This is a genomic window from Streptomyces sp. NBC_00287, assembly GCF_036173105.1.
Lineage (GTDB): Bacteria > Actinomycetota > Actinomycetes > Streptomycetales > Streptomycetaceae > Streptomyces.
In genome coordinates, this window is sequence record NZ_CP108053.1 from 6319877 (window position 1) to 6433224 (window position 113348).

The 113348-nt window shown below is 70.0% G+C and carries 108 protein-coding genes, 1 tRNA gene and 1 pseudogene (1 of these 110 cut by a window edge); 63 read left to right on the forward strand and 47 right to left on the reverse strand.

Translation table 11 applies throughout. The features are described 5' to 3' along the window. The first annotated feature begins 5 nt into the window (after positions 1 to 5). Together OHT76_RS28985 and OHT76_RS28990 are read left to right on the forward strand one after the other, a co-directional pair. Complete coding sequence (locus tag OHT76_RS28985) at positions 6 to 215, forward strand: helix-turn-helix domain-containing protein (RefSeq protein WP_014674937.1); 210 nt, start codon at positions 6 to 8, stop codon at positions 213 to 215. Continuing rightward, positions 215 to 778: a Clp protease N-terminal domain-containing protein gene (locus OHT76_RS28990; RefSeq protein ID WP_328873792.1), complete on the forward strand. Its 564-nt coding sequence runs from the start codon at positions 215 to 217 to the stop codon at positions 776 to 778. The genes OHT76_RS28985 and OHT76_RS28990 overlap by 1 nt, the downstream gene beginning before the upstream one ends. Before the next feature lie 48 nt (positions 779 to 826). Here the strand turns inward: OHT76_RS28990 and OHT76_RS28995 are convergent, their stop codons facing one another. Then, positions 827 to 1870, reverse strand: coding sequence for a PadR family transcriptional regulator (locus OHT76_RS28995; protein ID WP_328873793.1), 1044 nt, complete (start codon positions 1868 to 1870; stop codon positions 827 to 829). 1 nt (position 1871) lies between these two features. After that, positions 1872 to 2837 (reverse strand): DUF4097 family beta strand repeat-containing protein, encoded by a 966-nt coding sequence (locus OHT76_RS29000; RefSeq protein WP_328873794.1) that lies wholly within the window; start codon positions 2835 to 2837, stop codon positions 1872 to 1874. 146 nt (positions 2838 to 2983) lie between these two features. Between OHT76_RS29000 and OHT76_RS29005 the strand changes: the two genes are divergently transcribed. Next, positions 2984 to 3811 (forward strand): hypothetical protein, encoded by an 828-nt coding sequence (locus OHT76_RS29005; protein ID WP_328873795.1) that lies wholly within the window; start codon positions 2984 to 2986, stop codon positions 3809 to 3811. Between the two features lie 23 nt (positions 3812 to 3834). Here OHT76_RS29005 and OHT76_RS29010 read toward each other — a convergent pair whose 3' ends face one another. From OHT76_RS29010 to OHT76_RS29030, 5 genes are all read right to left on the reverse strand, one after another. Continuing rightward, positions 3835 to 4014 carry a DUF6104 family protein gene (locus OHT76_RS29010; protein ID WP_023586593.1) on the reverse strand — a complete coding sequence of 60 codons (180 nt, stop codon included), beginning with the start codon at positions 4012 to 4014 and terminating at the stop codon, positions 3835 to 3837. A 68-nt stretch (positions 4015 to 4082) separates the two neighbouring features. Beyond that, complete coding sequence (locus OHT76_RS29015; protein WP_328873796.1) at positions 4083 to 7874, reverse strand: multifunctional oxoglutarate decarboxylase/oxoglutarate dehydrogenase thiamine pyrophosphate-binding subunit/dihydrolipoyllysine-residue succinyltransferase subunit; 3792 nt, start codon at positions 7872 to 7874, stop codon at positions 4083 to 4085. Between the two features lie 323 nt (positions 7875 to 8197). Further along, entirely contained in the window at positions 8198 to 9304 is a 1107-nt protein-coding gene (locus tag OHT76_RS29020; protein ID WP_328873797.1) for a HAMP domain-containing sensor histidine kinase, read from the reverse strand. Then, positions 9301 to 10038, reverse strand: coding sequence for a response regulator transcription factor (locus OHT76_RS29025; protein ID WP_328873798.1), 738 nt, complete (start codon positions 10036 to 10038; stop codon positions 9301 to 9303). The genes OHT76_RS29020 and OHT76_RS29025 overlap by 4 nt, the downstream gene beginning before the upstream one ends. Positions 10039 to 10172: 134 nt before the next feature. After that, positions 10173 to 10850, reverse strand: coding sequence for a spermidine synthase (locus OHT76_RS29030; protein ID WP_328873799.1), 678 nt, complete (start codon positions 10848 to 10850; stop codon positions 10173 to 10175). Positions 10851 to 10948: 98 nt separating this feature from the next. Between OHT76_RS29030 and OHT76_RS29035 the strand changes: the two genes are divergently transcribed. Beyond that, positions 10949 to 11977, forward strand: a complete 1029-nt coding sequence (locus OHT76_RS29035; protein WP_328873800.1) for a hypothetical protein — start codon at positions 10949 to 10951, stop codon at positions 11975 to 11977. A gap of 56 nt (positions 11978 to 12033) precedes the next feature. Here OHT76_RS29035 and OHT76_RS29040 read toward each other — a convergent pair whose 3' ends face one another. Beyond that, the gene (locus OHT76_RS29040; RefSeq protein WP_328873801.1) at positions 12034 to 12663 is read right to left on the reverse strand and encodes a TetR/AcrR family transcriptional regulator; all 630 of its coding nucleotides are present in this window, start codon (positions 12661 to 12663) and stop codon (positions 12034 to 12036) included. A gap of 180 nt (positions 12664 to 12843) precedes the next feature. Here OHT76_RS29040 and OHT76_RS29045 point away from each other — a divergent pair, with 180 nt between their 5' ends. Both OHT76_RS29045 and OHT76_RS29050 read left to right on the forward strand, forming a co-directional pair. Beyond that, the gene (locus OHT76_RS29045; RefSeq protein WP_328873802.1) at positions 12844 to 14127 is read left to right on the forward strand and encodes an MFS transporter; all 1284 of its coding nucleotides are present in this window, start codon (positions 12844 to 12846) and stop codon (positions 14125 to 14127) included. A gap of 14 nt (positions 14128 to 14141) precedes the next feature. Continuing rightward, positions 14142 to 15890 carry a glycoside hydrolase family 3 protein gene (locus tag OHT76_RS29050; protein WP_328873803.1) on the forward strand — a complete coding sequence of 583 codons (1749 nt, stop codon included), beginning with the start codon at positions 14142 to 14144 and terminating at the stop codon, positions 15888 to 15890. Here OHT76_RS29050 and OHT76_RS29055 read toward each other — a convergent pair. The 3 genes from OHT76_RS29055 to OHT76_RS29065 form a co-directional block, all read right to left on the reverse strand. Further along, positions 15877 to 17331: a sulfatase family protein gene (locus OHT76_RS29055; protein WP_328873804.1), complete on the reverse strand. Its 1455-nt coding sequence runs from the start codon at positions 17329 to 17331 to the stop codon at positions 15877 to 15879. The two genes, OHT76_RS29050 and OHT76_RS29055, sit on opposite strands and share 14 nt — an antisense overlap. A 61-nt stretch (positions 17332 to 17392) precedes the next feature. Then, positions 17393 to 18178: a GNAT family N-acetyltransferase gene (locus OHT76_RS29060; protein ID WP_328873805.1), complete on the reverse strand. Its 786-nt coding sequence runs from the start codon at positions 18176 to 18178 to the stop codon at positions 17393 to 17395. A 62-nt stretch (positions 18179 to 18240) separates the two neighbouring features. After that, on the reverse strand, positions 18241 to 18597 hold the full coding sequence (locus OHT76_RS29065) for a zinc ribbon domain-containing protein YjdM (RefSeq protein ID WP_328873806.1): 357 nt from the start codon (positions 18595 to 18597) through the stop codon (positions 18241 to 18243). A 160-nt stretch (positions 18598 to 18757) separates the two neighbouring features. On the opposite strand from OHT76_RS29065, the gene lon reads away from it, so the two are divergent. Then, positions 18758 to 21172: an endopeptidase La gene (gene lon, locus OHT76_RS29070; protein WP_328873807.1), complete on the forward strand. Its 2415-nt coding sequence runs from the start codon at positions 18758 to 18760 to the stop codon at positions 21170 to 21172. 158 nt (positions 21173 to 21330) lie between these two features. Here lon and OHT76_RS29075 read toward each other — a convergent pair whose 3' ends face one another. Next, positions 21331 to 22149, reverse strand: coding sequence for a lysozyme (locus OHT76_RS29075; protein WP_328873808.1), 819 nt, complete (start codon positions 22147 to 22149; stop codon positions 21331 to 21333). Between the two features lie 296 nt (positions 22150 to 22445). Between OHT76_RS29075 and OHT76_RS29080 the strand changes: the two genes are divergently transcribed. Then, positions 22446 to 22946 (forward strand): MarR family winged helix-turn-helix transcriptional regulator, encoded by a 501-nt coding sequence (locus OHT76_RS29080; RefSeq protein ID WP_328873809.1) that lies wholly within the window; start codon positions 22446 to 22448, stop codon positions 22944 to 22946. On the opposite strand, the gene OHT76_RS29085 is transcribed toward OHT76_RS29080, so the two are convergent. Continuing rightward, positions 22909 to 23736 (reverse strand): hypothetical protein, encoded by an 828-nt coding sequence (locus OHT76_RS29085; RefSeq protein ID WP_328873810.1) that lies wholly within the window; start codon positions 23734 to 23736, stop codon positions 22909 to 22911. The genes OHT76_RS29080 and OHT76_RS29085 overlap by 38 nt on opposite strands. A 370-nt stretch (positions 23737 to 24106) precedes the next feature. On the opposite strand from OHT76_RS29085, the gene OHT76_RS29090 reads away from it, so the two are divergent. Genes OHT76_RS29090 through OHT76_RS29110 form a run of 5 tightly spaced genes read left to right on the forward strand, consistent with a single transcriptional unit; the run spans position 24107 to position 29541 of the window. After that, a complete protein-coding gene (locus OHT76_RS29090; protein ID WP_328873811.1) occupies positions 24107 to 26749 on the forward strand; it encodes a sensor histidine kinase in 2643 nt (880 codons plus the stop codon). Further along, complete coding sequence (locus OHT76_RS29095) at positions 26746 to 27246, forward strand: roadblock/LC7 domain-containing protein (protein WP_328873812.1); 501 nt, start codon at positions 26746 to 26748, stop codon at positions 27244 to 27246. Before OHT76_RS29090 ends, OHT76_RS29095 begins: the two co-directional genes overlap by 4 nt. Continuing rightward, positions 27243 to 27686, forward strand: a complete 444-nt coding sequence (locus OHT76_RS29100; RefSeq protein ID WP_328873813.1) for a DUF742 domain-containing protein — start codon at positions 27243 to 27245, stop codon at positions 27684 to 27686. Before OHT76_RS29095 ends, OHT76_RS29100 begins: the two co-directional genes overlap by 4 nt. Continuing rightward, a complete protein-coding gene (locus OHT76_RS29105) occupies positions 27667 to 28278 on the forward strand; it encodes a GTP-binding protein (RefSeq protein WP_328873814.1) in 612 nt (203 codons plus the stop codon). Before OHT76_RS29100 ends, OHT76_RS29105 begins: the two co-directional genes overlap by 20 nt. Before the next feature lie 15 nt (positions 28279 to 28293). Then, on the forward strand, positions 28294 to 29541 hold the full coding sequence (locus OHT76_RS29110) for a styrene monooxygenase/indole monooxygenase family protein (RefSeq protein ID WP_328873815.1): 1248 nt from the start codon (positions 28294 to 28296) through the stop codon (positions 29539 to 29541). Here the strand turns inward: OHT76_RS29110 and OHT76_RS29115 are convergent. The 4 genes from OHT76_RS29115 to OHT76_RS29130 form a co-directional block, all read right to left on the reverse strand. Next, positions 29465 to 30577, reverse strand: coding sequence for a C40 family peptidase (locus tag OHT76_RS29115; protein WP_328873816.1), 1113 nt, complete (start codon positions 30575 to 30577; stop codon positions 29465 to 29467). The two genes, OHT76_RS29110 and OHT76_RS29115, sit on opposite strands and share 77 nt — an antisense overlap. 103 nt (positions 30578 to 30680) lie before the next feature. Beyond that, the gene (locus OHT76_RS29120) at positions 30681 to 30983 is read right to left on the reverse strand and encodes a hypothetical protein (protein ID WP_328873817.1); all 303 of its coding nucleotides are present in this window, start codon (positions 30981 to 30983) and stop codon (positions 30681 to 30683) included. 10 nt (positions 30984 to 30993) lie between these two features. Beyond that, complete coding sequence (locus OHT76_RS29125; RefSeq protein WP_328873818.1) at positions 30994 to 31647, reverse strand: TetR/AcrR family transcriptional regulator; 654 nt, start codon at positions 31645 to 31647, stop codon at positions 30994 to 30996. A 36-nt stretch (positions 31648 to 31683) separates the two neighbouring features. Beyond that, on the reverse strand, positions 31684 to 32622 hold the full coding sequence (locus tag OHT76_RS29130; protein WP_186285277.1) for an AurF N-oxygenase family protein: 939 nt from the start codon (positions 32620 to 32622) through the stop codon (positions 31684 to 31686). Positions 32623 to 32749: 127 nt separating this feature from the next. Between OHT76_RS29130 and OHT76_RS29135 the strand changes: the two are divergent. Together OHT76_RS29135 and OHT76_RS29140 are read left to right on the forward strand one after the other, a co-directional pair. Next, positions 32750 to 33857: pseudogene (locus OHT76_RS29135) on the forward strand (ferritin-like domain-containing protein). Then, positions 33854 to 34726, forward strand: a complete 873-nt coding sequence (locus tag OHT76_RS29140) for an ADP-ribosylglycohydrolase family protein (RefSeq protein ID WP_328873819.1) — start codon at positions 33854 to 33856, stop codon at positions 34724 to 34726. The pseudogene OHT76_RS29135 and the gene OHT76_RS29140 overlap by 4 nt, the downstream one beginning before the upstream one ends. Here OHT76_RS29140 and OHT76_RS29145 read toward each other — a convergent pair. From OHT76_RS29145 to OHT76_RS29175, 7 genes are all read right to left on the reverse strand, one after another. Then, positions 34723 to 35226 carry a DUF3291 domain-containing protein gene (locus OHT76_RS29145; RefSeq protein ID WP_328873820.1) on the reverse strand — a complete coding sequence of 168 codons (504 nt, stop codon included), beginning with the start codon at positions 35224 to 35226 and terminating at the stop codon, positions 34723 to 34725. The two genes, OHT76_RS29140 and OHT76_RS29145, sit on opposite strands and share 4 nt — an antisense overlap. A 66-nt stretch (positions 35227 to 35292) precedes the next feature. Next, positions 35293 to 36750, reverse strand: coding sequence for a penicillin-binding transpeptidase domain-containing protein (locus tag OHT76_RS29150; RefSeq protein ID WP_328873821.1), 1458 nt, complete (start codon positions 36748 to 36750; stop codon positions 35293 to 35295). Then, positions 36747 to 38108, reverse strand: coding sequence for an FtsW/RodA/SpoVE family cell cycle protein (locus OHT76_RS29155; protein WP_328873822.1), 1362 nt, complete (start codon positions 38106 to 38108; stop codon positions 36747 to 36749). The genes OHT76_RS29150 and OHT76_RS29155 overlap by 4 nt, the downstream gene beginning before the upstream one ends. A gap of 43 nt (positions 38109 to 38151) precedes the next feature. Then, positions 38152 to 38526: an SH3 domain-containing protein gene (locus OHT76_RS29160; protein WP_328873823.1), complete on the reverse strand. Its 375-nt coding sequence runs from the start codon at positions 38524 to 38526 to the stop codon at positions 38152 to 38154. A 147-nt stretch (positions 38527 to 38673) separates the two neighbouring features. Continuing rightward, positions 38674 to 39921, reverse strand: coding sequence for an ATP-binding protein (locus OHT76_RS29165; RefSeq protein ID WP_328873824.1), 1248 nt, complete (start codon positions 39919 to 39921; stop codon positions 38674 to 38676). Then, positions 39918 to 40613, reverse strand: coding sequence for a hypothetical protein (locus OHT76_RS29170; protein ID WP_328873825.1), 696 nt, complete (start codon positions 40611 to 40613; stop codon positions 39918 to 39920). Before OHT76_RS29170 ends, OHT76_RS29165 begins: the two co-directional genes overlap by 4 nt. Positions 40614 to 40702: 89 nt before the next feature. Next, positions 40703 to 41209, reverse strand: a complete 507-nt coding sequence (locus OHT76_RS29175; RefSeq protein WP_328873826.1) for a protein-tyrosine phosphatase family protein — start codon at positions 41207 to 41209, stop codon at positions 40703 to 40705. Between the two features lie 103 nt (positions 41210 to 41312). Between OHT76_RS29175 and OHT76_RS29180 the strand changes: the two genes are divergently transcribed. Then, on the forward strand, positions 41313 to 42116 hold the full coding sequence (locus tag OHT76_RS29180) for a nuclease-related domain-containing protein (RefSeq protein WP_328873827.1): 804 nt from the start codon (positions 41313 to 41315) through the stop codon (positions 42114 to 42116). Here OHT76_RS29180 and OHT76_RS29185 read toward each other — a convergent pair. After that, on the reverse strand, positions 42113 to 43267 hold the full coding sequence (locus OHT76_RS29185) for a vanadium-dependent haloperoxidase (RefSeq protein WP_328873828.1): 1155 nt from the start codon (positions 43265 to 43267) through the stop codon (positions 42113 to 42115). The genes OHT76_RS29180 and OHT76_RS29185 overlap by 4 nt on opposite strands. Positions 43268 to 43454: 187 nt before the next feature. Then, the gene (ligD, locus tag OHT76_RS29190; RefSeq protein WP_328873829.1) at positions 43455 to 44342 is read right to left on the reverse strand and encodes a non-homologous end-joining DNA ligase; all 888 of its coding nucleotides are present in this window, start codon (positions 44340 to 44342) and stop codon (positions 43455 to 43457) included. Positions 44343 to 44414: 72 nt separating this feature from the next. Here ligD and ku point away from each other — a divergent pair, with 72 nt between their 5' ends. Continuing rightward, positions 44415 to 45452, forward strand: coding sequence for a non-homologous end joining protein Ku (gene ku, locus OHT76_RS29195; RefSeq protein ID WP_443049847.1), 1038 nt, complete (start codon positions 44415 to 44417; stop codon positions 45450 to 45452). Positions 45453 to 45477: 25 nt separating this feature from the next. Here ku and OHT76_RS29200 read toward each other — a convergent pair whose 3' ends face one another. Then, complete coding sequence (locus tag OHT76_RS29200; RefSeq protein WP_328873831.1) at positions 45478 to 47229, reverse strand: beta-ketoacyl-[acyl-carrier-protein] synthase family protein; 1752 nt, start codon at positions 47227 to 47229, stop codon at positions 45478 to 45480. A gap of 254 nt (positions 47230 to 47483) precedes the next feature. On the opposite strand from OHT76_RS29200, the gene OHT76_RS29205 reads away from it, so the two are divergent. Further along, a complete protein-coding gene (locus OHT76_RS29205; protein ID WP_328873832.1) occupies positions 47484 to 48365 on the forward strand; it encodes an arginase family protein in 882 nt (293 codons plus the stop codon). A gap of 123 nt (positions 48366 to 48488) precedes the next feature. On the opposite strand, the gene OHT76_RS29210 is transcribed toward OHT76_RS29205, so the two are convergent. After that, positions 48489 to 48560: transfer RNA gene (locus tag OHT76_RS29210), tRNA-Arg, on the reverse strand. 60 nt (positions 48561 to 48620) lie between these two features. Here OHT76_RS29210 and OHT76_RS29215 point away from each other — a divergent pair. The 26 genes from OHT76_RS29215 (at position 48621) to OHT76_RS29340 (ending at position 76599) form a co-directional block, all read left to right on the forward strand. Next, positions 48621 to 49196, forward strand: a complete 576-nt coding sequence (locus OHT76_RS29215) for a response regulator (protein ID WP_328873833.1) — start codon at positions 48621 to 48623, stop codon at positions 49194 to 49196. A 101-nt stretch (positions 49197 to 49297) separates the two neighbouring features. Then, the gene (nrtL, locus tag OHT76_RS29220) at positions 49298 to 50644 is read left to right on the forward strand and encodes an ArgS-related anticodon-binding protein NrtL (RefSeq protein WP_328873834.1); all 1347 of its coding nucleotides are present in this window, start codon (positions 49298 to 49300) and stop codon (positions 50642 to 50644) included. A gap of 16 nt (positions 50645 to 50660) precedes the next feature. Continuing rightward, positions 50661 to 52052: a diaminopimelate decarboxylase gene (lysA, locus tag OHT76_RS29225; protein WP_328873835.1), complete on the forward strand. Its 1392-nt coding sequence runs from the start codon at positions 50661 to 50663 to the stop codon at positions 52050 to 52052. A 161-nt stretch (positions 52053 to 52213) separates the two neighbouring features. After that, positions 52214 to 53506: a homoserine dehydrogenase gene (locus tag OHT76_RS29230; RefSeq protein WP_328873836.1), complete on the forward strand. Its 1293-nt coding sequence runs from the start codon at positions 52214 to 52216 to the stop codon at positions 53504 to 53506. 6 nt (positions 53507 to 53512) lie between these two features. Then, positions 53513 to 54571 carry a threonine synthase gene (thrC, locus tag OHT76_RS29235; protein ID WP_328873837.1) on the forward strand — a complete coding sequence of 353 codons (1059 nt, stop codon included), beginning with the start codon at positions 53513 to 53515 and terminating at the stop codon, positions 54569 to 54571. A gap of 223 nt (positions 54572 to 54794) precedes the next feature. Next, complete coding sequence (thrB, locus tag OHT76_RS29240; protein ID WP_328873838.1) at positions 54795 to 55712, forward strand: homoserine kinase; 918 nt, start codon at positions 54795 to 54797, stop codon at positions 55710 to 55712. 404 nt (positions 55713 to 56116) lie between these two features. After that, positions 56117 to 58135 carry a transcription termination factor Rho gene (gene rho, locus OHT76_RS29245; RefSeq protein WP_328873839.1) on the forward strand — a complete coding sequence of 673 codons (2019 nt, stop codon included), beginning with the start codon at positions 56117 to 56119 and terminating at the stop codon, positions 58133 to 58135. A 126-nt stretch (positions 58136 to 58261) separates the two neighbouring features. Next, on the forward strand, positions 58262 to 60037 hold the full coding sequence (locus OHT76_RS29250; protein ID WP_328873840.1) for a trypsin-like serine protease: 1776 nt from the start codon (positions 58262 to 58264) through the stop codon (positions 60035 to 60037). A 206-nt stretch (positions 60038 to 60243) separates the two neighbouring features. Then, positions 60244 to 61383, forward strand: a complete 1140-nt coding sequence (locus OHT76_RS29255) for an LCP family protein (protein ID WP_328873841.1) — start codon at positions 60244 to 60246, stop codon at positions 61381 to 61383. A 137-nt stretch (positions 61384 to 61520) separates the two neighbouring features. Beyond that, complete coding sequence (gene rpmE, locus OHT76_RS29260) at positions 61521 to 61742, forward strand: 50S ribosomal protein L31 (RefSeq protein ID WP_328873842.1); 222 nt, start codon at positions 61521 to 61523, stop codon at positions 61740 to 61742. Between the two features lie 102 nt (positions 61743 to 61844). Beyond that, positions 61845 to 62921, forward strand: coding sequence for a peptide chain release factor 1 (gene prfA, locus OHT76_RS29265; protein WP_328873843.1), 1077 nt, complete (start codon positions 61845 to 61847; stop codon positions 62919 to 62921). Between the two features lie 31 nt (positions 62922 to 62952). Next, entirely contained in the window at positions 62953 to 63798 is an 846-nt protein-coding gene (gene prmC, locus OHT76_RS29270; protein ID WP_328873844.1) for a peptide chain release factor N(5)-glutamine methyltransferase, read from the forward strand. Positions 63799 to 63847: 49 nt separating this feature from the next. Further along, positions 63848 to 64495, forward strand: a complete 648-nt coding sequence (locus tag OHT76_RS29275; protein ID WP_328873845.1) for an L-threonylcarbamoyladenylate synthase — start codon at positions 63848 to 63850, stop codon at positions 64493 to 64495. After that, positions 64492 to 65160, forward strand: a complete 669-nt coding sequence (locus OHT76_RS29280; RefSeq protein ID WP_328873846.1) for an arsenate reductase/protein-tyrosine-phosphatase family protein — start codon at positions 64492 to 64494, stop codon at positions 65158 to 65160. Before OHT76_RS29275 ends, OHT76_RS29280 begins: the two co-directional genes overlap by 4 nt. Positions 65161 to 65226: 66 nt before the next feature. Then, positions 65227 to 66465 carry a serine hydroxymethyltransferase gene (gene glyA, locus OHT76_RS29285; RefSeq protein ID WP_328873847.1) on the forward strand — a complete coding sequence of 413 codons (1239 nt, stop codon included), beginning with the start codon at positions 65227 to 65229 and terminating at the stop codon, positions 66463 to 66465. Positions 66466 to 66594: 129 nt separating this feature from the next. Further along, the gene (locus OHT76_RS29290; RefSeq protein ID WP_328873848.1) at positions 66595 to 67935 is read left to right on the forward strand and encodes an MraY family glycosyltransferase; all 1341 of its coding nucleotides are present in this window, start codon (positions 66595 to 66597) and stop codon (positions 67933 to 67935) included. Positions 67936 to 68232: 297 nt separating this feature from the next. Then, complete coding sequence (locus OHT76_RS29295) at positions 68233 to 68670, forward strand: hypothetical protein (protein ID WP_328873849.1); 438 nt, start codon at positions 68233 to 68235, stop codon at positions 68668 to 68670. Between the two features lie 273 nt (positions 68671 to 68943). Further along, entirely contained in the window at positions 68944 to 69714 is a 771-nt protein-coding gene (atpB, locus tag OHT76_RS29300; RefSeq protein WP_328876648.1) for a F0F1 ATP synthase subunit A, read from the forward strand. A 72-nt stretch (positions 69715 to 69786) separates the two neighbouring features. Further along, positions 69787 to 70023, forward strand: a complete 237-nt coding sequence (locus tag OHT76_RS29305; RefSeq protein WP_015657805.1) for a hypothetical protein — start codon at positions 69787 to 69789, stop codon at positions 70021 to 70023. 38 nt (positions 70024 to 70061) lie between these two features. Continuing rightward, entirely contained in the window at positions 70062 to 70610 is a 549-nt protein-coding gene (locus tag OHT76_RS29310; RefSeq protein ID WP_328873850.1) for a F0F1 ATP synthase subunit B, read from the forward strand. Then, positions 70607 to 71422 carry a F0F1 ATP synthase subunit delta gene (locus OHT76_RS29315; RefSeq protein WP_328873851.1) on the forward strand — a complete coding sequence of 272 codons (816 nt, stop codon included), beginning with the start codon at positions 70607 to 70609 and terminating at the stop codon, positions 71420 to 71422. The genes OHT76_RS29310 and OHT76_RS29315 overlap by 4 nt, the downstream gene beginning before the upstream one ends. A gap of 122 nt (positions 71423 to 71544) precedes the next feature. Next, the gene (atpA, locus tag OHT76_RS29320; protein WP_328873852.1) at positions 71545 to 73134 is read left to right on the forward strand and encodes a F0F1 ATP synthase subunit alpha; all 1590 of its coding nucleotides are present in this window, start codon (positions 71545 to 71547) and stop codon (positions 73132 to 73134) included. Positions 73135 to 73155: 21 nt separating this feature from the next. After that, a complete protein-coding gene (locus OHT76_RS29325) occupies positions 73156 to 74073 on the forward strand; it encodes a F0F1 ATP synthase subunit gamma (protein ID WP_328873853.1) in 918 nt (305 codons plus the stop codon). Beyond that, on the forward strand, positions 74073 to 75509 hold the full coding sequence (gene atpD, locus OHT76_RS29330) for a F0F1 ATP synthase subunit beta (protein WP_328873854.1): 1437 nt from the start codon (positions 74073 to 74075) through the stop codon (positions 75507 to 75509). Before OHT76_RS29325 ends, atpD begins: the two co-directional genes overlap by 1 nt. A 112-nt stretch (positions 75510 to 75621) precedes the next feature. Further along, a complete protein-coding gene (locus OHT76_RS29335) occupies positions 75622 to 75996 on the forward strand; it encodes a F0F1 ATP synthase subunit epsilon (RefSeq protein ID WP_328873855.1) in 375 nt (124 codons plus the stop codon). A 156-nt stretch (positions 75997 to 76152) separates the two neighbouring features. Then, positions 76153 to 76599 carry a DUF2550 domain-containing protein gene (locus OHT76_RS29340; RefSeq protein WP_186284962.1) on the forward strand — a complete coding sequence of 149 codons (447 nt, stop codon included), beginning with the start codon at positions 76153 to 76155 and terminating at the stop codon, positions 76597 to 76599. A gap of 8 nt (positions 76600 to 76607) precedes the next feature. Here OHT76_RS29340 and OHT76_RS29345 read toward each other — a convergent pair whose 3' ends face one another. The 3 genes from OHT76_RS29345 to OHT76_RS29355 form a co-directional block, all read right to left on the reverse strand. Next, on the reverse strand, positions 76608 to 78434 hold the full coding sequence (locus OHT76_RS29345; protein WP_328873856.1) for a glycoside hydrolase family 18 chitinase: 1827 nt from the start codon (positions 78432 to 78434) through the stop codon (positions 76608 to 76610). Positions 78435 to 78552: 118 nt separating this feature from the next. Then, entirely contained in the window at positions 78553 to 79194 is a 642-nt protein-coding gene (locus OHT76_RS29350; RefSeq protein ID WP_328873857.1) for a response regulator transcription factor, read from the reverse strand. Then, positions 79191 to 80375 (reverse strand): sensor histidine kinase, encoded by a 1185-nt coding sequence (locus tag OHT76_RS29355; protein WP_328873858.1) that lies wholly within the window; start codon positions 80373 to 80375, stop codon positions 79191 to 79193. Before OHT76_RS29355 ends, OHT76_RS29350 begins: the two co-directional genes overlap by 4 nt. Before the next feature lie 152 nt (positions 80376 to 80527). Here OHT76_RS29355 and OHT76_RS29360 point away from each other — a divergent pair, with 152 nt between their 5' ends. Beyond that, the gene (locus OHT76_RS29360) at positions 80528 to 81145 is read left to right on the forward strand and encodes a hypothetical protein (protein WP_328873859.1); all 618 of its coding nucleotides are present in this window, start codon (positions 80528 to 80530) and stop codon (positions 81143 to 81145) included. Here the strand turns inward: OHT76_RS29360 and OHT76_RS29365 are convergent. Next, positions 81062 to 81634: a cob(I)yrinic acid a,c-diamide adenosyltransferase gene (locus OHT76_RS29365; protein ID WP_328873860.1), complete on the reverse strand. Its 573-nt coding sequence runs from the start codon at positions 81632 to 81634 to the stop codon at positions 81062 to 81064. The two genes, OHT76_RS29360 and OHT76_RS29365, sit on opposite strands and share 84 nt — an antisense overlap. A 178-nt stretch (positions 81635 to 81812) precedes the next feature. Here OHT76_RS29365 and OHT76_RS29370 point away from each other — a divergent pair, with 178 nt between their 5' ends. The 3 genes from OHT76_RS29370 (at position 81813) to OHT76_RS29380 (ending at position 85918) form a co-directional block, all read left to right on the forward strand. Continuing rightward, entirely contained in the window at positions 81813 to 82661 is an 849-nt protein-coding gene (locus tag OHT76_RS29370; protein WP_328873861.1) for a 3-hydroxyacyl-CoA dehydrogenase family protein, read from the forward strand. Between the two features lie 149 nt (positions 82662 to 82810). Then, positions 82811 to 83134: an STAS domain-containing protein gene (locus OHT76_RS29375; RefSeq protein ID WP_007499006.1), complete on the forward strand. Its 324-nt coding sequence runs from the start codon at positions 82811 to 82813 to the stop codon at positions 83132 to 83134. 231 nt (positions 83135 to 83365) lie between these two features. Continuing rightward, the gene (locus tag OHT76_RS29380; RefSeq protein ID WP_328873862.1) at positions 83366 to 85918 is read left to right on the forward strand and encodes an ATP-binding protein; all 2553 of its coding nucleotides are present in this window, start codon (positions 83366 to 83368) and stop codon (positions 85916 to 85918) included. Between the two features lie 69 nt (positions 85919 to 85987). On the opposite strand, the gene nucS is transcribed toward OHT76_RS29380, so the two are convergent. After that, positions 85988 to 86659, reverse strand: a complete 672-nt coding sequence (gene nucS / locus OHT76_RS29385) for an endonuclease NucS (RefSeq protein ID WP_328873863.1) — start codon at positions 86657 to 86659, stop codon at positions 85988 to 85990. 243 nt (positions 86660 to 86902) lie between these two features. Between nucS and OHT76_RS29390 the strand changes: the two genes are divergently transcribed. Beyond that, positions 86903 to 87295, forward strand: a complete 393-nt coding sequence (locus OHT76_RS29390; protein ID WP_015657788.1) for an SCO5389 family protein — start codon at positions 86903 to 86905, stop codon at positions 87293 to 87295. Positions 87296 to 87376: 81 nt separating this feature from the next. Here OHT76_RS29390 and OHT76_RS29395 read toward each other — a convergent pair whose 3' ends face one another. After that, the gene (locus tag OHT76_RS29395; RefSeq protein WP_328873864.1) at positions 87377 to 88405 is read right to left on the reverse strand and encodes an LLM class flavin-dependent oxidoreductase; all 1029 of its coding nucleotides are present in this window, start codon (positions 88403 to 88405) and stop codon (positions 87377 to 87379) included. 223 nt (positions 88406 to 88628) lie between these two features. Here OHT76_RS29395 and OHT76_RS29400 point away from each other — a divergent pair, with 223 nt between their 5' ends. Continuing rightward, on the forward strand, positions 88629 to 88970 hold the full coding sequence (locus tag OHT76_RS29400) for an ATP/GTP-binding protein (RefSeq protein WP_328873865.1): 342 nt from the start codon (positions 88629 to 88631) through the stop codon (positions 88968 to 88970). Here OHT76_RS29400 and OHT76_RS29405 read toward each other — a convergent pair. From OHT76_RS29405 to mce, 7 genes are all read right to left on the reverse strand, one after another. After that, positions 88967 to 89839, reverse strand: a complete 873-nt coding sequence (locus OHT76_RS29405; RefSeq protein WP_328873866.1) for an ABC transporter permease — start codon at positions 89837 to 89839, stop codon at positions 88967 to 88969. The genes OHT76_RS29400 and OHT76_RS29405 overlap by 4 nt on opposite strands. Continuing rightward, complete coding sequence (locus OHT76_RS29410) at positions 89836 to 91071, reverse strand: ABC transporter ATP-binding protein (protein WP_328873867.1); 1236 nt, start codon at positions 91069 to 91071, stop codon at positions 89836 to 89838. Before OHT76_RS29410 ends, OHT76_RS29405 begins: the two co-directional genes overlap by 4 nt. 110 nt (positions 91072 to 91181) lie before the next feature. Further along, positions 91182 to 91952 (reverse strand): ABC transporter permease, encoded by a 771-nt coding sequence (locus OHT76_RS29415; protein ID WP_328873868.1) that lies wholly within the window; start codon positions 91950 to 91952, stop codon positions 91182 to 91184. A gap of 3 nt (positions 91953 to 91955) precedes the next feature. Next, the gene (locus OHT76_RS29420; RefSeq protein WP_328873869.1) at positions 91956 to 92915 is read right to left on the reverse strand and encodes an ABC transporter ATP-binding protein; all 960 of its coding nucleotides are present in this window, start codon (positions 92913 to 92915) and stop codon (positions 91956 to 91958) included. An 85-nt stretch (positions 92916 to 93000) separates the two neighbouring features. Then, complete coding sequence (locus OHT76_RS29425; protein ID WP_328873870.1) at positions 93001 to 93936, reverse strand: cellulose-binding protein; 936 nt, start codon at positions 93934 to 93936, stop codon at positions 93001 to 93003. Positions 93937 to 94119: 183 nt separating this feature from the next. After that, on the reverse strand, positions 94120 to 98034 hold the full coding sequence (gene scy / locus OHT76_RS29430; protein ID WP_328873871.1) for a polarized growth protein Scy: 3915 nt from the start codon (positions 98032 to 98034) through the stop codon (positions 94120 to 94122). Positions 98035 to 98244: 210 nt separating this feature from the next. After that, on the reverse strand, positions 98245 to 98685 hold the full coding sequence (mce, locus tag OHT76_RS29435) for a methylmalonyl-CoA epimerase (RefSeq protein ID WP_328873872.1): 441 nt from the start codon (positions 98683 to 98685) through the stop codon (positions 98245 to 98247). 147 nt (positions 98686 to 98832) lie between these two features. On the opposite strand from mce, the gene OHT76_RS29440 reads away from it, so the two are divergent. Beyond that, complete coding sequence (locus OHT76_RS29440; RefSeq protein WP_328873873.1) at positions 98833 to 100026, forward strand: acetyl-CoA C-acetyltransferase; 1194 nt, start codon at positions 98833 to 98835, stop codon at positions 100024 to 100026. Between the two features lie 32 nt (positions 100027 to 100058). After that, the gene (gene meaB / locus OHT76_RS29445) at positions 100059 to 101015 is read left to right on the forward strand and encodes a methylmalonyl Co-A mutase-associated GTPase MeaB (protein WP_328873874.1); all 957 of its coding nucleotides are present in this window, start codon (positions 100059 to 100061) and stop codon (positions 101013 to 101015) included. Between the two features lie 62 nt (positions 101016 to 101077). On the opposite strand, the gene OHT76_RS29450 is transcribed toward meaB, so the two are convergent. Beyond that, positions 101078 to 101734 carry a PepSY domain-containing protein gene (locus tag OHT76_RS29450; protein ID WP_328873875.1) on the reverse strand — a complete coding sequence of 219 codons (657 nt, stop codon included), beginning with the start codon at positions 101732 to 101734 and terminating at the stop codon, positions 101078 to 101080. A 120-nt stretch (positions 101735 to 101854) separates the two neighbouring features. Here OHT76_RS29450 and OHT76_RS29455 point away from each other — a divergent pair, with 120 nt between their 5' ends. Both OHT76_RS29455 and OHT76_RS29460 read left to right on the forward strand, forming a co-directional pair. Continuing rightward, the gene (locus OHT76_RS29455; RefSeq protein WP_328873876.1) at positions 101855 to 102523 is read left to right on the forward strand and encodes a response regulator transcription factor; all 669 of its coding nucleotides are present in this window, start codon (positions 101855 to 101857) and stop codon (positions 102521 to 102523) included. Then, positions 102520 to 103926: a sensor histidine kinase gene (locus OHT76_RS29460; protein ID WP_328873877.1), complete on the forward strand. Its 1407-nt coding sequence runs from the start codon at positions 102520 to 102522 to the stop codon at positions 103924 to 103926. The genes OHT76_RS29455 and OHT76_RS29460 overlap by 4 nt, the downstream gene beginning before the upstream one ends. Before the next feature lie 15 nt (positions 103927 to 103941). Here the strand turns inward: OHT76_RS29460 and OHT76_RS29465 are convergent, their stop codons facing one another. The 4 genes from OHT76_RS29465 to OHT76_RS29480 form a co-directional block, all read right to left on the reverse strand. Continuing rightward, positions 103942 to 104418: a MarR family winged helix-turn-helix transcriptional regulator gene (locus tag OHT76_RS29465; protein ID WP_328873878.1), complete on the reverse strand. Its 477-nt coding sequence runs from the start codon at positions 104416 to 104418 to the stop codon at positions 103942 to 103944. Between the two features lie 95 nt (positions 104419 to 104513). Then, positions 104514 to 105308 (reverse strand): AIM24 family protein, encoded by a 795-nt coding sequence (locus tag OHT76_RS29470; protein WP_328873879.1) that lies wholly within the window; start codon positions 105306 to 105308, stop codon positions 104514 to 104516. Next, complete coding sequence (locus OHT76_RS29475) at positions 105305 to 105955, reverse strand: AIM24 family protein (protein WP_328873880.1); 651 nt, start codon at positions 105953 to 105955, stop codon at positions 105305 to 105307. Before OHT76_RS29475 ends, OHT76_RS29470 begins: the two co-directional genes overlap by 4 nt. A 1-nt stretch (position 105956) precedes the next feature. Continuing rightward, complete coding sequence (locus OHT76_RS29480) at positions 105957 to 106589, reverse strand: AIM24 family protein (RefSeq protein ID WP_328876649.1); 633 nt, start codon at positions 106587 to 106589, stop codon at positions 105957 to 105959. A gap of 203 nt (positions 106590 to 106792) precedes the next feature. Here OHT76_RS29480 and OHT76_RS29485 point away from each other — a divergent pair, with 203 nt between their 5' ends. The 9 genes from OHT76_RS29485 to OHT76_RS29525 all read left to right on the forward strand — a co-directional run bounded on the left by OHT76_RS29485 (position 106793) and on the right by OHT76_RS29525 (position 112865). Next, positions 106793 to 107140 (forward strand): DUF3817 domain-containing protein, encoded by a 348-nt coding sequence (locus OHT76_RS29485; RefSeq protein WP_328873881.1) that lies wholly within the window; start codon positions 106793 to 106795, stop codon positions 107138 to 107140. Next, a complete protein-coding gene (locus OHT76_RS29490) occupies positions 107137 to 107430 on the forward strand; it encodes an MTH1187 family thiamine-binding protein (RefSeq protein WP_328873882.1) in 294 nt (97 codons plus the stop codon). The genes OHT76_RS29485 and OHT76_RS29490 overlap by 4 nt, the downstream gene beginning before the upstream one ends. Before the next feature lie 251 nt (positions 107431 to 107681). Beyond that, complete coding sequence (locus OHT76_RS29495; protein WP_328873883.1) at positions 107682 to 108791, forward strand: SchA/CurD-like domain-containing protein; 1110 nt, start codon at positions 107682 to 107684, stop codon at positions 108789 to 108791. Positions 108792 to 108834: 43 nt separating this feature from the next. After that, positions 108835 to 109299, forward strand: a complete 465-nt coding sequence (locus OHT76_RS29500) for a cupin domain-containing protein (protein ID WP_328873884.1) — start codon at positions 108835 to 108837, stop codon at positions 109297 to 109299. Continuing rightward, positions 109296 to 110567: a beta-ketoacyl-[acyl-carrier-protein] synthase family protein gene (locus tag OHT76_RS29505; RefSeq protein WP_328873885.1), complete on the forward strand. Its 1272-nt coding sequence runs from the start codon at positions 109296 to 109298 to the stop codon at positions 110565 to 110567. Before OHT76_RS29500 ends, OHT76_RS29505 begins: the two co-directional genes overlap by 4 nt. After that, positions 110564 to 111814: a ketosynthase chain-length factor gene (locus OHT76_RS29510; RefSeq protein WP_328873886.1), complete on the forward strand. Its 1251-nt coding sequence runs from the start codon at positions 110564 to 110566 to the stop codon at positions 111812 to 111814. Before OHT76_RS29505 ends, OHT76_RS29510 begins: the two co-directional genes overlap by 4 nt. A gap of 19 nt (positions 111815 to 111833) precedes the next feature. Next, on the forward strand, positions 111834 to 112100 hold the full coding sequence (locus OHT76_RS29515) for an acyl carrier protein (protein WP_328873887.1): 267 nt from the start codon (positions 111834 to 111836) through the stop codon (positions 112098 to 112100). A 1-nt stretch (position 112101) separates the two neighbouring features. Continuing rightward, positions 112102 to 112557: an SRPBCC family protein gene (locus OHT76_RS29520; protein WP_328873888.1), complete on the forward strand. Its 456-nt coding sequence runs from the start codon at positions 112102 to 112104 to the stop codon at positions 112555 to 112557. Next, on the forward strand, positions 112542 to 112865 hold the full coding sequence (locus OHT76_RS29525; RefSeq protein WP_328873889.1) for a TcmI family type II polyketide cyclase: 324 nt from the start codon (positions 112542 to 112544) through the stop codon (positions 112863 to 112865). The genes OHT76_RS29520 and OHT76_RS29525 overlap by 16 nt, the downstream gene beginning before the upstream one ends. Before the next feature lie 63 nt (positions 112866 to 112928). Here the strand turns inward: OHT76_RS29525 and OHT76_RS29530 are convergent, their stop codons facing one another. Continuing rightward, positions 112929 to 113348 carry the final stretch of an amidohydrolase family protein gene (locus OHT76_RS29530; RefSeq protein ID WP_328873890.1) on the reverse strand. The gene runs 546 nt beyond the window's last position, so 420 of the gene's 966 nt are visible here — the last part of the coding sequence; its start codon lies beyond the right edge, outside the window — the gene reads right to left on this strand; it ends in the stop codon at positions 112929 to 112931.

Genomic DNA, 113348 nt, shown 5'->3' on the forward strand with positions numbered 1-113348 from the left:
ACACCATGAGTGAGGCAACGGATCTCGCCGAGCGCGCGGGCGATCGCGACCCGAGGGTCGGCCTGCGTGCCGTCGCCGCGCTGCGCCGGCTGCTGGAGCAGTTGGAGGCGGTGCAGGTGCGCAGTGCGCGCAATCAGGGGTGGTCGTGGCAGGAGATCGCCGCGGAGCTTGGTGTCAGCAGGCAGGCCGTGCACAAGAAGTACGGGAGGCATTGATGTTCGAGCGGTTCACGAAGGATGCCCGGGCGGTCGTGACGGGCGCGGTCGAGCATGCGGAAGGGGCAGGGGGCGGCACTGTGGACGCCGAGCATCTGCTGCTCGCCCTGCTGGACCGGGAAGCCAGCCGCGCCTCCTTCGCGCTGGCCGTGCTGGGGCTCGCGGAGCGCAAGGAGTCGGTACGGGAGGCGCTGGGCGAGGCGCGACGGCGGGCCGGTCTGTCCCAGGCGGAGGCAGAGGCCCTCGCGGGGCTCGGCATCGACGTCGCGGAGATCGTCGCCCGGGTCGAGGAGGTGCACGGCGTCGGCGCGATGTCCGGCGAACGCAAGCACAAGGGCTGGTGGTCCGGGCGCCCTTCCTTCAGCCGGGAGGCCAAGGACACGCTCGTAGGCTCCCTGCGCATCGCCATGGCCCACAGCGATCGCCACATCGGCGACGAACACATCCTCCTCGCCCTGACGACCCGCCCCGGGGTACCGGCAGAGGTCCTGGCCGATCACGGAGTGACGAACGCGTCAGTGACCCGGGTCCTGTACGGAGAGGGCGAGGCCAAGGCGGGGTGATTCGGGGTGGTGGGTACGGCTGAGCCGTACCCACCACCGAGGAGCCCCTCAGCCCTTCGGCGTCCGCAGTAGTGCCCCTATGTGAGCCGCCGCCGTCGACAGGTGCCTGCGGGCGTCTCGGAGTTGGTCCCCGGTGACGCCGTGGTCGCGGGCCGCGTCGCGGATGTCGTCGCGGAAGCGGTCCAGGAGGCGGTCCAGGTCGCGGGCCGGGTCGCCGGTCGGGTCCTCGTGGGCCCAGGACGGTTCGTAGTCGGCGGGGAAGTCCTCCGGGGTGTCGGAGTATTCGGGGGCGGGCTTGGAAGCCGTACCGGTACGGCCGAAGCCGAAGTCCCTTCCGAACTCCTTGCCGAAGTCCTTTCCGAACTCGCCGAACTCTTTGGCCAGTTCGGTCAGGCCCTCGCGTACACCGGTCGGCCAGTCGCCCCGCGTGAAGTGGTCCTGCACATGGTCCTGGACCCGCTTGGCGATGCGCTGCATCTCCTCCTGGGCCTGGGCGCGGGCCCGGTCCTGGGCCTCCTTGGCCTGGCGCCGGGCGCGCTGGGCCTCCTCGCGGGCCCGTCGGCTCTCGTCCTTGGCGCGCCGGGCCTGTTCCTTCCACTCCTGCTTGGCGCGGCGCATCTCCTCCTTCGCCGCGCGCCAGGCTTCCTTGTCGGTGTAGTCCGCGAAGTCACCGAGCGGGGCGTCCCCCTTGGCGCCATTGCCCTGGCGGGCCTCGGAGGCCGCAGCCCGCATCTCGCGCCGCAGATCACCGGCCGCGCCGCGCACATCGGCCCGGATCTCGGCGGCGAGCTCCGCGACCGACTCCCGGATCTCCAGCTCCAGATCGGCCAGTTCACCACTGCGGTCGGCCAACTCGGCCCGCCCGGCGTCCGTGATGGCGTACACCTTGCGGCCGCCCTCTGTGGTGTGGGTGACCAGGCCCTCGCTCTCCAGCTTCGCCAGGCGGGGGTAGACGGTGCCCGCCGACGGCGCGTACAGCCCCTGGAAGCGCTCCTCCAGGAGGCGGATCACCTCGTAGCCGTGGCGCGGGGCCTCGTCCAGCAGCTTCAGCAGATACAGGCGCAGGCGGCCGTGGGCGAAGACGGGAGGCATGTCAGAGCACCTTCTTGTCGGTCGTGCCGTCGGCCGGGTCGCCCGGGCTGGCGTCGGTGGGGGCGGTGGTGTCCCGGCCGGAACCGGAATTCTCCCCCGAGCCGGCCGATGTGCCGTCGACCGGGGCCTCTTCCCAGGCCTCCGCCTCCCAGGGTTCCTCCTCGCGGGGTGGCCTGCGCAGCAGCGCGATGGAGCCGGAGACCGTCGTCGCCCGCAGCTTGCCGTTGCCCGCGCCCAGCCGGCCGGTGACCTTGTGGGCGCCCCATTGGCCGTGCACCCGGAGTCCGTCGAAGGCGTTGGAGATGGTGCCGCTCGCGGTGTTGGCCTCGACGTCGGCGTCGGCCGGCTGTGGCAGCCGGATGGCGATCTCGCCGGAGACGCTGGTCAGCCGCACGTCCGTGGGGCCCTCCGGATCGAGGTCGATGATCATCGAGCCGCTGACCGAGTCCGCCCGCACGGAGGGCCCCGAGCCCTCGACGACGGTGAGATCTCCGGAGACGGAGTTGAACCGCAGGTCACCGGTGACGTCCTGGGCCTCCAGATTCCCGGAGACGGTGTCGGCGCGCACCGGTCCGGAGAGCCCGACCAGTGTGGTGTCGCCGGTGACCCCCTTCACCACCGTGGGACCGCGCATCCCGGAGACGACCGCGCCCGCGCCGACCACGCCCACCTCGACGCGGGTGTCGGCCGGCACCGCCAGCGAGACCACGGCACTGCGCCGCCAGCCCTTGCGGTCGAGCCACTTCAGGAAGCCCTTCCAGGGCAGATCCTCATAGGCCACGGTCAGCGTGCCGCCCTCCTGCGTGACCAGCAGGGGAGGGCCCTCGATCTCGGAGATCTCCAGACGGGCGGAACCTTCGTCCGTGCCCACGACGTTCACCGTTCCATTGACGATCCGTACATGGAGATCCCGCACGGGCTCGTCGAAGGTGAGCTTCCTGGCCTCCGCGACGGACCACTCGGACATGGTGACGACCTCCCCGTGACAACGCGCCATATCGCGTCTCGTGTATTCACGATATATCGCGCCTCGCGAAAGTCAAGACACCCTTTTGGGGACGATTACGGCCCTCGAATATGACCAACCACCACAAATCGTCCTAGCGTGTGACCATGCCGACGGAATCAGCTCGCCCCGCTTCCGGAGCCCTGCTGCTCTGCCGGGCGGAGCCGGATTCCGTCGCCCCCGCCGCCCACCTGCTGCGCGAACGCATGTTGCTCGCCCCGGCGGGCGAACAGTGGAGCGTGCTCGTGCCCGAGGGCACGCCCTGGGCGCACGACGACGAACCGGTCGACCGCGTGCTCACCGGCTGGGCCACCGCCCTCGCCGTCGGCGCCCCCTGGCCCGTCCTCGCGCTGTGGTGGGACGAGGACCGCGCCGGTTACACCTTCGCCTCCGGCTTCCGCCGCCCCGTCGGCTATGTCTGGCTCACCAATGGCACTCCGGTCGGCGAGGACGAGGCCATGCGCACCTTCGCCGCCCGTCTGGGCCTGGACCCCGTCCTCGACATGGAGTCCCTGGAGCAGCTCACCCGGCCGGACTCCGCCTCCGACGCCCGCGCCCGCCTGCACGGACTGCTCGCGGTCCTCACCCGCGCGGGAGTCTCCCTCCCCGCAGGCCTCACCCCCGGCGACCCCGCCGACCGCCTCCGCGACACGGCCCGCGCCCAGCCACACACGCGTGCCGTCGAGTGGCCGGGCTGGCGCCAGACGGTCCGCGCGGAACTCGACGCGGTCGGCGTGGCCCGCCTGGACCCCTGGCTCCCCTGGTCCGGCACCCCGCTGGCCCGCGCACTGGCGGCCGCACAACTCGCCGTCGGTCTCCCGCTCACGGCCTTCGGTCTACGGCGGCACAGCGGCGGCTGGACGGTGGCGGGGGCGCTGCTGCTGGCGCACGGCGCGCTGGGGCTGGCGTACGACGTGACACGGCCGCGCGACTGAGGCCGGGGACCCCCAAGAAAGACCTACTCTTCGTCCTCGTCGTCCAGCCGTGCCAGCCACGTAGCCAGGCGCTCCACCGGCACCTCGAAGTCCGGGTTCAGATCGACGAACGTACGCAGCTGCTCGGCGAGCCACTCGAAGGTGACCTCCTCCTCGCCGCGCCGCTTCTCCAGTTCTTCGATGCCTCGGTCGGTGAAGTACATGCCCACCAGGATAAACGGCAGGGCCGCACCCCTTTCGGGGGTGCGGCCCTGCCGTATGCGACGGAGGCTTACGCCTCGAACACCTCGCGCACCAGCTGCTCCTGCTCGGCCTGGTGGCGCTTGGCCGAACCCACTGCCGGCGACGAGCCGTGCGGGCGGGAGATGCGGCGCAGGCGCTCGCCGTGCGGGACGTCCGCGCCGACCGCCAGGTCCAGGTGGTCGATGAGGTTCAGGGCGATGAACGGCCACGCACCCTGGTTCGCCGGCTCCTCCTGGGCCCACAGGTACTTCTCGGCGTTCGGGTACTTGGCGATCTCGGCCTGGAGCTCGGCACCCGGCAGCGGGTACAGGCGCTCGATGCGGATGATCGCGACGTCCGTCACGCCGCGCTTCTGACGCTCGGACTCGAGGTCGTAGTAGACCTTGCCCGCGCAGAAGACGACCTTCTTGACCGCCGCCGGGTCCACCGACGCGTCGCCGATGACCGGGCGGAACTGGCCCGTGGTGAACTCGTCCGCCTTCGACGCCGCGGCCTTCAGACGCAGCATCGACTTCGGGGTGAAGACGACCAGCGGCTTGTGGTGCGGGTTGTGCACCTGCCAGCGCAGGAGGTGGAAGTAGTTCGACGGGGACGTCGGCATCGCGACCGTCATGTTGTTCTGGGCGCAGAGCTGGAGGAAGCGCTCCGGGCGCGCGGACGAGTGGTCCGGGCCCTGGCCCTCGTAGCCGTGGGGGAGGAGCAGCGTCACACCGCTCGTCTGGCCCCACTTCTGCTCCGCCGACGTGATGAACTCGTCCACGACCGTCTGCGCGCCGTTGACGAAGTCGCCGAACTGCGCCTCCCACATCACGAGGGACTCGGGGCGGGCCAGCGAGTAGCCGTACTCGAAGCCCATCGCCGCGTACTCGGAGAGCAGGGAGTTGTAGACGTTCAGCCGCGCCTGGTCCTCGGAGAGGTACATCAGCGGCGTGAACTCGTCGCCCGTCTCACGGTCGATGATGACCGCGTGCCGCTGGCCGAAGGTGCCGCGCTGGGAGTCCTGGCCCGCCAGACGGACCGGCACGCCCTCCAGCAGCAGCGAGCCGACGGCGAGGGTCTCGCCCATGCCCCAGTCGATCGTGCCGTCCTCGACCATCGACGCCCGGCGCTGCAGCTGCGGCAGCAGACGCGGGTGGACGGTGATGGTGTCGGGGATGTTGACCTGGGACTCGGCGATCCGCTTGACGACCTCGGCGGTGACCGCGGTGTTCACCGCGACCGGGAACTCGGCCTGCGGGTCCGACGGCTCGACCGTGGCCGGCTGCGCGGTGGCCTCACGGACCTCCGTGAAGACCTTCTCCAGCTGGCCCTGGTAGTCCTGCAGCGCCTGCTCGGCCTCTTCCAGGGTGATGTCGCCGCGACCGATCAGGGACTCGGTGTAGAGCTTGCGCACCGAGCGCTTCTTGTCGATCAGGTCGTACATCAGCGGCTGGGTGAAGGCCGGGTTGTCCGACTCGTTGTGACCGCGGCGGCGGTAGCAGATGAGGTCGATCACCACGTCCTTGTTGAACGCCTGGCGGAACTCGAAGGCGAGGCGCGCGACACGCACCACGGCCTCCGGGTCGTCGCCGTTCACGTGGAAGATCGGGGCCTCGATCATGCGGGCCACGTCGGTCGAGTACATGGAGGAGCGCGAGGACTCGGGCGCCGCCGTGAAGCCGACCTGGTTGTTGATGACGATGTGGACCGTGCCGCCGGTGCGGTAGCCGCGCAGCTGCGACATGTTCAGGGTCTCGGCCACCACGCCCTGGCCCGCGAAGGCCGCGTCGCCGTGCAGCGCGATCGGCAGGACCGTGAAGTCCGTGCCGCCCTTGTTGATGACGTCCTGCTTGGCGCGGACGACACCCTCCAGGACCGGGTCGACCGCCTCCAGGTGCGAGGGGTTGGCGGTCAGCGAGACCTTGATCTGCTCGCCGTCGAGGCCCGTGAAGGTGCCCTCGGCGCCCAGGTGGTACTTCACGTCGCCGGAGCCGTGCATCGACTTCGGGTCGAGGTTGCCCTCGAACTCGCGGAAGATCTGGGCGTACGACTTGCCGACGATGTTCGCCAGGACGTTCAGCCGGCCGCGGTGGGCCATGCCGATGACGACCTCGTCCAGGCGGGACTCGGCCGCGCTGTCGATCACCGCGTCGAGCAGCGGGATGACGGACTCGCCGCCCTCCAGGGAGAAGCGCTTCTGGCCGACGTACTTCGTCTGCAGGAAGGTCTCGAAGGCCTCCGCGGCGTTCAGCCGGCGCAGGATGCGCAGCTGCTCCTCGCGCTCCGGCTTGGAGTGCGAGCGCTCGATGCGGTCCTGGATCCACTTGCGCTGCTTCGGGTCCTGGATGTGCATGAACTCGACGCCGGTGGTGCGGCAGTAGGAGTCGCGCAGGACGCCGAGGATGTCGCGCAGCTTCATCATCGACTTGCCGGCGAAGCCGCCGACGGCGAACTCGCGCTCCAGGTCCCAGAGGGTGAGCCCGTGCTCGGTGATGTCCAGGTCGGGGTGCTTGCGCTGCTTGTACTCCAGCGGGTCGGTGTCGGCCATGACGTGGCCGCGGACCCGGTAGGAGTGGATCAGCTCGAAGACGCGGGCGGCCTTGGTGACGTCGTCGTCGTGCGAGGCGTCGATGTCCTTGAGCCAGCGGACCGGCTCGTAGGGGATGCGCAGGGACTCGAAGACGTCGTCGTAGAAGCCGCCCTCGCCGAGGAGGAAGTTCGCGACGACACGGAGGAACTCGCCGGACGCGGCGCCCTGGATGACCCGGTGGTCGTAGGTCGACGTGAGCGTCATGACCTTCGAGATGCCGAGCTTGTTCAGGGTGTCCTGGGACGTGCCCTGGAACTCCGCCGGGTAGTCCATGGAGCCGACGCCCATGATCACCGACTGGCCGGGCATCAGGCGCGGGACCGAGTGGACGGTGCCGAGGCCGCCCGGGTTGGTCAGGGAGACCGTGACCCCGGTGAAGTCGTCCATCGTCAGCTTGCCGTCACGGGCGCGGCGGACGATGTCCTCGTAGGCCTGCCAGAACTCGAAGAAGTTCAGCGTCTCGGCCTTCTTGATGCCCGCGACGACCAGCTGGCGGTCGCCGTTGGGCTTCACCAGGTCGATGGCGAGGCCGAAGTTGACGTGCTCCGGCTTGACCAGGGTGGGCTTGCCGTCCTTCTCCGTGAAGGAGTAGTTCATCGACGGCATGGCCTTGATGGCCTGCACCATCGCGTAGCCGATGAGGTGGGTGAAGGAGATCTTCCCGCCCCGGGCGCGCTTCAGGTGGTTGTTGATGACGATGCGGTTGTCGAAGAGCAGCTTCACCGGGACCGCGCGCACGGACGTGGCCGTGGGCACCTCGATCGAGGCGTTCATGTTCTTCGCGACCGCGGCGGCCGGGCCGCGCAGGGTCACCAGCTCGGGACCCTCGGCGGCGGCCGCGGGGGCCGCAGCGGCGGGCGCGGGCTTCGCGGCCGGCTTGGCGGCGGCGGGCTTGGCGGCCGCCGGGGCCGGAGCGGGCGCGGCGGGTGCCGGAGCGGCAGGCGCGGCGGCGGCCGGCTTCGGGGCTGCGGGAGCCGGGGCCGGGGCGGCGGGTGCCGCCGGAGCCGTACTGGTGGTCTGCGCGGCCCCCGTGGCCGCGGTACCCGACGGAGCCGAGGCGACAGCCGCGCCCGGCTTGTAGTCGGCGAAGAAGTCCCACCAGGCTCGGTCTACCGAATTCGGGTCCTGGAGGTACTGCTGATAGATCTCGTCGACGAGCCACTCGTTCGGACCGAACGCGGCCGCGGGGTTCTTCCCCGCTTGGTCGGTGTCGGTCGAGATGCTCGAGTTACTGGGGGACTGTGGCGACACGGCGGCAACCGCCCTCTTCCGCTTCACAAGGTGATGGACAGCGGGAATAAAGGCTACGCCTCCATGACCGGGAAGGTCAGTCCGGGCCGGTTCATCGTCGCGTAAGTCACATCGGAAAGCGTGTTTCGGGCTTGGAAATGGCGGGAAACAAGCGAGGTTCCGGTTGTTCTGGGATGCCCCGACGCATGCGTCGGCTCCACTGGAGCGGCTGGCGCCGCGCGCCATTTGGGCCTGACACGCTGAAAGCGCGGCCCTCTGCCTGATCACACGTGTCCGGCTGCCCGGACGCCCGTGGATCTTGTGGCTCCGCTTCGAACCCTACGTCAACTTGGCACGGATGGCAGGCCCGGAAGAGTGACAAGAATCCGGCAACCCCGCTTGGATTCGGCCACTCCGATCCGGCCGCCGTGCAGATCCACCGCCCAGCGGGCGATGGCCAGGCCCAGCCCGGTACCCCCGTCGCTGCCCGGGCCGTGCGGCGAGGACACCGCACCGCGGTTGAACCGCTCGAAGACCCGGTGCCACTCCGACTTCGGGATGCCGGGCCCCTCGTCCAGCACCTCGAGCTCCAGCGACTCGGGCCGGTCCCCGCGCCGGGCCTTCACCGTCACGCGCCCGTGCGCCGGGCTGTGCTTGACCGCGTTGTCGATGAGGTTCGCCACGACCTGGTGGATGCGCTCCGGGTCCGCGTGCGCGGTCAGCTCCGGCGGTGAGACGTCGAGGTGCAGATGGACGTCCGTACGCGTGTGTCCGCCCGAGCCCGAGGCGATGCCCGCGCGCGTGGAGGCGACCATGTTGGCCTCCTTCAGCACCCCGGACAGATAGGGCCACACCTCGAAACGGCGCTTCTTCAGCGGTACGACGCCGTTGTCCAGGCGGGACAGATCCATCAGCGTCTCGACCAGACGGCCGAGGCGCTCCGTCTGTTTCAGCGCGGTGCGCATCGTCTCCGGATCGGCCTCGGTGACGCCGTCGACGATGTTCTCCAGCACCGCGCGCAGTCCCGCGATGGGGGTGCGCAGCTCGTGCGAGACGTTGGCGACCAGCTCCTTGCGCTGCCGGTCCTGGGCCTCCAGCTCGTCGGCCATGACGTTGATCGTCTCGGCCAGGTCGCCCAGCTCGTCCCTGCGGTTCTCCCGCACCCGGCGCGAGTAGTCGCCGTGCGAGATCGAGCGGGCCACCGTGTTCATCTCGTCCAGCGGCGCGGTGAGCGAGTGCGCCACGAACTGGGTGATCAGCAGGGTGGCGATCATCGAGAAGACCGTGATGAAGCGCAGCTCCGTCTTGGTCTGCACCGCGATCATCGACAGACCGGTGGTGATCAGCACCGAGATGACGACCAGCGCACCCAGCTTGGTCTTGATCGAGAACGGACGTACGCCGCCCCAGGGCTCCCCGGGGCCTCTCCGTGGAGCCGGTCCGCCGCTCATGGCGTCGGGGTCTCCAAGGCATAGCCCACGCCGTGCACGGTACGGATGCGCTCGGCGCCGATCTTCCGGCGCAGCGCCTTGATGTGGCTGTCGACGGTCCGGGTGCCGGAGGCGTCCGCCCAGTCCCACACCTCCGCCAGCAGCTGCTCGCGGGAGAGCACCGCGCGCGGGGTGTTCGCCAGGCACACCAGGAGGTCGAACTCGGTGGGTGTCAGATGCACGTCCTCCGAGCGCACCCGCACCCTGCGCTGCGCGTGGTCGATCTCCAGCTCACCGAGGCGCAGGATGCCGCTGCGGGGCGTGGAGGCCGCGATCGCGGCCCGCTCCACCCGGCGCAGCAGCACATGCACGCGTGCGGCCAGCTCCCGCATCGAGAACGGCTTGGTCATGTAGTCGTCGGCGCCGACGCCGAGCCCGACCAGCATGTCGGTCTCGTCGTCCCGCGCGGTGAGCATCAGCACCGGTACCGGGCGCTGCGCCTGCACCCGACGACAGACCTCCAGGCCGTCGAAGCCCGGCAGCATGATGTCGAGGATCAGCAGATCGGGCTGCCAGGCCTCCGCCGTGTCGACGGCCGCGGGCCCGTCGCCCGCGGTCTGCACGAGGAATCCCTCGGCGCGCAGGCGGGCCGCGATGGCGTCCACGATGGTCGGATCGTCCTCGACCACCAGCACCCGGCGCTGTGCGCCAGGCGTCGCCGTCGTGCCGTTGTGGGAGGTGTGTGTCTGCTCCATCGCCCGCCCCTGAAGTTGCTTTCCGGAATCCGTGGGGTGATCCGTTTGTCTGGCACATGCCTGCGCATGCTTGCGATTGACGCTTGAATGATCCGCGCCAGGGAAGCAGCGTACGGGGAGTCACCGCAGCTCGGCTATCCAGGTCCGACGGCGAGGTGCACGACGTCGGGAACGCCCCGGGCAACGGGGATCTCTTCGGTACGCACCCGATTGAACCCGGCATTCCGCAAGGTTTCTTCGAATTCCGGAGAGGGCTGCGCCGACCATACGGCCAGTACCCCACCAGGCCTCAAAACCCTTGCGCAGCTTGCCAGTCCGGCCGTCGAGTACAGACTGTCGTTGCCCTCGGTGACGGTCCAGTCAGGGCCGTTGTCGATGTCGAGACACAGTGCGTCGAACGTGTCGGATGTCTCATTGACGTACTCGATCAGATCCGTTTCGAGGATCTCGGTGCGGGGGTCGGAGAAGGCCTGTTCGGTGAGGTCCGCGAGCGGTCCGGTGCGGTGCCAGTCGATGATGGCCCGCTCGCGTTCGACGACCGAGATCCGCCCCCACCGTGGATCGGCGGCGGCGTGTGCGAGCGAGAACCCCACGCCCAGCCCTCCGATCAGCACACTCGGCTCCGGCCTGCCGTCCAGCGCGTCCCGTGCCGCGTCGATGAGCAGCCGCTCGGAGCGGCCGTCGGAAGTGTCCATGAGGAAACACCCGTTGGCGATGATCTGCAGCAGTTCCCCGTGCCGCCGCAACACGACCTCGCCGTACGGGCCTTCGCGACGGTCCAGGACTTCGGGGATGTCGTACGAAGTGGGCATCCGTTCATCTTGGCAGGTCCGACGGGCGAAGGCGGGCGAAAATCGGTGGGTCCGCGGGGCCGGGGCGGAGACAATCCCCTGGGTACGGGGGAGGGTTGGTGGACGTTTTCGTGTGCGCCGGATGTGATGCGGCGCTGACGGTGCCGGTTGCCCGGGTCGCGCTTCCCGTCCATGCCCATCACTCGTCCTGGCACGAGCTGCTTCCCCCGCTGATGGAGCCGGGGACGTACGCCGTCGACCCCGGGCCGTCCGGGGTGCCGTGGCGGCGGTACGACGAGGTCGGGGAGGCCGGGGCGGCGGCCCGTGGCGTGTACGCGCCGGTGTACCTGCTGTCCTTCGGGGCGCCGGGCCGGATCGTCCTCGCTCCGGGCGACTCGCGTGGCCTGGTTCTGATCCCCGAGTGCTGCGAGGGCTACTGCCTGGGGCTGGACGGTGGGGGCGGACCCAATCTGGCGTGTGAGCGCTGCGGGCGGGCGGTGGCGACGCGGCTGGACGACTGCTCGCTCTGGCAGGCGGTGTGGCTGGAACCCGACGCCGTACGGCGCCTTTCGACGGGCGGGCCCGCTCCCGAACCGAGCGCGCCGGCCACGCCGCCCATCGATCCGGCCGGGGGCTGGGACCGCCGTTGGACGGCAGCCGTCGGTGCGGCGCCGGCGCATCTGGTGGTGGCCAGTGAGGGCGAGCCGGTCGCCTTCCCCGATGGACTCCTCGCCGAGCTGTTCGGCCGGGCGGCCGCCGTGATCTTCCCACCGGGCCCCGCGCCGAAGTCCGTGGGTCTGGCAGGTCCGGGCCGCACCTGCGACGCCGACATCGCCCTCGTCCCCCGCCATCCCCGCACCGGCGAACCATGGCAGCCACCCGCCCCCGTCCCCACGGTCCCGCTGGCCACGGACGTCTGGGCGTATCTCGCCGACCCCGAGGAGATCTCACCGTTCCCGGCCTCCGGCACGCTCCCGGACGGCGTCCTGCGCGACGACTATCCGCTCCCGCCGCATCCCGGGTACGCCTTCCACCCCGACCGCCAGGTCTTCATGCACACCTTGGCGAGACTCCCCGCCGTGCGCCGGCCGCGGGTGCGCGAGATCTACGACCGGCTGTGGGCCGGCCCGAACCCTGTCCTCTGGTAGCGCCGAAGCAGTACGACGGTCAGGGCGGCCGGCATCGACCACCGCAGCCAGGCCTCTCAGGAGGGCAGTCCGGTCCCGTCGGTCTTGACCGACCGCAGCAGCCGGTCCGCGTACTGGCGGAACCGCGTCACCATGTCGAAGCCCTTGGGGTCGAGCAGCCACTGGAGCTGGAGTCCGTCCATGACGGCGGCCGTTTCCTCCGCGATGTCCACGACGTCCGTGTCCGGTTTCAGCTCCCCGCTCTCCACCGCTAGTTGGAGCGAGGCGGACATGACCGCCACGAGTTCGGTGTAGCGGCGGACGAAGTACGTGTGTGCGGGATGGCCGACATCGCCCGCCTCGGCGAGCAGGACGTTGAACATCCGGGTGCGGCCGAGGCGGGCCGCGTTGTACTCGGTGAGCCGGAGCAGTCCGGCGTAGCACTCGGTGGCCGAGGCGAACTCCTCGGCGAAGAACTTCTCCCTGTCCTGCTGCTCGGTCCGCTCCAGGACCTGCACCAGCAGATCCTCCTTGCTGCGGAAGTGGTGCAGCAGTCCGCCCTGGGTGATCCCGACGTCCTTGGCGATGCGGGCCAGCGAGGAGGCGTGGAAGCCCCACTGGGCGAAGTGCTCGACGGCCGCGTCGAGGATGCGCGAGCGGCGTTCGTCGCCGACGGCATACGTCCTGCGGGTCTCCTTGGGCTCCATGCCGATCACCTTAATCGAGCTGCGAAATCGACGATTACACGTGTAACCAGACCCATATTTCAAGCCGTGTGCAGCATGATTCTGACCACGCGCACAAAACCTAGTACCCACTCGGTTTTGCTGCTTCCCTGGGCGTGCCGGTGCGGCAAGGAAGCCGCCCCCGTCCCCCTGGAGTGCCGCATGGCCGTGAGCCACGACGCCCCGCTCGACGCGAGAACCGCTCCCTCGCCCGAGCTCCCCCAGCAGGCCGCCCCCGCCAAGCTGGTCGCCACCCTCGCCTTCGCCCAGTTCGGCGCATACCTCGCCGTCCTCACCCCGGTGATGGTCACCCTCGCCCTGCGGGTCAGCCAGATCGTGCCGGAGGGCGAGCGCGGTGCCGCCCTCGGCCAGGTGCTCTCCGTCGGCGCGCTGCTCGCGATGCTCGGCAACCCGGTCTTCGGCGCCCTGTCCGACCGCACCACCAGCCGCTTCGGCCGCCGCCGCCCCTGGCTGCTCGGCGGCATGCTCGCCGGGCTCGGCGGACTGACCGTGGTCGCCCTCGGCTCCAACGTCCCCACGCTCCTGCTCGGCTGGGCCCTCGCCCAGCTCGGTATCAACGCGGCCCTCTCCGCGCTGACCTCCTGCATTCCCGACCTGATCCCCCAGGCACAGATGGCCCGTGTCTCCGGCATGGTCGGCATGACCACCCCGCTCGCGATCATCGCCGGTTCGGCGCTGGCCCAGGCCTTCAGCGACTCGATGGCCCTCGCCTTCCTGGTCCCCGGCGTCATCGGCCTGGTGGCGGTCGGCTCCCTGGCCGCCGTCATGAAGGACCGCCCCGCGCGCGTGGGCGCGTTCCAGCCGTACAGCCTCAGGGAGTTCCTGCGCAGCTTCTGGGTCGACCCGCGCAAGCACCCCGACTTCGCGTGGAACTTCGCGGGCCGCTTCCTGGTCTTCACCGGCGCCTCCTGTGTCACCAGCTACCAGGTCTACTTCCTGATGGACCGCCTCGGGTACAGCGACGACGACGTCACCGGCAAGGTCTTCGCCGGCACCATCGCCATGGTCGCCGCGACCGTGCTCGGCTCGCTGCTCGGCGGCCAGCTCTCCGACCGCTCCGGCCGCCGCAAGCCCTACGTCCTCGGCTCCTCGCTGGTCATGGCCGTCAGCCTGGCGATGATCGCCTCCGCGCAGTCCTTCGGGATGTACGTCGCCGCCCTGGTCGTCTTCGGCTTCGGCGAGGGCCTGTACCTGTCGGTCGACATGGCCCTCGCGGCGGCCGTGCTCCCCAACCCCGAGGAGTCCGCCAAGGACATGGGCGTGCTGAACATCGGCAACGCTCTCCCGCAGTCCCTCGTCCCCATCGTCGCCCCCGCGCTCCTCGCGATCGGCGGCGGCGGCAACTACGGCGCGCTGTTCCTCTTCGGCGCCGTCGCCGCCGTCCTGGGCGCGCTCGCCGTCCAGTTCATCCGTACCGTCAAGTAAGGGATCCCACGAGCATGGCCACGCCCCCGTACCGCGATCCGCAGCTGCCCGTCGACGTACGCGTCGAGGACCTCCTCGCCCGTATGACCCTGGAGGAGAAGGCGGGCCAGCTCTTCCACACCATGGTGTCGATGAACCCCGACGGCACCCTCGCCGAGGAGGGCCCCTTCCTGCGGTACGGCACCACCGAACTGCTCACCGGGCGCCATCTGACCCACTTCAACCTCATCGGGCAGGGCAGTGCCCGGGCGATGGCCGAGTGGGCCAACCGCATCCAGGAACTCGCCGCGAGCACCCGCCTCGGTATCCCGGTCACCCTCTCCACCGACCCGCGCCACGCCTTCACCGACAACCCCGGAGCGTCCTTCAACTCCGGCGACTTCTCCGCCTGGCCCGAGCCGCTGGGGCTCGCGGCGATCGGGGACCCGGAGCTGGTGGAGCGGTTCGCGGACACGGTCCGGCGCGAGTATCTGGCGGTCGGTTTCCGGGTCGCGCTGCACCCGCAGATCGACCTGGCGACCGAGCCGCGCTGGTCGCGGCAGTCGGGCACGTTCGGTTCCAGCGCCGAGACGTCGAGCGAGCTGGTACGGGCGTACGTCCGCGGCCTCCAGGGCCCTGCCCTCGGACCCGAGTCGGTCGCCGCGATGGTCAAGCACTTCCCCGGCGGCGGCCCGCAGAAGGACGGCGAGGACCCGCACTTCCCGCACGGCAAGGAGCAGGTGTACCCGGGCGGCCTGCGCGAGCACCATCTCAAGCCGTTCGTGGCCGCCGTCGAGGCCGGGTGCTCGCAGATGATGCCGTACTACGGCCAGCCCGTCGGCACCGACTGGGAGGAGGTCGGCTTCGGCTTCAACAAGGACGTCCTGACGGGCCTGCTGCGCGAACGCCTCGGCTTCGAGGGGATCATCTGCACCGACTGGGGGCTGCTCACGGACGCCGAGATCATGGGCGAACCGGCCGAGGCGCGCGCGTGGGGCGTGGAGCATCTGAGCGTCGCGGAGCGCGCGGCGAAGGCCCTGGACGCCGGCACGGACCAGTTCGGGGGCGAGCAGTGCCCCGAGGTGATCGTCGAGCTGGTGCGCGGCGGGCGGGTCTCCGAGGAGCGGATCGACCAGTCCGTACGGCGGGTGCTGCGCGAGAAGTTCGTGCTGGGGCTGTTCGAGAATCCGTACGTCGATGCCGACCGGGCCGAGGAGATCGTGGGCGCGGCGGAGTTCACGGCGCTGGGGGAGGCCGCCCAGCGGCGCTCGCTGACCGTGTTGACAGACCATGCCGTGCTGCCGGTCACCGGGCGGCCTCGGCTGTACGTCCAGGGGCTGAGCGCCGAGACGGCGTCCGCGTACGGCTCAGTGGTGGACGACCCGACGGCCGCCGACCTGGCCGTACTGCGCCTGCGGACACCGTACGAGCAGCGTTCGGGCCTCTTCGAGTCGTTCTTCCACGCGGGCTTGCTCGCCTTCCCCGACGCCGAGCTGAAGGAGATCCTCCGGCTGCTGGAGACGGCCCCGACCGTGGTGTGCGTCAACCTCGAACGCCCGGCCGTACTCCCTGAGATCGCCGAGCGGGCGGCCGCCCTGGTGGCCGACTTCGGCGCCTCGGACGCCGCCCTGCTGGACGTGGTCTTCGGACGGGCGCGGGCGGAGGGGCGGCTGCCGTTCGAACTGCCGCGCTCCATGGCGGCGGTGGCGGCGTCCCGTCCGGACGTGCCCAATGACACGGAGGACCCGGTGTTCCCGTACGGGCACGGGATCACCCCCGCATAGCGGCCAGACCCTTGGCGAGCTCCGGGATCCCCAGCCGTCGCTCCTCCTGCGGGCTCGCCTGGTGGAGGCGGTTGGTGAGCTGGTAGGGGTCGGCGCGCAGGTCGTAATACTCCCGGAAGAGCACCTTCCCGTCGCCCCGCGTGGGGCGGCCGGCGTGATCGAGACGGGTGCGGTGGTACTCCGTGTACTGCTCCGCCTTGCCGATGTACGAGGCCCAGCTGTGGATCGGTTGGCGGTCCTGCTGGTTCCACCACCACTCGGCGAGCAAATGATCCCGGTCGTTGCCCGGGTCCAGCAGGGAGTGGCCGTCGTGCTCCGGATCCGGCGGGAGACCGGCCGCGTCGAGGAAGGTGGGCGCGATGTCGACGAGCCCGGTGAGCCGGTCGTCGGAGCGGGAGGTGCCGAGGCCGCCGGCCGGCCAGGACAGCTGGAACGGGACCTCCAGGCTCGGGCGGTACGGCACCGACTTGCGCAGCCAGCCGTGGTCGCCCCAGCACAGGCCGTGGTCGCTGGTGAACAGCACGAGGGTGTTCTCCAACTGGCCGAGCGCGCGCAGCTTCTCGCGGAAGTCGTGCATCGCGTCGTCGACCGAGAGCAGGGTGCGGAGCTGACGGGCGCGCAATCCACTGCCCTGGGCGAAGGAGTGGTCGGCGGCCTGGAGGAAGGGCGGCTTGTCGGTCTTGTCCGTCTCGAAGACCGACGGGCGGCCTTCCCACTCGGGCACGCGCGTGCGTGCGTACCGCGGCTCCGGGGTGTTCGCCTCGTGCGCGGAGCGGGTGGCGACGTATGCGAACCAAGGGCGGCTGTCGGTGCGGGAGGCCTCGATGAAGGCCAGGGCGCGGTCCTTGATGACGGTCGTGTTGTAGCCGGGGATGATCCGGACGGTGCCGTTGTCGTTGTAGTGGCCGTTGAAGTAGCGCACCGGCTCCTGGAGCAGCCACTCGTCGAAGTGGGGCGGGTCGTCGCCGGTGCGCCAGAAGTTGAGGTACTTGCCGAACATGCCCGTGCGGTAACCCGCCTCGTGCAACCGGCGCTGGACGGTCGTGCGCTGGTCCAGGTGGTACGGGTGGCGGGTGTCGAGGAGGCCGTGGTGATGGGCGTACCGACCCGTCATCACCGAGGCCCGCGACGGCGCGCACAACGGGGTGTTGGCGTGCGCCCGCCCGAAGGTGGAGCCGCTGCCACCGAGCCAGTCGACGGTACGGGGGAGCGCCCAGTCCGTCTCCTTCGGCTGGTCGTCGGTGAGGACGAGGAGGATGTTGGGGCGGTTGTCGGAGCGGGGGCGATGGCCGGCCACAGGTGTGGCGGTACGGGTCGGGGAGGCCGGCCGCGATCCGCTCCCCCCACCGGAGACGAGCGGCACGGTGGCCCCCGCCACAGCCACCGCTCCGCCCACGATCAACGCACGCCGAGCAGGCCCCCGCCGCTCTCCCTCGGACATCCGCTTCCCCTACTCCCCCTGGCTGTGAACGAGCTTGCAGTGTGCGGCCCGTTCCTGTGGATCAGGGACTCCAGACGTACGGTGTGGTCGTCGTCACCGCCGTGAAGCCCAGCCGCCGCAGGATGGGCGCGCTGTCGTCGGAGGCGTCCACGTGCAGATAGGTGACCCCGCGTGCGACGGCGAGCGCGGCGCGGGTGGCGACCAGGGCGCGGTAGATGCCCCGGCCCCGCCAATCGGTCAGCGTCGACCCGCCCCACAGGCTCGCGAACCCGGTGCCCGCGCGCAAGGCCAGCCAGGCAGCGGACACCACCTCGCCGTCCGCCTCGGCGACGTACACGGCGATCTCGTCCGGGGCGGAGGCGACCCGGCCGGTCAGATCGTCGGCGAGCCAGCTCCAGTCCTGCCCCCACACCGCCGACTCCATCGCGGCGATACGGCGCATGTCCGCGTCCGCCGTCACCCGACGCAGTGTCACTCCGTCAGGCAGGACGGGCTCTCGTACGGCCATGTCGGCGGCGCGTCCGATCAGGACCGTCTCCTGCTCCTCCGGCGCGAAGCCCGCCGCGCGCAGCCGCTCGGTGAGGTCGCTCGGGTCGTCGTGCGCCCGGGTCTTCCACTCCACCGCCTCCCCGCGCGCCGCGAAGAAGTCGCGCTGCCGGGCGATGAGCCGATCGAGGTCGGCACCCCGCACACCGAGGGAGCGCGGGCCGCTGACGAAGCCCCGGAACCCGCCGACGATCCGCAGCAACGGGCCGTCCTGTTCGTACGTCACCCCTGCGGGCGGGGTCGGGGGCGCGCCGCGCATCTGGTCGTCGTAGGCCGAGAGAAGGGTCTCTGTGTCTGTCACGGACAGACCGTGGGGGAGGGGCCCGCGCGCGGGCAAGCGGTTTTCGGCGCCGTCGGGCCCGCTCAGGCCTTCTTGACCACGCTCGACTTCAGCTGCATCGCGCCGAACCCCTCGACCTTGCAGTCGATGTCATGGCCGTCCACGGCGTCGATGAGACGGATGTTGCGGACCTTGGTGCCCGCCTTGATACCGCTGGGGCTGCCCTTGACCTTCAGGGTCTTGATCACGGTGACGGTGTCACCGTCGGCGAGGACATTGCCGACCGCGTCACGGACCACCCCGCTCTCGGCGGCGGAGCCCGCGGCCTCGGCGGAGGCGGGCGACCACTCATGGCCGCACTCGGGGCAGATCAGGAGCGCGCCCATCTCGTAGGTGTACGCGCCGGCGCACTCGGGGCACGGGGGCAGGGTGTCGGTCACACCGGAAGTCTATGCGGCCTGGGGTGGCGCCGCTTTGCAAAGCCCGAGGTCACAGGGCGTATCACGGGTGATCGCTGACAGCGAACGGAGGTCGGGGAACATTCAAGCTCTCCCGTGCATTGAGTCGGCATAACTCAACTTGACTGCCGAAGGGGAGATCATGGCTTCGACGTCCACTTCGCTCACCCTGCCCGTGCTGCCGCTCGACGACGAGGTCGTGCTGCCCGGAATGGTGGTCCCGCTGGACTTGAACGACGCCGATGTGCGCGCCGCCGTGGAGGCCGCCCAGGCCGCCGCCCGGTCCCAGCCGGGAAAGCCACGGGTACTGCTGGTGCCACGCATCGACGGTACATACGCGAGCACCGGTGTGCTCGGCACGGTCGAGCAGGTCGGCCGGCTCGCCGACGGTGATCCGGGCGCCCTGATCCGCGGCCGTGACCGCGTGAAGATCGGTGCCGGGACGACCGGGCCGGGCGCTGCCCTCTGGGTCGAGGGCATCCGGATCGACGACAGCGCGCCCGACCCACTGCCGGGGCAGGTCGCGGATCTGGTGAAGGAGTACAAGGCGCTCGCCACCGCCTGGCTGCGCAAGCGCGGCGCCTGGCAGGTCGTGGACCGGGTCCAGGCCATCGACGACGTCTCCGCGCTCGCCGACAACTCCGGGTACTCGCCCTTCCTCACCACCGAACAGAAGGTCGAACTGCTGGAGACCGCCGACCCGGTCGCCCGCCTCAGGCTCGCCACCCAGCAACTGCGCGACCACCTCGCCGAGCAGGACGTCGCCGAGACCATCGCCAAGGACGTCCAGGAGGGCGTCGACAAGCAGCAGCGCGAGTTCCTGCTCCGCCGCCAGCTGGAGGCCGTACGCAAGGAACTGCGCGAGCTGAACGGCGAGGCGGAGGGCGAGGAGTCCGACGACTACCGCGCCCGCGTCGAGGCCGCCGACCTGCCGGAGAAGGTCCGTGAGGCCGCCCTCAAGGAGGTCGACAAGCTGGAGCGGTCCAGCGACCAGTCGCCCGAGGGCTCCTGGATCCGGACCTGGCTGGACACGGTCCTCGAACTGCCGTGGAACGAGCGCACCGAGGACGCCTACGACATCCAGGGCGCCAAGTCCGTCCTGGACGCCGAGCACGCCGGTCTTGAGGACGTGAAGGAGCGGATCACCGAGTACCTGGCGGTCCGCAAGCGCCGTAGCGAACGGGGACTGGGCGTCGTCGGAGGGCGGCGCGGCGGTGCCGTACTGGCTCTCGTCGGGCCGCCCGGGGTCGGCAAGACCTCCCTCGGTGAGTCGGTCGCCCACGCGATGGGGCGGAAGTTCGTCCGCGTCGCCCTCGGCGGCGTCCGCGACGAGGCGGAGATCCGCGGTCACCGCCGTACATACGTCGGCGCGCTGCCCGGCCGGATCGTGCGGGCCATCAAGGAGGCCGGGTCCATGAACCCGGTTGTCCTGCTCGACGAGATCGACAAGGTGGGCTCGGACTTCCGCGGCGACCCGGCGGCCGCCCTGCTCGAGGTGCTGGACCCGGCCCAGAACCACACCTTCCGGGACCACTATCTGGAGGTCGAGCTGGACCTGAGCGACGTCGTGTTCCTCGCGACGGCCAACGTCCTGGAGGCCATCCCGGAGGCCCTGCTCGACCGTATGGAGCTGGTCCGCCTCGACGGCTACACCGAGGACGAGAAGATCGTCATCGCCCGCGACCATCTGCTCGCGCGCCAGCTGGAGCGGGCGGGTCTGAACAAGGACGAGGTGACGCTGGACGAGAGCGCGCTGCGCAAGCTGGCCGGTGAGTACACGCGGGAGGCGGGCGTCCGCAACCTGGAGCGCTCGATCGCACGACTGCTCCGCAAGGTTGCCGCGCAGCACGAACTGGGCGAGCGGAAGCTGCCGTTCACCGTGACGGACGGCGATCTGCGCGACCTGATCGGCCGCCCGCACCACGTGCCCGAGTCGGCCCAGGACCCCGCGGAACGCCGTACGGCGGTCCCGGGCGTGGCGACCGGTCTCGCGGTGACCGGAGCCGGCGGTGACGTCCTCTTCGTGGAGGCGTCCCTCGCGGACCCGGAGACGGGTGCGGCGGGTCTGACCCTGACGGGCCAGCTGGGTGACGTGATGAAGGAGAGCGCGCAGATCGCCCTGTCCTTCCTCCGCTCCCGCGGCGCCGAACTGGAACTCCCTGTCGGCGACCTCAAGGACCGGGGCGTGCACATCCACTTCCCGGCGGGCGCGGTCCCGAAGGACGGACCGAGCGCGGGCATCACGATGACGACGGCACTCGCCTCCCTGCTGTCGGGCCGCCTGGTCCGCACGGATGTGGCGATGACGGGCGAGGTCTCCCTGACGGGACGGGTCCTGCCGATCGGCGGAGTGAAGCAGAAGCTGCTGGCCGCGCACCGGGCGGGCGTCACGACAGTGATCATCCCCAAGCGCAACGAGCCCGACCTCGACGACGTCCCCGCCGAGGTCCTCGAAAAGCTCGACGTCCACGCCGTGACGGACGTACGCCAGGTCCTGGACCTGGCCCTGTCTCCGGCCACGAACGGCGCGAAGTCGGAGCTTCCGGCAGCGGCGTGACGGACGCGGCCGGATGAGGGCGAAGGCCCGGGTCCCGTGAGGGAAGCCCGGGCCTTCGTCGTACGGTCAGCCGTTGGCGAGGGCCAACCCTGTCCAGGGCTCCGTTGCTGCATATCCCGGGGGCCAACCCCCGGACCCCCGGCCGGGGCGGCGTCGGCCTATCCGTAGGCCAGGGCCTGCACCCGGTCCAAGGCTCCATTGAACTTGTTGTGGTCACCGACCGACGGTCCGGTCGAGGTGTACTGCCACATCGTGTAGTAGCTCCAGCCCGCGGGCAGTGTCCCCACCGTCGACGCGTACCGCGCGATCCACAGCGGGTTGCTGGCGCCGAAGCCGGAGTAGTTGCCCGTGCACTGGGTCCACCAGCTCGTCGCCGTGTAGATGACGGCGTCCCGGCCCGTGCGGGCCTTGTACTGGTTCAGGAAGTCGCGGATCCAGGTGACCATCCCGGCCTGGGTCTTGCCGTAGCAGGCAGCGCCGTACGGGTTCCACTCGATGTCCAGGGCGCCGGGGAGTGTCTTGCCGTCGCGGGACCAGCCGCCGCCGTGGTCCACGAAGTAGTTGGCCTGGGTGGCGCCGGACGTGGTGTCGGGGGTGGCGAAGTGGTAGGCGCCGCGGATCATGCCGACGTTGTAGGAGCCGTTGTACTGCTGGGCGAAGTACGGGTTCGTGTAGTACGTGCCTTCCGTGGCCTTCACATAGGCCCACTTCACGCCGCTGCTCCAGAGGGTCGACCAGGCCACGTTGCCCTGGTGGGAGGAGACGTCGACGCCCTCCGTCTGGGTGGCGCGGGTGTCTCGGGGGAGGCCGTGGACGCCGTCATGGGCCGGGACGCCCATGCCCATGTGGGCGGAGCCCCGGGCGGGGGTGTCGGCCGCGGAGGCGGCGGAGGTGGGGGTGGCGAACGTGAGGGAGAGCGCTGTGAGCAGGAGTGCCGTGAGGCAGAGGCGGAGCAGTCCGGGTCTGTGCACACGCATAGCGTGCCTCCGAAGGCTCGGTGGTGCTCGGTGGGGGAGACCTGTGACGCGGGGCATGGCGACGCCTGGACGGGGGTGGGCGGATCGTCGTTGGTCCGCTGTTGGTCCGCCGTCGGACAATGCTGGCGTGGGCATGCCAGTCGGTGCCTGGGAACGACGCTACGGACGGGGACCGGCGGGTGGAAGAGGGCCTGGAGGCTGCCGTTGGTCTACGCCTGCGAAATACTGACGGAGCTGCGCCGATGACGGCATTTGACGGAAACTTTCAGAACTGGGAAACCGAGGCAGGGACTGACGTGCGCGAAGACGGAAACGGCGACGGACGTCGAGTCGGCTCCGGGGTGTCCGGACGTGGTGTGGAGCAGCCCGAGTTCCTGTCCCTGGAGCGCGAGTTGACCGTGTTGCTGCGCCGGGCCCGGGCCAGTCAGGGCGAGATGGCCCGCGAGGTCCATCCGGATCTGGAGTCCGCCGCCTACGGGCTGCTGATCCGGCTCGACGAGTGCGGGGAGCAGCGGGCGACCGAGCTCGCCGCCTATATCGGCGTCGGCAAGGCCACCATGTCCCGTCAGTTGCGCGCCCTGGAGGACCTCGGCCTGGTCGCTCGCGAGCCCGACCCCGCCGACGGGCGGGCCTGGCTGGTCCACCTCACCGAGGAGGGCCGCGGCCGGGTGAGCAAGGTACGGGAGGCCCGGCGAGCGCGGTACGCCCGCCGGCTCTCCGGCTGGGACCCTCGTGAGGTCTCCGAACTGGCCCGGCTGCTCAATCAGTTGAACCAGGAGATGGAGGGGCAGGGCTGAGAGCCGGCAACTCCACGAATACCACCGTCGCGTCGTCGTGCGTCTTGCTCCGCCGCAGGAACTGCCGGTCGGTGTCCGCGAGTTCCAGCGCCCGCACCCGGTCGACCAGCGCCTGAGCCCCTTCCTTCCGTACGACGTCGAAGAGGCCGCCCCAGTCTCCGGCGCCGAACTTCTCCACCCAGCGCGTCGCACCGTCCGTGAGGGCGGCCAGGGCGCGGACGCCGGAGCGGGGCAGGGTTCCGGTCACCGCCCTGGCCGCGACCGAGGGATCGGCGGCGGCCGTGAAGAAGCCGCCCTCCTTGTTGCGCAGGTCCGCGTCGACCGTCGCGTCCGTGGCCAGAGCGGAGCGCGGAATGAGGGACAACCGGTCGTCGAGGTACGGCGTGACCGTGCCCTCGGGCGACTCCACCAGGAGGGCCGAGTCCGAGAGGATCAGGTACTCGACGGTCTCGGGTGACCAGCGGACCATGACGACCGTTGCCTGCGGTGTGCGTGGGTGAGAAAGGTCACAGGTTTCCCGGTGGGCGTCGGCGGTACGCGCGAGAGCGAGCGACAGGGCGTCGGCGAGGGGAACATCCGGGAGTGAAACGGTCAGTTCGGTCAGTGCCCCGCCGAGGCGCGCGGTGAACCAGGGGACGGAATGCAGACAGCCCGTCCCGCCCTTCGGCGGGGTCACCCCGTCGAGGACCACCACCGCGCCGCCCTGTCCGGAGGCGGGCAGTCCGACGCTTGCGAAGTCCTCGTTGGGGCGGGCGGGATCGCCGGGCTCCGAAACAAGTTCAGTACGCATCCGGCCAGTCTGCACGAGCCCTTCACAAGGTTCGCCAAAGGCTGGCAACGGTTGCGCAATTGGCGTACTCGCGCAGGTCAGACGCCGGGTTTGGGGTGGAATCATTCAGTCCGGGCGCGCGTGGCGGCGAATACTGCCACCGCCCGCAGCAGACGTCCAACCGGCCCGCCGGGAACGGCCACTGCAAGCGCCACAGGAACTTGCCCGCCAACTCCCCTCCGGGGTTCACTCCTTCGGGTGGCGGGTCAGGTGATGCGAGAGAACCGCCCACCGGCACTGGGAGGGTCGGGAAGCGTACCGGGCGTATGCGCCAGTTGACGGAGCGTCACCCGGGCCCATGGGTATCACGAGTTCAGGAATGCGAGCACCGGTGCAGAAGATGCGGCCTCGTCGCTCAGGCAAGCAGAAGGCTTCCGCAGGGAGCCCGGAGCACACGCCCGGCACCACGGCAGGGACCGGCACCACTTCGGCCGGCAAGGGCCGGCCCACCCATGTACGCAACCGGCTCTTCATCGCCGTGGCCGTGGTCGCCGCCGCCATCGCAGCGGCCGGCACCCCCTCCGTCGTCACCGCCTCCGCGCAGGTGCACGACACCCAGGAGCTGGTCACCCTCTCCGAGCGGACCGAGGACGCCCTCGCGCTCGCCCACTCGCTCGCCGACGAACGCGACGAGGTCATCTCCTACGTGGCCGCCGGGCGCCCCAAGTCCAAGGCGCCCTCGGAGCAGCGCAGCGCCCGCGTCGACCGGCTGGTCGAGGAGCTCCGTGCGAACCCGGACACCCCCGCCTCGCTGAGGGCGGACCTGGACGACATCGCGGCCCTGCGCAGAGCGGCGCTCACCGGAAAGAGCACCGCTCTCGAAACGCACAAGGCGTACTCCGCCTCGCTCACCGAACTGCACCGGCTCGCCGAGCAGCTGGCCGAGGACATGCCGCCCCGCGCGGGCTCCGGCGCCTTTGCCCTCGCCGAGCTCGACACCGCCGTACAACAGGCCGCCTCCAACCGGGGCCTGCTCCTCGCCGCGCTCAACATCCCCCGCACCACCCAGACCGTCATCGACCCCATCACGGGTCTGCCGAGCACGGTCAGCACCTCCTCCGCCGCCGACGCCAAGCAGCGCGACGCGCTCACCGCCGCCGCCCAGGAGGCCCGGCTGCGCTCGGACGCGGCCCTCGCCGACTTCCGCGAGACCGCGCCGCAGAAGTCGGTGACCTCGTACGACTCCACGGTCACCGGACCGGAGGCGGAGGCCGCCGAGAAATATCTGGCGTCGCTGACCGATCAGCCGACCCTCTCCGACGCCGAACTCGCCACCGGTGTGAAGAAGCTTGACGAGGCGCTCTCCGCCCGCGTCGAGATGATGCGCGGCGCCGAGTCCGCCCTCCACGACCGCCGCACCAAGGACCTCGCCCTTCTGCGCGACGACGACGTCACCGAGCTGGAGATCCGCATCGCGATCCTCGGCCTCCTGGTGCTGCTCGCGATCGGCGTCGCCACGGGGATGGCCCGGGGCCTCACCCGCCCGCTGGCGGTCGTACGGCTGGGCTCGGCGCGGCTGGCGGCGGCCGAGGACCCGACGTCCGAGGAACCGGTCAGGTTCACGGGCCGCAAGGACGAGTTCGCGAAGGTGGTGGACTCGGTCAACACGCTGCACGCGCAGGCCGTGACCCTCCACGCCCGTATCGCGACCCTCGAGTCCGACCGCAAGCACCTGGTGGCCCAGCGCCAGAAGATGGCGGACGCCCGCGAGGAGCTCCGCGCGGAACTGGCGGACTCGGCAGCACAATTGGACCGCCTGCGCACGAGCATCGGCTCGACGTTCGTGAACCTGGCGCTGCGGACGCTGGGCCTCGTGGAACGCCAACTGGCGGTGATCGAGGGCCTGGAGGAGCGGGAACAGGACCCCGACCGTCTGGCGACGCTCTTCAAGCTGGACCACTTCGCGACGGTGATGCGCCGCCACAGCGAGAACCTGCTGGTGCTGGCGGGCACGGAACACGTCCAGCACAGCGCGGGCCCGGTGCCGCTGGTCGACGTGGTCCGGGCGGCGGTCAGCGAGATCGAGCGCTACGAGCGGGTCCGCATCGCGGCCCTGCCTCCCCACGCGCACATCGCGGGCTTCGCGGCGGACGACCTCTCCCACCTGCTGGCCGAACTGATGGAGAACGCCACGGCGTTCTCCCCGCCGGACCTGCCGGTGGAGGTCTCCGGCTGGCTCCTGGAGAACGGCGAGGTCATGCTCTCCGTCCAGGACGAGGGCATCGGCATGACGGACGCCCGCCTGACCCGCCTCAACACCCGCCTCACCGACTTCGACCCCGAGGCCTCCTACGACCAGGAAGGCGAGGAGGGCCTGGGCCTCGGCCTCTATGTGGTCGCCCGCCTGGCCCAACGCCACGGAATCCGAGTCCGGCTACGGGACCAGAAGCAGGGCGGAGTAGCAGCGGTAGCGGTACTCCCGAGCACGCTACTGGCCCCGGCCCCCTCATCGGCCGTCCCGTCGACGGACGCCCTGACCTCAACACCCCACACCTTCACCCTCCCCGGCGCGGACGCGGAGGCCAACTCCAATGTCCTCCACGGCGGCAGGGGCGACCGGTTGGTGGAGCTGGCGGAGCGGGCGGTACGGAAGTCGGAGGAGCCGGAGGAGGCACCGGCGGAGGCACCGGCGGAGGCACCAGAGGAGGCACCGGCGGAGACGACGATGGAGCTTCTGGCCCCGGCACAGCCGGAGCCCGAGGGGAACGACCCCGTCGAAGGCGAAGCCGAGACGGAACACGAGCGAGCCGACGAGGACCAGCTCACCGAAAAGGGCCTCCCCAAGCGCACACCAAAGATCACCGCACCCACGGAACCGCCCCGCCAGCGCAGCGCTTCCGTGGACGCCGACGCCCTCCGCCGGAGGCTGGGCGGCTTCCGCCGGGGGGCAGAGGCCGGCTATCGCGACGTACAAGCCGAAATCGCAGAATCCGAAGAAGCCACGGGGGGCACAGTCGAGGAGGCAAGCAGTTGACCGCGCCCAGTACCTTCGGACTGAGCAGTGAAGCCCGCAACCTGCACTGGCTACTGACCAACCTGGTCGAGGAGGTGCCGGGCATCGAGTCGGTCGCAGTCGTCTCCTCCGACGGTCTGCTCCTGCTCTCCTCCGACCCGGACAGAAACCAAGAGGCCAAGGCCAAGCGCAGCACCCGCACCGGCCCCAGAGGCTCCTCCGCCGACCTCGCCACCATCGTCTCCGGCATCGGCAGCCTCACCATCGGCGCCGCCCGCCTCATGGAGTTCGGCGGAGTCAAGCACACGATGGTGGCGATGGATGAAGGCAGCCTGTTCGTGATGTCGATCAGCGACGGCTCCCTGCTCGGCGTACACGGCTCCGCCGACTGCGACATGAGCGTGGTCGCGTACCACATGGCTCTCTTCGTCGGCCGCGCCGGACACGTCCTCACGCCCGAACTCCGCAGCGAGCTACGAAAATCCCTGGAAGCCGAGTCGACGGGGAGTGCCCGATGAGCAGCAGCACGCCGAAGAGGCTCCCCGTCCGCGGCGGCGACCGCAAGCCCGCCCGGGTACGCCCCTATTCGCTCACCGGCGGCCGTACCCGCTTCGGCCACGTCCTCCTCGTGGAGACGTTCGTGGCGGCGCTCGACGCCCCGGAGGAGCGCAGGGAGCTGACTGGGGGCACCTCCCATGCGTTGAGCTATGGGGGAGGTTCCCTCAACACCCGGGTGATGCCCGAGATGCGGGCCATCGTCGAACTGTGCCGCCGTATGCGCACGGTGGCCGAGATCGCCGCGCTGCTCAAGATGCCGCTCGGTGTGGTCCGCGTGCTCCTGAGCGATCTCGCGGACCAGGGAACGATCCGTGTGTACGGCACCGGAACCGGTCACGGCACCGGCCGTCCGGACCGGGCGCTGCTCGAAAGGGTGCTGAGTGGACTCCGTCGTCTTTGAAGACACCGACAGAGAGCTGAAGTCCTGGCAGACGGACCGCACCCGCGCCCCCGTCGCCACGAAGATCGTCGTGGCGGGCGGGTTCGGCGTCGGAAAGACCACGCTGGTCACGGCGGTCTCGGAGATCACGCCCCTCCAGACGGAGGCGCTGATGACCCAGGCAAGCGAGGACACCGACGACCTCACCGGCACGCCCGAGAAGCTGACCACCACCGTGGCCATGGACTTCGGCCGCCTCACGCTCGACGACGACCTGGTGCTCTACCTGTTCGGCACGCCGGGCCAGCAGCGATTCTGGTTCATGTGGGACGACCTGGTGCGCGGCGCGATCGGCGCGGTCGTGCTGGCCGACACCCGGCGCCTGAAGGACTGCTTCCCGGCGCTGGACTACTTCGAGAGCTGCGGGCTGCCGTACGTCGTCGCGGTCAACCACTTCGACGGCAGCGAGCGGTTCGAGCCGGAGGACGTGCGCGACGCGCTCACGATCCCCGCCCACATACCTGTCATGATCATGGACGCGCGCCGCCGGATCTCGGTGATCGAGACCCTCCTGGCCCTGGTGGGCCACGCGCTGGACGCAACACCCGAGTAGGAGACCAGACCCCGTATGCGGAAGATACTCGTCGTCGGAGCCGGCCAGTCCGGCCTCCAGATCGCCCTCGGACTCCAGTCGAACGGGTACGAGGTCACCCTCATGTCCAACCGGACCGCGGACGAGATCCGCACCGGCCGGGTCATGTCGACGCAGTGCATGTTCCACACGGCCCTGCAGCACGAGCGCGATCTCCAGCTGAACTTCTGGGAGTCCCAGGCCCCGAAGATCGAAGGACTCGGCGTCTCGGTGGCGGCACCCGGCTCGTGGGCCGAGGGCCCGGCGGCCCGCGCGATCGACTGGGTGGGCCGGCTCGACGGATACGCCCAGTCCGTCGACCAGCGTGTGAAGATGGCCGGCTGGATGGAGACCTTCGCCCAGCGCGGCGGCCAGCTGGTCATCCATGGCGCGGCGGTCGGCGACCTCGACTACTTCTCCCGCACGTACGACCTGGTCCTGGTGTCGGCCGGCAAGGGCGAGCTGGTCTCCATGTTCGCCCGGGACCCGGAGCGCTCCCCGTACACCGAGCCGCAGCGCGCCCTCGCGGTGGCCTACGTCCATGGCCTCGGCCCGCGTCCCGAGCACCCGGAGTTCGACGCGGTCCGCTGCAATCTGGTCCCCGGCGTCGGCGAGCTGTTCATCATGCCGACGCTCACCACCTCCGGACGCGCCGACATCCTGTTCTGGGAGGGCATACCCGGCGGCCCGCTGGACGTCTTCAACGGCGTCAAGGACCCGGCGGAGCACCTCTCCCTGATCCTGGAACTCATGGAGAAGTTCACGCCGTGGGAGCACGCGCGGGCGACGAAGGCCGAACTGACGGACGCCGGTGGCACGTTGGCCGGACGCTACACGCCCACGGTCCGCAACCCGATCGGCCGTCTGCCGGGCGGCGGCCTGGTCCTGGGCGTCGCCGACGTGGTCGTCGCGAACGACCCGATCACCGGTCAGGGCTCCAACTCGGCGTCCAAGTGCGCGGCCGCGTACCTCGCCGCCATCCTGGAGCACGGTGACAAGCCGTTCGACGAAGAGTGGATGCAGGCGACGTTCGACCGCTACTGGGCGACCGCGCAGCACGTCACCAAGTGGACCAACGCGATGCTGGCCCCGCCGCCGGAGCACATCCTCAACCTGATCGGCGCGGCAGGTCAGCTTCAGCCGGCGGCGGATCGATTCGCCAACGCGTTCAACGACCCGGCCGACTTTGAGAACTTCTTCTATGAGCCGGAGAAGACCGAGGCGTATCTGGCTTCTTTGGCCTAGCCAGCGGCTTGTCCGGGCGTACGGCTCCCAGGATCGGGTGGGTCGCCATCGACGACACCTTGATCTTCTCGCCCGTTCTGGGGGCCTCGACCACCTTGCCCTTGCCCACGTACAGGGCCACGTGGGTGGCATCGCGGCGGTAGATCACCAGATCGCCCGGGCGCAGCTCCTTCAGCGGAACCCTCGGGAGCCGGGCCCACTGTTCCTGGCTGGTGCGGGGAATCGGGGTACCGGCGTGGTCCCAGGCCCGGGAGGTGAGGCCTGAGCAGTCGTACGTCTTCGGGCCCTCCGCGCCCCACTCGTACGGCTTCCCCAACTGCCGCATGGCATAGCGCACCGCCCGCTGGCCCGCGCCGGACGGCTTCCGCTCGCTGCTGAGCGCCCCGGAGGTGACGAGGTCCTGCTGCGCCTTGCTGATGCCCTTCTTCTCCAACTCGGCGATCTCGACGAGCTGTTCAGGACTGAGCGAGACGAGCTTCTCCTGGACGTCCCCCAGCCGCCGCTCCACCTCCTCCCGCTCCTTCTTCTGCCGCTCGGCGAGGGCGAGTTGCCTGTCCAGTGCCGTGCGGGCCTTGCGGGCAAGGACGTCGGCCTTCCGTTCGCTGCCCTCCAGCCGCCCCACCGTCTCGGCCCGCTCCCGCGCCAACTGCCCGATCACATGCCCCTGATCGAGCGCGTGCTGCGGATCGCGGGCGAGCAGCAGCCGTACGTACGAGGAGATCTCGGTGCTGCTCTGGTACTGCTGCCGCGCCAGCCGCCCCGCCGCGCCCCGGCTGTTGTGCAGGGAGAGCCGGACCCGGGTGAGTTCGCCGTCCAGGCGTCCGGCCTCGGCGCGCTGTTTCTTCAGCTTCTCCTCGGTGGCGTTATAGGTCTCGGTGGCCCGCTCCGCCTCCCGGTACAGCCGCTGAAGATCCGTCAGGAGCTGGGAGACCGACGCTTCCCCGGGCTCGGGGACGGCCATGGCCGGGGCCGGTACGAGGACGGCGCCGGCCGCCGTCGCCGCCGTACACACCAGACGCAGAAGCCTTCCTGACACCTCATCACCTCCGGTGCGGAGCAGCCCCTCTGCTCCGCACCGCGAGCATCAGGCTGACGCTCGTGATGCGCGCGCCGAGTGTGCGCGGTTCGGCGCAACCAGGTCACCCGTCCGCGTCGTCCCGCTTGCCGCCCGGCGTGGCGTCTGGCTTCGACCAGGGCCACTTCAGCCGGCTCTCCAGACGCCCCTCGGGGTCGTACGTGTACTTCCAGCGCCGGGAGAGTCCGACGGGCCGGCCCTCGACGCGGGGCACGCGCCGGTAGACGAGCACGGTGGGCGGGCCGCCGTCGGGGTCCGGGACGGGGATGCGGTACGTCTTGGGCGGGTGCCCGGTGATCCCCAGCAGTACGGGCAGCACGCGCCCGTCCATGGGCCCGCCCTCGAAGGGGGTGTCTTCGCTCTTCACGGCACCAGTGTCAGCCATCCTCGGCGAGCGCCTGGACCAGCGCCGCGGTCTGCGGGTCGCGGGCGCCGGTCACGGAGAGCACGGCGACGAACTGGTCGACCAGCCAGTCGCGCAGTTCGCCGACGGGGATCTGCTTGCCCTCGTCGAGCCAGAGGAGGGAGGCCGCCTCGACGGCGGTGATCCACACCTTGACGGTCATCCGGAGTCGGAGTCCGGGCGTGGTGACGTCCAGATGTCTGAGGATGTGCTCGGCGGCGGCCCGCCGCACTCCGTCGACGATGGAGGTGGTCCGGGAGGTCTCGACGACACTGCCGCCCTGGAGCAGCGCGCTGAACCCGGCGTCGTGCTCGTCGACGAAGGCGAGATACCGGTCGAGGGCCCGCCCCAGCCGGGTCAGCAACGGCCCTTCACGGGGCTCGTCGAAGCACTGCTGGAGCTCCTCGGCGGCGGAGCGCAGGGCGGCCTCGTACAGCTGTTGCTTGCCGCCGGGAAAGTACCGGTACACCAGCGGCCGCGACACCCCGGCGGCCTCCGCCACATCATCGAGCGAGACCTCTTCGGGCGCCCGATGAGCGAACAGCGACAAAGCGGCGGCGAGCAACTGACTGCGCCGCTCCTCGACACTGAGACGGCGATAGGCGGGAGTGGGGGCCGAGGAGCTCATGACGTGCAGCGTAACCGGCCCCGCCACAGCCCTCACCTAGGCCAGCAGTCCCGATGACCGCCACAGCCGCCGTCCGACTCCGCGCAGTACCCCGATGTCGTCCAGGAAGTCCGTCAGCCGTTTCGCGCCGGTCTGCATGACCTCCCGTCGGTGCCCGCTCGCCCGTACCTGCGCCACGGCCTCCCGCTTGTCCAGGCCCACATTCGTGTAGACCTCGGGGTTCACGAACGCCACCGAGAACACCCGGGCGAACTCCCCGGAGGTGACCCGAGTGAACTCCTGCGACCACTTGGGCGCCGTCAGCATCTGCCGCCGCAGCTCCTCGCGGGCGTAGCGGACATGCCGGGCCTCCTCGACGACATGGATCCGCGTGACGCCCCGGATCAACGGCTGCACCCGCTCGTCGGGGAAGGTCAGCCGCTGCATCCAGTCCAGGACTTCCTCCCCGAGCAGCGTCGCCGTAAAGGATCCCGGAGTCGTGGAGATCGTCTTGAACAGCCGTCCCAGATTCTGATGCACCCGGCTCACCGGGTACCAGGGCGTCTCCCCGCGCGAGATCAGCCGGGCGAACATCTTCGAGTGCCGGCACTCGTCCTCGATCTCGGTGAGCGCGTACCGCACATGCGCGCTCGTCGCCGCCTTGTCGTAGATGTGCCGCACCAGCAGCTGCATCAGGATCAGCTCGAACCAGATCCCCAGCGAGGCCAGCGCCGCCGCCTCGTGCTGGGAGAGCAGGATCCGCTGCTCCTCGCTCATCCGCTTCCAGATCGGGGTGTCGTACAGCGACACCAGCTCCGGCGGCCAGAACCACTTGCCCTCCTCGAAGGGCGCGTCCCAGTCCAGCTCCTTGTCGGGGTCGAAGGAGTGCTTCGCGGAGGAGTCGAGCAGCCGTTCGGCCACCTGCTCCCGGTCCTTGAGCAGGCCCAGCGCGTCGCGCAGGCCTTCCAGCGCGTCGGCTTCCGTGAGGGTCGTCATCGTTCTCCCAATTCGTTACCCGGGGTCACATCCTCCGTTCTCTTATGAGACTGCTTGTCAGCAAGGCCGTCAATCCCTCGTGCGGCACTTGTTGACCCCGCGTCTACCGAGCGGGAGCCTGCGAGACATGCCGACCTACGACGTGTACGCCAACGACCCGGGAGACCCCCTCTGGAAGGTGCCGGCGACCGGCGCGGCCCGCTTCTCCTGGGAGTACGACGACGGCCGCGACCGGCTGCTCGCCCTCTACCAGAAGGGCAAGGACAAGCAGTGGGACGGGCAGAAGCGGATCGACTGGACGCTGGAGGTGGACCCCGACGACCCGCTCGGCACCCCGGACGAGGCGATGTCGCTCTACGGCACCCGGCACTGGGCGAAGATGACGGACGCGGACAAGGGGGAGCTGCGCAAGCACTACGCGTCCTGGCAGTTCAGCCAGTTCCTGCACGGCGAGCAGGGCGCGATGGTCTGCGCCGCGCGCATTGTGGAGTCCGTCCCCGACCTGGACGCCAAGTTCTACTCGGCGACCCAGACCATGGACGAGGCCCGGCACGCCGAGATCTACGGCCGTTTCCTGCACGAGAAGATCGGGATGCTGTACCCGATCAACGACAACCTCCAGTCGCTGCTGGGCGACACGCTCGCCGACAGCCGCTGGGACATGCCGTACCTCGGTATGCAGGTCCTCATCGAGGGCCTCGCCCTCGCCGCGTTCGGGATGATCCGCGACACCACCGACAAGCCCCTCCCGAAGCAGATCCTCGCCTACGTCATGCAGGACGAGGCCCGCCATGTGGCCTTCGGCCGGATGGCACTGCGCGACTACTACCAGCAGCTCACCGACGCCGAACTGCGCGAACGCGAGGAGTTCGTCATCGAGGGCTGCTACCTGATGCGCGACCGTCTCAGGGGGAGTCGAGGTCCTGGAGAACTTCGGCATCCCGACCGCCGAGGCCGAGGAGTACAGCGAACAGTCCGAGTTCCTGGCCCTGTTCCGTCAGCTGCTCTTCTCCCGCATCGTCCCCTGCGTCAAGGACATCGGCCTGTGGGGCAAAGGCCTCCAACAGGCCTATGTCGACATGGGCGTCTTCGAGATGGGCGACTCCAACCTCGATCTGCTGATGGCCGAGGACGAGGAGATCGCCGAGAAACTGGATACGGAACGCTTTGCCGCGGAGGAGCATGATCGGATGGCAGAAGTGCAGGAAGCGATAGATCTGGGGACCAGTCCATGAACCGTGCCGCCGCCCGCCGCAGCCTCGAAGGCCTCGCCCTCGGCGACGCGTTCGGCGAGCGCTGGTTCCCCCTCTTCCGCGACCCGCAGCAGGCGTACGACGAGGTCCGCGCCCGCCGTATGCCCGAGGAGCGGGACTGGCACTGGACCGACGACACGGCGATGGCGCTCGGGGTCATGAGAGTGCTGGACCAGTACGGCGAGATCGAACAGCGGGAACTCGCCCTGGCCTTCGCGCTCGGCTACGACGCCGATCCCGCCCGCGGCTACGGCTACGGCATGCACCAGCTGCTGCCCCGGCTGCTCGACGAACCCGACCGCTGGCCCGAGTTCACCCGCGAACTCTTCGGCGGCGAGGGCAGCCTCGGCAACGGCGCCGCGATGCGGGTGGCACCCCTGGGTGCCTTCTTCCACGACAGCCTGGAGCGCGTCGTCGAACAGGCGACCCGTTCCGCCGAGGTCACCCACGCCCACCCGGAGGGCATCGCGGGCGCGGTTGCGGTGGCCGTGGCGGCGGCCCTGTCCGCACGCCGTGAGCTGACGCTCCCCGCGGTGGCCGACCTCACCCCCGACAGCGCCGTGCGCGAAGGCCTCGCCCGCGCCGCCGAGGTCCCCTTCACCACCGACCCCTGGAAGGCCGCCGACCTCCTCGGCAACGGTCAGCGCATCCGCGCCGACGACACCGTCCCCTTCGCCGTCTGGTCCGCGGCCCGCCACCCCGACGACCTGCTCCCGGCCCTGTGGACCACAGCCGAGGGCTTCGGCGACGTCGACACCACCTGCGCCATCACCGGCGGCATCGTGGCCGCCCGCACGGGCGTCGACGGCGTACCGCAGGAGTGGCTGAGCCGCCGGGAGCCGCTGTCCTAGACCGAGCAGCCCAGGCCGTCCGGCACCTCGAGCGCCACCGGCTCGGCGCTCTGTGCCGGGTACGACGTGCGGAAGGTGAAGGCGTACGGTGTCGGGCCGTGGGTGCGCAGGTGCAGCAGGCGGGCCTCCGCCTCCGCGACCGTCGGGCGGTGGCCGGCCGGGACCCACCACAGGGTCACCATCGCCTCCTGGACCTTCTCGAACCACTCCCTGCGGCGGGCCAGCATCTCCCGGTGGCGGCCCTGGTACATGTACGCGGTCAGGGCGTCGGCGTCCCGCCACACCGACATGTTGATGATCAGCCACTCGTCCCCGAAGACGGGGATGTCCGTGGCGTCGCCTTCCTCGGACTGGAGCCGCCAGACGAAGCCCTTCGCCGAGTCGGCGTCGGCGTTCACCGAGTCCAGCGCGTCGACGAAGTCCTTCAACTGAGGGGAGTCCAGCGGGGCTTTGAGGCGTCCGATGTTCACCTGGGCGAGTTCGTACGCGACTGAGGTCATGGACCGAACGTTAGGTCGGGAGACGCGCCGATCGGTACCCCCGTCTCAGCAACCGAGAACGCCCGCCTAGGAGTTGAGCACCGCCTCCATCACCGCCCGCGCGATCGGCGCCGCGTCCCCGCCCCCGCTGATCTCCCCACGGTCCGCCTCCGCGTCCTCCACCACCACCGCGACCGCCACCTTCGGCTCCAGGTCCCGCTCACCCTGCGCCCACGACACGAACCAGGCATACGGCGTCCCGGAGTTGCCGATGCCGTGCTGGGCGGTGCCGGTCTTGCCGCCGACGGTCACCCCCGGGATCGCCGCGTTCGTACCGGTGCCCTTCCGCACCACGTCCGTCATCAGCTCCCGCAGCCGTACCGCGGTCGCGGGATGCATCGCCTGCCGTACCGGACGGGACCCGGCCGTCTCCAGCGTCGCCCCGCCCGAGCGGATCGTCCGCTCCACCAGATACGGCTCCCGCACCTGCCCCCCGCTCGCCACCGCCGACGCGACCATCGCCATCTGCAAGGGCGTCGCCCGCGTGTTGTACTGCCCGATCGCCGACAGCGCGAGCTGCGCCCGGTCGACCGAGGTGTCGAAGGTGCTCGGCGCCACCGTGTACGGAATCCGCACCCCCGTGTCGTTGAACCCGAAGGCCTGCGCGGTGGCCGCCAGATCGGTCACCCCCACCCGCACCCCCAGCTTCGCGAACACGGTGTTGCACGACCACTCGAAGGCGGCCCGCAGCGAGGCGTCCGCGCACCCCTTCGCCTCGTTCGTCAGGCTCGTCGAGGTACCGGGCAGGGTGTACGGGTCGGGGGAGTCGGTCGGTTCGTCGACATCCGTGACCACCCCCGCGTCCAGCGCCGCCGCCGCGGTCACCACCTTGAAGGTCGACCCCGGCGGATACGTCTGCCGTACCGCCCGGTTGAGCATCGGCTTCTCCGGGTCCTCGTTCAGCCCGATCCAGGACCGCGCCACCGTCGGCCCGTTCCCCGACAGGGCCTCCGGGTTGTAGGAGGGCGTCGACACCAGCGCCAGGATCCGGCCCGTCGACGGCTCGATCGCCGCCACCGCGCCCTTGCGTCCGCCGAGCCCTTCGTAGGCCGCCCGCTGAGCCGATGCGCGCAGGGTCGTCAGCACATCGCCGCCCGGATTCCGGGCCCGGGTCAGATCGTTCAGCAGCGGGAACGACGACAGCATCGGATCCGAGCCGGACAGCACCCCGTCCTCGGTGTGCTCCAGGAGCGATGTGCCGTACACCTGCGAGGCGAAGCCGGTCACCGGCGCGTACAACGGGCCGTCCAGATAGGTGCGTTCATAGCGGAGCTGCTCGCCGGTGTCCTTGGATCCGGTGATCGGGCGGCCGCCGACCAGGATGTCGCCGCGCGGCTCGCCGTACCGGGCGATGGTCCCCCGGCGGTTGGCGGGGTTCTCGTCATAGGCGCCGGACTCGAAGACCTGGAGACGGGTGGCGTTCACCAGGAGCGCGGCCAGCAGCAGGGCGCAGAAGACGGCCGCGAGCCGGATGTGCCGGGTCACGCCGGGGCCTCCTCGTCGTAGCGCCGCCGCGCCGAGTCGCTCACCCGGACCAGCAGCGCCACGATCGCCCAGTTGGTGACGACCGACGAGCCGCCCTGCGCCAGGAACGGCATCGCCATGCCGGTCAGCGGGATCAGCCCGGTCACCCCGCCCGCGATCACGAACACCTGGAGCGCCACGATGGAGGCAAGACCCACCGCGAGCAGCTGCCCGAACGGGTCGCGCAGCGCGAGGCCCGCCCGGTAGCCGCGCTCCACGAGCAGGCCGTAGAGCAGGAAGATCGCGGACAGTCCGGCCAGGCCCAGCTCCTCGCCCGCCGTGGCCAGGATGAAGTCCGACTTGACGGCGAATCCGATCAGCACGGAGTGGCCGAGCCCGAGCCCGGTGCCGAGCATGCCGCCCGCCGCGAAGGCGAACAGCGACTGGGAGAGCTGGTTGGGGCCCTGCCCCGCCTCGATCGACGCGAACGGATGCAGCCAGTCCTCGACCCTGCTGTGCACATGCGGCTCCAGCCAGCCCACGGCCACGGCCCCCAGCGCGGCCAGCAGCAGCCCCACGGCGATCCACCCGGTGCGCCCTGTGGCGACGTACAGCAACACCACGAACAGGCCGAAGAACAACAGCGAGGTCCCGAGGTCCCGTTCGAGGATCAGGACGCCGACGCTCAGCAGCCAGATGGCGACGATCGGCCCGAGCACCCGCCCGGTCGGCAGTTGCAGCCGCCACACACGGCGGCCCGCATACGCCAGCGCCCCTCGGTTCGCGGCCAGATACGCGGCGAAGAACACCGCCAGCAGCACCTTCGCGAACTCGCCCGGCTGGATGGAGAATCCGGCGATCCGGATCCAGATCCGGGCGCCGTTCACGGCGGGGAACAGGATCGGCAGGATCAGCAGCCCGAGGGCGGCGACCACACAGACGTACGCATACCGCTGAAGGACCCGGTGGTCGCGCAGCAGCACCACCGTCACGATGAAGAACGCCACCCCCAGCGTGGACCACACGAGTTGGGCGGGCGCCGCCCGGTCGCCCGGGGTCTCCAGGTCGAGCCGGTAGATCAGCACCAGGCCCAGCCCGTTGAGCAGCACGCCGATCGGCAGCATCAGCGGATCCGCGTACGGCGCCCGGAACCGCACCGCCAAGTGGGCGACGAGCGCCAGCACACCGAGCCCGGCGCCGTAGCCGACGGCGCCGGGCGGGACGGTGCCGGTGCGGGCGAGGCCGACAGCGCAGTAGCCGTACACGGAGAGCAGGACGGCCACGACGATGAGGGACAGTTCGATGCCACGGCGCCGGGGGAGACGGACGGCGGGAGCGGGTGCGTCCGCTCGTGCCACGGTGGTTCCGGCCTTGCTCATGTCCGGAACTTACCCAAATAGGGCGTCTTGTGTGCCTTGCGGCTCAGCACCAGCGTGGCGCGGGCCCGATGTTGTTGATGAACCGGGCCGACCCCCAGGCCCAGGTGCCGTCCGTGAGGAGGTACCAGAGCGGGTTGCCCTGAATGTTCTGCCCGACCGTCTTGCAGAAGATCTTCACGATCTCCCCGCGGTGCGCGGTCCGAATGACTTGCCCGCCTCGGTTGGGGGCGCTGCGCAGCAGCAGGGTGTTGGCGGTGACCACGCCCTTGTACAGGCGGGGGTGGTGTTCCTGGTGGTTCCCACCCGAGTCGCCCCGGGACGACTCCCAGTCGTCACCGGCGACTGCGGGTGTGGCGAGTGCGCCGGCGGCGAGCGCGCCGGCGGCGACGGTTATGGCGAGACGGGAGCGGAGCGACATGGTGCCTACCTCCATAAGAGGGGGTGAAACTGACTATTCGCCACGCTATGGGCGCAAAGCGCCGGTCGCCTCTCAACATGGGCCATCCGGAGCGCCCCGATAGGGCGCGGGGCTGTGTCGATTTGCGGCTCCGCCGCGTGGGCGCGACTAGCCCCCACCGGCCGGCAGAGAAAGCACAGCCATAGCGCCCCCATCCTCTGCATTGGCAAAAGACAATCGCGCCCCCAACACCTCCGCCTGCCCCAACGCGATGGTCAGTCCCAACCCATGCCCCTTCGCGCCCCCCTCCGTACGAAACCGTTGCGGCCCATGCTCCAGCAAATACTCCGGATACCCAACCCCGTGGTCCCGCACGGTCACCCGAAGTTCATCCACCGTCACCACCACGGGGCCACGCCCATGGCGATGCGCATTCACCACCAAATTCCCGAGCACCCGCTCCAGCCGCCGCCGATCCGTCTCCACGGTCACATCCCGCAGAACGACCACCTCCGTACGGTCCCCGGCCGCCCGAACCACCCGCTCGGCCAACGCCCCCAACCGCTCGGTGTCCACATCAAGCCGCTCCCGCCCGGTATCAAGGCGAGAAATCTCCAGCAGATCCTCGGTGAGCGTCCGCAACGCCGCCACCCGATCCCGCACCAACTCCGTCGGCCGCCCCGGAGGCAACAGCTCCGCCGCCGCATGCAGCCCCGTCAACGGCGTCCGCAGCTCATGCGCCACATCCGCCGTGAACCGCTGCTCGGCCTGCAACTTCCCCTGCAGCGACCCCGCCATGGAGTCCAGCGCGGCGGCCACCGCGGCCACTTCGTCCTGCGGCCGCGAGGGATCCTTCGTCCGGGGATCGTCGACGCGAGCGTCCAGGTCGCCGCCGCTGATCCGCCGGGCCACCTGGGCCGTGGTGTGCAGCCGCCGGGTCACCCGGGTCACGGCGAGCGCGCCGACCAGCAGCGTCGTGCCGATGGCCAGCAGCGAGGACCACAGGATCGCCCGGTCCAGACCGTCGATCGTGCGGGCCTGCTGCGAGTAGTCGACCTGCACGGCCAGCGCCCGCGAGCCGTCGGCCGGACCCGCCGCCCACATCGTCGGCCGGCCCTCGTGGTCGGCGACCATCGTGCCGCGGTCCCCGGCGACGGCCAGCTCCCGCAGCGCCCCCGGCAGCCCCGCCGGATCGACGCCCGCGCCCGGCATCAGCCGGTCCCCGGCCTCGAAGGCGGTCGTCGCGTCGGTCAGCCGGGACAGCGCCTCGGTACGGGCCCGGCCGACGGTCTGGTTGGTCACCGAGACATGCACGAGCACACCGAGCAGCACGGTCAGCGCGCAGCACATCACCGTGATGAACACGGCCGCCTTGGTGGCGAGCGTCCCGGCCCAGCGGGGCAGCGAGGGCCTCATCGATCACTCGCCGAAGGCTTGGGCGACGGCTTGCGCTCACCCGTGCGCAGCATCTCGTCGTGGGTGAGCAGCATCGCGTTGGCCTGCGCGTCCCAGGTCCACTGGAGCCGGTACTCGTACCCCGCGACCTCCGAGGGCGCCCGGACGATCACGGACCGCCCGGCCAGCTCCACCGCGCTGACGGCGTCGTCGTAGGACATGACCCGCACCAACCGGTGCTTCTGGACGGTGTAGACGCGCATGCCGGTCAGCTCGCCGGGCAGGAGCCGGAAGCCGAGCGTCAGGTCCTCGCGTCCGTCGCCGCTCAGGTCCCGGTAGTAGGGCGTGAGGACGGGACAGCGGGCGCTGCCGGTGTCGCAGTCGGCCATCCGCCCCGCGGTCTCGCGGTACGGCGCCTTCGCGCCCTCGTAGTCGCCGGGACTCGCGGCGATCTCGGCGCGCACGACCGCCACCGGGTCGACCTTGCGGATGTCGTCGCCGGGCACGTCGACGCCCTTGACGACCTCGGTGGTCACCTCGCCGATCTCGAAGGCGGGGCTGGACGCCGGGGTCAGCTCGGGCCAGAGCCGGGCCGGGCTGACCGCGGTCGGGGTGGCGCCCGCGCCCTGGAGTCCGCCGGCGTCACCGCAGCCCGCGGCGGTCACCAGCAGCAGGGCGACGCCGACGGTCGTACGGACGACGGTGCGGGGCACGGTGCTCCTGTGGTTCGGAGGTGAGCGGTGGCCCCGTACACCTTATTCGGAGGGAAGTCCCTTTTGCCCGCCCGGGTGGGCCGGGGTGATCACTCGGTGAGCTCCTCGAGCAGCCGGGCGGTGGACAGACCGGCGCGCAGGTACTCGACGAAGAGGTCATTGTGCAGGGCCCAGGGCGAGCGCCGGGACCGTATCAGCCGGATCGCCTCCTCGACGGAGTGCCCCCGCCTCATGAGCGTCTGCGCGACGACCAGACCCGAGCGGTTGTACCCGTGGTAGCAGCGCACCAGGACCGACCGGCCCGCGTCCAGCGCCTCCCCCGCGGCCTGCGCCAGCCGCATCACGCCGGTGAGCTGCGTCCCGTCCAGCGGCCCGTCCGGGATGGGCCACACATGGTGCTCCACACCGCCGTCGGGCCCGTGCCCGGGCAGCCGTAGCAGCGTCTGTACGAGATCGAACTCGTCCCGTACGACGACGAACTCCAGCTGCCCCGCCACCGCCCGGAACTCATGACCGCCCATCCACAGGCCGGGCACGATCTCGTCCCACGGGGTGTCCGGAGCAGGAACGTCGGGTTGCTTCCTGCGGGTACGCAATTGGCGCCTCCCCCAACTTCCCCTCCCAACTCCTCTCAAAGGTAGCCGGGTTCTTGCCCCTGGAGCACCCCGCCTGTTCCCATGGTCAAAGGGGTGATGGTGCATGAGCGCACTGCGTGTCGTGCCGACCTGGCGCCACGGCCAGGAACGGCTGTACGTCTGCCTCACGGACGGCAGGAACATCGCTTGGTACGACCGTGAGGCCGCCAGAGTCAACCTGCTCAGCGACGAGCGCCGGGACGAGGTGCTGGAAGTCCTGGGCCCGTTCCTCAGCGGCCCGGTGGCGGTGGGACCGCCGCCGGTCCCGACCCCGGCCGAGCTGGCCCGCCTCACCCTCCATCCGGACGACGACCTGGCGCCCAACCGTCCCGGCGAGGCGCTCCTGATCGCCCTGGACCGCGACCCGGGACCGCCCAAGCGGCTGCGCACGGATCCCAGGCGCCGCGCGCTCACCGCCGAACAGACGGTGGGGGAGGCCCTGGACCGCCTCGACGGCGCGGGCTGGCACACCCTGCACTCGATCCCGCTGCCGGGCGGGGCGCGGATCCATCACCTGGCGATTGGACCGGCGGGGCTGTTCGCCATCCACACCCTGTACGCCCGTAAGCAGCGGATCAGGGTCGCGGATCCGATGGTCACGATCGGCCGCCGGGAACCGCATCCCCTCCTGCGCCGCGTCCGGGCCGACGCCGACCGCGCCTCGTACGCCCTGACGGCGGAGGTCCGCCCGGTCCTGGCCCTGGCCGGTCCCGCGGACGTCTCGGTCACCGCCCCCGTCCGCGAGGTCCGCGTCCTCCAGGACACGAACCTCGGGGAGCTGGCCCGGCAAGGGGGCGTCCTCAAACCGGCGGACGTGGAGGCGCTGCACGCGATGGCACGGGACCGGAACACCTGGACGCGGGTCTAGTCCACCGGGCGGAAGTAGTGGTCCAGCGCGAAGCGGCCGATCTCGCGGCCCATCGCGTTGCCCACGAGGTCGCTGGTCCGGTAGTGGATCCCGCCGAACACCCGGGCGTCGATCACATCACGGTTGAAGTCGGCCGCCCGCTTGTACGTACGGGTGGTGCCGGTGACCGCCGAGGAGATCCGGAAGGCCACGTCCCCGCCGGTCAGCCGGTCCAGCACGGTGATCGCGGCCCCGTCGATGGCGCAGTGGCCGCTGACGTAGTCCGGATAGGGCGGCGTGCGCAGCAGCGGCTCCCAACTCCCGTCGGGCTCGGTCGCCGGGTTGCCGTCGGTGGCGGCCAGCCGGATCGCGGTGATCGGGCGCCACTGGGCGTGCGTGAACTTGGCGTTCCACGCGGTGATCGCCGCGTCCGCGGTCGCCGTGTTGGCGGCGGCGAACAGCCGGGCCGCGTCGACGATGTCCAGCCCGTGCCGTGCGGTGTGGCCGCGGTAGGCGGCCTGCAACTGCACCGTCAGGACATCGGCGTAGAAGCGAGCGGTCTCGGTCTGCCGCGCCGACCGTTTGCTCTTCTTTCCTCCGAGCGCCTTCACCTCGGCGACGTCCCTCGCGTACTGCCGGGAGTGCGGCGGGGGCGGCGGCCCCGGCACGAACTGGTCCGACGACTCGACCAGCAGCGGCCGCATCTTGGCCAGCCAGGGGAGGTGGAAGGTCTGGTTCGCGGGCGGAGTGGGCCGCCAGACGCCCATCGCGGGCTGCCTGCCGAAGCTCACGGGTGCACCGCGCCCGTCGTCCACCCGCATCCGTACGAGGTGTTCGGCGGCCTTCCGCCCGAAGGCGACACCGAGGTCCTGGGCACGCCCGTCGGGAATCTTCGCGAGCGAGTCTTCGAAGGCCGCGTCGATCCGGTTCCTGGACTTCGGGAAGTACGTCAGAAGCACCCGGTGTGCGGCTGCCGCGGCCGCCGCCTCGGAGGAGGCGGTGGCGGGCGCCCGCCCGTGCCACTTGTACGGGGAGTACCGGCCCTCGACGCCCACCACCGCGTTGTACACGGCGGCCGACACAAAGCCGTGCCACACGAGCTGCTCGGCGGCATACAGCTTGGCATCGCCGTTGATGACGGCATCGGCGGTCCGATTCCAGTCGGTGATCACCCCGGCGTCCGGGGTCCGCGGGGTGGCCTCGGAGGGCGGGGCGAGGGGGGAGTGCGGCGCCGAGCGTGAGAGCGGAGAGGCCGACTAGGAGGGTACGGCGGAGGGGCATGTGGCTCCTTTGGGTCTGAGAGGAGGGGGAGGGGAGGGTCCGGCGCTACGGCGGCGTTTGCGCAGGTCCGGGCCGAGGTCATTGCCGCGGCAGCGTCCCCGCCCGGTCCGGGGCGAGGAGTGGGGCCAGCAGGTCGCCGTAGTCCTGGATGCGGGGGGCGAGGTCCGGTGCGGTGAAGGCCAGCTGGGTCGGGTTCCGGCAGTCCTCGACCTCGGTCCAGGTGACCGGCGCGGAGACCCAGGGCTCGGGGCGGGCGCGCAGGGTGTAGGGCGTGGCCGTGGTCTTGCGGGCGGCGTTCTGGCTCCAGTCGACGAAGACCTTCCCGGGCCGCAGGCTGCGCGTCATCCGGTGCAGGACGAGCCGCGGCATGGCCTTCTCGGCCTCCGTCGCGAGCCCCTTGGCGTACTCCGACACCTGGTCGGAGGACGAACCCCGGACCGCGGCCAGCAGATGCAGCCCCTTCGACCCGGAGGTCTTCGCGTACGCCTCGATCCCGTCCGCCGCGAGCCGCTCGCGCAGCCACAGGGCGACTTCGCAGCACTCCACGATCGTCGCCGGGGTGCCGGGGTCCAGGTCGAAGACGAGCCGGTCGGCGTCCCCGGGTGCCTGGGCGACCCACTGGTGGGTGTGGAACTCGGTGACCAGGTTCGCCGCCCACATCAGACTCGGCAGATCCTGCACGAGCACCATCCGGGCCGGCCCCTCCGAACGGGGGACCTCGGCGGTGGTGACCCACTCGGGCGTACCCGGCGGCACGTTCTTGGTGAAGAAGACCTGTCCGTCCGGCCCGTCCGGGTACCGCAGGAAGGAGACCGGCCGGTCACGCAGATGGGGCAGCAGCACGTCGGCGGTCGTGGCGTAGTAGTGCAGCACCTCGCCCTTGGTGAAGCCGGTCGCCGGGTACAGCACCTTCTCCAGATTGCTGAGCGCGAGCCGTCGCCCCTTCACCTCTGTGATCGGCGTCATACGATGAGAATCCCATGGAAATGGGATGAAGAGCTGCGAAGTAAACCCAAACCCGACGAAAGGGTGCTGCACGTGAGATCCATATGGAACGGCGCCATCTCGTTCGGTCTGGTCAGCATCCCGATCAAGGTGGTGAACGCGACCGAGAGCCACTCGATCTCGTTCCGCCAGATCCACGCGGAGGACGGCGGCCGCATCCGCTACCGCAAGTTCTGCGAACTGGAGGACCGCGAGGTCACCCAGTCGGAGATCGGCAAGGGATACGAGGACGCGGACGGCACGATCGTCCCGATCACCGACGAGGATCTGGCCCAGCTGCCGATCTCGACGGCGAAGACGATCGAGATCGTGGCCTTCGTCCCGGAGGACCGTATCGACCCGCTCCAGATGGACGCGGCGTACTACTTGGCGGCGAGCGGCGCGCCGGCGGCGAAGCCGTACACCCTTCTGCGTGAAGCCCTGAAGCGCAGCAACAAGGTGGCCATCGCCAAGTTCGCCCTCCGCGGCCGGGAACGCCTGGGCATGCTCCGGGTCGTGGGCGACGCCATCGCCATGCACGGCCTGCTCTGGCCGGACGAGGTCCGTGCCCCCGAGGGCGTGGCGCCCGATGTGGGAGTCACGGTCCGGGACAAGGAACTGGACCTGGCGGACGCCCTGATGGACACCCTGGGCGAGGTGGAGCTGGAGGACCTCCATGACGAGTACCGCGAGGCGGTGGAGGAGGTCATCGCCGCGAAGGCCGCCGGCGAGGCCCCCCGCGAGGCCCCCGAACCGGCCAAGGGCGGCAAGGTCCTGGACCTGATGGCGGCCCTGGAGAAGAGCGTCCGCGCGGCGAAGGAGTCGCGGGGCGAGGAACCGGCGGAGGTCACGCAACTCCCCCAGCGCAAGACGTCCCGCGCCACCCCGAAACAGACGACGGGCAAGAAGTCGACGGCATCGACGACGAAAAAGACGGCGGCGAAGAAGACGACGGCTGCGAAGAAGTCCACGGCATCGACGACGAAGAGCACATCAAAGAAGACGGCATCGACGACGAAGAGCACGGCGACGAAGAGTGCGGCGAAGAAGACCCCGGCGAAGAAGACGACGGCCCGCAAGCGGACAGCATGACTGTTACGGCGTTGCCGTTCCGGCCCTACACCCGCCGCAGCGCCAGCACCGCGTTGTGCCCCCCGAACCCGAACGAGTTGCTGAGCACCAGATCCCCGTCCACCGGCAACGCCCGCGGCACCCCCCGCACCACATCCACCCCCATCGCATCGTCGACCTCCCCGCTCCCCACAGTCGGCGGCACCACCCCGTGATGCAGCGTGAGCACCGCGGCCACGGCCTCCACCCCACCCGCGGCCCCCTGCAGATGCCCAAGGTGCCCCTTCAAAGCGGTGACCGGCACAGCCCGCCCCCCGAACACCGCCCGCAAGGCCCCCGCCTCCGCGAGATCACCCTCCACCGTCGCCGTGGCATGGGCGTTGACGTGTACGACATCCACCACATGCCCCCCGGCATCCCGCACCGCCCGCCGCAGCGCCAGCGCGACCCCGCTCCCGGACGGATCGGGCGCGGCCATGTGATGCGCGTCGGCGGACAGTCCCCACCCCGCCGCCTCGCAATAGATCCGCGCACCCCGGGCCAGGGCATGCTCCTCGGCCTCCAGTACGAGCACCCCCGCCCCCTCCCCGTTGACGAACCCGTCCCGCCCCTTCCCGAACGGCCGAGAAGGCGACCCCTCGTCAACACCCCCGGAGGCCAACGCCCGCATGGCAGCGAAGGACGCCATGATCGCCGGCGTCACGACAGCCTCGGCCCCGCCCGCGAGGGCGACGTCGACACGGCCGTACCGTATGCGGTCGACGGCCTCCCCGATGGCCTCGGTGCCGGAGGCGCACGCGCTGGTCACGGTCCGCGCCTCACCCGTGATGTGCAGGTCGAGCGAGACCTGCGAGGCGGCCTGCGACGGCACCGTCATCGGTGTGGTCAGCGGTGAAACCCCCCGCGGCCCCTTCTCCCGCAGCTTCCGGTCCCCACCGACGAGTACGGACGCGTCCCCGAGAATCGCCCCGAGGCTCACCCCCACCCGCTCCGGATCGATCCCGCTCTCCCGAGTCCCGCCCTCGACGAACCCGGCATCCGCCCAGGCCTCCCGCGCGGCCAGTACGGCGAACTGCGCGGCCCGGTTCATCCGCCGAGCGGCAGCCCGCGGCAACAGCACGGCAGGATCGACGGGCACCACCCCCGCCACCCGCACCGGCAGCTCCGCGAACTCCTCCCCGTCCAACTCCCGTATCCCGTGCCGCCCGTCGAGCAGCCCCTGCCACAGCTCCCCGACCCCGACCCCGAGCGGCGACACGGCCCCGAGCCCGGTGACAACAACCCGCCGCAGCCCAGGAACGGCCGCTTCCCGCACCGGCCGCGCCTCATGCCGTACGACGAACCCGTCCCGATCGGCGTCACCGGCCCACTGCCGTACCTCCTCGTCCGACACCGGTTCGCCGCCGTAGGCGTCGAGGTCCCGATGCCACACCCCCCACCGCCGCAGATACGTCACCGCCTCGGCCAGCGGATCAACGGCCCGCAGCGATGTCACCCGGTCCCCGTCCCGGAACTCGACGCCGTCCAGCGGCACCGACGACACCAGCGGAACCTCCGCCACGTCCAGCCGCCGGCACGCGACCGTCACCTCCCGCCCCCGAGCGAGCAGTTCGTCCCGGTCCACCCCGCCGAGCGGCGGCCGCAGGGTCACCCGGATCGTCTCCGGCGACTCGGGCAAGGTGTGCATCACGACGAACCACCGCTGCCGTACGACGTCTTCGCCCGACAGGGCGACCAGATCACCGGGAATCACCTCGGCGACGCTCACGGAGTGCGGATGTATGGGAACTTGGTGCATATCTGTACGAGCTTCCTGTGACCCGAGTAGTTCTGCCGGACTTGTCCCGAGTGAACTGGACACGGGCGCCGGAGGCCATAGTTGAATCAATAACCTTCCCGTTCCTTTGCATTCCGCAAACAGGAACGGGAGGCGCATGCTCCGCAACTGCTGCTCATCTGGCCCGAGTTGACCTGAAGGCTCCCGAACGGGATGTGGGAAACGTCACGGTCGCATATGACGGGCAGTCACGTCACTCGAGAGGAGATCCAGCCGTGCAGAGCTTGGCGATCATCGAGGCACCGTCGGTCCTCGGCCTGCGCCCCAGCGGCGTGGCGAACCTGCCGACCGCACTACGTCGGGCAGGGCTGCTGGAGGGATTCGACGTGGCCCGCTCGGACAGACTGGAGCCCCCGTACTTCGACCCGAGGCGCGACCCGGAGACGGGCATCCTCAACCCCCTGGCCATCGCGGACTACTCGACCGAACTGGCCGATGCCGTAGGAGCCGCCCTGGACCAGGACCTCTTCCCGGTCGTCCTCGGCGGAGACTGCACGATCCTGCTGGGCAACCTCCTGGCCCTGCGCCGCCGTGGCCGCCACGGCCTGCTCTTCCTGGACGGCCACACCGACTTCTACCAGCCGTCCGCCGAACCGAACGGTGAGGCGGCCTCGATGGAACTGGCCCTGGCGACGGGCCGCGGCCCCGCCGTCCTCACGAACCTGGAAGGCCGAGGCCCCCTCCTCAAGGACGAGGACGTGGTCGCCTTCGCCTTCCGCGACGAGCCGGAGTCCATGGCGGCGGGGATGCAGTCGCTGCCCCCGGCCCTGCACGCGATGGACCTGGCCAAGGTCCGCGAGCTGGGCATCGAAGCGGCCACGGCCCAGGCCCTGGCCCACCTCCCCACCGCCTACTGGACCCATCTGGACGCCGACGTCCTCCACGACACCGTCATGCCGGCCGTCGACTACCGCGTCCCCGACGGCCTGACCTGGCCGGAACTCGAACACGTACTAACCGCTGCGCTGGCCGACAACCGCTGCCGCGGCCTGGACGTCACGATCTTCAACCCCCACCTCGACCCAACCGGCACAATCACCACCCGCTTCACGGACTGCCTCCACCGGGCCCTGTCCACGAGAGCGGTCACCGGCTGAACGACTCGGCTAGGCGCCCGGCTTCTCCTTGGGGACGAGCCTCTTGGCGCTGCTGCACATACGCGAAGACCCCGCACTCAGCGTCTCCGCTGATGACGGGGTCTTTGGGCACCTCACACAGGGTGCCCCCGGCAGGATTCGAACCTGCGCACACGGCTCCGGAGGCCGTTGCTCTATCCCCTGAGCTACGGGGGCGTGTCGGGCGCCTTGCTTGGCGGCGACGGGTAGAACCCTACCAGCTCCTTCGGGGTGTTCATGAACCCGTTTACGCGGTGGCGAGGTCGCCCGCACGGGGTGGAAGTGGGCAAAACCCGGACGCGGTGGCCGGTCCGGACCTACTCTCAATTTGTGCCAGGCGCGTCGGGCCGGGTGCTTGTTGTGGACGACAACAAGGTCATCCGGCAGCTGATCAGGGTCAATCTCGAGCTGGAGGGCCTCGAGGTCGTGACCGCGGCCGATGGTGCCGAGTGTCTGGATGTCGTTCATCAGGTGCGTCCGGACGTCGTCACCCTCGATGTCGTCATGCCCAGGTTGGACGGGCTGCGCACCGCCGCGCGGCTCCGCGCCGACCCCCGTACCCGCGATCTGCCCCTCGCCATCGTCAGCGCCTGTACGCAGTACGAGGTCGACAGCGGCCTCGACGTCGGTGTCGACGCCTTCCTCGCCAAGCCCTTCGAACCCGCCGAACTCGTCAGCCTCGTACGCAAGCTGATCGAGCGGAAGCAGCGGGGAGGGGGCGAGGACGAGGAGGATGGCGGTCCTCTGTTCGGGGGTGTTCTGGGTGCCGGGGCCAGCGCCAGTGCCGGGGACTCCGGGCGGGGCTGCGGCTGAGGCGTGCGGCTGAGCGGTCGTCCTGGGGGCACCGTCCACATCCCGGACCATCGCCCAAACCCGCTCGCTTACCCACCCCCCTTCTCCCATACGCTTGTCCCGTGACCCCCGTCGAGCTCTCCCGTACCGTGCTGCGCGCGGTGCGTCGTGCTGTCGACGAAGGGGAGCTGCGCGTCGCCGTACCGGAGCGGGTTCTGGTGACCGTGCCCGGGCCCGGTGGGTGTGGGGACTACGCCACCAACATCGCGCTTCAGCTCGCCCGCCCGGCCGGGCAGACGCCCCGGCACGTCGCCGAGATTCTGCGGCCGCACCTCGTCGGGGCGGAGGGCGTCGCCGACGTCGTCGTCACCGGGCCGGGGTTCATCAACTTCAGCCTTCGTGCCGCTGCTCCCAGCGCCCTCGTCGAGGAGATTCTGCGGCGCGGATCGCGGTACGGCTTCGCCGACGGGCCCAGTGGGGAGGTCGTGCAGCTCCACTGTCCCCACGAGGTTCGCGCCGTCGTCGTCATGGAGGTCGTCGCTCGGCTTCTGCGGTCGCAGGGCGCTCTCGTGCGGACCAGCTGTGAGGCCCGGCCCGAGCCGGAGTGGCAGGACGTGCTCGGCGTGCGCGTCGATGCCCACGGCCGGCCCGGCGCCCCCGCGCCGCTCGACATCAACGTACGACCCGTCCCCGCGCCCGCCGACCCGCTCCCGCTCGGCCGGGACGCCGCCCGCTGGGCGCTGCTCCACCCCGCCGCCCACGACCGGCCCCGCATCACCGACGAGCACCTCGTCCAGCGCGAGGCCAACCCCCTCTTCCGCGTCCGTTACGCCCACGCCCGCACCCGCGCGCTCACCCGCAACGCCGCCGACCTCGGCTTCACGGCGGAACCGGGGCCCACCGGCGACGCCCACGCGGCCACCCATAGCGCGGCCGACCTCACCGCGGCAGCCGACGCCCGCGTGACCCCCCGTACCACGGTCGACCTCACCGCCGCCGACGGCCGCGCAGTCACCCGTACCACCGCCGCCGACGCCCACGCGGCCACGCGTAACACCGTCGACCTCACCGCCGCCGACGGCCGCGCAGTCACCCGTACCACCGCCGCCGACGCCCACGCGGCCACCCGTACCCACACCGACCTCACCGCCGCCGACGCCCAAGCGGCCCCCCGTACCACCGCCGTACCGGGGCCCCAGGTCAACGAGGCCCACGCTCTCGCCACCGCCCTCGCCGACCACCCCCGCATCCTCGCCGCCTCCGCCGCCCGTCACACCCCCGACCGGCTCGCCCGGCACCTCGTCACCGTCGCCGATGCCGTCCTCGTCTTTCTGCCTGCCGTGCTGCCGCGCGGTGCGGAGAAACCCTTGGCCGCCCACCGTGCCCGGCTCGCGCTCGCCGAAGCCGCCGGGGCGGTGCTGGCCGGTGGCCTGTCCCTGCTCGGCATCGACGCACCCGAACACCTCTGAGGAAGCCACAAGAGTCATGAGCCGTTCCGCACACCCCGCCGGGCCCCGTCACGCCGATGTTCTGCCCGAGGGCCACTACTCGGGCCCGCCGGCCGACCTGAACGCCCTCGACCCGAAGGTGTGGGCCCAGACCGTCACCCGCGACAAGGACGGCGTCGTCACCGTCGGCGGTATCGACGTGCAGACGCTCGCCGAAGAGCACGGCACCCCCGCCTACATCGTCGACGAGGCCGACTTCCGCGCCCGGGCCCGCGCCTGGCGTACCGCCTTCGGGACCGACGCCGATGTCTTCTACGCCGGCAAGGCCTTCCTCTCCCGCGCCGTGGTCCGGTGGCTGCACGAGGAGGGGCTCAACCTCGATGTGTGCTCGGGCGGCGAGCTCACTACCGCGCTGTCCGCCGGTATGCCCGCCGACCGCATCGCCTTCCACGGCAACAACAAGTCCAAGGAAGAGATCGACAGGGCCATCCGCGCAGGCGTCGGCCGTATCGTCCTCGACTCCTTCCAGGAGATCGTCCGCGTTGCCCACATCGCCCGGGACCTCGGCAAGCGGCAGCGCGTGCAGATCCGTATCACCGTCGGTGTGGAAGCACATACGCACGAGTTCATCGCCACCGCCCACGAGGACCAGAAGTTCGGCATTCCGCTGGCCGGCGGGCAGGCCGCGGAAGCGGTGCGCCGTGCGCTCCAGCTCGATTCGCTCGAACTCATCGGGATCCACTCCCACATCGGGTCGCAGATCTTCGACATGTCCGGGTTCGAGGTGGCCGCCCACCGGGTCGTCGGGCTGCTCAAGGACATTCGCGACGAGCACGGCGTCGAGCTTCCCGAGATCGACCTCGGCGGTGGCCTCGGTATCGCCTACACCAGCGACGACGACCCCAGTGAGCCCCACGAGATCGCCAAGGCGCTCACCGAGATCGTCACGCGCGAGTGCGAGTCCGCCAAGCTGCGTACCCCGCGTATCTCCGTCGAGCCGGGGCGCGCCATCGTCGGGCCCACCGCCTTCACTCTTTATGAAGTGGGCACCATCAAGCCGCTCGACGGGCTGCGCACCTACGTCTCCGTCGACGGCGGCATGTCCGACAACATTCGTACGGCGTTGTACGACGCGGAATACAGCGTCGCCCTGGTCTCCCGGACCTCCGACGCCGAGCCGATGCTCGCCCGGGTCGTCGGCAAGCACTGCGAGAGCGGGGACATTGTCGTCAAGGACGCGTTCCTGCCCGCCGATCTGGCACCGGGTGACCTGATCGCCGTACCGGCGACCGGTGCCTACTGCCGGTCCATGGCCAGCAACTACAACCATGTGCTTCGGCCGCCCGTCGTCGCGGTGCACGACGGCGAGGCCCGTGTGATCGTCCGGCGGGAGACGGAGGAGGACCTCCTCCGTCTCGACGTCGGCTGATCCATAAATCAATAGACCAGCGGAAAGGCCGGGTGGAAGATCTTCCGCCTTTCCCTGCCAACATAATGAAATAGTCGTCTCACAATCCGGACCGGGGATAGAAACTCCGGTCCGGTGAGTGAGACTGGTCCAACCGTAGAAGGTAAAGGAAACGAGGTCGGATGATGCGTACGCGTCCGCTGAAGGTGGCGCTGCTGGGCTGTGGAGTGGTCGGCTCAGAGGTGGCGCGCATCATGACGACGCACGCCGACGACCTCGCCGCCCGCATCGGCGCCCCCGTGGAGCTCGCCGGCGTGGCCGTGCGGCGGCCCGACAAGGTGCGTGAGGGCATCCCGCGCGAGCTCATCACCACCGACGCCACCGCGCTCGTCAAACGCGGGGACATCGACGTCGTCGTCGAGGTCATCGGCGGTATCGAGCCGGCCCGCTCCCTCATCACCACCGCCTTCGAGCACGGCGCCTCCGTCGTCTCCGCCAACAAGGCCCTCCTCGCCCAGGACGGCGCCGACCTGCACGCGGCGGCGGAACAGCACAACAAGGACCTCTACTACGAGGCCGCCGTCGCCGGTGCCATCCCGCTGATCCGCCCGCTGCGCGAGTCCCTCGCCGGCGACAAGGTCAACCGCGTGCTCGGCATCGTCAATGGGACGACGAACTTCATCCTCGACAAGATGGACTCGACCGGGGCCGGTTACCAGGAGGCCCTCGACGAGGCCACCGCCCTCGGGTACGCCGAAGCCGACCCCACCGCCGACGTCGAGGGCTTCGACGCCGCCGCCAAGGCCGCCATCCTCGCCGGGATCGCCTTCCACACGCGCGTGCGCCTCGACGACGTCTACCGCGAGGGCATGACCGAGGTGACCGCGGCCGACTTCGCCTCCGCCAAGGAGATGGGCTGCACCATCAAGCTGCTCGCCATCTGCGAGCGGGCCGAGGACGGCGCGTCCGTCACCGCGCGCGTGCACCCCGCCATGATCCCGCTGACCCACCCGCTCGCCTCCGTGCGCGGCGCGTACAACGCGGTCTTCGTGGAGTCGGATGCCTCCGGTCAGCTGATGTTCTACGGCCCCGGCGCGGGCGGCTCCCCGACCGCCTCCGCCGTCCTCGGTGACCTCGTCGCCGTCGGCCGCAACCGGCTCAGCGGCACCACCGGACCCGGTGAGTCCGCGTATGCCGCCCTGCCCGTCTCCGGCATGGGCGATGTCGTCACGCGCTATCACATCAGCCTCGACGTCGCCGACAAACCGGGTGTTCTCGCCCAGGTGGCGACCGTCTTCGCCGAGCACGGTGTCTCGATCGATACGGTTCGGCAGCAGGGCAAGGACGGCGAGGCGTCCCTCGTCGTCGTGACCCACCGTGCGTCCGACGCGGCCCTCGGCGGCACCGTCGAGGCGTTGCGCAAGCTCGACACCGTGCGCGGTGTCGCCAGCATCATGCGGGTTGAAGGAGAGTAACCAGCAATGACCCACCAGTGGCGCGGAATCATCGAGGAGTACCGGGACCGTCTCCCGGTATCCGACACCACGCCGGTCGTGACGCTCCGCGAGGGCGGCACGCCGCTCGTGCCCGCGCAGGTGCTCTCCGAGCGCACGGGCTGCGAGGTCCACCTGAAGGTGGAGGGCGCGAACCCCACCGGGTCCTTCAAGGACCGCGGTATGACCATGGCCATCAGCAAGGCCAAGGAGGAGGGTGCGAAGGCCGTCATCTGCGCCTCCACCGGCAACACGTCCGCCTCCGCGGCCGCGTACGCCGTGCGCGCGGGCATGGTTTCGGCCGTTCTTGTCCCGCAGGGAAAGATCGCGCTCGGCAAGATGGGCCAGGCGCTGGTGCACGGCGCGAAGATCCTCCAGGTCGACGGAAACTTCGACGACTGCCTCGACCTCGCCCGCGCGCTGAGCGACAACTACCCTGTAGCGCTGGTCAATTCGGTCAATCCGGTCCGTATCGAGGGCCAGAAGACGGCCGCGTTCGAGATCGTGGACATGCTCGGCGATGCCCCCGACATCCACGTCCTGCCGGTCGGCAACGCGGGCAACATCACCGCGTACTGGAAGGGCTACACGGAGTACGCCGCCGACGGTGTCTCGAAGCGGACCCCGCGCATGTGGGGCTTCCAGGCGTCCGGTTCCGCGCCCATCGTGCGCGGCGAGGTCGTCAAGGACCCGTCGACGATCGCCACCGCGATCCGGATCGGCAACCCCGCGTCCTGGCAGTTCGCGCTGGCGGCGCGGGACGAGTCCGGCGGCCTCATCGACGAGGTGACGGACCGTGAAATCCTGCGCGCCTACCGGCTGTTGGCCGCCCAGGAGGGCGTCTTCGTGGAGCCCGCGTCCGCCGCGTCCGTCGCCGGTCTGCTGAAGGCCGCCGAGCAGGGCAAGGTGGACCCGGGCCAGACGATCGTGTGCACCGTGACCGGCAACGGTCTCAAGGACCCCGACTGGGCCGTCGCGGGCGCACCGCAGCCCGTCACCGTCCCCGTCGACGCGGCCACGGCGGCCGAGCGGCTGGGTCTGGCCTGATCAGCGGCACGGGGGGTGCACAGGGGGCTTACGACACGCATCGTGCGCCTCCTGTGCGCCCTATGTCGCCACTGAACCTTCCTTCGATAGGCTGTACTGAACCCGCCCACCGCATATGCCCGAGCATCCGGTGGGGCGCCGCGCCGTCTCCACGGCCCGAGGGTCCTCACGTACGTATCGAATGTCTTCGACAATCACGCAGCTCAAGGAGAGTCATCGAGCGATGGCCGGTCCAGCTTTCCGCGCCGCCGCCGTCCGGGTGCGCACCCCCGCCACCAGCGCCAATCTCGGCCCGGGCTTCGACGCCCTCGGCCTGTCGCTGGGGCTGTTCGACGACGTGGTCGTCCGGGTGGCCGACTCCGGGCTGCACATCGACATCGCGGGTGAGGGCAGCGAGACGCTGCCGCGTGACGAGAAGCACCTGCTCGTACGGTCCCTGCGCACCGCCTTCGACCTGCTCGGCGGACAGCCGCGCGGCCTGGAGATCGTGTGCGCCAACCGCATCCCGCACGGCCGCGGCCTCGGCTCCTCCTCCGCCGCCATCTGCGCCGGCATCGTCGCCGCGCGCGCGGTGACCATAGGCGGTGAGTCCCGGCTCGACGACGCGGCCCTGCTGGAGCTCGCCACCGAGATCGAGGGCCACCCCGACAATGTCGCGGCCTGTCTGCTCGGCGGTTTCACGCTCTCCTGGATGGAGTCCGGCGCCGCCCGGGCGATCAGGATGGATCCCGCCGATTCCATCGTTCCGGTGGTTTTCGTGCCCGGAAAGCCGGTCCTCACCGAAACCGCGCGCGGCCTGCTGCCGCGCACCGTGCCGCATGTCGACGCCGCCGCCAACGCGGGCCGTGCCGCCCTGCTCGTAGAGGCCCTCACCCGGCGCCCCGAGCTGCTGCTGCCCGCCACCGAGGACCGTCTGCACCAGGAGTACCGCGCCCCGGCCATGCCGGAGAGCGCCGCACTGGTGGAGCGGCTGCGCGCCGACGGGATCCCCGCGGTGATCTCCGGAGCGGGCCCCACGGTGCTCGCGCTGGCCGATGACGACAGCGCCGACAAGGTGGCTGATCTGGCAGGCGAGGGCTGGGCCGCGAACCGGCTCGAGCTCGACGCCCAGGGAGCGAGCGTGCTGCCGCTTGCGCCCTGACACACGGTTGCCGGATTTCGAGAGGGGGAATGTTTGTTGGATCCGGTAGTGTTAACCTCAAGTCTGCACCCGACCCCACCATGGCGAGGTGCTTTGTGTCCCCGTCCGGGACAGACATTCTTCCGGGAGCCTCCCAAGCCGCACTGTGTTCTGTACGACGTACGCGGGCAGTACCTCGTACGCGGGCACTGAGCGACTCGCCGGGCACGCTCCGGAACCGGTGCGACCAAGCCACGTGACACGGACATTCGGTGTCACAGCTTTGGGAAGCGCCATCACCGATATTTCTTCCGCCGCTTAGGCGGACCACCGCCCCGGCCGGTCCACGACAAGGACCAAAGCCGGACAGCACAACCGGTCGCCGAGCCAGACAGGCCGACGTCCGCTCCAGGGAAGGACCCTTCGTGAGCGACACCACCGATCTGATGGGCGCACGTGTCGAGGAGACCGCTGCCGCGCCCGCCACGGACGCCTCCGCGCCTGCCACCGGTGCCGGCTCCCGGCGGCGCCGCGGTACCGGCCTCGAGGGCATGGTGCTGGCCGAGCTGCAGCAGGTCGCATCCGGCCTCGGCATCAGGGGCACCGCGCGTATGCGCAAGAGCCAGCTGATCGAGGTCATCAAGGAAGCGCAGGCCGGAGGAGGTTCCGCGGCCCCCAAGGCTGCCAATGCCGCGGGCGACGCCACCGAGACCAAGCCGAAGCGCCGGGCCACCTCCAAGGCCCGTACCGGCGAGGAGGCGCCCGCCAAGAAGGCGGAGAAGGCCGAGGCGCCCGCCGAGAAGGCCGTGGCGCAGCAGCAGATCGAGATTCCCGGTCAGCCGGCCAGCGAGGACGCTCCCGCTGAGCGTCGTCGTCGCCGTGCCACCGCCGAGGCCGGCGCCCCCGCGGCCGCCGCCCCCGAGACGGTCGCCGCCGAGGCCAAGAGCGAGCCGAAGGCCGAGACCCCGGCGCAGCCGCAGGGCGACGCCGGTGACGGCGGCGAGGGCCGCCGTCGTGACCGCCGTGAGCGAGGCCGGGACCGCGACCGCGGTGAGCGCGGTGACCGTGACCGCGGTGACCGTCGCAAGGGCGACGACCAGCAGGGCGGCGGTCGTCAGGACCGTGGCCAGCAGCAGGGTCAGCAGCAGGGCGGCGGTCGTCAGGACCGTCAGGACCGTGGCCAGCAGCAGGACGACGACGACTTCGAGGGCGGCCGCCGTGGCCGTCGCGGCCGTTACCGCGACCGCCGTGGCCGTCGTGGCCGCGACGAGATGGGCGGCCAGGAGCCGCAGATCAACGAGGACGACGTCCTGATCCCGGTCGCGGGCATCCTCGACATCCTCGACAACTACGCCTTCATCCGTACCTCCGGCTACCTGCCCGGTCCGAACGACGTGTACGTCTCCCTCGCCCAGGTCCGCAAGAACGGCCTGCGCAAGGGCGACCACGTCACCGGTGCGGTCCGTCAGCCGAAGGACGGCGAGCGCCGCGAGAAGTTCAACGCGCTGGTCCGTCTCGACTCCGTCAACGGCATGGCGCCCGAATCCGGGCGTGGCCGCCCGGAGTTCAACAAGCTGACGCCGCTGTACCCGCAGGACCGCCTCCGCCTGGAGACGGACCCGGGCGTGCTGACCACCCGCATCATCGACCTCGTCGCGCCGATCGGTAAGGGCCAGCGCGGTCTGATCGTGGCCCCGCCGAAGACCGGCAAGACCATGATCATGCAGGCGATCGCCAACGCGATCACGCACAACAACCCCGAGTGCCACCTGATGGTCGTCCTGGTCGACGAGCGTCCGGAAGAGGTCACCGACATGCAGCGGTCGGTCAAGGGCGAGGTCATCTCCTCGACCTTCGACCGTCCGGCCGAGGACCACACGACGGTCGCCGAGCTCGCCATCGAGCGTGCCAAGCGTCTGGTGGAGCTGGGTCACGACGTCGTCGTACTGCTCGACTCGATCACGCGTCTGGGTCGTGCGTACAACCTGGCGGCGCCGGCCTCCGGCCGCATCCTGTCCGGTGGTGTCGACTCGACCGCGCTGTACCCGCCGAAGCGCTTCTTCGGTGCGGCCCGCAACATCGAGGACGGTGGCTCGCTGACCATCCTCGCCACCGCCCTGGTGGACACCGGGTCCCGCATGGACGAGGTGATCTTCGAGGAGTTCAAGGGCACCGGCAACGCCGAGCTCAAGCTCGACCGGAAGCTCGCGGACAAGCGGATCTTCCCCGCGGTAGACGTGGACGCGTCCGGTACGCGTAAGGAAGAGATCCTGCTCGCCCCCGACGAGCTCGGCATCGTCTGGAAGCTGCGCCGGGTGCTGCACGCGCTCGACCAGCAGCAGGCGGTCGAGCTGCTTCTCGACAAGATGAAGCAGACGAAGTCGAATGCCGAGTTCCTGATGCAGATTCAGAAGACGACGCCGACTCCCGGCAACGGCGACTGACCTCGCAAAGAGCTCAAAAAGGCCGCTCCCCGTCACCTGAGTGACGGGGAGCGGCCTTTTGGCGCAGAGAGGAGAGGGCGCATCTCACGCGCCCCATTCGACTCTTGCTCCTCTGGGGGGACTTCCTTGCCCACACCCCTGTCCGGGGCCGGCCGCCACAGACGCCGGATACGGATCGCCCTGCCCGTCGCCGCCGCCGGTGTCGCCGCCGCCGTCGCTGCCGCGCTGCTGACCTCGTCCGCCGGTGCCGCCTCCGCGGAGCCGAACCCGCCCGCCGTGCCGAGTGTGAGCTCTCCCACACTCGCCGAGCTGGAGGCGCGTATGACGAAGGCCGCCGCCTCCGACGGCACCGCAGGAGCCGCTTCGGCCAAGTCGTCGTACAGCAGCAGCTCCACCGTCGACGCGAAGATCATCGGCGGCAGCACCACCAGCATCACCACCGCGCCCTGGATGGCGCAGCTCTGGTACTACGACGAGGTCAACGACCTCGGCTTCTTCTGCGGCGGCGCCGTCGTGGCGCCGACGAAGATCCTCACCGCCGCGCACTGCGTCAAGGGCTACAACTGGAAGGCGTACGGCGGCGTCGTCACCGGCGCCACGCAGCTCTACGACGGCGACCTGCACGGCGGTACCGGCACCGCGGTCCAGCGCCAGTGGAGCCACGAGAGCTACAGCGCGCGGACGATCGACAACGACATCGCGGTGCTCACCCTGGCCAAGCCGGTCACGGCCACCCCGATCCGCATGGCGACGTCCACCAACACCGCCTCCTACGCGGCTGGCACCCAGGCCAAGGTCTACGGCTGGGGCCGTACCACCTCCACCGACCAGAACGTCTCCCCGACGCTGAAGACGGCCACTCTGCCGATCCAGTCCGACGCCACCTGCGCCGGCACCTACGGCGCCGACTTCGTCAAGGGCCACATGGTCTGCGCGGGCGACCCCGCCAGCGGCAGTGACAGCGGCACCACCTCCGCCTGCAACGGCGACTCCGGTGGCCCGCTGGTCGTGGACAACCGGATCGTCGGCGTCGTCTCCTGGGGCGTCCAGGACTGTGTCGCCAAGGGCGCCTACAGCGTCTTCGCCAAGGTCAAGACGTACGTCGGCGCGACCTACCCGCGCCTGGACGACACCAACTTGAGCCTCGACAACAAGGCCGACCTGTGGGTGCGCAACGCCTCCACCAAGACCGGCTACGAGAAGGACTCCACGGGCACCTCCTTCGGCGCCCGTGAGTCTTGGGGCAACTGGGGCGCCTTCAACGTCGTCCTCCAGAACGACCTGAACCGCGACGGCTACCAGGACCTGTTGGTCCGGCGCAGCTCCGACGGTGATGTCTTCTGGAAGCACTGGGTCCCCGCGAGCGAGTCCTGGGCCACCACGAAGGTCGCCGACAACTGGAGCACCCGCACCCGCATCGTCACCCCCGGCGATGTCACCGGTGACTATCTGCCCGACCTGCTCTCCGTGGACTCCGCCGGAAAGCTGTGGCTCTACCCGGGCAAGGGCAACGGCACCTTCGCGACCCGCGACCAGGTCGGTTCGGGCACCGGCTGGAGCCAGTACAACTTCCTGGTCGGGCACGGTGACTTCAACGGTGACGGCAAGGCCGACCTGATCGCCCGCACGCGCAGCAACGGCTACGTCTACCTGTACAAGGGCACCGGCACGGCCTCCGCGCCGTTCGCGTCCCGGGTCAAGGTGCGCACCTGGAGCAGCACGTCGTACAACAAAGTCGCGACCGTCGGCGACATCACCGGCGACGGCAAGGCCGACCTCCTGGCCCGCACCCCCGGCGGCACGCTCTACCTGTACAAGGGCACCGGCAAGGCCACCAGCGAGATCTTTGCCACAAGGATCTCCGTCGGTACCGATTTCAAGCAGTACGACATCTTCGGCTGAAACCGCAGGTGAGAGGCGTACGCCCGGAATAGTCCCCTTACACGCGGTGGCCACCCATACACAGGGTGGCCACAGCGCGTTGTGCAACCCTTTGCCGAGTTTCGCCGTCTGACCAGGCGGAGCGACGATGGTGCGGTACGGGTCTTTTTGACCACGCCTGACCCTGAAAGCAGGGGGTAACCGACCGGACGAGAACCGAGGAGCACATGTCAGCCGAGAGCACGCCGGAGTCCGGCATACCGGATGACGCCGGCACCGCCGGCCCGCGCCACCGCGCCAAGGGCCGTCGCCGCAAGCCCCGCGACAAGCGCCGCAAGGGCATGGTGGTCGCGGCCTGGACCGCCGCCGGGATCGTCGTCCTGGGCGGTACCGGAGCCGGCTATCTGTACTTCAAGCTCAACGGCAACATCAACAGCGTCGACATCGACCAGGCCCTCGGCACCGACCGCCCGGACAAGGTCGACAACGGCTCGGAGAACATCCTCGTCCTCGGCTCCGACACCCGCTCCGGCTCCAACCAGGACCTCGGCGGCGGCACCGACGACGGCAGCGCCCGCTCGGACACCGCGATGATCGTGCACGTCTACAAGGGCCACAAGAAGGCCAGCGTGGTCTCCATCCCGCGGGACACCCTCATCGACCGTCCCGAGTGCACCGACACCGACGGCAACACCCATGACGCGGCGAGCGGCGTGATGTTCAACTCGGCGTACACCACCGGCGGCGCGGCCTGCGCGGTGAAGACCGTCGAGTCGATCACCGATCTGCGGATGGACCACTATCTGGAGGTCGACTTCAGCGGCTTCCAGAAGCTGGTCGACGATCTCGGCGGCGTCGAGATCACCACGACCGAGGACATCAGCGACTCCGACAGCCATCTGGATCTGAAGGCCGGCACCCACAGGCTCACCGGCGAGCAGGCGCTCGGCCTGGTGCGCACCCGGCACGGCGTCGGCGACGGCTCCGACCTCGGCCGTATCCAGCTCCAGCAGGCCTTCATCAAGGCGCTGATCAACCAGGTCAAGGATGTCGGCATCTTCACCAACCCGAAGAAGCTCTACGACCTGGCCGACACCGCGACCAAGACCGTCACCACCGACTCCGACCTGGGCTCGGTCAACAAGCTCATGTCCTTCGCCAACGGCTTGAAGGGCATCAGCTCCTCGAACATGACGATGGTCACGATGCCGGTCCAGTACGACCCGGCCAACGCCAACCGGGTCCTGGTGGAGGAGACGAAGGCCAAGATGGTCTGGAAGGCTCTGAAGAACGACCAGGCGATTCCCAAGGCGGCCACGGAAGGTACGGCCACGGGCCAGGCGAAGGGCGTCGTCAGCTCCAGTTAGGGACGCCGGGAATAGATCACAGTGGCCCCCCGTTTTGGGGGATGGCCCCAGTCCTGGCAGACTGGTACGTCGGCTCCGGTTCACGCTTGCGCATCCCGCGTCAGCGACCCGGCGCCCTCCCGAAACTAGGAGACACCTTGAAGCGCGACATCCACCCCGAGTACGTCGAGACGCAGGTCAGCTGCACCTGTGGCGCGTCGTTCACCACCCGTAGCACGATCAACAGCGGCGCCATCCGCGCCGAGGTCTGCTCCGAGTGCCACCCGTTCTACACGGGCAAGCAGAAGATCCTCGACACCGGTGGCCGTGTGGCCCGCTTCGAGGCCCGCTTCGGCAAGGCTGCCGGCTCCAAGAAGTAGCGAGCCCCATTTCGCCGGTCCACGGTCGCGCCCTCCACAGGCGTGCCGGGACCGGCGTTTTTGGTCGTCCGCCCTTCACCCACGTACGTACAGGAGCCAGAGATGTTCGAGGCCGTCGAGGAACTCGTCGCCGAGCACGCCGACCTGGAGAAGAAGCTCGCCGACCCGTCGGTCTTCGCCGACCAGGCCAACGCGCGCAAGCTGAACAAGCGCTACGCCGAGCTCACCCCGATCGTCGCCACGTACCGCTCCTGGAAGCAGACCGGCGACGACATCGAGACCGCGCGCGAACTCGCCGCCGACGACCCGGAGTTCGCCGCCGAGGTCAAGGTGCTGGACAAGCAGCGTGACGAGCTGACGGAGAAGCTGCGGCTGCTGCTGGTCCCGCGTGACCCGAGTGACGACAAGGACGTCATTCTGGAGATCAAGGCGGGTGCCGGCGGTGACGAGTCGGCCCTGTTCGCCGGCGATCTGCTGCGCATGTACCTGCGCTACGCCGAGCGCGTCGGCTGGAAGACCGAGATCATCGACGCCACCGAGTCCGAGCTCGGCGGCTACAAGGACGTCCAGGTCGCCGTGAAGACCAAGGGCGGCCAGGGCGCGACCGAGCCCGGGCAGGGCGTGTGGGCGCGGCTGAAGTACGAGGGCGGTGTGCACCGCGTGCAGCGCGTGCCCGCGACCGAGTCCCAGGGCCGTATCCACACCTCCGCGGCCGGTGTGCTGGTCACGCCGGAGGCCGAGGAGGTCGACGTCGAGGTCAACCCCAACGACCTGAGGATCGACGTGTACCGCTCCTCCGGGCCGGGCGGACAGTCCGTCAACACCACGGACTCCGCCGTGCGCATCACGCACATCCCCACCGGAGTGGTCGCTTCCTGCCAGAACGAGAAGAGCCAGCTGCAGAACAAGGAGCAGGCACTGCGTATCCTGCGCTCCAGGCTGCTCGCCGCGGCGCAGGAGGAGGCGGAGAAGGAAGCCGCCGACGCCCGTCGCAGCCAGGTCCGCACCGTCGACCGCTCCGAGAAGATCCGTACGTACAACTTCCCGGAGAATCGCCTCTCGGACCATCGCGTCGGCTTCAAGGCGTACAACCTGGACCAGGTCCTGGACGGCGACCTCGACGCGGTGATCCAGGCCTGCGTCGACGCGGACTCGGCCGCCAAGCTCGCAGCCGCGTAAGGCACGGAGACTTGAGTACCGGAGGACGAGCGTGAACCTGCTGCTCGCGGAGGTGGCGCAGGCCACCCAGCGGCTGGCCGACGCCGGCGTGCCCTCGCCGCGCAATGACGCGGAGGAGCTCGCCGCGTTCGTGCACGGCGTGAAGCGGGGCGAGCTGCACTCCGTGCGGGACGCCGACTTCGATGCCCGGTACTGGGAGGTCATCGCCCGCCGAGAGCAGCGCGAGCCGCTCCAGCACATCACCGGACGCGCCTTCTTCCGGTACCTGGAACTCCAGGTCGGCCCCGGCGTCTTCGTGCCCCGCCCCGAGACCGAGTCGGTGGTGGGCTGGGCCATAGACGCCGTACGCGCCATGGATGTCGTGGAGCCGCTCATCGTCGACCTGTGCACGGGCTCGGGCGCCATCGCGCTCGCCCTCGCCCAGGAGGTTCCGCGCTCGCGGGTGCACGCCGTGGAGCTGTCCGAGGACGCCCTGCGCTGGACCCGCAAGAACATGGAGGGGTCCAGGGTCGACCTGCGTCAGGGCAACGCCCTCGACGCCTTCCCCGACCTCGACGGCCAGGTCGACCTGGTCATCTCCAATCCGCCGTACATCCCGCTCACCGAGTGGGAGTACGTGGCGCCCGAGGCACGCGACTACGATCCCGAACTCGCCCTGTTCTCAGGGGAGGACGGCCTCGAGCTCATCCGCGGTCTGGAGCGCACCGCGCACCGTCTGCTGCGTCCCGGCGGGGTCGTCGTCATCGAGCACGCCGACACCCAGGGCGGCCAAGTGCCGTGGATCTTCACCGAGGAGCGGGGCTGGGCCGACGCGGCCGACCACCCCGACCTCAACAACCGCCCCCGGTTCGCCACGGCCCGCAAGGCCCTGCCGTGAGCACCCCGAAGCCCTTTCAGAAGTACGTGTACGAGGAGGCCCGCTAGATATGGCACGGCGATACGACACCAACGACGCGACCGACCGCACGACCGGTCTGCGTGAGGCCGCGTCCGCCGTCCGCCGTGGCGAGCTCGTGGTCCTCCCGACCGACACGGTGTACGGCATCGGCGCCGACGCGTTCTCCAAGGAGGCCGTGGGCGATCTGCTCGACGCCAAGGGCCGCGGCCGCAACATGCCCACGCCTGTGCTCATCGGCTCCCCGAACACCCTGCACGGCCTGGTCACGGACTTCTCCGAGCTGGCCTGGGAGCTCGTCGACGCGTTCTGGCCGGGCGCGCTGACGCTGGTCGCCAAGCACCAGCCGTCCCTGCAGTGGGACCTGGGCGACACCCGGGGCACCGTCGCCGTGCGCATGCCGCTGCACCCCGTGGCGATTGAGCTGCTGACCGAGGTCGGCCCGATGGCGGTGTCCTCGGCGAACCTGACCGGGCACCCGGCGCCGGAGGACTGCGACGCGGCCCAGGGCATGCTCGGCGACTCCGTCTCCGTGTACCTCGACGGCGGTCCCACGCCCGGCAACGTCCCGTCGTCGATCGTCGACGTCACCCGTGAGGTGCCGCTGCTGCTGCGCGAGGGCGCGATCTCGGCGGACGAGCTGCGCAAGGTCGTACCCGACCTCGAGGTGGCGAATTGACAGCCCCTGACGCGGGGCGTGGCATAGGCAACGGGGAAGAGACCACCACCTTCGGACTCCCGAGGGACAGCTTCCGCATCCTCCACGTCAGCACCGGCAACGTGTGCCGCTCGCCGATCACCGAGCGGCTGACCCGTCATGCCCTGGCGGACCGGCTCGGCGACCCGCTGTGGGGCGGGCTGATCGTGGAGAGCGCGGGCACCTGGGGCCATGAGGGCGCGCCCATGGAGGCCAACGCGGAGACCGTCCTCGCCGACTTCGGCGCGGATCCCTCCGGGTTCATGGGCCGGGAGCTCCTCGACGAGCATGTGATCCGCGCGGACCTGGTCCTGACCGCGACCCGCGACCACCGCGCCCAGGTGGTCTCGATGGGCCACTCGGCGGGCCTGCGCACCTTCACGCTCAAGGAGTTCACCCGCCTGGTGCGGGCCATAGACCCCGCGACGCTGCCCCCGCTGGAGGACGGCGTGGTCGCCCGCGCCCGCGCCCTGGTCCGCGCCGCCGCGGCCCTGCGCGGCTGGCTGCTGGCCCCCACCGCGGAGGCGGACGAGGTCTTCGACCCGTACGGCGCCCCGCTCCCCTTCTTCCGCTCGATCGGCGACGAGATACACGAGGCCCTGGATCCCGTCGTGACAGCGCTGACCGGAGTACCGGCTCGGGCGTAAGCGAGCGGGCGGTGAACACCGGGCCTACATTGGTGCTACGTCATCGTCGACGCCCCGGAGCCCACCATGTCGGTCACCCCTGTCCTAGAGGCCGATGTCCTGCGTCGGCAGGATCCCGAACTGGCGGAGATCCTGCTCGGTGAACGGGAGCGGCAGGCGAGCACCCTGCAGATGATCGCCGCCGAGAACTTCACCTCCCCCGCCGTACTGGCCGCGCTCGGCTCCCCGCTCGCCAACAAGTACGCCGAGGGCTATCCCGGTGCCCGGCACCACGGCGGCTGCGAGATCGTCGACGTCGCCGAGCGGATCGCCGTGGACCGCGCCAAGGCGCTGTTCGGCGCCGAGCACGCCAACGTCCAGTCCCACTCCGGGTCTTCGGCCGTCCTCGCCGCATACGCGGCCCTGCTGCGCCCCGGCGACACCGTCCTCGCCCTGGGCCTGCCCTACGGCGGCCATCTCACCCACGGCTCACCCGCCAACTTCTCCGGCCGCTGGTTCGACTTCGTCCCCTACGGCGTCGACGCGGAGACCGGGCTCCTCGACCACGAGCAGGTGCGCACGCTGGCGCGCAATCACCGCCCCAAGGCGATCGTGTGCGGGTCCATCGCCTACCCCCGGCACATCGACTACGCCTTCTTCCGCGAGGTCGCCGACGAGGTCGGCGCCTATCTCATCGCCGACGCCGCCCACCCCATCGGGCTCGTCGCCGGGGGAGCGGCGCCCAATCCCGTGCCGTACGCCGACATCGTGTGCGCCACCACCCACAAGGTGCTGCGCGGGCCGCGCGGCGGGATGATCCTGTGCGGCGCGGAGCTCGCCGAGCGGGTCGACCGGGCCGTGTTCCCCTTCACCCAGGGCGGCGCGCAGATGCACACCATCGCCGCCAAGGCCGTCGCCTTCGGCGAGGCGGCAACACCGGCCTTCACCACGTACGTCCATCAGGTGGTCGCCAATGCGCGCGTGCTCGCGGCCGGTCTGGCCGCCGAGGGCCTGGTCGTCACCACCGGCGGCACCGACACCCACCTGATCACCGCCGACCCCGCGCCGCTCGGCGTCGACGGCCGCACCGGCCGTGGCCGGCTCGCCGCCGCCGGGATCGTCCTGGACTGCTGCGCCCTGCCGCACGGCGACGCCCGCGGCCTGCGCCTGGGCACCGCGGCGCTGACCACTCAGGGCATGGGAGAGAAGGAGATGGCTCACATCGCCGCCCTCATGGCGGGGGTGCTGCGCGGTGAGGCCGACGCCGTGCGGACCCGTGAAGAAGTACGGGAGTTGACCGGGGGATTTCCGCCGTATCCCCGCTGAGCCGGGGTAGACGCACTCGCGTGCACAGCCACACGTGCAACCATCGTCGCTACCCGGAAGTCCCCAACCATATGCGCGCATCGCTAGGGTGTGGGGCTGAGATGGCCAGCGAGACCTGTGGGGAAGCCTGTGCGTGAATACCTGCTGACGCTCTGCATCACGGCCGCGGTGACGTACCTGCTCACAGGGCCGGTGCGGAAGTTCGCGATCGTGGCCGGAGCGATGCCGGAGATCCGGGCACGTGACGTGCACCGGGAACCCACTCCGCGCCTCGGCGGTATCGCCATGTTCTTCGGGCTGTGCGCGGGTCTGCTGGTCGCCGACCACCTGGCGAACCTCAGCACCGTCTTCGAGAACTCCAACGAGCCGCGCGCCCTGCTCTCGGGCGCCGCGCTGATCTGGCTGATCGGTGTCCTGGACGACAAGTTCGAGATCGACGCCCTGATCAAGCTGGGCGGCCAGATGATCGCCGCCGGCGTCATGGTCATGCAGGGTCTGACGATCCTGTGGCTGCCGATCCCGGGCGTCGGCTCGGTCGCGCTGACCCAGTGGCAGGGCACCCTCCTCACCGTCGCGCTGGTCGTCATCACCATCAACGCCGTGAACTTCGTCGACGGCCTGGACGGTCTCGCGGCCGGCATGGTCTGCATCGCCTCGGCCGCGTTCTTCCTCTACGCCTACCGCGTCTGGGTGTCGTACGGCATCGAGGCCGCCGCTCCGGCCACCCTGTTCTCCGCGATCCTGATGGGCATGTGCCTGGGCTTCCTGCCGCACAACATGCACCCGGCGCGGATCTTCATGGGCGACTCCGGGTCGATGCTGATCGGCCTGGTGCTCGCCGCGGGTGCGATCTCCATCACGGGACAGGTCGACCCGGACGCGCTGAAGCTGTTCGCGGGCTCCGAGAAGGCGGCCGTGCACCAGACGGTGCCGGTCTACATCCCGCTGCTGCTGCCGCTGACCATCATCGCGATCCCGGCCGCCGACCTGGTGCTGGCGATCGTACGGCGCACCTGGCGGGGCCAGTCCCCGTTCGCGGCGGACCGGGGGCATCTGCACCACCGTCTGCTGGAGATCGGCCACTCGCACAGCCGGGCCGTCCTGATCATGTACTTCTGGTCGGCGCTGATCGCGTTCGGCGCCCTGGCCTACTCGGTGAACTCGGCGTCCATGTGGATCGTGCTGGGCGTGGTGTTCCTCAGCGCCATCGGCCTGATCCTGCTGCTGCTCCCGCGGTTCACCCCGCGCGCTCCCCGCTGGGCCTACGCCATCGTGCCGCCGCGCTACCGCCGTGGCGGCGCCGTAGTGGAACCGGCGGCGACCACTCCGCAGGCCGCGACGGACGTGACGGACGCGACGGAGGAGCCGCGCACTCCGGTGGCCGCCGGGGTGTCGGGGGTCAATGGCGCTACGGCTCTGGGCGCCCGTTCACGCTTCCTTGACCGGCGGAAGGCCGGGTCGTCGCGCTGACGGCAAGGTAAGAATCTGACTAGAGCATTGCCAAATCGTGGGGAAACGAAGCGGTGCAATATCAGACAAAGGGGCGCCGTTCCTGCACATACGCGCGCTGTCACTCTCATGTGTGACACCGAGCACACCCGCCAGGTAAAGACCTCATCAAATAGTTTGTGATACGGTTCACGAGAACCCCGGATAGAGCCGAAGGACCGCAATGCGACGGCCCAACGGAGTGAGGTTCCCTCTCAGCCCGGGACTACGCTCGTCCATGACGACACCCCTGCCCCCTGTGAAAGCGGAGTTGCCGCCATGCCGTCCAATGACGCCCGGAATCTTCTGCAGATCGCTGTGCCCACAGCGGCTGCCGGCGCGATTGTCGTCGCCGTCAGCGCTGCGGTCGCCGGCGGCAAGGGCGCGCTCGGTGCGACGGTCGGCACACTGCTGGCGATCCTGTTCATGGGAATCGGCCTTTACGTCCTGCAGTGGACGGCAAAAACGCTCCCGCAGCTGTTCCAGGCCATGGGGTTGATGCTCTACGTCGCCCAGCTCCTGCTGCTCCTGATCTTCGTCGCCCTCTTCCAGGACACCTCTCTCTTCAATGCGAAGACGTTCGCGATCTCGCTCGTCGTCGCCACCGTCGTGTGGATGGCCGCGCAGGCACGTGCGCACATGAAGGCCAAGATCTTCTACATCGATCCGGACTCCGCGAAGAGTGAGAAGACCGAGAAGACGGGCCCGTCGTCGTGAGGGGTAGGGGCGGGATAAAGGGCCGGGGGAACTCCTGCTATCGTCCGGTGCCAACTGCGGCATCGCGGGCGCGGGCATCTGAGCTGACGCCTGCTCGATCGCGAGGCTTGATGCCCCAGAGCCGCCCTCACATCCGTAACACCAGTCCGGTGCCGACCCGCGGCTGCGCGCCGCGCCGACACAACGAGGTTGCCGTACCCATGCGTCACGCCGAAGGAGCCCGTGGTGAGTGCTGACCAGACCCAGCTCGCCTTTGACTGGAGCTGTCGGATCATGTCCGACAACGGGTGTGGTTTTCCGGCTCCGGGCCTGCACTCGTTCCTCTTCCAGCCGATTGCCACGGTCGGGGGGTTCGAGTTCAACAAGGTGATGCTGCTCGCGCTCATCACCACGCTTCTTGTCGTCAGCTTCTTCTGGGCTGCTTTCGGCAAGGCCAAGGTTGTTCCGGGCAAGCTGCAGATGGTCGGCGAAGCCGGTTACGACTTCGTACGCCGCGGGATCGTCTACGAGACCCTCGGTAAGAAGGAGGGCGAGAAGTACGTCCCTCTGATGGTCTCGCTGTTCTTCTTCATCTGGATCATGAACATCTGGTCCGTGATTCCGCTGGCCCAGTTCCCGGTGTCGTCGATCATCGCGTACCCGATTGTGCTGGCGGCCGTCGTCTACATCGTGTGGATGTCGCTGACCTTCAAGAAGCACGGCTTCGTCGGCGGTCTGAAGAACCTCACCGGTTACGACAAGTCGCTCGGCGCGGTCCTGCCGCTCGTCGTCGTCATCGAGTTCTTCTCCAACGTGCTGGTCCGCCCGTTCACGCACGCGGTGCGACTGTTCGCGAACATGTTCGCCGGTCACCTGATGCTGGTCATGTTCACCGTGGCCTCCTGGTACCTGCTGAACAGCTGGATGATCCCGGCGGCCGGCGTCTCGTTCGTGATGACCATCATCATGATCCTCTTCGAGCTTTTCGTGCAGGCGGTCCAGGCGTACGTCTTCGTGCTCCTTGCCTGCTCGTACATTCAGGGCGCTCTCGCCGAGCACCACTGAGCCCGCTACACCCACCCCCTGATCGTCCGGTGACCAACTCCCACCGGTCCGTAAAGAGAAGGAAGAATCAGCATGGCTGCCACTGAGACCCTCGCCGCCGTCTCCGGTTCGCTCGGCTCCATCGGCTACGGCCTGGCCGCGATCGGCCCCGGCGTCGGCGTCGGCATCATCTTCGGCAACGGCACCCAGGCCCTCGCCCGCCAGCCCGAGGCTGCCGGCCTGATCCGCGCCAACCAGATCCTGGGCTTCGCCTTCTGTGAGGCTCTCGCCCTCATCGGCATCGTTATGCCGTTCGTGTTCGGTAAGTGATCAACCCTTACTGACACGAATCGACGAAAGGCACTGATGTGATCGCCAACCTGGTACAGCTGGCGGCCGAGGAGGAGCAGAACCCGCTCGTCCCGCCCGGCCCCGAGCTGCTCGTCGGCACCATCGCCTTCGCCATCGTGTTCTTCTTCTTCTGGAAGAAGCTGCTTCCGAACATCAACAAGGTTCTGGAGGAGCGCCGCGCGGCGATCGAAGGCGGTATCGAAGAGGCCGAGGCCATGAAGGTCGAGGCCACGAGCGTCCTTGAGCAGTACAGGGCACAGCTCGGCGAGGCCCGGCACGAGGCCGCGCGTCTGCGCCAGGAGGCGCAGGAGCAGGGCGCCGCGCTCATCGCCGAGATGCGTGCCGAAGGCCAGCGGCAGCGCGAGGAGATCGTCGCCGCCGGTCACGCCCAGATCGAGGCCGACCGCAAGGCCGCCGCTTCCGCGCTGCGTCAGGACGTCGGCAAGCTCGCAACCGACCTGGCCGGCAAGCTCGTCGGCGAGTCCCTCGAGGACCACGCCCGCCAGAGCCGTGTCATCGACCGCTTCCTCGACGAGCTCGAGGAGAAGGCCGAGGCGTCGCGATGAACGGAGCGAGCCGCGAGGCCCTGGCAGCCGCACGTGAGCGTCTCGACGCGCTGACGGACAACACGTCCGTCGACGCGGCGCAGCTCGCCGACGAGCTGGCGGCCGTTACCGCGCTGCTCAACCGCGAGGTGTCGCTGCGTCGGGTCCTGACCGACCCGGCGCAGGCCGGTGAGGCCAAGGCCGAGCTGGCCCAGCGGCTGCTCGGCGGCCAGGTCGGCGGCGAGACCGTCGACGTGCTGGCCGGTCTGGTGCGCTCCCGCTGGTCGCAGTCCCGTGACCTGGTGGACGCGCTGGAGCAGCTGGCGAACATCGCGGACCTCACCGCCGCGCAGCGCGCGGGCACGCTCGACAGCGTCGAGGACGAGCTGTTCCGGTTCGGCCGGATCGTCTCCTCGAACACCGAGCTGCGGGCCGCGCTGACCAACCGCTCGGCCACCAAGGCGGCCAAGAGCGAGCTCCTGGGCAGTCTGCTGGGCGGCAAGGCCGATGCGGCCACCGAGCGTCTGGTGACGCGTCTTGTGACCGCGCCGCGTGGACGTAGCCTGGAGACGGGCCTCGAGTCCCTGTCCAAGCTCGCCGCGGAGCGCCGGGACCGCATGGTTGCCGTGGTCACCTCGGCGACGCCGCTGAGCGACGGCCAGAAGCAGCGCCTCGGCGCCGCGCTGGCGAAGCTCTACGGCCGCCGGATGCACCTCAACCTCGACGTGGACCCCGAGGTCCTCGGCGGGATCCGGGTGCAGGTGGGTGACGAGGTCATCAACGGCTCCCTCGCCGATCGGATCGAGGACGCCGGCCGCCGACTGGCGAGCTAGCAGCAACTTCATAAAGCAGTACGTAATGACGGCCCGGTTGGGCCGTGCAGAGGATTCCTGGGGGTCGCCCCCAGACCCCCAAAGTGAAACTTCGGGCCCAACAAGGAGAGCAGGGAACCCAGATGGCGGAGCTCACGATCCGGCCGGAGGAGATCCGGGACGCACTGGAGACCTTCGTCCAGTCGTACAAGCCGGACGCGGCCTCGCGCGAGGAGGTCGGTACGGTCAGCCTTGCCGGCGACGGCATCGCGAAGGTCGAGGGTCTGCCCTCGGCCATGGCCAACGAACTGCTGAAGTTCGAGGACGGCACCCTCGGCCTCGCGCTCAACCTGGAAGAGCGCGAGATCGGCGCCATCGTCCTCGGTGAGTTCAGCGGCATCGAGGAGGGACAGCCGGTCACGCGTACCGGTGAGGTTCTCTCCGTGGCCGTCGGCGAGGGCTACCTCGGCCGTGTCGTCGACCCCCTCGGCACCCCGATCGACGGCCTCGGCGAGATCGAGACGTCCGGTCGCCGCGCCCTGGAGCTGCAGGCCCCCACGGTCATGCAGCGCAAGTCGGTGCACGAGCCGATGGAGACCGGCTACAAGGCCGTCGACGCGATGACCCCGATCGGCCGTGGCCAGCGTCAGCTGGTCATCGGTGACCGCCAGACCGGCAAGACCGCCCTGGCCGTCGACACGATCATCAACCAGCGCGACAACTGGCGCACCGGCGACCCGAACAAGCAGGTCCGCTGCATCTACGTCGCCATCGGTCAGAAGGGCTCGACGATCGCGTCGGTCCGCCGCGCGCTGGAGGAGAACGGCGCGCTGGAGTACACGACCATCGTCGCCGCCCCGGCGTCCGACCCGGCCGGCTTCAAGTACCTGGCGCCGTACACCGGTTCGGCCATCGGTCAGCAGTGGATGTACGAGGGCAAGCACGTCCTCATCATCTTCGACGACCTGTCGAAGCAGGCCGACGCCTACCGCGCCGTGTCGCTGCTGCTGCGCCGCCCGCCGGGCCGTGAGGCCTACCCCGGTGACGTCTTCTACCTGCACTCCCGTCTGCTGGAGCGCTGCGCGAAGCTCTCCGACGACATGGGCGCCGGCTCGATGACGGGTCTGCCGATCGTCGAGACCAAGGCCAACGACGTCTCGGCGTTCATCCCGACCAACGTCATCTCCATCACCGACGGCCAGTGCTTCCTGGAGTCGGACCTGTTCAACGCCGGTCAGCGCCCCGCGCTGAACGTCGGTATCTCCGTCTCCCGAGTCGGTGGTTCCGCGCAGCACAAGGCGATGAAGCAGGTTTCCGGCCGTCTGCGCGTCGACCTCGCCCAGTTCCGTGAGCTGGAGGCCTTCGCCGCCTTCGGTTCCGACCTGGACGCCGCGTCGAAGGCGCAGCTGGAGCGCGGTCAGCGCATGGTCGAGCTGCTCAAGCAGGCTCAGTACCAGCCGATGTCCACCGAGGACCAGGTCGTCTCCGTCTGGGCCGGTACCACCGGCAAGATGGACGACGTGCCGGTCGTCGACGTCCGCCGCTTCGAGAAGGAGCTGCTGGAGTACCTGCACCGCAAGGAGCAGGGCCTCATGACCTCCATCAAGGAGGGCGGCAAGATGTCGGACGACACCCTCACCGCTGTTGCCGACGCGATCGCCGACTTCAAGAAGCAGTTCGAGACCTCGGACGGCAAGCTTCTCGGCGAGGACGCTCCGGCCGCGGCCAAGTGACGTAAGGAAGGGACCTGACTCATGGGAGCCCAGCTCCGGGTCTACAAGCGTCGCATCCGATCCGTCACCGCGACCAAGAAGATCACCAAGGCGATGGAGATGATCGCTGCCTCGCGCGTCGTCAAGGCGCAGCGCAAGGTGGCGGCGTCCACGCCGTACGCGCAGGAACTGACCCGCGCGGTCACGGCGGTCGGTACGGGCTCGAACACCAAGCACCCGCTGACCACCCAGGCCGACACGGTCACCCGGTCCGCGGTACTGCTGCTGACCAGCGACCGTGGCCTCGCCGGTGCCTTCAACTCCAACGCCATCAAGGCGGCGGAGCAGCTGACCGAGCGCCTCGAGCGCGAGGGCAAGCAGGTCGACACGTACATCGTCGGCCGGCGCGGGCTCGCCCACTACAACTTCCGTGAGCGCAAGGTCTCGGAGTCGTGGACGGGCTTCACCGACGAGCCGACGTACGCGGACGCCAAGAAGGTCGCGGCACCGCTCATCGAGGCCATCGAGCAGGACACGGCCGAGGGCGGCGTGGACGAGCTCCACATCGTCTTCACCGAGTTCGTCTCGATGATGACGCAGACGGCGCTTGGCGACCGTCTGCTGCCGCTCAGCCTCGAAGAGGTCGCGCAGGAGGCCGCGCCGAAGGGCGAGATCCTCCCGCTGTACGACTTCGAGCCCTCGGCGGAGGACGTCCTCGACGCCCTGCTGCCGCGCTACGTGGAGAGCCGTATCTACAACGCGCTTCTCCAGTCGGCCGCCTCCAAGCACGCCGCCACGCGGCGCGCGATGAAGTCGGCCACCGACAACGCCGGAGAGCTCATCGAGAACCTCTCCCGGCTTGCCAACGCGGCCCGCCAGGCCGAAATCACCCAGGAAATCAGCGAGATCGTCGGTGGCTCTGCAGCACTGGCCGACGCGACCGCGGGGAGTGACAGGTAATGACGACGACAGTTGAGACGGCCGCTGCCACGGGCCGCGTCGCCCGGGTCATCGGCCCGGTCGTCGACGTGGAGTTCCCCGTCGACGCGATGCCGGAGATTTACAACGCCCTTCACGTCGAGGTGGCCGACCCGGCCAACGCCGGCGAGAAGAAGATCCTGACCCTGGAGGTTGCCCAGCACCTGGGTGACGGCCTGGTCCGGACGATCTCCATGCAGCCCACCGACGGCCTGGTCCGCCAGTCCCCGGTCACCGACACCGGCGCGGGCATCACCGTCCCGGTCGGCGACTTCACCAAGGGCAAGGTGTTCAACACCCTCGGTGAGGTGCTGAACGTCGACGAGTCCTACGACGGCGAGCGCTGGTCGATCCACCGCAAGGCGCCGAACTTCGACGAGCTCGAGTCGAAGACCGAGATGTTCGAGACCGGCGTCAAGGTCATCGACCTGCTGACCCCGTACGTCAAGGGCGGCAAGATCGGTCTGTTCGGCGGTGCCGGTGTCGGCAAGACGGTGCTCATCCAGGAGATGATCTACCGCGTCGCCAACAACCACGACGGTGTGTCGGTGTTCGCCGGTGTCGGCGAGCGCACCCGTGAGGGCAACGACCTCATCGACGAGATGAGCGAGTCGGGCGTCATCGACAAGACCGCGCTGGTCTTCGGTCAGATGGACGAGCCCCCGGGCACCCGTCTGCGCGTGGCCCTGGCCGGTCTGACCATGGCGGAGTACTTCCGCGATGTGCAGAAGCAGGACGTGCTGTTCTTCATCGACAACATCTTCCGCTTCACCCAGGCCGGCTCCGAGGTCTCGACCCTGCTGGGTCGCATGCCCTCGGCCGTGGGTTACCAGCCGAACCTGGCCGACGAGATGGGTCTCCTCCAGGAGCGCATCACCTCGACCCGTGGTCACTCGATCACCTCGATGCAGGCGATCTACGTCCCCGCGGACGACCTGACCGACCCGGCCCCGGCCACCACCTTCGCCCACCTCGACGCGACGACGGTTCTGTCCCGTCCGATCTCCGAGAAGGGCATCTACCCGGCCGTGGACCCGCTGGACTCCACGTCCCGCATCCTGGACCCGCGGTACATCGCGCAGGACCACTACGACGCCGCCATGCGCGTCAAGACGATCCTGCAGAAGTACAAGGACCTCCAGGACATCATCGCGATCCTCGGTATCGACGAGCTGGGCGAGGAGGACAAGCTCGTTGTCCACCGTGCCCGTCGCGTGGAGCGCTTCCTGTCCCAGAACACCCACGTCGCCAAGCAGTTCACCGGCGTGGACGGTTCGGATGTGTCCCTCGAGGAGTCGATCGCGGCGTTCAACGCGATCTGCGACGGCGAGTACGACCACTTCCCGGAGCAGGCGTTCTTCATGTGCGGTGGTCTCGACGACCTGAAGCAGGCCGCCAAGGAGCTGGGCGTCTCCTGAGCCTCGCGCTCTTGAGGAGGGGGCGGGCCTCGTCCCGCCCCCTCCTTCACGCCCACTAGACTTGTAACCAACACCCGGCACAACCGCCGGGTGGTGACCCGAGGAGCCACCCTTGGCTGCTGAGCTGCACGTCGCGCTGGTCGCGGCCGACCGAGAGGTCTGGTCCGGGCAGGCCACCCTGGTCGTCGCGCGCACCACGTCCGGCGACATCGGCGTCATGCCCGGTCACCAGCCGCTGCTCGGTGTGCTGGAGTCGGGCCCGGTGACCATCCGTACGAGTGAAGGTGCAACGGTCGTCGCTGCGGTGCACGGCGGTTTCATCTCGTTCGCGGACAACAAGCTGTCGCTGCTGGCCGAGATCGCCGAGCTGTCGGACGAGATCGATATCCAGCGTGCGGAGCGCGAGCTGGAGCGCGCGAAGGCGGAAGGTGACGCCGCCGCCGAGCGGCGCGCCGACGTCCGGCTGCGTGCCGCGGCGGCCCACTGATCTTCACTCAGCGGGCTCGCGCCACGCGATGACGTCACTCAGCCGCGGCTGGGACCGGAGCGATCCGGTGCCGGCCGCGGCTGAGGCAGATATGGATGTTTTTTCCGTTCCGTTACCTGATTTGAAGGTACCTAGGAGACGAGGAGGTCGGTGTCGATGGTCCTCGCTCTGACTGTGTGCGGAATCGTCGTAGCCCTCGTGGTGCTGGGGCTGTTCGTCTTCGGGCTGCGCCGCAGACTCATCCAGCGCTCCGGCGGCACCTTCGACTGCAGTCTGCGCTGGGACACCCCGGAGAAGACCGACACCAGCGGCAAGGGCTGGAGCTACGGCGTCGCCCGCTACAACGGCGACCGCATCGAGTGGTACCGCGTCTTCTCCTACGCCTACCGCCCGCGCCGCATCCTGGAGCGCGCCGCGATCGAGGTCGCGGGACGCCGGCTGCCCGAGGGCGAGGAGGAGCTGGCGCTGCTCTCCGACGCCGTCATCCTCACCTGTCTGCACCGGGGCACGCGTCTGGAGCTCGCCATGAGCGAAGACGCGCTGACCGGTTTTCTCGCGTGGCTTGAGGCAGCCCCGCCCGGTCAGCGCGTCAATGTCGCGTAGCTGATCTTTTACTTCAGGCCGGTGTTGATCGCGCTCACCAGCTCACCGTTGCTGGTGTCGCCGCTGAACTCCCAGAAGAACGCACCGCCGAGGCCTTGGTTCTTGGCCCAGCTCATCTTCGTGGCGATCGTCGCGGGGGTGTCGTACGACCACCAGTTGCTGCCGCAGTGCGCGTACGCGGTGCCGCCGACGGTGCCGGTGGCCGGACAGGCCGCCTTGAGCACCTTGTAGTCCTCGATGCCCGCCTCGTAGGTGCCGGTCGCCGGGCCGGTCGCCGTGCCGCCGGGGGCGGACTGGGTGACGCCGGTCCAGCCGCGGCCGTAGAAGCCGATGCCGAGCAGCAGCTTGGCGGCCGGGACGCCCTTGGCCTTGAGCTTGGCGATGGCGTCGGCGGAGTTGAAGCCCGCCTTCGGGATGCCGGTGTACGAGGTGAGCGGGGAGTGGGGGGCCGTCGGGCCCGTCTTGTCCCAGGCGCCGAAGTAGTCGTACGTCATCACGTTGTACCAGTCGAGGTACTGCGCGGCGCCACCGTAGTCGGCCGCGTCGATCTTGCCGCCGCTGGAGGCGTCGGCGGTGATCGCCGCCGTGATCAGGTAGTTGGAGCCGAACTCGGTGCGCAGGCCCTGCATCAGGTTCTTGAAGGCCGCGGCGCCGGAGGTGTCACAGGTGAGACCACAGGCGTTCGGGTACTCCCAGTCGATGTCGATGCCGTCGAAGACATCGGCCCAGCGCGGGTCTTCCACGACCGCCTTGCAGGAGGCGGCGAAGGCGGCGGGGTTGGCCGCGGCCTGGCCGAAGCCGCCGGAGTAGGTCCAGCCGCCGAACGAGTACAGCACCTTGATGTGCGGGTACTTGGCCTTCAGCTGACGCAGCTGGTTGAAGTTGCCGCGCAGGGGCTGGTCCCAGGTGTCGGCGACGCCGCTGACGGACTGGTCGGCGGTGTAGGCCTTGTCGGTGGCGGCGTAGGCGTCGTCGAGGACGCACTTGCCGTCCTTGACGTTGCCGAACGCGTAGTTGATGTGCGTGATCTTCGACGCCGAGCCGGAGCTCACCAGGTTCTTGACGTGGTAGTTGCGGCCGTAGACGCCCCACTCGGTGAAGTAGCCGAGGTTGGTCTTGCCTCCGGTGGGCGGCGGGTCCGTGGTGCCACCGGTGGTGCGCACGGCGACCGAGCCGCTGACCGGTCCTGTCTGGTCGGCGGTGTCCCGGGCCTGCACGGTGTACGAGTAGTCCGTGCCGGCGGTGAGACCGGTGTCCGTGTACGTCGTGCCCGTCACCGTCGCGACCTTGGTGCCGCCGCGCAGGACGTCGTAGTTCTTGATGCCCTTGTCGTCGGTGGCCGCGCTCCAGGTGAGCTTCACCGAGGTGTTGGTGATGTCGGAGGCGGTCGGGGTGCCCGGTGCGGAGGGTGCCGCGTCACCGGGGACGGTGCCGCCGCCGTCACAACTGCCGCCGTTGAGCTTGCAGTTGGAGGGGGCGCCGGAGCCGCTGCCGTTGAAGCCGAAGGAGACGGAGGCGCCGGGGGCGAGGGTGCCGTTCCAGGACTTGTTCTTGGCGGTCCAGTGGGTGCCGGAGGAGGTGACGTCGGCGTCCCAGGCCGAGGTGACGGACGTGCCGGAGGGGAAGTCCCACTCGACGGTCCAGGAGTTGATGGTGGTGTCGCCGGTGTTCTTGACGGTCCACTTGCCCTCGAAGCCGGTGCCCCAGTCCTGGGTCTTGGCGTAGGTGGCGGTGGCGGAGGTGGCGGCCTGGGCGGGACTTGCGAGGCCGACCAGGCCGGCGAGGGGGAGCAGCAGGGTCGCGAACCCTGCCACGACTCTGTGTCTGAAGCGCATCGTGCGCCTCCTCAGGGGGTATTGGGGGCGGGACTGAGCCTTCACGCCCACGGTGCCGCGAGAATAGAAAGGTCTGGACCACAGGTCAATAGGTCCAGACCAGTTCGCGACAGCTGCCCTACATCCCCAACTCCTGCGCCAGCACCGCCGCTTGCACCCGGCTGCGCAGCTCCAGCTTCCCCAGCAACCGGCTGACGTGCGTCTTCACCGTCGCCTCCGCCATGTCGAGCCGGTGCGCGATATCCGCGTTGGACAGTCCCTCGCCGAGACAGGACAGCACCTCGCGCTCGCGCCGGGTCAGCGATTCGAGCACCGCCGGATCGGCCTTCGACTGCCGTACGGGCTTGGCGGCGAACTCGGCGATCAGCCGCCGGGTGACGGCGGGGGCGACGATCCCCTCACCGCGCGCGACCGTCCGCACGGCCTCCAGCAGATCCCTGGCGTCGGTGTTCTTCAGCAGAAACCCGGACGCCCCGGCCCTGAGCGCCCCGAACACATACTCGTCGAGGTCGAAGGTGGTCAGCACGAGCACATCCGCGAGCCCCTCCTCGACGACCTGCCGTGTCGCCGACACCCCGTCAAGACGCGGCATCTGTACGTCCATCAGCACCAGGTCGGGGCCCAGCTCCCGAGCCAGCGTCACCGCCTGCTCGCCGTCCGCCGCCTCGCCGACCACCTCGATGTCGGGCGCGCTGCGCAGAATGAGGACCAGCCCGGCACGGACGGCGGACTGGTCCTCGGCGACGAGGACGCGGATCATTCTCGGTCTCCTTCTGTCACGGGAAGCGTGGCGTGTACGGCCCAGATCTTGCCGTCCGGGGAGTCCTCGGGCGCCGCCTCGAAGCCGCCCCCGAGCAGCGCGGCCCGCTCCCGCATCCCGACCAGACCGGCGCCGGAGCCGGGGGCGCGGGGTCCGTCGCGGTCGCCGTAGGGACTGGTCACCCGGACGTCGAGGACGCCGTCGCGTTGGGCGAGCGTGACCGTGACCCGGCCGGGCGAGGCGTGCTTGAGGGCGTTGGTGAGGGACTCCTGGACGATGCGGTAGGCGGCGAGTTCGACGGGGGCGGGGAGCTTGACGTGCTCGGTGTGCAAGGCGATGTCGAGGCCGTTGTTGCGGGCGCCCTCCACCAGTGCGCCGAGTCCGTCGAGCGTGGGGGCCACCGCAGGTTCCAGGTCGCCGCTGCTGTCGCGCAGGATGCCGATGAGCCGGCGCATCTCGGCGAGCCCCTCGACGCTGTTCTCGCGGATGACTGCGAGGGCGTCCTTGGAGGTCTTCGGGTCGTCCAGGGAGAGCGCGGCGGTGGAGTGGATGGCGATGGCGGACAAATGGTTGGCGACCATGTCGTGCAGTTCCCGTGCCATCCGGGCGCGTTCGGCGGTGACCGCCTGAGCGCGGTCCATCTCGGCGAGCAGCGCGGTCTGTTCGGCGTGCAGCCGGGCGGCCTCGGCGGCGTCGCGGTGGTTGCGCACGATCCAGCCGGTGGCGGCGGGCGTGAACGCGACCAGGCCGATGACGACACCGACCAGCAGCGCCTCGGGCTGCTGCCACACCGCCAGGGGCACGACCGTGCCGGCCACCGTCATCAGGCCGGTGATCCAGGGGACCCGGCGGGCGGTGCCGGACGGGCCGTACAGGACGGCCGCGTAGATGAGATCCGTGAACATCACGACCGTCACCAGGTTGCCCTGGGTGATGACGTCCGCGGTCAGCGCGACCGTCCCGACGATCAGGCCGGTACGGGGGCGGGTACGGCGCAGCAGCTCGCAGGCGGCCATGACGGCGAGCGGCACCAGGACGGGCCAGCGCCCCTCCCACAGCACGACCGGGTCGTCCGCCGTGCGGGTCCCGAGCCCGACGCCCCAGATGAGGAGCCCGCCGAGCAGCCCGGCGAGCGCGATGCGCACATCGTCCGGGTGCGGGCGGGGGAGCGGTGCGGCCATGACTCCATCCAACACGGCCCACCGCTCGGCCGCCTGATGCCCGGGGAGGGTGCGTCACTGCATCCTTCGATGTACGGCGAGTTCGTCACCGGCGACGACGAACGCGGCGTCCCGCGCCGGGAGCCTGGAAGGGTGACCGAGAGGAGCGAGCCGTGATCGTCACGCTGATCATCGTCTGCGAGGTCGGCTTCTGGGTGCTGCTGGCCGCGGGACTGTCCTTCCGCTATCTGCTGAAGATGCCGCGCACCGGACTGGCCCTGCTGCTGTGCGAGCCGTTGTTGGAGGTCGTGCTGCTGGTCGCCACGGCGGTCGACCTGAAGAACGGCGCCGACCCGAGCTGGAAGCACGGGCTTGCCGCGCTGTACATCGGCTACACGGTCGGCCACGGCCATCGCACGGTGAAGTGGCTCGACGGTCACGCCGCCCACCGCCTCGGCGGTGCCGCGCCGCCCGTCGGCCCGCCCCGCTACGGCATGGCCCGCGCCCGCCACGAGGGCAAGGTGTGGCTGGGTACGGTCACGGCCGCCGCCGTCGCCAGCGCGCTGCTGCTGATCGCCATGTGGTACGTCGACGACCCGAGCCGCACCGGCTCCCTGGAGAGCTGGATCTTCATCGCCTGGCGTACGGCGGGCATCCACGGCCTGATCGCGCTGACCTACGCGATCTGGCCGAAGAAGGCGCCCGAGTCAGCGCTCCCCGCCGGGAACCCACAGGACATCGCCCACGGCGCCGTTCGCGGTCCGCGCGAGGATGAAGAGCAGATCCGATAGCCGGTTGAGGTAGGTCGCGGTGAGCGGGTTCATGACCTCTCCATGGACCTCCATCGCGGCCCAAGTCGACCGCTCCGCCCGTCGTACGACCGTGCAGGCCTGGTGGAGCAGGGCCGCGCCCGGGGTGCCGCCGGGGAGGATGAAGGACCGCAGCTTCTCCAGGCGTTCGTTGAAGCGGTCGCAGTCGGCCTCCAGCTTGTCGATGTAGAACTGCTCGACACGCAGCGGCGGGAACTCCGGCTTCTCCACCACCGGCGTCGACAGGTCCGCACCCACGTCGAACAGGTCGTTCTGCACACGGGTGAGGACCTTGACGACCTCCTCGTCGAGACCGCCCAGCGCAATTGCCGTCCCGATCACCGCGTTCGCCTCATTGGCGTCGGCGTAGGCCGAGATCCGCAGATCGGTCTTGGCGACCCGGCTCATGTCCCCGAGGGCGGTGGTGCCCCGGTCGCCGGTCCTGGTGTAGATACGCGTCAGATTGACCATGAGCCCAGCGTAGTTTCAGACGCTCAACTACGCCGTACGGGGCGTGCTATGACCCGTGCCGGTGTGATGTCCGTCAGATGAGACGTGACTCGCGTTACTAACCGGTCACACAGCGCCTCACGAACGCTAGGGTCCGGCCGAGAGGCAACGTAAACAGCGTGTAATGGGGAGTCGCACAGTGGCACGGAAGCTTGCCGTCATCGGCGCCGGCTTGATGGGTTCCGGGATCGCCCAGGTCTCCGCGCAGGCGGGCTGGGACGTCGTTCTGCGCGACGTCACCGACGAAGCTCTGCGGCGTGGCACCGACGGCATCAAGGCCTCGTACGACAAGTTCGTGAGCAAGGGCAAGCTGGAGGCGCACGACGCCGACGCCGCCCTCGGCCGGATCACCGCCACCACCGACCTGGACGCCGTCGCGGACGCCGACATCGTCGTCGAGGCCGTCTTCGAGAAGCTGGAGGTCAAGCACGAGATCTTCCGCGCGCTCGACAAGGTCGTGCGCGAAGACGCCGTGCTCGCCTCCAACACCTCCGCCATCCCGATCACCAAGATCGCGGCGGTGACCGAGCGCCCCGAGCGCGTGGTCGGCACCCACTTCTTCTCGCCGGTCCCGATGATGCAGCTGTGCGAGCTGGTGCGCGGCTACAAGACCAGCGACGAAACCCTCGCCACCGCACGGGAGTTCGCCGAGTCCGTCGGCAAGACCTGCATCGTCGTCAACCGGGATGTGGCCGGCTTCGTCACCACCCGGCTCATCTCGGCGCTCGTCGTCGAGGCCGCCAAGCTCTACGAGTCGGGCGTCGCCACCGCCGAGGACATCGACCTCGCCTGCAAGCTGGGCTTCGGCCACGCCATGGGCCCGCTCGCCACGGCGGACCTCACCGGCGTCGACATCCTGCTGCACGCCACCAGCAACATCTACACCGAGTCCCAGGACGAGAAGTTCGCTCCGCCGGAGCTGATGCGCCGGATGGTTGACGCCGGTGACATCGGACGCAAGAGCGGGCAGGGCTTCTACAAGCACTGAAACCGCACACGCCCCAGGAGTATCACTCTCCGGGGTGAATTCGGTATCGGTTCGCTTACAGACGGCAACCTCTGACCACTTTGGGCCGTCAGAGGTTGCATCACCGGACACACATCGCGGAGCACGAGACGCACGCTTAGGGGAGCGCTATGCACATCAGGGGCGACCACGCCGAGCTGGTCGTCGGGGGCCGCCTCGACGTCCGCAGCGCGGCGGACGCCCGTACGGTCCTGCACTCGGCCGTCGACGACGGAGTCGGCGATCTGGTGCTGGACCTGTCCGAGCTGGACTCCTGGGACGCCACCGGCCTTGGAGTGATCATGGGAGCGCACCGGCGTGCCGGGCGCTGCGGCCGACGGCTGGTGCTGCGTGACGTACCACCGCAGATGCAGCGCCTGCTGGTGGCCACCCGGCTGCACCGGATCCTCGCCATCGAGGGCGGCATCGGTGTGGAGTCACTGCCGCGCGTGTAGCGGTCGGACGTTCCGGTCGTGAAGCGCATGTCGCGCACAATCCTCACGAACCTGTGACGTCTCGGACGGCGCGGTACCCCGGCCTGTCGTAGATACTGTGCGAAGGTTTAGGGTTCGGTCGCCCGCTGAGTGACAACCCTTCGAGCGGGCCCGGACCAGAAGCGACAGCGCGGTGTGCACAACGGCCGGGAGGGGCTAGAGCACACGACGCTTTTGGGGGGCTTGAAACCTATGGACCCGAACAACCGGGGACCCGAGGAGTACGGCCACGACGACGACGCAAACGCGCCGCGTCAGCGCCCGCCCAGGGATCCCCTCACACCCGACTTCGGACAGCACACGCCCGCACTGGCCCGTACCGTCCAGCTTGTCTCGGGCGACTTCCTGCTCACCGTCAATCCGGTCGACGGCAGCGAGATCGAGGCCTGTCCGCCCGGCGAACGCCCGACCCGGCCCGCGAAGCGCACCGCTGCCGCCCGCGCCGAGGCCGACCGCACGGCCAGGCCACCGGTGCCGCCCGGACCGCCTCAGCCGGAACTGCCCCTGCTGGCCCGCCAGGAGGAGCGCGAACGGCTCGTTCGACTGCTCGCGCGCGGTCGTTCCGTACGTCTGACCGGCCCCGCCGGATCGGGCCGCACCAGCCTGCTCGACGTCGTCGCCGAGGACTGCGCGGACCTCGCCCCCGACGGCGTCGTCCGCCTCAGCGGCTACCACCGCACGGCGAGCGATCTGCTGTACGACCTTCTCCACGCCGTCTACGACGCACCCCTGTACCACCCGGACCGGGACGAACTGCTCGCCTGCGTCCGTGAGATCGGCGCGGTCGTCGTCCTGGACGACGTCGAGATCGGCGGCGCCGCCCTCGACGAACTGCTCGACGCCACGCCCGAGTGCGCCTTCCTGATCGCGGCCACCCCCGAGGTGCCCGCGCCGTCCACCGATTCCGCGCTCGAAGAGGTCTTCCTCGGTGGTCTGGAGCGTGCCGCGGGTCTGGATCTGCTGGAGCGGGCCGTCGGCCGAGCGCTGACCGAGGACGAGGCCAACTGGGCCGGCGACCTCTGGTTCGAGTCCGAGGGCCTGCCCCTGCGGTTCGTCCAGGCGGGCGCCCTGCTGCGCCAGCGCGACCAACTGCGGGCCGGGGCCGGTGCCGTCGACGAGTACGGCGTCTTCGAGGACGCGCTGCCCGTGGACGCGGCCTTCGACGTGCCCTTCGACGTGCCCTTCGACGCCGAGGACAGTGTCGAGATACCGCTGCCGGCGCTCGGTGAGGCGGCCGCGCCCGCCCCGCTGCTCGCCTCCCGGCTCAGCGCCTCCGCCCGCGCCACCCTGCGCATCGCCGTCGCGCTCGGCGGTGAGGTGCCGGACCAGGCCCATCTCCCGGCCCTGGTCGACGACACCCACGCGGACGCCGCCCTCGGGGAACTGGCCGCGTGCGGTCTTGTCTCCCCGGTCGGCGCCCGCTACCGACTCGCGGCGGGAGTACGCACCCAGCTCGCCGCCGCCGGATACGCCGACGGCGTCGAGGCCGGCGCGCTGGCCGCCGCCCAGCACTACGCCTGGTGGGCCGGGCACCCCTCGGTCACCCCGGAGCGGGTGTGCGACCAGGCGGACGCCCTGCTCGCCGCGCTGACCGTGCTGGTGCCCGCTACCACGCCGCCCGTCGAGGAGGGGGCGCAGAACCCGGCCGTTCTGCTCGCCCGTACCGCCGCGCCCGCGTTCGCCGCGGGGCTGCACTGGAGCGCCTGGGAACGGGTGCTCAGGTCCGGGGCGGAGGCCGCACGGCTCGCCGGGGACGTAGGGGAACAGGCCTATTTCCACCACGAGTTGGGCATCCTCGCGCTCTGCGGCGGACAGTACGACCGAGCCCGTGCCGAACTGGAGGCCTCCATCGGTCTGCGGGGCGCCCTCGCGGACAAGCGGGGCACCGTCGCGGGCCGCCGCGCCCTGGCGCTGGTCGCCGACCGCACCGGGGACACGCCCGGGGTCGGGATCGCGGCGGCCGGGATCGGCGCGACGGCGGGGGAGGAGGTGTCGGGCGCGCGCTACGAGGAGTCGCAGTCGCCGCCCGGCGGAATCCCGGCGGCGTTCCCGCCCCTGCAGCAGCCCGCGAGCGACCCCGCGCTCGTCATCCACCGCTCCTCGGCTCCCGGACCGTCACGCAAGGCGCGAGGCGGTCTGAAGGGCCTCGCCAAGCGGAACCTCGTGGCGGCGGGCGCGGGAGCGCTGCTGGTGGCCGTCCTCGGCACCGTGGTGACCCTCGGCGCCACCTCCGACGGTGAGCCGGGCAACCCGTCCGACCAGGTGGGCGTCAACCCGTCGGCCAGCCAGGGCACCGATGACGACAGCCTCGGCGCGGACAAGGCGGACGACGACGAGAGCTCGGGCGACACGGGCACGGCGACGAGTCGTCCGACGGATCCCGGTCCCGACGGTTCGTTCGGCACGTCGGACGACCCGACGCCGACGGACACGGGGGAGCCGTCCGACGACCCGAGCGGCGGGGACGGTTCGAGCGACAGCCCGACCAAGACCCCGACGAAGCCGCCGAGCTCCTCGTCGAAGCCGCCCACGTCGAAGCCGCCGACGTCGCCGACACCGACGCCGACCGAGACCGAGCCGTCTCCGACCCCCACCCCGACCGAGACCGAGCCGTCCACGACACCGTCCACGACACCTTCCACCTCCGACTCGGCCAGCGGCCCCGCCACGTCCAGCGCCCCGGCGGAGACCAGCAGCTCGGCAAGCGCACCGGAGAGCCCCAGCACCTCCGCCGACGTGATCTGAGGCTCCGCACAGCACACGAGGGCCGGGTCCTTTCCCAGGACCCGGCCCTCGTCGTCGTAGAACCGCCGGTCAGAACAGCCGCAGCTTGTCGTCCTCGATGCCGCGCATCGCGTCGTAGTCCAGGACCTGGCAGCCGATTCCGCGGTCCGTGGCGAGGACTCGGGCCTGAGGCTTGATCTCCTGGGCCGCGAAGATGCCCTTCACCGGGGCCAGGTGGGGGTCGCGGTTGAGCAGTTCCAGGTAGCGCGTCAGTTGTTCCACGCCGTCGATCTCGCCCCGGCGCTTGATCTCCACCGCGACCGTCCGGCCGTCCGCGTCGCGGCACAGGATGTCCACCGGGCCGATGGCCGTCATGTACTCGCGCCGGATCAACGTATAGCCCTCGCCCAGCGTTTCGATGCGGTCCGCGAGGAGTTCCTGAAGGTGTGCTTCCACGCCGTCCTTGATCAGGCCGGGATCGACGCCCAGTTCGTGCGAGGAGTCATGGAGGATCTCCTCCATCGTGATGATGAGCTTCTCGCCCGCCTTGTTGGTGACGGTCCAGACGCCGTCCTCCTCGCCCGTGCCCTCCTTCAACGAGCACGGCGGAGACATCCAGTTCAGGGGCTTGTAGGCCCGGTCGTCCGCGTGGATGGACACACTGCCGTCCGCCTTCACCAGGATCAGACGGGGTGCGGACGGAAGGTGGGCGGTGAGCCGGCCCGCGTAGTCGACGGAGCATCGGGCAATGACGAGACGCATGGTCGGCAACGCTACTCGACGGGCAGGTGTGCACGCGATTCGCCCTGGAAGACCCCTGTTCGGTATTGGCCGATTGTGCGCCTACTGAGAGTTGTCCATGTACGCATTCTTCTGGTGCCGTCACGGTCTGTTGCCTACGGTAGTAAACGGGAGGTCGCGGACCGTGCACGCAGCGTGTTCGGGACGTGAACTCCCGTCCCTGTCCGGCAACCCCTGTTGTTCGGGGGTGCGAGAGGAGAACTCATGTCGCTCGACGTCTCACCGGCCCTACTGGAACAGGCCGAGCGAGGCGAGGTCGATGAAGCCGCCTTCGTCGACTGCGTCCGGACCTCCCTGCCCTACGCATGGGAGATGATCAGCTCCCTGGTGGCTCAGCTGAAGGTCGACGGTGGAGAGTTCGCCGACAACCAGACGCCCCCGCCGGACGAGCAGGCGCGTGGCCAGCTGCTGCGTGCGCTTGCGAGTGACGCGATACGCGGCGCGCTGCAGCGGCACTTCGGTGTGCGGCTGGCCTTCCAGAACTGCCACCGGGTGGCGGTGTTCCCGTTGGACTCCTCGGTCGACGAGACGCTGGCTCGCTTCACCTCGGTGCGCAACCAGCTGTTGAACCAGTCTCCGGAGCTCCGGGACTGCTGACCCCAGAGCCGTTTGCTTGCCGCTCCGTACGCGGGAGGTGCATTCAGTACGGGCGGCAAGCCTCCGGCCGGGCAGGCCCGTTCAGCCGAGGTGTGGGAGCACCTCGGCACCCAGCCGCCGTACGTTCTCCTCGGTGGCCGCCAGGTCGCCCGAGCCCTCGACGAGCAGGGCGAAGCGGGAGATACCGGTCCGCTCGCTGGTCGCCGCCAGTCGGTCGGCGCACAGCCGCGGGGTGCCCACCGGGTGCAGTCCGCAGAGCAGTTCGGTGTAGGCCAGCGGATCGCGCATCGTCCGGTGCCGGCCGTCCACCGTCACATGGGCCTCCAGGCCCTGCTTCAGCCAGCCCGGCATCGCCTTCAGCAGGGTCTCGGCCGCGTCCGTGCGCCGGTCGGCGATCTGGCAGACGCCGGCCGAGACATGGCCCGCCGCCCGGATCTCCTCCGGCGTCCGCCCGGCCGCGCGCGCGTGCTCCCGCCACAGGGCGACCATCTCGGCCTTCTCCTCGTCGCCCACATGCATCCCCAGCAGCATCGGCAGCCCGCGCTCGGCCGCCATCCGCACGCTGGTGGGCGACGTACAGGCGAGGACGACCTCAGGCCCGGGCTCGCCCGACAGGGACTCCGCGGGGCGCGGGACGACGGCGACCTCGCGGAAGTTGTGGCGCTCGCCCGAGGCCGCGACCGACGGTTCGCGCAGCCAGCGCACCAGCAGATCGAGTGATTCCGGGAACCCCGTCTCGAAGGCCTCCAGACCCGCGCCGAAGACCTCCAGGTCGACCCAGGGCCCGCCGCGTCCGACGCCCAGCGAGAAGCGCCCGCCGCTCGTCAGATGCAGCAGCGCGGCCTGCTCGCCCAGGGCCACCGGGTGGGCGGTGGGCAGCACGCTCACGGCGGTGCCGACCCGGATCCGGCGGGTGCGGCCGAGCAGTAACGCGGCCAGGGTGATCGCCGACGGACAGGTGCCGTAGGGCACGAAGTGGTGCTCGGCCAGCCAGACCGAGTCCAGACCCGCCTCTTCCGCGACCTCGGCCGAGCGGACCGCGCGGTGCAGCGCCTCCCCCTGGCCCTGACCCGGGAACTGGGCCGCCAACACGAAACTTCCAACGCGCATTGCTTTTTCCTGCTTCCTTGGCTCCGACGCGGAGCTCCCCCACTCGGCATAACCGTCTGACACGTGCCGAGGACACGGCTTGACGGAGGGATTTGCGGATTGTCTGCAGAATGAGGCGCCGCGGAAGGGGACTTGTGACGATTGGTGGCCTACGCGTACCCGTGTCCGCGCCGCGTAGGCTGGACACGGCCCCTGCTCCCTGTATAGCCCCGTGAGGTGTCCCGTGTCCCCGCGTCGCAACCGTCCCAAGGCCGGCGGTGCGTCGGCCCCGTCCGGCCGGAGCGCCGAGGACGACCGCTCCGGCCGGTACGGCGGCTGGCAGTCCTCGGAGGAGTGGCAGGGCGAGGACTGGAACGTACGGCATGTGGCGGGCGCCAGCGCGCAGGGCAAGTCGTACCGCTGTCCGGGCTGTGACCAGCTGATCCCCGACGGTGTCCCGCATGTGGTGGCCTGGCCCGCCCACTCGGGCGTGGACGACCGCAGGCACTGGCACAAGTCGTGCTGGAACGCGAAGGACCGCCGCACCACGCGGGTGCAGCGGTCCCGTAATGCGCCGAAGTTCTAGACGTCCCGCTTCTCCAGGAGCGCGTACGCCCCGGCGAACGCGGCCGCCGTCACCCCGAGCATGATCCACAGCGGGTCCCAGCCGGACGGGCCGGTCTCGGTGAGGGACTGCGAGTAGAAGACGCTCAGCTGGTTCGGGATGGAGTACTCGAACAGCGCCTCGCGCAGGTCCACCAGGGACTCCGAGAACATGAACAGCGCGATCACCAGCGGCGCCAGCAGCAGGCCGATCATGATGGTGATGGCGCCCGCGGAGTGCCGGATGATCGAGCCGACGACCAGCGACAGCAGGCCGAGCAGCGCGATGTAGAGCGAGACGCCTACCGTGCCCTTCAGCCACTCGGAGCTGGACGGCTCCCGGGCGTCGGTCAGCATGGAGACGTCCGCGAGCGCGACGAGCACCGCCGAGCACAGGGTCACCGTGAAGGCGACCACGAAGAACACGATCCCCTTGGCCGCCAGCACCCGCCCACGGGACGGGCAGGCGGTCATCGTGGTGCGGATCATGCCGGTGCCGTACTCCGAGGCCGTCGTCAGCACGCCCAGCGTCATGACGCACATGATGCCGAGCAGCAGCCCGAAGAAGCCGAACGACAGCGGGTTCTCGCCCGCCAGATCGCCCTCGGTGGCGTTGGCGGAAACCAGCGCGGCGGTGGCCAGACCGATGCCGATGACGAGCACCACGAACACGCCGAGCGTCCACATCGTGGAGCGCACCGACCGGATCTTCGTCCACTCCGAGGCGAGGGCGTTGCCGAGGTGCGTGCGCTTCACCGGGATCGGCGAGGTGTAACCGGGGTACGAAGCGCCGGGCGCCGCCTGCCAGTTCGGTGCGGCGGCCTGCGGCATCGGGGGCTGCGGGGTGCTCATCGGGCGTCCTCGGGCTTGGTCGTGTCGACAGCGGGAGAAGGGGCGGGGGCGGCGGGCGCGGGCTGCGCGTACGGGTTGGGGACCGCGGCCGGGGCGGCCGGGGCGGCGGCGGGCGCGGCCGGGGCGCCGTACGGGCCCTGAGGGGGGCCCGACGGCTGCGCGGGCTGTCCCGGGTGACCCTGGGGCATCGCGAACGGCTGACCGCCCTGCTGGGGCGGCGGCGGGGCGTACCAGCCCGGCTGGCCCTGTCCCGGAACCGGCATCGGCGGCTGCGCGCCGGGCGGCAGCGGCTGCTGGAGCCCGGCCTTCTGGTCGATGGTCGAGCGGTAGTCGACGGCGCCCTGCGTCATCCGCATGTACGCCTCCTCCAGCGAGGCCTGGTGCGGCGACAGCTCCCACAGCCGTACGTCCGTCTCGTGGGCGATGTCGCTGATGCGCGGCAGCGGCAGCCCCGTCACGCGCAGCGCGCCGTCCTGCTCGGACAGCACATGGCCGCCCGCCTCGGCCAGCGCCGTGGAGAGCTTCTCGCGCAGCTGCGGCTCGGTGTCGGGCGTGCGCACCCGCGCGAAGCCCGCGGAGTTCGCCGCGATGAAGTCCTGCACGCTCATATCGGCGAGGAGCTGACCGCGCCCGATCACGATCAGGTGGTCGGCGGTCAGCGCCATCTCGCTCATCAGGTGCGAGGAGACGAAGACCGTACGACCCTCCGCGGCGAGCGACTTCATCAGGTTGCGGACCCAGAGGATGCCCTCGGGGTCGAGGCCGTTGACGGGCTCGTCGAACAGCAGCACCTGGGGGTCGCCGAGCAGCGCGCCCGCGATGCCGAGCCGCTGCCCCATGCCGAGCGAGAAGCCCTTGGAGCGCTTCCGCGCCACGTCCTGGAGGCCCACGACGCCGAGCACCTCGTCCACCCGGCGGGCCGGGATGCCGGACAGCTGGGCCAAGCTCAGCAGATGGTTGCGGGCCGCGCGACCGCCGTGCACCGCCTTGGCGTCCAGCAGCGCGCCGACCTGACGGGGAGCGTTCGGCAGCTTGCGGTACGGGTAGCCGCCGATCGTCACCTGCCCCGAGGTGGGGTTGTCCAGGCCGAGGATCATCCGCATCGTCGTCGACTTGCCGGAGCCGTTGGGCCCCAGGAAGCCGGTGACGGACCCGGGCCGCACCTGGAAGGAAAGGTTGTACACAGCGGTCTTGTCGCCGTAGCGCTTGGTCAGGCCGACTGCCTCGATCATGCTCCGCACCCATCGAAAGGTTCAGGACAGCAGGGCACACGCCCCCGTAAGGGTTAGGAGGATATCCGGGCGCTGACGGTTCCCTTCAAGTCAGTGCAAAAACAGAATCCCTAGGCGTCCCTCTTCTTGAGCAGTACGAACCCGCCCACAAGGGCCGCGATCACCCACAACACCATGATTCCGAGCCCGCCCCAGGGGCCGTACGGAGTGTCGTTGTCGACCGGGGTGACCACCTGCATGATCTTGCTGCCGGCCTGGTCGGGCAGATAGCGGCCGATCTTCTTGGTGGCCGGGACATTGCCGAGGATGTTGGAGACCAGGAAGAAGAACGGCATCAGGATGCCCAGCGACAGCATCGGCGAGCGCAGCATCGCGGCCACGCCCATCGAGAACATCGCGATCAGCGCCATGTAGAGGCCGCCGCCGATCACCGCCCGCAGCACTCCGTCGTCGCCGATGGAGGCCTTGTGCTCGCCGAGCATCGCCTGGCCCAGGAAGAAGGTGACGAAGCTGGTGACCAGGCCGACCAGGAGGGCCAGACCGGTCGCCACCGTGATCTTGCTGAACAGGAAGGAGGCGCGCTGCGGCACCGCGGCCAGCGAGGTGCGGATCATGCCGGTGCTGTACTCGTTCGACACCACCAGCACCCCGAACACGATCATCGCGAGCTGACCGAGGCTCATGCCCGCGAAGCTGATGAAGGTCGGATCGAAGGAGAGCTGGTCCTCGCGGTTCATGTTGTCGAACTCGTTCTTCGACAGCAGCGAGATCAGCATGCCCAGCGCGATCGTGACCACCACGGCGAGGGACAGCGTCCACACCGTCGACGCCACCGACCGGATCTTGGTCCACTCCGAACGGATGACCTGACTCGTCGCCATCGCTCAGCCCTCCCTCTGCCAGCCGTCGCCCCACGCCTGCCGCTGCTCGGGGGGTGTCTCCGAATGTGCGTGGTACTCCACCGACTCCGCGGTCAACTGCATGAACGCCTCCTCCAGAGACGCCTGCTGAGGGCTCAGCTCATGCAGCACGATCTGGTGCTGCGCCGCCAGCTCACCGATCCGCTCCGGCTTCCCGCCGTCCACCTCCAACGAGTCGCTCCCGGTCTGCACGACCGTCATCCCGGCCCGTTGCAGCACATCGAGCAGCCGCTCCCGGTGCGGGGTGCGGATACGGACGTAGGAGCGCGAGTTCTGTGCGATGAAGTCGGCCATGGAGGTGTCGGCGAGCAGCCGGCCCTGGCCGATGACGACCAGATGGTCGGCGGTGAGGGCCATCTCGCTCATCAGATGTGAGGACACGAACACCGTCCGGCCCTGGGCGGCCAGCGACTTCATCAGATTGCGGATCCAGTGGATGCCCTCGGGGTCGAGGCCGTTGACCGGCTCGTCGAACATCAGGATCCGCGGATCCCCGAGCAGCGCGCCCGCGATACCGAGCCGTTGCCCCATGCCCATCGAGAAGCCCTTGGTCTTCTTCCGCGCGACCGCCGTGAGCCCCACCGTCTCCAGTACCTCGCGCACCCGCCGCTTCGGGATGCCGTTGCTCTGCGCGAGGCACAGCAGGTGGTTGTAGGCACTGCGCCCGCCGTGCCAGGCCTTCGCCTCCAGCAGGGCGCCGATGTACGTCAGCGGGTCCTTGAGCTGGTCGTAGTGCTTGCCGTCGATGCGGACGTCACCGGCGGTGGGGTGGTCGAGGCCGAGGATCATCCGCATCGTGGTGGACTTGCCGGCGCCATTGGGGCCGAGGAACCCGGTCACGATGCCGGGTCTGACGGTGCAGGTGAGATTGTTGACCGCCACCTTCTCGCCGTACCGCTTGGTCAGCCCCTCTAGCTCGATCATGCGGCCACGCTAAAACGGGACAAAGCCCTCTGCCACCTCAGTGGCAGAGGGCTTTGCAGGTATTCAGCAGCTGTACGCCGGAGCGTTACCGGGACTGCTGCGCGGGAACCCCACGGGAGATCGGCTCGTCCTCGGCCGGAGTGCCCGCGGCGGCCACCGCGGCACCGGTGAGGGTCGCCAGCATCTCGCGCACGTTCGTCAGCTGAGCGTTGATCGAGTCGCGGCGGTTGGTCAGCGCCGCGAGCTCGCGCTCGGATTCCGAACGGATGCGGTCGGCCTTGGCGTTGGCGTCGGCCACGATGTCCTCGGCCTGGCGCTGCGCGGTCTCCACGGTCTGGCGAGCACGGCGCTCGGCATCCGTGCGCAGCTTCTCGGCCTCCAGACGGAGCTGCTCCGCGCGGTGCTCGATCTCCGCGAGGCGCTTCTCGGCCTTCTGCTGACGGGACGCCAGATCGCGCTCCGACTGCTCGCGGCGCTTGGCGAGGTTCGTCTCGAAGTCCGCGGCGGCCTGAGCTGCCTTGGCCCGGGTCTCCTCGAAGAGAGCGTCGGCCTCCTCACGCTTGGACTGCGCGTCCTTCTGAGCCTCGGAGCGCAGCTGGGAGGCGTCGCTCTTGGCCTTCTCGACGATCCGGACGCCCTCGTCCTCCGCCTTGGCCTTGCGCTCCGCAGCGAACGATTCTGCGTCGTTGCGGACCTGCTGGGCCGCCGACTCGGCGAGCTCGCGGTGCTGCTCGGCGGCGCGACGGGCCTCCTCGCGCAGATCCTTGGCCTCTTCCTCGGCGAGGCGGAGGATCTTCTCGACACGCGCGCCGAGACCGGCGTACGACGGCTCTGCGTCGCTTACCTGAGCCTGGGCGTTCTGCGTTTCGAGGTGGAGCTCCTCGATGCGCTTTTCCAGAGCGGTGATGCGGGCGAGAGCGCTGTCACGGTCGGAGACGAGCTTGGAGATCCGTTCGTCCACCTGAGCGCGGTCGTACCCACGCCGCACAAGCTCGAAGCCGTAGGGGGAAGTGTCGCTCATGGGGTTCCTGTCGAATGAGACCGGTGAGGTGATAGGTGGAATCCTAGGGGCCGAAGCGGTGTGTCATCGAGCGGATACGTGTTTGATCTGGAGAATGACACCCCTTTTGAGTGGCTAACCGTCGGACCGCTTGCCAAAAAGTTGGGCAAAGGCCCCAGAAGACACCGGAATCGCTTCGCCTGGCTAGCTCTCCGGCGACTTGCCACCCGATCGGGGGGCGCCGACCGTGGCGCCGGCCTTGACGCCGTTGTCCTTGCCGGCCGCCGGGGCCTCAAAAGACTCCAACGCCTCCAACACGTCCTGGACACGGGAGATCTCGGCGTTGATGTCCTCGCGCCGGCGCACAAGCACCTCCAGCTCGCGCTTGCCCTCCTCGACCGTCCGCTTGGCCTCGCGGATCGCCTCGGCCCGAAGCTCCTCGGCCTCCTTGACCAGCGAGGACTTCTTCTGCTCGGCCTCCTTGAGCAGCCCCTCGGCCTTCTTCACCGCGGCGATCCGGACCTTGCCCGCCTCGGAGTTGGCCTCCGAGACCAGCTCCTTCGCCTTCGCCTGGGCCTTTTCCAGCTGCTCCTCGGCCGCCTTGATGAGCGCGTCGCAGCGGTCGCCGGTCGACTTCATCGTCTCGGCGGCCTCGCGGCGGGCCCGCTCGTGCAGCTCTTCGATCTCGCTCGTGATGCGGTCGCGCAGCTCCTCCGCGCGCTCCCTTATCGCGGTGGCGTCCCGGCGGGCGCCGACGAGCAGCTCGTCCGCGTCCGTACGGGCCTTCTCCACCCGGGAGTTGCCCTCGACCGTCGCCTCCGCGACCAGCCGGTCGGCCTCCTTGCGGGCGGCGCCCACCATGGTGTCGGCCTGCGCCTCCGCCTCCGCGGTCGTCTTCAGCGCCTGCTTCTGCGACTCGGAGAGCAGCTTGTCGGCCTCGGCGGCGGTCTCCGAGATCAGCTTGTCGACCTGCTCCGCGGCCTCCGAGCGCCGCTTGTTGGCGGCCTTGCGGGCCTCGTCCAGGGTCCGCTCGGACTCCTCGCGCGCGGCCGCGGTGACCCGCTCGGCCTCCGCCAGCGCCTCGGCCTTCATCCGCTGCGACTCGCTGCGGATCCGCTCGGAGTGCTGTTGCGCGGAGCCCACCGTCTCGGCGGCCTCGGCCCGCAGCCGCTCGGCCTCGCCGGTGGCGTCCGAGAGCAGCTGCTCGGCCTGCGCGACCGACTCGGCGCGGAGCCGCTCGGCCTCCTCGATCGCCTCGGTGCGTACCCGCTCGGCCTCGGCGACCGTCTCGGTCCGCAGCCGGTCGGTGTCGGTGACCGTCTCGGTGGTGAGCCGCTCCGCCTCCGAACGCGCCTCGGTGATGAGGGTGTCGGCCTGCGTCGCCGCGTCCGAGCGGATGCGGTTGGCGTCCTCGCGGGCGTCCGCCCGGGTGCGCGCCGCCGCCTGATCGGCCTCGGCGACGGTGTCCGAGGCCTGTGTCCGCGCCCGCTGGGCGTGCTCGGACGCGTCGGCGCGCAGCCGCTCCGCCTCCGCGATGGCCTCCGACACCGTGCGCTCGGCCAGCGCCTTGGCGGCGTCCGTCTCCTCCGCCGCCTCGCGCCGGATCCGGCCCGCGTCCTGAGAGGCCCGCTCCCGCTCGGCGTATGCGTCGCCGCGGACCCGGTCCGCCTCTTCCTCGGCCTCGCGCCGGGTACGGTCCGCCACGTGTTCGGCGGCATTGCGCAGCCCCTGGATCTCCTCCTGGGCCTGCTCGTGCAGCCCGGCGACCGAGTCCCGCACCTGCTGCGCGTGCTGCTCGGCCGCGGAGACCATCTCGCTCGCGCGCCGGTCCGCCTCCTCGACCAGCCTGAGCGCCTCGGTCTGCGCCTCCTCCACGCGCTTGCGCGCCGAGGCCAGCAGTTCCTCGCTCTGCTCGCGGGCCCGCTCGCGCTCCTGGTCCGCCTCCTGGCGGGCGGAGCCGAGGAGTTCCTCGGCCTCGCGCCGACGCCGTACGGCCTCCTCCTGGGCTGCGGCCAGCGTCTCCGACGCCTCGGTCGCAAGACGCTCGGCGGCGGCCTGCGCCTCCGCGCGCATCCGGTCCGCGCTGTCCTGAGCCTCCGACTTCAGCCGCTCCGCCTCGGCGGCGGCCTCCGAGCGCAGACGTACGGCGATGGCCTCGCCCTCCGCGCGGGAAGCGGACGCGTCGGAGGCGGCCTCGGTGCGCAGCCGTTCGGCCTCCGCCTCGGCCTGCTGCTGGAGGGTGCGGATCCGCTCGGCGGACTCCGCGCGCAGCCGCTCGGACTCCTCGGCGGCCTCGCGCCGGATCCGGGAGGCCTCCTCACGGGCCTCCGTCAACGCCTGCTCGGCGGCGGTGACCCGCTGCTCGGCCTCCGTCTGAAGCCGGGTCAGACCCTCGGCGGCCTCCGCGCGACGGGCCTCTATGGCCTGCTCGGTCTCCTCGCGCAGCTCACGCGCGGCCCGCTCCGCCTCGTCGCGGATGCCCTCGGCCTGCTCGATGACCTCGGCGCGATGCCGCTCGGCCTCCTGCCGGGTGCGCTCCAGCGTCTCCTCGGCCTGCCGGCGCAGCGTCGTGGCGCGCTCGATGGCCTCGGTACGGACCTTCTCGCTGTCCGCCGTCGCGCCCTGGCGCAACTCGTCCGCGTCCGCCTTGGCCTTCGCCAGCAGTTCCTCGGCGGTCTTGGCCGCCTCCTCGATCTGCTGGACGGCCTCCTTGCGGGCCTCCGCGCGGATCTTCTCGCCCTCGGCGACCGCGTCGGCGCGCAGCTGCTCGGCGTCCCCGCGCAGTCGGCGGGCCTCCTCCTGCAGCTCGACCGTCTTGGCGCGGTACTCCTTGGTGTCGTCCTTCGCCGCGCCCTTGAGCTGCTCGGCGATGTCATGCGCCTCGGCGCGCAGCCGGTCCGCCTCGGTCTCCGCCTCCCGGCGGATCCGCTCGGCCTCCTCGGTCGCGGCCTTGGTGGTGTTCTGCGCGTCCTCCTGCGCCTTGTTGAGGACGTCCTCGGCGGTCTTGGCCGCCTTCGACAGCTGGGTCGCGCTCTCCTCGGCGGTGAGCGTACGAGCCTTCTCGGCGGCCTCCGCCAGGACCTTCTCGGCCTCGGCGCGGGCGTCCGCGACGACCTGCTCGGCCTCCGCCTTGGTCGCCTCGGCCTCCTTGGTGGCCTCGCTGACCAGCCGGGCGACCTGCTCCTTTGCCGTACGGGTGCGCTGCTCGTTGGCCGACTCGGCGCTGCTGAGCGCCTTGCCCGCGGCCGCCTCGGCCTCGGTGAGGACCTTCTCGGCCTCGGACCGCGCCTTGCGCAGCGCCTCCTCGGCCTCCGCCATGCGCTGCTCGGCGGCCCGGCTCAGCTCGGTGGCCTGGCGGCGGGCGGTGTCCGACTCGGTGGCGGTGGAGGTACGGAGCTGTTCGGCGTGGTCGGTGGCCTCCTGGGCCTGGGTGGAGGCGGCGTTCAGCAGCCGCTCGGCGTCGGTACGAGCCCGCCGTAGCAACTGCTCGGCCTCCGCGCGGGCGGCCTCGGCCTCGCTCTGCAGGCGCTGGCGGGCCTCCGCGGTGACCCGCTCGGCCTCCGCGCGGGCCGCCGCCATGGCCTGCTCGGCCTCCGTGCGGGACTCGTCGAGGAGCCGGCGGGCCTGGGACTCGCTGCGGGCGCGCAGCTGCTCGGCCCACGCCACGTTCTCGTTGACATGCGATTCGACGGTCTGCCGGCGCTCGGCCAGCTCCTGGTCGAGCTGCTGACGACGGGTGACCGCCTCCTGGTGCAGCTCCGCCTGGAGCCGTGCGGCCTGCTCGGCGTGCTCCTGGAGGATGCGCTGGGTCTGCGCCCGGGCCTGGCTCAGCTCGCGCTCGGCGTCCTGCCGCAGCTGGTCGGCCTGGATCTGCGCGTTCCGCAGCAGTTGCTCGGCCTGATAGCCGATGTCGCCGCCGCCGAAATCGGGCCGGGACATGACGGTGCGCCGCGCCTCGTGCAACTTGGCGCGCAGCACCTCGACCTGGTAGCCGAGGTCCTCGGCGTGCTGGATCGCCTTTTCCCGCTCGGTCTTCAGCCGATCCATCTCGGCCTCGAACCGAGAGAGGTGGTCGACGTCAGCCGCCGGCTCTCGCTCCTGGCGTTCGTAGCCCCGCACTGCGCGGTCCCATCCGTCCCCTGGTCGCAAGTCTCTCCGTACGAGCTCCGTCCATCCGCCGAACGGGGCCCCCGGGGAATGGTGTCAGATCAACGGCGGAGCATGGGCTGCTGCCCGCCGCTCGTACCCCCGAAACCCGGACCCCGGCCCGCGGTCGAGCGCCCGAGAGCGACGACCGCCCCCAACCCTACCGGCCCATATGTACGAGGGTCAGTGCTCAGGTGACTCAACAGGCGCCGAAGTGACCAGTTCTGTCAGTACGCCATGGCAATCCTTGGGGTGCAGGAAGGTGATACGTGACCCCATGGAGCCGATTCGGGGCTCCTCGTACAGAACGCGTACGCCCTTGCTCTTGATGTCCGCGGCGTCCCCGTCCACGTCCGCCGTACCGAAGGCGATGTGGTGCACGCCCTCGCCGTTCTTGGCGAGCCACTTCGCGACGGTGGAGTCCTCGCGGGTGGGCTCCAGGAGCTGGAGGTAGGACGCCCCGCCGTCGGACGTATCGTTGATCTTGAGCATGGCCTCGCGCACGCCCTGCTCCTCGTTGACCTCGGAGTGGAACACCTCGAAGCCGTAGGTGGCCCGGTAGAACTCGACGGTCTTGTCGAGGTCGAAGCAGGCGATCCCGATGTGGTCGATTCGCGTCAGCATGCTGTTAGTGCAGCGCTCCGGAGGTGGTTACGCAACGTGCCAGCGATCACACCGACAGCCCGGTGACGGCACGGAGTGCCATCAGTACATTCGAAGTAAACCCTCGTTCACTCCTCGGCTGTACAGGCTGGAAGGGGATCGCACGACATGTCTTCCGCAACTTCGGTAATCGTCGCGGGCGCGCGTACGCCCATGGGCCGGTTGCTCGGCTCACTCAAGTCCTTCTCGGGAGCCGACCTCGGCGGCTTCGCGATCAAGGCCGCCCTCGACCGTGCGGGGATCGGTGGCGACCAGGTGCAGTACGTGATCATGGGCCAGGTCCTGCAGGCCGGCGCGGGCCAGATCCCGGCCCGTCAGGCGGCCGTGAAGGCCGGTATCCCGATGAGCGTCCCGGCGCTCACCATCAACAAGGTCTGTCTCTCCGGCCTCGACGCCATCGCGCTCGCGGACCAGCTGATCCGCGCGGGCGAGTTCGACATCGTCGTCGCGGGCGGCCAGGAGTCGATGACGAACGCCCCGCACCTCCTGCCCAAGTCCCGTGAGGGCTTCAAGTACGGCGCCATCGAGATGCTCGACGCGATGGCCTACGACGGTCTGACCGACCCGTGGGAGAACATCCCCATGGGCCAGTCGACGGAGAAGCACAACACCCGCCTCGGTATCGCCCGCCCCGAGCAGGACGAGATCGCCGCCCTCTCCCACCAGCGCGCCGCGGCCGCCCAGAAGAACGGCATCTTCGAGGCCGAGATCACCCCGATCGAGATCCCGCAGCGCAAGGGCGAGCCGGTCGTCTTCAGCAAGGACGAGGGCATCCGCGCGGAGACCACCGCCGAGTCGCTGTCGAAGCTGCGTCCGGCGTTCGCGAAGGACGGCACGATCACGGCGGGCTCGGCCTCGCAGATCTCCGACGGTGCGGCCGCGGTCGTCGTGATGAGCAAGGCGAAGGCGCAGGAGCTGGGCCTGGAGTGGATCGCCGAGATCGGCGCCCACGGCAATGTGGCGGGTCCGGACAACAGCCTTCAGTCGCAGCCCTCGAACGCGATTGCCCACGCCCTGAAGAAGGAGGGCCTTGAGGCCTCCGACCTCGACCTGATCGAGATCAACGAGGCGTTCGCGGCCGTCGCGGTCCAGTCAATGAAGGACCTCGGGGTGTCCACGGAAAAGGTGAACGTCAACGGCGGTGCGATTGCCCTGGGGCACCCGATCGGCATGTCGGGTGCGCGGCTTGTACTGCACCTGGCGCTGGAGCTGAAGCGCCGGGGTGGTGGCGTGGGCGCTGCCGCGCTGTGCGGTGGTGGTGGTCAGGGTGACGCGCTGATCGTGCGGGTACCCAAGGCCTGAACTGTCTGTTCCTCTGTGAGATCGGAGCTGTGATGCAGGACGTCTCCACGCTGGTGGCCCAGGCCAGGGAGGGCAGGCCGCGGGCCGTGGCTCGCCTGATCTCCCTGGTGGAGGGGGCGTCCCCGCAGCTCAGGGAGGTCATGGCGACACTCGCGCCGCTGACGGGTGGGGCGTACGTGGTCGGCCTGACCGGTTCCCCGGGGGTCGGCAAGTCGACGACGACGTCCGCCCTGGTGACGGCGTACCGCAAGCAGGGCAAGCGGGTCGGGGTGCTTGCGGTGGATCCGTCGTCGCCGTTCTCGGGGGGTGCGCTGCTGGGCGACCGCGTGCGGATGTCGGAACACTCCTCCGACCCGGGCGTCTACATCCGCTCGATGGCGACGCGCGGCCACCTGGGCGGTCTGGCCTGGTCCGCCCCGCAGGCGATCAGGGTCCTGGACGCGGCGGGCTGTGACGTGATCCTGGTCGAGACGGTCGGGGTGGGGCAGTCGGAGGTGGAGATTGCGTCGCAGGCGGATACGTCGGTGGTGCTGCTGGCTCCGGGGATGGGCGACGGCATCCAGGCGGCGAAGGCCGGGATCCTGGAGATCGGCGATGTGTATGTCGTCAACAAGGCCGACCGGGACGGAGCGGACGCGACCGCTCGCGAGCTGAACCACATGCTGGGCCTGGGCGAGTCCCGCGGCCCCGGCGACTGGCGGCCGCCGATCGTGAAGACGGTCGCGGCCCGTGCCGAGGGCATCGACGAGGTCGTCGAGGCGCTGGAGAAGCACCGGGCGTGGATGGAGGAGCACGGAGTCCTCGCGGAGCGCCGCCAGGCCCGGGCCTCCCGTGAGGTGGAGACGATCGCGGTGACGGCCCTGCGGGAGCGGATCGGCGACCTGCACGGCGACCGGCGCCTCGGCGCATTGGCGGAACGGATCGTGGCTGGTGACTTGGACCCGTACAGGGCGGCGGACGAACTGGTTGAGGGCCTGACGCGCGGCTAGGCGGACGGACTTCGAACGCCGGAGGGGCTGAATTCAGCCCCTCCGGCGTTCGAGGAACGCTGTCAGTCGTCCGAGTCGTCCGAGTCGTCCGAGTCGTCCGAGTCGTCGTCATTCCGGTCGTCGTTCCGGTCCGCCGTGACCTTGGCCGTCTTCAGGTCGACGTTCCAGCTGTGCTCCGCGCCCCGCGCGTCCTCCGTCTCCACGTCCCAGCTCGTCGTGCGGTCGTCGTCGTCCAGGTCCAGCGACGTGACGAAGCCCTTCGCCGCGGCGGCCTCGGCCGCGTCCCGGGCCGTGATGCCCTTCAGGGCGGCCCCGTCTTCGTCGGCGTCATCGTCGGTGTCCGTGTGCGTCCCGAGGATCTTGCCCGTCGTCAGGTCCACCCCGACCGTGTACGACGTCGTCCCCTGACCCAGGATCTCGATCTCCCAGCCGCGGTGGTCGTCATCGGAGTCGTCGGAGTCATCGAGGTCCGCCGACACCGCCGTACCCGGCCGCTCCTTCAGCGCCGCCTCGATCGCCTCCACAGCCGTCACCTTCGCCGTCCGAGCCTCCGCGGAGTCGTCGTCCTTCAGCTCCACCGTCCGCTGCGAATCCCCCTTCGCCGCGGTGGTCGTCGACGTCGTACGCGCGTCGTCGTCGCCGCCCGCGAAGGCGACCGCGGTGCCTCCGCCCACCAGGGCGGCCGCAGCGACGGTGGCGATGACGATGTTGCGCTTCATGTGTCCTCCAGAGTGATCGGGTCGATCGCTTTCGACGGACCAAACACTCCGTCACCCCACCTGAAGCCACCCTGAACCCACCTGAAGATCACTTCAGCTTCGCTCTGCCACCCTTGCCCCATGCGCCTGCTGATCGTCGAGGACGAGAAACGTCTTGCCCTGTCCCTGGCCAAGGGGCTGTCGGCCGAGGGCTACGCCGTGGACGTGGTCCATGACGGGCTGGAGGGGCTGCATCGGGCGAGCGAGTCGCCGTACGACCTCGTGATCCTCGACATCATGCTGCCCGGCATGAACGGCTACCGCGTCTGCTCCGCCCTGCGCGCCGCCGGCAACGACGTACCGATCCTGATGCTCACCGCCAAGGACGGCGAGTACGACGAGGCGGAGGGGCTGGACACGGGTGCGGACGACTACCTGACCAAGCCGTTCTCGTACGTCGTTCTCGTCGCCCGCGTCAAGGCGCTGCTGCGGCGCCGTGGACAGGGCGCCGGGGCCTCGCCCGTGCACATCCACGGCGACCTCAAGGTCGACACCGCCGCCCGCCGGGTGTTCCTCGGTGACGAGGAAGTCACCCTCACCGCCAAGGAGTTCGCGGTCCTGGAGCAGCTCGTGACGCGGGCCGGACAGGTGGTGTCCAAGGCCGAGATCCTGGAGCACGTCTGGGACTTCGCGTACGAGGGCGACCCCAACATCGTCGAGGTGTACGTCAGCACCCTGCGCCGCAAGCTGCGCGCCGGGCTCATCCGGACGGTCCGGGGCGCCGGTTACCGGCTGGAGACGGAACGATGAGAAGGCTCTTCGGCTCGGTCCGGTCGCGGGCCACGCTCGGCGCCACCCTCGTCGTCGCGGTGGCCCTGCTGGCGGCGGGCGCCGCCGTCCTGCTGTCCCTGCGGTCCAATCTGATGGACCAGGCGGGGACCAGGGCGGAGCGCACGGCGCGGAACATCGCCGCCCAGCTCGCCTCCGGACAGGCGTACAACGACCTGGACCTGGACGACGAGACGCCGATCCAGGTCGTCGACGCGAGCGGCACCCTGGTCGCGGCCGGCGATGATCTGGAGCGGATCAGCGGGACGGGGACGGACGAGGTCACCCCCCGGCCGGGGGCCGACCCCACCACCGGTGGCGACGACGAAGACGACGATGACGACGTCTCCCTCGAACCCGGCGAGATCGCCGAGGAGGCCGACTTCACCGACGGCTCGGCGACCATCGACGGCACGCCCGAGGACTACCGGTTCGCCGCGGTCCAGGTCGACGCCGGTGACCGGGGTCAGTTCACTGTCACCGCCGGTGGCTCCCTGGACGCCGAGCAGAGCGCGGTGAACACCGCGACCACCGCCATGCTGGTCGGCTTCCCGCTGCTGCTCGGTGTCGTCGCGGCCGTGACCTGGCTGGTCACCCGGCGGGCCCTGCGCCCGGTGGAGGGCATCCGGCGGGAGATGGCCGAGATCACCGCCTCCGAGGATCTGTCGCGGCGGGTGCCGGAGCCGGGCACGCACGACGAGGTCGCCCGGCTGGCCCGGACCACCAACGAGACCCTCTCCGCCCTGGAGACCTCCGTCGAACGCCAGCGCCGCTTCGTCGCCGACGCCTCCCACGAACTGCGCAGCCCGATCGCCTCCCTGCGCACCCAGCTCGAAGTGGCCGCCGCCCACCCGGAGTTCCTGGACCTGGACGGGGCGGTCGAGGACACCGTACGGCTACAACATCTCGCCGCCGACCTGCTGTTGCTCGCCCGACTCGACGCGGGGGAGCGGCCCACCGACGCACGGGTGGATCTCGCCGCGCTGGCCGAGGAGGAGGCCGAAGGGAGGGCCGGGGTGACGGTGTCGGCGGACCGGCCGGTGGAAGTGGCCGGATCCCGGGGGCAATTGGGACGAGTGCTCGCCAATCTGCTGAACAACGCCGGCCGGCACGCCCGTTCCGCGATCACCGTGACCGTCCGCGGAGAAGGGGACCGGGCCGTCGTCCAGGTCGCCGACGACGGGGACGGCGTGGCCGAGGCCGACCGGGAGCGGATCTTCGAGCGATTCGTACGGCTGGACGAGGCCCGCAGTCGTGACGACGGCGGTGCCGGTCTCGGCCTCGCCATCGCCCGCGACGTCGCCGAGCGCCACGGCGGCACACTCACGGTGCGCGAAGCGCCGACAGGCGGAGCTCTTTTCGAGCTCCGCCTGCCTATCGCCTAAGAGCCCAAGAGGAGGTCAGGGGCGGCCGCGCTGTCCGCGCAGATGCTCTGCGATCGGCTTCAGCGCCTTGCTGAGCTCGGTGAGTGCCTCGGGGGAGAGCAGGTCGATGAAGTGCCTGCGCACGGACGCCACATGGTGTGGCGAGACCTTCTTCATCGTCTCCATGCCGTGCTCGGTGAGGACGGCGTAGAGCCCACGGCGGTCGGACTCGCAGTTCTCGCGGCGGACCAGGTTCGCGTTCTCCATGCGCGTGATCTGGTGGGAGAGGCGGCTCTTGGACTGCAGGGTGGCCGACGCGAGGTCGCTCATCCGCATCCGTACGTCCTCCGACTCGGAGAGGTTCACCAGGATCTCGTAGTCGTTCATTGTCAGGCCGAACGGCTGCAGGTCCTTTTCGAGCTGGTACGTCAACAGCCTGTTGACCTCCAGGTGGGTGCGCCAGGCGCACTGCTCCGCATCGGTCAGCCAGCGCGTGGCCGTCTCGGTCTCCATAAATGAAGTCTACCTAAAATGTTGAAAAGCGAACTAGTGAGGGCGGTGTGACAGTGCGCACGCGTTCGAAGTCGTCACACTCCGCAGACTACCGCTCACAGCCCGAAGCGACGCTGGAGGTCCCCCAGCTGTCCGGGAAGGCGCGGTGCGGCGCCTTGCTGTGAGCCACCTGTCGAACCACCACTTCCGGGCACCCCCGCCTGGTGCGGAATCGCCCCTGTCGCCTGCTCGGCCATGAGCGCCTCGGAGGACTGCAGGAGCACTGTGCCGGCTCCCACGAACTCGAACTGGTGCTCCTCTCCGGAGGCCCCTCCAAGGCCTGTCATTGCACGTAGACCGCCCATCAGGCCGGTCATATAGCCGTAGTCGTAGTGATGGCACGGCGAGGGACAGTCGGCCCAGCCGACGAGCGCCTGCGGATCCACCCGGATCGGGGGTTCCATGAACACCACCGGACCGTTAGATGCGGCCACGAACTTTCCGGTTCCGACCAGCGTCAGAAAACCCGGCACGATCGACTGCTTCAGCGCGAGACTTGGCTGAAAAGCGAGCAGGTTGCCTGAGCGAATGGTCAGGTTGCCGTCTTCGAGGTCGTACGAATTCACATCGAAGGCCCGGTCGGCGAGGAGCATCTTGCCCGAGCCCTCGGCCACGACCCAGTCGCTCGCGTGCAGAGGCGAATGGAAGGACGTACGGACGAGGCGGTCCAGTCGGCCGTGTCCGATGCCGTTGAAGTCCATCGAGCCGTAGTAGGCGATCATCTTCCCCTTCTGCAGGAACCACTGGCTCCCTTTGAGCTCGACGCAGAAGGTGTAGTTGTTGACGTTGTCGTCGGACGGCAGGGTCATCGGGTCGTGGACCACGGGACCCGCACCCGGGTAGGTGCTCACAGCTTCTCCTCCGAGGCCTGGACGTACACCGCACCGCTGCCGCTGAGCTCCAGCTGGAAGGCCTCGCCGGAGCCCCGGCCCACCATGTCCCGCCAGCCGAGCGCGGTCGACAGCTTGTTGCGTACGTCGCCGTGGTGGGCGACGTAGGCCTGCGGGTCGACATGGACCGGGCGTTGGGGGGTGATGGGGATCTCCAGGACGCCGCCGTGCGCCATGACGGCGACCGAGCCGTGTCCCTTCAGGGTCGTGGTGAACAGTCCCTGGCCGGTGACCTGGCCGCGGACCATGCCCATCACGCCGCCCTGGGAGCCCATGAACATCGTGCCCTGCTCCAGGGTGCCCTCGAAGGCCAGCAGGCGGTCCGCCTCGACGTACAGGGTGTCGCCGGTGAGGCCGATCACCTGGACGTGGTGGCCGCCGTGCCCGAACAGGACGGTGCCGCTGCCCTCGACGGTCATCAGCGGGGTCGCCTCATTGGCCACCCGGCGTCCGATCATCGACATCAGTCCGCCCTGGCCGCCCGAGGTGTTGGGGGTGAAGGACACCTCGCCCTTGTAGGCGAGCATCGCGCCCCGCTGGCTGAACAGCCGTTGCCCGGGCAGGACGGTCGCCTCGACCATCTTGGAGTTGATCTCACGCAAGGCCATGTCACACATCCCCCGCGATCGTGTTCCGCTCGCTCGGCTGTACGTAGACCAGGCCGTCGCCCTCGAACCGGATCTGGAAGGCCTCGCCGCCGCCCTCGCCCATCAGCGTGCGGAAGGTGACGCCGGACTGGAAGGACTGGCGGAGGTTGCCCTGGTGGGCGATGTACGCCCCGGGGTCGACGGTCAGCGGGTACTGCGCGCTCACCCGCAGCACGACCGCCGGGCCGTCCGAGGTGATCGCCGCCTGTCCGTGCCCTTCCACGGTCGTGGTGAACAGGCCGTTGCCCTGCGAGGCGCCGCGCAGGCCGGTGAAGGAGGTGCCGGTTCTCAGGCCCCCGTCCGTCGCGAGCAGATTGCTCGACTCCACGTACAGCTTGTCCCCCTGGAGGCCCACGAGGTTGATTTCGGACGCCCGGTCCGCGAACCAGCAGGTCCCGTGCCCCTTGACCTCCATCACCGTCATCTGCTCGCCGGTGATGCGCCGGGTCACCATGCCGCGGATGCCCTCGCCACCCCCGCTCAGCTTCTTGAACGCCATCTGTCCGTCGTACGCGACCATCGAGCCGTTCTTCGCCTTCACGGCGTCCCCGGTCATCTCGACGGCGAGCACCTTGCTGCCTTGAACTCGGAACATCGCCACGCAGCGAAGGTAGCGGCGAGGGGGCTGCCGCCAACAGAGCCCGTGGGTGGAGATGGACCCTGAATGTCCCCTTAGGTGCGGTGCGCGGGTGGTTCCATGGGCCCCCGGCCCGGACCACCCCCGGCCGTTTGCCACAATGGACGAACGTTTGTGCTTGCGTTCACAAACCTCGACGTCTCTCCCACCGAAGGTGACCCGTGGACATCAAGACCGCCACCGCCCTCCGCCGCCTCCGCCTCGTCTCCGCGCCCGAGGCGGTCTCCTTTCTGCTGCTGCTCACATGCTCGGTGCTCAAGCGCACGACGGAATTCGACGCAGTGCGGCCCATGGGGTACATCCACGGCGTCCTGTTCATCCTGTACGTGATCTTCTGGGCGGACGCCTGGAACCGTGCGAAGTGGCCGCTGAAGACCGGCGTCATCTACTTCGTGCTCGCAGTCCTGCCCACCGGCGGCTTCTTCGCCGAGCGCATGCTCAAGCGCGAGGCCGAGGATGCGGTCATCGCCTCCCGTGCCCGCCAGGAGGGCGCGGTCAAGACCTCATGATCGTCGCCTTCTCCGTGACACCGCTCGGTGTCGGCGAGGACGTGGGGGAGTACGTCGCCGACGCCGTCCGTGTGGTCCGCGAGTCCGGCCTGCCGCATCGCACCGACGCGATGTTCACCTCGATCGAGGGCGAGTGGGACGAGGTCATGGACGTCGTGAAGCGCGCGGTCGCCGCCGTGGAGGCACGCGCCCCGCGCGTGTCCCTGGTCCTCAAGGCGGACATCCGGCCCTCAGTGACGGACGGTCTCACCTCCAAGGTGGAGACGGTGGAGCGGTACCTCGCCCAGTAGCGAGTTTCAAGTTCCCGTGGTGAACGGGGACTTCGAAGGCGCCCTCGACTACGAGGGCGCCTTTCGCGTCCTCCGGCTGTGCTCGCGCGAAGCCATCCCGGCCTGCCCGGCGGGCAGTTCCCTCCTTTGGCCCGCACGGCTCGCGGACCCCAGGGCCCTGACCCACGATGAAGCCTCAGGGCCGAAACCCGCGTTCGCGCTGGTGGACAGGGACGGCCGCCGCTTGCTCCCGCGAAGGAAGTGTCCGAAGGATGACCACTTCGCCCTACACGTCGCAGTCGGCGTTCGACGGCTCCAGGATGCGCGTCCTCCTGCTCGTCGACCTCCATGAAGGCGCGCAGCAGCAGTTCCTGGACGCGTACGAGCAGATGCGTGACCGAGTCGCCTCGGTTCCCGGTCACCTCGGCGACCAGTTGTGCCAGTCCGTGGAGAACCCCTCCCAGTGGGTGATCACGAGCGAATGGGCGACCGCCCCGCCCTACCTCGCCTGGGTGAACAGCGAAGAGCATCTCGAGACGGTCCGGCCGCTGCAGAACTGCGTCCGTGAGCTCCGCTCGATGCGGTACGGCATCGTCCGTGAAACCGGCGGCGACCGGCCCCGGACCGGCGCGCTCCAGTCGGCCGTACGGGTGGGCGACGGCGTGATCCGCCACGCCCTGACCTTCACCGTGAAGCCCGGCTCCGAGTCCAAGGTCGCCGAGATCCTCGCCGGCTACGCCCCGCCCGAGGCCCGCGTCGACGACACCACGCGGCTGCGCCGCACCACCCTGTTCATGCACGGCAACCGCGTGGTGCGCACCGTCGAGGTGGAGGGCGACCTGATGGCGGCCCTGCGCCATGTCTCCCGCCAGCCCGAGGTGCGGGCCGTCGAGGAGGCCATCAACCCGTACCTGGAGCAGGACCGCGACCTCACCGACCCCGAGTCCGCGCGGACCTTCTTCATCCGTGCCGCCATGCCGCCGGTCCACCACGTGGCGCGCGGCGGCCCGGAGCCGTCCGACATCAGGCGGCACGCCCTCTACTACCCGGCCAAAGAGGGCTGTGGGATGGCGCTGGCCCGGTATCTCGCACGACAGGACGAGGCAGCCGCGGCCGCCCCCGCCTCCCCCGTGCACCGCAGCACCGTCTTCCAGCGCGAGGACATCGTCGTCCGCCTCATCGACGTACAAGGTGATCCCGAGACCGATCCGGTCACGGCGCTCGGCATCCACGGCCCGAGGAAGGCAGCCGTGCTGGCACGGCTGCTCGACGGCGCGACGCTCGGCGTCACCGGACGGCTCATCGGCGAACGGGACGCCCACCGCCTCCTGGCGCACGCCGGCATGTCGCTGATCACCGACCGCAGGGCTGCGCAGTCCTGACGGCGCAGGGCCCACCCTCACCGACCGACCTGGAGACAGAACCATGGACAAGATGCGCCCGCGCGTCGTGGACGCCAACGAGATCGAGCCCAACCGCAAGCGCGGCGGTGACCTGCGCACCCTGCTCACCCCTGTCACGGTGGGCGCCACGAGCGGCTTCATGGGCCTGGCCATCATGCGGCCCGGCGAACGCATCAGCGAGCACTACCACCCGTACTCCGAGGAGTTCGTGTACGTAGTCGAGGGTCGGCTGGAGGTCGACCTGGATGGAGAAACGTTTTCTCTCCGGGCCGACCAGGGCCTCATGATCCCCATCGACATGCGGCACCGCTTCCGCAACGTCGGTGACGAGGAGGCCCGGATGGTCTTCCACCTCAGCCCGCTCGCGCCCAAGCCGAGCCTCGGTCACGTCGACACGGAGGCCCCGGAGATCAGCGACGACCTCAAGCCGTACCCGCTGGTCCAGGAGGAGGGTGCGCAGCCGGAACGCCCAGGAGTGCTGTCATGACCCGGCGCGTGGCGGTCACCGGCGTAGGCGTGGTCGCCCCCGGCGGGATCGGAGTGCCCGCGTTCTGGGACCTCCTGTCCAACGGCCGTACGGCGACCCGAGGCATCACCCTGTTCAACCCCGAGGGCCTGCGCTCCCGGATAGCCGCCGAGTGCGACTTCGACCCCCTCGCGCACGGCCTGGACCCCGAGGCCGTCCAACGCGCCGACCGGTACATACAGTTCGCGCTCGTCGCCGCCGAGGAGGCCGTGACCGACAGCGGTGTCGACTTCGCCGCCGAGGACCCCTGGCGCGTCGCCGTGTCCCTGGGCAGCGCGGTGGGCGGCACGACCCGCTTGGAGCACGACTACGTCCTCGTCAGCGAGCGCGGCAGCCGCTGGGACGTCGACCACCACGCCGCCGAGCCCCGGCTGCACCGGGCGTTCTCGCCCAGCACGCTGGCGGCCGACGTCGCCGAACGGTTCGGCGCCCAGGGCCCGGTGCAGACCGTGTCCACCGGCTGCACCTCCGGCCTCGACGCCGTGGGCTACGCCTTCCACACCATCGAGGAGGGCCGCGCCGAGATCTGCCTCGCCGGGGCGTCCGACTCCCCGATCTCCCCGATCACCATGGCCTGCTTCGACGCCATCAAGGCCACGTCGCCCAACAACGACGACCCGGAGCACGCCTCCCGCCCCTTCGACGCCCACCGCGACGGCTTCGTCATGGGCGAGGGCGCCGCCGTCCTCGTCCTGGAGGAGCTGGAGCACGCCCGCGCGCGGGGCGCGCACATCTACTGCGAGATCGGCGGCTACGCCACCTTCGGCAACGCTTACCACATGACCGGTCTGACCAGTGAGGGCCTGGAGATGGCACGGGCCATCGACGACACCCTCGACCACGCGCGCGTGGACCCCACGGAGATCGACTACGTCAACGCGCACGGCTCCGGCACCCGTCAGAACGACCGGCACGAGACCGCCGCCGTCAAGAAGTCGCTGGGCGCCCACGCCTACGACACGCCCATGAGCTCGATCAAGTCCATGGTGGGCCACTCGCTCGGCGCGATCGGCGCGATCGAGGTGGTGGCCTGTGTACTCGCGCTGGCCCGGCAGGTGGTGCCGCCGACGGCGAACTACGAGACCCCGGACCCCGAGTGCGACCTGGACTACGTCCCGCGCACCGCACGCTCCCGCCGGCTCGACAACGTGCTCTCCGTGGGCAGCGGCTTCGGCGGGTTCCAGTCCGCGGTGCTCCTGACGGGGCCGAACGGGAGGAGACGACGGTGAGTAGTCAACGCGCCCGGCACACCGCCATCACGGGGATCGGTGTGGTCGCGCCCAACGGTCTGCATGCCGACACCTACTGGAAGAACGTCAAGGAGGGCACGAGCGTCCTCGACCGGGTCACCCGGGAGGGCTGCGAGCACCTGCCGCTCCGCGTCGCGGGCGAGGTCCGCGGATTCGATCCGTCGGCGCTGATCGAGGAGACCTTCCTCGTCCAGACCGACAAGTTCACCCACTTCGCACTCGCGGCCGCCGACGCCGCCCTGAAGGACGCGGGGCTGAGCGAGTCCGCCTGGGCCGACGCGCCGCACTCCGTCGGAGTCGTCACCGCGGCCGGGTCCGGCGGCGGCGAGTTCGGCCAGCGCGAGCTGCAGAAGCTGTGGGGACAGGGCCCGCGGTTCGTCGGGCCCTACCAGTCCATCGCCTGGTTCTACGCGGCCAGCACCGGCCAGATATCCATCCGCAAGGGCTTCAAGGGCCCCTGCGGGGTGGTGGCCAGCGACGAGGCGGGCGGCCTGGACGCCGTCGCCCACGCCGCCCGGGTCGTGCGGCGCGGGACGGACGTGGTCGTCGTCGGCGCGGCCGAGGCACCCCTCGCCCCGTACTCGGGGGTCTGCCAGCTCGGCTACCCCGAGCTCAGCACCGAGGCCGACCCGGCCCGCGCCTACCGCCCCTTCACCTCGGCGGCCTGCGGTTTCGTGCCCGCCGAGGGCGGTGCCGTGCTGGTCGTGGAGGACCTGGACCGGGCCCGGCGCCGGGACACAGCGGTCCGCGCCACCGTGGCCGGACACGCGGCCACCTTCACCGGCGCCTCACGCTGGGACCGTTCGCGGGAAGGGCTCGCGCAGGCCATCCGCGGCGCCCTTGACGAGGCCGGCTGCGCACCGGAGGAGATCGACGTGGTCTTCGCCGACGCGATGGGCGTGCCCGAGGCGGACCGCGCCGAGGCACTCGCCCTCGCCGACGCCCTCGGCCCGCACGGCACCCGCGTGCCGGTCACGGCGCCCAAGACCGGCATCGGGCGGTCGTACTGCGGGGCGCCGCTGCTGGACATCGTGGCCGCCGTACAGGCCATGGAGCACGGGCAGATACCGCCGACGCCGGGCGTCTTCGACATCTGCCACGACATCGACCTGGTGACCGCCACGGCACGCCCGGCCGAGGTGCGCACGGCCCTGGTCCTCAGCCGGGGACTCATGGGCTCCAACGCGGCGCTCGTCCTGCGTCGAGGTTCCGGATCCGCCGCATAGAACGACAAGGAGAACCCTCATGACCACCGAAGCGACCCAACTGACCTTCGAGGAACTGGCCGCGCTGATGAAGAAGGCCGCCGGCGTGACCGTCGACCCGCACGAGCTCGAGCGCCGTGCGGACGCCCCCTTCGCCGACTTCGGGCTGGACTCGCTCGGCCTCCTCGGCGTCGTCGGCGAGCTGGAGAACCGGCACGGCCGGGCGCTGCCCACCGACGCGGAGCGCTGCAAGAGCCCCCGCGCCTTCCTCGCGCTGGTCGACGGCGCCCTCACGAGGGGGGCCTGAAGTGGCCGGACACACCGAGAACGAGATCACCATCGCCGCCCCCGTCGACCTCGTCTGGGACATGACGAACGACCTGGAGCGGTGGCCCCAGCTGTTCAGCGAGTACGCCTCCTGCGAGGTGCTCTCCCGCGAGGGCGACACGGTGACCTTCCGCCTGACCATGCACCCCGACGAGAACGGCAAGGTGTGGAGCTGGGTCTCGGAGCGGGTCGCCGACCGCGAGAAGCTCGTCGTGCGCGCCCGCCGGGTCGAGACCGGCCCCTTCGAGTACATGAACATCGTGTGGGAGTACGAGGAGACCCCGGCCGGCACCCGGATGCACTGGACGCAGGACTTCGCCATGAAGCCCGACGCCCCGGTCGACGACGCCGGGATGACGGACATCATCAACCGCAACTCGCCCATCCAGATGGCCCTCATCCGCGACCGGGTGGAGGCGGCATGCACCACGCACTGATCGTCGCCAGGATGGCCCCCCAGTCGGCCAAGGACATCGCCGGCGTCTTCGCGGACTCCGACCGCGGCGAACTTCCGCACCTCGTCGGCGTGACCCAGCGCTCCCTGTTCCAGTTCGGCGATGTGTACATGCACTTCATCGAGTCCGAGCAGGACCCCGGTCCGGCCATCGCGAAGGTGACCGGACACCCCGAGTTCGTCGACATCAGCAAGCGGCTCGAAGCCTTCGTCAGCCCGTACGACCCGCAGACCTGGCAGAGCCCGAAGGACGCGATGGCCCGGTGCTTCTACCACTGGGAAAGGCACTGAGCGATACGCCGAAGGCCGCCGCCCGCGCTCACCGAGCGCGGGCGGCGGCCTTTCTGCGTCCGGCTACTGGCGCGCGAGCCCCGGCATCAGCCGCAGCGCGTTCTCCCGGTTGATGCCCTGGAGCTGGGCCTTTGAGAGACAGGGGTCGCTGTCCAGGGCCGGCGTCACGCTGTCGATGAGGACATGCGCGGGGGTGGGCGGCCAGTCGGTGCCGAAGAGGATGCGGTCCGGGTCCACCGTGGCCAGCAGGGTCGGCGTGGCCGACGGGGACATGGGGCCCGCCGTGTCGAAGTAGAACCGGTGCAGGTGGTCACGGACCCGGCCGGGCTCGATCGGCGGGTCGATACGCCCGCCGAAGAGGTCGAGCCGGGTGGCCATGTAGGGCAGGAAGCCCCCTCCGTGCGGCAGGATGAAGCTGAGGTTCGGATAGCGGTCCAGGGTGCCGTTCCGGATGAGGTTGATGGCCGCGCGTGTGGTGTCCAG

Excerpts from the sequence above, each read along its gene's own strand:
- OHT76_RS29155 (WP_328873822.1), bottom strand. The coding sequence starts at position 38,108 with ATGAGCAAGGCCGGAACCACCGTGGCACGAGCGGACGCACCCGCTCCC.
- OHT76_RS29525 (WP_328873889.1), top strand. The coding sequence starts at position 112,542 with ATGCACCACGCACTGATCGTCGCCAGGATGGCCCCCCAGTCGGCCAAG.
- OHT76_RS29005 (WP_328873795.1), top strand. The coding sequence starts at position 2,984 with ATGCCGACGGAATCAGCTCGCCCCGCTTCCGGAGCCCTGCTGCTCTGC.
- mce (WP_328873872.1), bottom strand. The coding sequence starts at position 98,685 with ATGCTGACGCGAATCGACCACATCGGGATCGCCTGCTTCGACCTCGAC.
- OHT76_RS29490 (WP_328873882.1), top strand. The coding sequence starts at position 107,137 with ATGATCGTCGCCTTCTCCGTGACACCGCTCGGTGTCGGCGAGGACGTG.
- OHT76_RS29515 (WP_328873887.1), top strand. The coding sequence starts at position 111,834 with ATGACCACCGAAGCGACCCAACTGACCTTCGAGGAACTGGCCGCGCTG.
- OHT76_RS29200 (WP_328873831.1), bottom strand. The coding sequence starts at position 47,229 with ATGCACCAAGTTCCCATACATCCGCACTCCGTGAGCGTCGCCGAGGTG.
- OHT76_RS29230 (WP_328873836.1), top strand. The coding sequence starts at position 52,214 with ATGATGCGTACGCGTCCGCTGAAGGTGGCGCTGCTGGGCTGTGGAGTG.
- OHT76_RS29180 (WP_328873827.1), top strand. The coding sequence starts at position 41,313 with ATGAGCGCACTGCGTGTCGTGCCGACCTGGCGCCACGGCCAGGAACGG.
- OHT76_RS29480 (WP_328876649.1), bottom strand. The coding sequence starts at position 106,589 with ATGTTCCGAGTTCAAGGCAGCAAGGTGCTCGCCGTCGAGATGACCGGG.
- OHT76_RS29505 (WP_328873885.1), top strand. The coding sequence starts at position 109,296 with ATGACCCGGCGCGTGGCGGTCACCGGCGTAGGCGTGGTCGCCCCCGGC.
- OHT76_RS29340 (WP_186284962.1), top strand. The coding sequence starts at position 76,153 with ATGGTCCTCGCTCTGACTGTGTGCGGAATCGTCGTAGCCCTCGTGGTG.
- OHT76_RS28985 (WP_014674937.1), top strand. The coding sequence starts at position 6 with ATGAGTGAGGCAACGGATCTCGCCGAGCGCGCGGGCGATCGCGACCCG.
- OHT76_RS29425 (WP_328873870.1), bottom strand. The coding sequence starts at position 93,936 with ATGAGCGACACTTCCCCCTACGGCTTCGAGCTTGTGCGGCGTGGGTAC.
- lon (WP_328873807.1), top strand. The coding sequence starts at position 18,758 with ATGGCTTCGACGTCCACTTCGCTCACCCTGCCCGTGCTGCCGCTCGAC.
- OHT76_RS29100 (WP_328873813.1), top strand. The coding sequence starts at position 27,243 with ATGAGCAGCAGCACGCCGAAGAGGCTCCCCGTCCGCGGCGGCGACCGC.
- OHT76_RS29325 (WP_328873853.1), top strand. The coding sequence starts at position 73,156 with ATGGGAGCCCAGCTCCGGGTCTACAAGCGTCGCATCCGATCCGTCACC.
- OHT76_RS29000 (WP_328873794.1), bottom strand. The coding sequence starts at position 2,837 with ATGTCCGAGTGGTCCGTCGCGGAGGCCAGGAAGCTCACCTTCGACGAG.
- OHT76_RS29345 (WP_328873856.1), bottom strand. The coding sequence starts at position 78,434 with ATGCGCTTCAGACACAGAGTCGTGGCAGGGTTCGCGACCCTGCTGCTC.
- OHT76_RS29415 (WP_328873868.1), bottom strand. The coding sequence starts at position 91,952 with ATGGCGACGAGTCAGGTCATCCGTTCGGAGTGGACCAAGATCCGGTCG.
- OHT76_RS29025 (WP_328873798.1), bottom strand. The coding sequence starts at position 10,038 with ATGGAGCAGACACACACCTCCCACAACGGCACGACGGCGACGCCTGGC.
- OHT76_RS29055 (WP_328873804.1), bottom strand. The coding sequence starts at position 17,331 with ATGTCCGAGGGAGAGCGGCGGGGGCCTGCTCGGCGTGCGTTGATCGTG.
- OHT76_RS29475 (WP_328873880.1), bottom strand. The coding sequence starts at position 105,955 with ATGGCCTTGCGTGAGATCAACTCCAAGATGGTCGAGGCGACCGTCCTG.
- OHT76_RS29455 (WP_328873876.1), top strand. The coding sequence starts at position 101,855 with ATGCGCCTGCTGATCGTCGAGGACGAGAAACGTCTTGCCCTGTCCCTG.
- OHT76_RS29215 (WP_328873833.1), top strand. The coding sequence starts at position 48,621 with ATGAACCCGTTTACGCGGTGGCGAGGTCGCCCGCACGGGGTGGAAGTG.
- OHT76_RS29410 (WP_328873867.1), bottom strand. The coding sequence starts at position 91,071 with ATGATCGAGGCAGTCGGCCTGACCAAGCGCTACGGCGACAAGACCGCT.
- OHT76_RS29010 (WP_023586593.1), bottom strand. The coding sequence starts at position 4,014 with ATGTACTTCACCGACCGAGGCATCGAAGAACTGGAGAAGCGGCGCGGC.
- OHT76_RS29305 (WP_015657805.1), top strand. The coding sequence starts at position 69,787 with ATGGCTGCCACTGAGACCCTCGCCGCCGTCTCCGGTTCGCTCGGCTCC.
- OHT76_RS29500 (WP_328873884.1), top strand. The coding sequence starts at position 108,835 with ATGGACAAGATGCGCCCGCGCGTCGTGGACGCCAACGAGATCGAGCCC.
- OHT76_RS29295 (WP_328873849.1), top strand. The coding sequence starts at position 68,233 with ATGCCGTCCAATGACGCCCGGAATCTTCTGCAGATCGCTGTGCCCACA.
- OHT76_RS29165 (WP_328873824.1), bottom strand. The coding sequence starts at position 39,921 with ATGAGGCCCTCGCTGCCCCGCTGGGCCGGGACGCTCGCCACCAAGGCG.
- OHT76_RS29255 (WP_328873841.1), top strand. The coding sequence starts at position 60,244 with ATGTCAGCCGAGAGCACGCCGGAGTCCGGCATACCGGATGACGCCGGC.
- lysA (WP_328873835.1), top strand. The coding sequence starts at position 50,661 with ATGAGCCGTTCCGCACACCCCGCCGGGCCCCGTCACGCCGATGTTCTG.
- OHT76_RS29130 (WP_186285277.1), bottom strand. The coding sequence starts at position 32,622 with ATGACGACCCTCACGGAAGCCGACGCGCTGGAAGGCCTGCGCGACGCG.
- OHT76_RS29495 (WP_328873883.1), top strand. The coding sequence starts at position 107,682 with ATGACCACTTCGCCCTACACGTCGCAGTCGGCGTTCGACGGCTCCAGG.
- OHT76_RS29465 (WP_328873878.1), bottom strand. The coding sequence starts at position 104,418 with ATGGAGACCGAGACGGCCACGCGCTGGCTGACCGATGCGGAGCAGTGC.
- OHT76_RS29110 (WP_328873815.1), top strand. The coding sequence starts at position 28,294 with ATGCGGAAGATACTCGTCGTCGGAGCCGGCCAGTCCGGCCTCCAGATC.
- thrC (WP_328873837.1), top strand. The coding sequence starts at position 53,513 with ATGACCCACCAGTGGCGCGGAATCATCGAGGAGTACCGGGACCGTCTC.
- OHT76_RS29365 (WP_328873860.1), bottom strand. The coding sequence starts at position 81,634 with ATGGTCAATCTGACGCGTATCTACACCAGGACCGGCGACCGGGGCACC.
- OHT76_RS29460 (WP_328873877.1), top strand. The coding sequence starts at position 102,520 with ATGAGAAGGCTCTTCGGCTCGGTCCGGTCGCGGGCCACGCTCGGCGCC.
- OHT76_RS29275 (WP_328873845.1), top strand. The coding sequence starts at position 63,848 with ATGGCACGGCGATACGACACCAACGACGCGACCGACCGCACGACCGGT.
- OHT76_RS29045 (WP_328873802.1), top strand. The coding sequence starts at position 12,844 with ATGGCCGTGAGCCACGACGCCCCGCTCGACGCGAGAACCGCTCCCTCG.
- OHT76_RS29395 (WP_328873864.1), bottom strand. The coding sequence starts at position 88,405 with ATGCGCGTTGGAAGTTTCGTGTTGGCGGCCCAGTTCCCGGGTCAGGGC.
- atpD (WP_328873854.1), top strand. The coding sequence starts at position 74,073 with ATGACGACGACAGTTGAGACGGCCGCTGCCACGGGCCGCGTCGCCCGG.
- OHT76_RS29030 (WP_328873799.1), bottom strand. The coding sequence starts at position 10,850 with ATGCCCACTTCGTACGACATCCCCGAAGTCCTGGACCGTCGCGAAGGC.
- OHT76_RS29420 (WP_328873869.1), bottom strand. The coding sequence starts at position 92,915 with ATGATCGAGCTAGAGGGGCTGACCAAGCGGTACGGCGAGAAGGTGGCG.
- OHT76_RS29160 (WP_328873823.1), bottom strand. The coding sequence starts at position 38,526 with ATGTCGCTCCGCTCCCGTCTCGCCATAACCGTCGCCGCCGGCGCGCTC.
- atpB (WP_328876648.1), top strand. The coding sequence starts at position 68,944 with ATGTCCGACAACGGGTGTGGTTTTCCGGCTCCGGGCCTGCACTCGTTC.
- ligD (WP_328873829.1), bottom strand. The coding sequence starts at position 44,342 with ATGACGCCGATCACAGAGGTGAAGGGGCGACGGCTCGCGCTCAGCAAT.
- OHT76_RS29390 (WP_015657788.1), top strand. The coding sequence starts at position 86,903 with ATGTCGCTCGACGTCTCACCGGCCCTACTGGAACAGGCCGAGCGAGGC.
- OHT76_RS29040 (WP_328873801.1), bottom strand. The coding sequence starts at position 12,663 with ATGGAGCCCAAGGAGACCCGCAGGACGTATGCCGTCGGCGACGAACGC.
- OHT76_RS29440 (WP_328873873.1), top strand. The coding sequence starts at position 98,833 with ATGTCTTCCGCAACTTCGGTAATCGTCGCGGGCGCGCGTACGCCCATG.
- OHT76_RS29050 (WP_328873803.1), top strand. The coding sequence starts at position 14,142 with ATGGCCACGCCCCCGTACCGCGATCCGCAGCTGCCCGTCGACGTACGC.
- atpA (WP_328873852.1), top strand. The coding sequence starts at position 71,545 with ATGGCGGAGCTCACGATCCGGCCGGAGGAGATCCGGGACGCACTGGAG.
- OHT76_RS29140 (WP_328873819.1), top strand. The coding sequence starts at position 33,854 with ATGAACCGTGCCGCCGCCCGCCGCAGCCTCGAAGGCCTCGCCCTCGGC.
- OHT76_RS29450 (WP_328873875.1), bottom strand. The coding sequence starts at position 101,734 with ATGAAGCGCAACATCGTCATCGCCACCGTCGCTGCGGCCGCCCTGGTG.
- OHT76_RS29075 (WP_328873808.1), bottom strand. The coding sequence starts at position 22,149 with ATGCGTGTGCACAGACCCGGACTGCTCCGCCTCTGCCTCACGGCACTC.
- OHT76_RS29020 (WP_328873797.1), bottom strand. The coding sequence starts at position 9,304 with ATGAGCGGCGGACCGGCTCCACGGAGAGGCCCCGGGGAGCCCTGGGGC.
- OHT76_RS29375 (WP_007499006.1), top strand. The coding sequence starts at position 82,811 with ATGCACATCAGGGGCGACCACGCCGAGCTGGTCGTCGGGGGCCGCCTC.
- OHT76_RS29085 (WP_328873810.1), bottom strand. The coding sequence starts at position 23,736 with ATGCGTACTGAACTTGTTTCGGAGCCCGGCGATCCCGCCCGCCCCAAC.
- nucS (WP_328873863.1), bottom strand. The coding sequence starts at position 86,659 with ATGCGTCTCGTCATTGCCCGATGCTCCGTCGACTACGCGGGCCGGCTC.
- prfA (WP_328873843.1), top strand. The coding sequence starts at position 61,845 with ATGTTCGAGGCCGTCGAGGAACTCGTCGCCGAGCACGCCGACCTGGAG.
- glyA (WP_328873847.1), top strand. The coding sequence starts at position 65,227 with ATGTCGGTCACCCCTGTCCTAGAGGCCGATGTCCTGCGTCGGCAGGAT.
- OHT76_RS29355 (WP_328873858.1), bottom strand. The coding sequence starts at position 80,375 with ATGGCCGCACCGCTCCCCCGCCCGCACCCGGACGATGTGCGCATCGCG.
- OHT76_RS28990 (WP_328873792.1), top strand. The coding sequence starts at position 215 with ATGTTCGAGCGGTTCACGAAGGATGCCCGGGCGGTCGTGACGGGCGCG.
- OHT76_RS28995 (WP_328873793.1), bottom strand. The coding sequence starts at position 1,870 with ATGCCTCCCGTCTTCGCCCACGGCCGCCTGCGCCTGTATCTGCTGAAG.
- OHT76_RS29380 (WP_328873862.1), top strand. The coding sequence starts at position 83,366 with ATGGACCCGAACAACCGGGGACCCGAGGAGTACGGCCACGACGACGAC.
- thrB (WP_328873838.1), top strand. The coding sequence starts at position 54,795 with ATGGCCGGTCCAGCTTTCCGCGCCGCCGCCGTCCGGGTGCGCACCCCC.
- OHT76_RS29145 (WP_328873820.1), bottom strand. The coding sequence starts at position 35,226 with ATGACCTCAGTCGCGTACGAACTCGCCCAGGTGAACATCGGACGCCTC.
- OHT76_RS29350 (WP_328873857.1), bottom strand. The coding sequence starts at position 79,194 with ATGATCCGCGTCCTCGTCGCCGAGGACCAGTCCGCCGTCCGTGCCGGG.
- OHT76_RS29315 (WP_328873851.1), top strand. The coding sequence starts at position 70,607 with ATGAACGGAGCGAGCCGCGAGGCCCTGGCAGCCGCACGTGAGCGTCTC.
- OHT76_RS29125 (WP_328873818.1), bottom strand. The coding sequence starts at position 31,647 with ATGAGCTCCTCGGCCCCCACTCCCGCCTATCGCCGTCTCAGTGTCGAG.
- meaB (WP_328873874.1), top strand. The coding sequence starts at position 100,059 with ATGCAGGACGTCTCCACGCTGGTGGCCCAGGCCAGGGAGGGCAGGCCG.
- OHT76_RS29405 (WP_328873866.1), bottom strand. The coding sequence starts at position 89,839 with ATGAGCACCCCGCAGCCCCCGATGCCGCAGGCCGCCGCACCGAACTGG.